At 68.9% G+C, this 113,042-nt stretch carries 109 protein-coding genes, 4 tRNA genes and 1 pseudogene (2 of these 114 running past the window's edge); 71 read left to right on the top strand and 43 right to left on the bottom strand.

Annotated elements, in window-relative coordinates; genetic code table 11:
- The 11 genes from QU603_RS11840 to QU603_RS11790 all read left to right on the top strand — a co-directional run.
- On the top strand, positions 1–13 hold the 3' end of the coding sequence (locus tag QU603_RS11840) for an HAD family hydrolase (RefSeq protein ID WP_308491587.1). 722 nt of this gene lie to the left of the window's left edge; 13 of the gene's 735 nt are visible here — the last part of the coding sequence; the start codon falls outside the window, past its left edge; the stop codon is at positions 11–13.
- A gap of 13 nt (positions 14–26) precedes the next feature.
- Complete coding sequence (locus tag QU603_RS11835; protein ID WP_308491586.1) at positions 27–2,516, top strand: glycoside hydrolase family 65 protein; 2,490 nt, start codon at positions 27–29, stop codon at positions 2,514–2,516.
- Positions 2,517–2,613: 97 nt separating this feature from the next.
- On the top strand, positions 2,614–4,755 hold the full coding sequence (locus tag QU603_RS11830) for a DNA polymerase III subunit gamma and tau (protein WP_308491585.1): 2,142 nt from the start codon (positions 2,614–2,616) through the stop codon (positions 4,753–4,755).
- 3 nt (positions 4,756–4,758) lie between these two features.
- Positions 4,759–5,352: a recombination mediator RecR gene (gene recR / locus QU603_RS11825; RefSeq protein WP_308491584.1), complete on the top strand. Its 594-nt coding sequence runs from the start codon at positions 4,759–4,761 to the stop codon at positions 5,350–5,352.
- A gap of 10 nt (positions 5,353–5,362) precedes the next feature.
- Positions 5,363–6,397: a DMT family transporter gene (locus tag QU603_RS11820; RefSeq protein WP_308491583.1), complete on the top strand. Its 1,035-nt coding sequence runs from the start codon at positions 5,363–5,365 to the stop codon at positions 6,395–6,397.
- 53 nt (positions 6,398–6,450) lie between these two features.
- The gene (locus QU603_RS11815) at positions 6,451–7,752 is read left to right on the top strand and encodes an aspartate kinase (RefSeq protein WP_308491582.1); all 1,302 of its coding nucleotides are present in this window, start codon (positions 6,451–6,453) and stop codon (positions 7,750–7,752) included.
- 51 nt (positions 7,753–7,803) lie between these two features.
- Entirely contained in the window at positions 7,804–8,874 is a 1,071-nt protein-coding gene (locus QU603_RS11810) for an aspartate-semialdehyde dehydrogenase (protein WP_308491581.1), read from the top strand.
- A 101-nt stretch (positions 8,875–8,975) separates the two neighbouring features.
- Positions 8,976–10,436 carry a malate dehydrogenase (quinone) gene (mqo, locus tag QU603_RS11805; protein ID WP_308491580.1) on the top strand — a complete coding sequence of 487 codons (1,461 nt, stop codon included), beginning with the start codon at positions 8,976–8,978 and terminating at the stop codon, positions 10,434–10,436.
- Between the two features lie 12 nt (positions 10,437–10,448).
- Positions 10,449–11,093 carry a thymidine kinase gene (locus QU603_RS11800; protein WP_308491579.1) on the top strand — a complete coding sequence of 215 codons (645 nt, stop codon included), beginning with the start codon at positions 10,449–10,451 and terminating at the stop codon, positions 11,091–11,093.
- Between the two features lie 118 nt (positions 11,094–11,211).
- Positions 11,212–11,916 carry a FadR/GntR family transcriptional regulator gene (locus QU603_RS11795; protein ID WP_308491578.1) on the top strand — a complete coding sequence of 235 codons (705 nt, stop codon included), beginning with the start codon at positions 11,212–11,214 and terminating at the stop codon, positions 11,914–11,916.
- Positions 11,917–11,942: 26 nt separating this feature from the next.
- Entirely contained in the window at positions 11,943–13,205 is a 1,263-nt protein-coding gene (locus QU603_RS11790) for an alpha-hydroxy acid oxidase (protein WP_308491577.1), read from the top strand.
- Here QU603_RS11790 and QU603_RS11785 read toward each other — a convergent pair.
- The 3 genes from QU603_RS11785 to QU603_RS11775 form a co-directional block, all read right to left on the bottom strand.
- Positions 13,189–13,974, bottom strand: a complete 786-nt coding sequence (locus QU603_RS11785; protein WP_308491576.1) for an HAD-IIB family hydrolase — start codon at positions 13,972–13,974, stop codon at positions 13,189–13,191. The genes QU603_RS11790 and QU603_RS11785 overlap by 17 nt on opposite strands.
- A gap of 47 nt (positions 13,975–14,021) precedes the next feature.
- Positions 14,022–14,098: transfer RNA gene (locus QU603_RS11780), tRNA-Pro, on the bottom strand.
- Between the two features lie 60 nt (positions 14,099–14,158).
- The gene (locus QU603_RS11775; protein WP_308491575.1) at positions 14,159–16,483 is read right to left on the bottom strand and encodes a transglycosylase domain-containing protein; all 2,325 of its coding nucleotides are present in this window, start codon (positions 16,481–16,483) and stop codon (positions 14,159–14,161) included.
- A gap of 144 nt (positions 16,484–16,627) precedes the next feature.
- Between QU603_RS11775 and QU603_RS11770 the strand changes: the two genes are divergently transcribed.
- A complete protein-coding gene (locus QU603_RS11770; protein WP_308491574.1) occupies positions 16,628–18,508 on the top strand; it encodes a penicillin-binding transpeptidase domain-containing protein in 1,881 nt (626 codons plus the stop codon).
- Positions 18,509–18,514: 6 nt separating this feature from the next.
- Here the strand turns inward: QU603_RS11770 and QU603_RS11765 are convergent, their stop codons facing one another.
- Entirely contained in the window at positions 18,515–19,456 is a 942-nt protein-coding gene (locus QU603_RS11765; RefSeq protein ID WP_308491573.1) for a metallophosphoesterase, read from the bottom strand.
- Positions 19,443–22,130 (bottom strand): transglycosylase domain-containing protein, encoded by a 2,688-nt coding sequence (locus QU603_RS11760; RefSeq protein WP_308491572.1) that lies wholly within the window; start codon positions 22,128–22,130, stop codon positions 19,443–19,445. The genes QU603_RS11765 and QU603_RS11760 overlap by 14 nt, the downstream gene beginning before the upstream one ends.
- A gap of 95 nt (positions 22,131–22,225) precedes the next feature.
- On the opposite strand from QU603_RS11760, the gene sp36 reads away from it, so the two are divergent.
- Both sp36 and QU603_RS11750 read left to right on the top strand, forming a co-directional pair.
- Positions 22,226–22,441 (top strand): Sp36 family protein, encoded by a 216-nt coding sequence (gene sp36, locus QU603_RS11755; RefSeq protein ID WP_308491571.1) that lies wholly within the window; start codon positions 22,226–22,228, stop codon positions 22,439–22,441.
- Between the two features lies 1 nt (position 22,442).
- Positions 22,443–22,904 carry a RidA family protein gene (locus QU603_RS11750; RefSeq protein WP_308491570.1) on the top strand — a complete coding sequence of 154 codons (462 nt, stop codon included), beginning with the start codon at positions 22,443–22,445 and terminating at the stop codon, positions 22,902–22,904.
- A 234-nt stretch (positions 22,905–23,138) separates the two neighbouring features.
- On the opposite strand, the gene acs is transcribed toward QU603_RS11750, so the two are convergent.
- Positions 23,139–25,106 (bottom strand): acetate--CoA ligase, encoded by a 1,968-nt coding sequence (gene acs / locus QU603_RS11745; protein ID WP_308491569.1) that lies wholly within the window; start codon positions 25,104–25,106, stop codon positions 23,139–23,141.
- A 476-nt stretch (positions 25,107–25,582) separates the two neighbouring features.
- Between acs and QU603_RS11740 the strand changes: the two genes are divergently transcribed.
- The 14 genes from QU603_RS11740 to QU603_RS11675 all read left to right on the top strand — a co-directional run bounded on the left by QU603_RS11740 (position 25,583) and on the right by QU603_RS11675 (position 38,427).
- A complete protein-coding gene (locus QU603_RS11740) occupies positions 25,583–26,626 on the top strand; it encodes a TadA family conjugal transfer-associated ATPase (RefSeq protein ID WP_370655302.1) in 1,044 nt (347 codons plus the stop codon).
- Positions 26,617–27,501, top strand: a complete 885-nt coding sequence (locus QU603_RS11735; protein WP_308491568.1) for a type II secretion system F family protein — start codon at positions 26,617–26,619, stop codon at positions 27,499–27,501. The genes QU603_RS11740 and QU603_RS11735 overlap by 10 nt, the downstream gene beginning before the upstream one ends.
- A 37-nt stretch (positions 27,502–27,538) precedes the next feature.
- Positions 27,539–27,766: a DUF4244 domain-containing protein gene (locus tag QU603_RS11730; protein ID WP_308491567.1), complete on the top strand. Its 228-nt coding sequence runs from the start codon at positions 27,539–27,541 to the stop codon at positions 27,764–27,766.
- Positions 27,763–28,116: a TadE family type IV pilus minor pilin gene (locus tag QU603_RS11725; RefSeq protein ID WP_308491566.1), complete on the top strand. Its 354-nt coding sequence runs from the start codon at positions 27,763–27,765 to the stop codon at positions 28,114–28,116. Before QU603_RS11730 ends, QU603_RS11725 begins: the two co-directional genes overlap by 4 nt.
- 29 nt (positions 28,117–28,145) lie before the next feature.
- Complete coding sequence (locus QU603_RS11720; protein ID WP_308491565.1) at positions 28,146–28,487, top strand: Rv3654c family TadE-like protein; 342 nt, start codon at positions 28,146–28,148, stop codon at positions 28,485–28,487.
- A 99-nt stretch (positions 28,488–28,586) separates the two neighbouring features.
- Positions 28,587–31,322, top strand: coding sequence for a type I DNA topoisomerase (gene topA, locus QU603_RS11715; RefSeq protein ID WP_308491564.1), 2,736 nt, complete (start codon positions 28,587–28,589; stop codon positions 31,320–31,322).
- Positions 31,319–31,939, top strand: a complete 621-nt coding sequence (tmk, locus tag QU603_RS11710; RefSeq protein ID WP_308491563.1) for a dTMP kinase — start codon at positions 31,319–31,321, stop codon at positions 31,937–31,939. Before topA ends, tmk begins: the two co-directional genes overlap by 4 nt.
- A 37-nt stretch (positions 31,940–31,976) precedes the next feature.
- On the top strand, positions 31,977–33,176 hold the full coding sequence (locus tag QU603_RS11705) for a DNA polymerase III subunit delta' (protein WP_308491562.1): 1,200 nt from the start codon (positions 31,977–31,979) through the stop codon (positions 33,174–33,176).
- Positions 33,177–33,190: 14 nt separating this feature from the next.
- Positions 33,191–34,729 (top strand): alpha/beta hydrolase, encoded by a 1,539-nt coding sequence (locus tag QU603_RS11700; protein WP_308494008.1) that lies wholly within the window; start codon positions 33,191–33,193, stop codon positions 34,727–34,729.
- Between the two features lie 79 nt (positions 34,730–34,808).
- Positions 34,809–34,884, top strand: a tRNA-Thr gene (locus QU603_RS11695).
- A gap of 96 nt (positions 34,885–34,980) precedes the next feature.
- Entirely contained in the window at positions 34,981–35,208 is a 228-nt protein-coding gene (locus QU603_RS11690; RefSeq protein WP_308491561.1) for a hypothetical protein, read from the top strand.
- Positions 35,209–35,279: 71 nt separating this feature from the next.
- Entirely contained in the window at positions 35,280–37,514 is a 2,235-nt protein-coding gene (locus QU603_RS11685) for an MMPL family transporter (RefSeq protein ID WP_308491560.1), read from the top strand.
- 17 nt (positions 37,515–37,531) lie between these two features.
- The gene (locus tag QU603_RS11680; RefSeq protein WP_308491559.1) at positions 37,532–38,104 is read left to right on the top strand and encodes an isochorismatase family protein; all 573 of its coding nucleotides are present in this window, start codon (positions 37,532–37,534) and stop codon (positions 38,102–38,104) included.
- Positions 38,105–38,196: 92 nt separating this feature from the next.
- A complete protein-coding gene (locus QU603_RS11675; RefSeq protein ID WP_308491558.1) occupies positions 38,197–38,427 on the top strand; it encodes a hypothetical protein in 231 nt (76 codons plus the stop codon).
- Between the two features lie 4 nt (positions 38,428–38,431).
- Here QU603_RS11675 and QU603_RS11670 read toward each other — a convergent pair whose 3' ends face one another.
- Positions 38,432–38,770: a hypothetical protein gene (locus QU603_RS11670; RefSeq protein WP_308491557.1), complete on the bottom strand. Its 339-nt coding sequence runs from the start codon at positions 38,768–38,770 to the stop codon at positions 38,432–38,434.
- Positions 38,771–38,910: 140 nt separating this feature from the next.
- On the opposite strand from QU603_RS11670, the gene QU603_RS11665 reads away from it, so the two are divergent.
- On the top strand, positions 38,911–39,408 hold the full coding sequence (locus QU603_RS11665; RefSeq protein ID WP_308491556.1) for a nucleoside deaminase: 498 nt from the start codon (positions 38,911–38,913) through the stop codon (positions 39,406–39,408).
- A gap of 48 nt (positions 39,409–39,456) precedes the next feature.
- A complete protein-coding gene (locus QU603_RS11660) occupies positions 39,457–40,305 on the top strand; it encodes a class I SAM-dependent methyltransferase (protein WP_308491555.1) in 849 nt (282 codons plus the stop codon).
- A 198-nt stretch (positions 40,306–40,503) separates the two neighbouring features.
- Here QU603_RS11660 and QU603_RS11655 read toward each other — a convergent pair whose 3' ends face one another.
- Positions 40,504–40,812: a metal-sensitive transcriptional regulator gene (locus QU603_RS11655; RefSeq protein ID WP_308491554.1), complete on the bottom strand. Its 309-nt coding sequence runs from the start codon at positions 40,810–40,812 to the stop codon at positions 40,504–40,506.
- Between the two features lie 128 nt (positions 40,813–40,940).
- Here QU603_RS11655 and QU603_RS16490 point away from each other — a divergent pair, with 128 nt between their 5' ends.
- Both QU603_RS16490 and QU603_RS11650 read left to right on the top strand, forming a co-directional pair.
- Positions 40,941–41,114: a DUF8730 family Cys-rich protein gene (locus QU603_RS16490; RefSeq protein ID WP_502572643.1), complete on the top strand. Its 174-nt coding sequence runs from the start codon at positions 40,941–40,943 to the stop codon at positions 41,112–41,114.
- Positions 41,115–41,213: 99 nt separating this feature from the next.
- Complete coding sequence (locus tag QU603_RS11650) at positions 41,214–42,644, top strand: MBL fold metallo-hydrolase (protein ID WP_308491553.1); 1,431 nt, start codon at positions 41,214–41,216, stop codon at positions 42,642–42,644.
- Positions 42,645–42,867: 223 nt separating this feature from the next.
- Here QU603_RS11650 and QU603_RS11645 read toward each other — a convergent pair.
- Both QU603_RS11645 and QU603_RS11640 read right to left on the bottom strand, forming a co-directional pair.
- Positions 42,868–42,940: transfer RNA gene (locus QU603_RS11645), tRNA-Lys, on the bottom strand.
- Between the two features lie 70 nt (positions 42,941–43,010).
- Positions 43,011–44,264, bottom strand: coding sequence for an NAD(P)H-binding protein (locus tag QU603_RS11640; protein WP_308491552.1), 1,254 nt, complete (start codon positions 44,262–44,264; stop codon positions 43,011–43,013).
- A 40-nt stretch (positions 44,265–44,304) separates the two neighbouring features.
- Between QU603_RS11640 and QU603_RS11635 the strand changes: the two genes are divergently transcribed.
- From QU603_RS11635 to QU603_RS11620, 4 genes are all read left to right on the top strand, one after another.
- Complete coding sequence (locus tag QU603_RS11635) at positions 44,305–44,712, top strand: helix-turn-helix transcriptional regulator (RefSeq protein WP_370655301.1); 408 nt, start codon at positions 44,305–44,307, stop codon at positions 44,710–44,712.
- A gap of 71 nt (positions 44,713–44,783) precedes the next feature.
- On the top strand, positions 44,784–45,194 hold the full coding sequence (locus QU603_RS11630) for a VOC family protein (RefSeq protein ID WP_308491551.1): 411 nt from the start codon (positions 44,784–44,786) through the stop codon (positions 45,192–45,194).
- Positions 45,195–45,278: 84 nt separating this feature from the next.
- Complete coding sequence (locus QU603_RS11625) at positions 45,279–45,917, top strand: DNA-directed RNA polymerase subunit beta (protein WP_308491550.1); 639 nt, start codon at positions 45,279–45,281, stop codon at positions 45,915–45,917.
- A gap of 239 nt (positions 45,918–46,156) precedes the next feature.
- The gene (locus QU603_RS11620; protein ID WP_308491549.1) at positions 46,157–47,041 is read left to right on the top strand and encodes an aminodeoxychorismate lyase; all 885 of its coding nucleotides are present in this window, start codon (positions 46,157–46,159) and stop codon (positions 47,039–47,041) included.
- 157 nt (positions 47,042–47,198) lie between these two features.
- Here QU603_RS11620 and QU603_RS11615 read toward each other — a convergent pair whose 3' ends face one another.
- From QU603_RS11615 to QU603_RS11580, 8 genes are all read right to left on the bottom strand, one after another.
- Complete coding sequence (locus tag QU603_RS11615; protein WP_308491548.1) at positions 47,199–48,035, bottom strand: endonuclease domain-containing protein; 837 nt, start codon at positions 48,033–48,035, stop codon at positions 47,199–47,201.
- A gap of 288 nt (positions 48,036–48,323) precedes the next feature.
- Positions 48,324–49,103 (bottom strand): phosphate ABC transporter ATP-binding protein PstB, encoded by a 780-nt coding sequence (gene pstB / locus QU603_RS11610; protein WP_308491547.1) that lies wholly within the window; start codon positions 49,101–49,103, stop codon positions 48,324–48,326.
- Positions 49,104–49,125: 22 nt separating this feature from the next.
- Positions 49,126–50,229: a phosphate ABC transporter permease PstA gene (pstA, locus tag QU603_RS11605; RefSeq protein ID WP_308491546.1), complete on the bottom strand. Its 1,104-nt coding sequence runs from the start codon at positions 50,227–50,229 to the stop codon at positions 49,126–49,128.
- Positions 50,229–51,203: a phosphate ABC transporter permease subunit PstC gene (gene pstC / locus QU603_RS11600; protein WP_308491545.1), complete on the bottom strand. Its 975-nt coding sequence runs from the start codon at positions 51,201–51,203 to the stop codon at positions 50,229–50,231. The genes pstA and pstC overlap by 1 nt, the downstream gene beginning before the upstream one ends.
- Before the next feature lie 103 nt (positions 51,204–51,306).
- Positions 51,307–52,413 carry a phosphate ABC transporter substrate-binding protein PstS gene (gene pstS, locus QU603_RS11595; protein ID WP_308491544.1) on the bottom strand — a complete coding sequence of 369 codons (1,107 nt, stop codon included), beginning with the start codon at positions 52,411–52,413 and terminating at the stop codon, positions 51,307–51,309.
- Between the two features lie 157 nt (positions 52,414–52,570).
- The gene (locus tag QU603_RS11590) at positions 52,571–53,509 is read right to left on the bottom strand and encodes an NUDIX hydrolase (RefSeq protein ID WP_308491543.1); all 939 of its coding nucleotides are present in this window, start codon (positions 53,507–53,509) and stop codon (positions 52,571–52,573) included.
- On the bottom strand, positions 53,506–55,671 hold the full coding sequence (locus QU603_RS11585; RefSeq protein ID WP_308491542.1) for an RNA degradosome polyphosphate kinase: 2,166 nt from the start codon (positions 55,669–55,671) through the stop codon (positions 53,506–53,508). Before QU603_RS11585 ends, QU603_RS11590 begins: the two co-directional genes overlap by 4 nt.
- Positions 55,672–55,721: 50 nt before the next feature.
- Positions 55,722–56,420, bottom strand: coding sequence for a response regulator transcription factor (locus QU603_RS11580; protein WP_308491541.1), 699 nt, complete (start codon positions 56,418–56,420; stop codon positions 55,722–55,724).
- A gap of 144 nt (positions 56,421–56,564) precedes the next feature.
- On the opposite strand from QU603_RS11580, the gene QU603_RS11575 reads away from it, so the two are divergent.
- The 3 genes from QU603_RS11575 (at position 56,565) to ygfZ (ending at position 58,733) form a co-directional block, all read left to right on the top strand.
- Positions 56,565–56,855 carry a hypothetical protein gene (locus QU603_RS11575; RefSeq protein ID WP_308491540.1) on the top strand — a complete coding sequence of 97 codons (291 nt, stop codon included), beginning with the start codon at positions 56,565–56,567 and terminating at the stop codon, positions 56,853–56,855.
- 142 nt (positions 56,856–56,997) lie between these two features.
- Entirely contained in the window at positions 56,998–57,597 is a 600-nt protein-coding gene (locus QU603_RS11570; RefSeq protein WP_308491539.1) for a nitrobindin family protein, read from the top strand.
- A gap of 8 nt (positions 57,598–57,605) precedes the next feature.
- The gene (ygfZ, locus tag QU603_RS11565; protein WP_370655355.1) at positions 57,606–58,733 is read left to right on the top strand and encodes a CAF17-like 4Fe-4S cluster assembly/insertion protein YgfZ; all 1,128 of its coding nucleotides are present in this window, start codon (positions 57,606–57,608) and stop codon (positions 58,731–58,733) included.
- Positions 58,734–58,770: 37 nt separating this feature from the next.
- Here the strand turns inward: ygfZ and QU603_RS11560 are convergent, their stop codons facing one another.
- Positions 58,771–59,601, bottom strand: coding sequence for a class I SAM-dependent methyltransferase (locus tag QU603_RS11560; RefSeq protein ID WP_308491537.1), 831 nt, complete (start codon positions 59,599–59,601; stop codon positions 58,771–58,773).
- Positions 59,602–59,627: 26 nt separating this feature from the next.
- Between QU603_RS11560 and QU603_RS11555 the strand changes: the two genes are divergently transcribed.
- The gene (locus tag QU603_RS11555) at positions 59,628–60,374 is read left to right on the top strand and encodes a phosphoglyceromutase (protein ID WP_308491536.1); all 747 of its coding nucleotides are present in this window, start codon (positions 59,628–59,630) and stop codon (positions 60,372–60,374) included.
- 13 nt (positions 60,375–60,387) lie between these two features.
- Here QU603_RS11555 and phoU read toward each other — a convergent pair whose 3' ends face one another.
- Entirely contained in the window at positions 60,388–61,050 is a 663-nt protein-coding gene (gene phoU / locus QU603_RS11550; protein WP_308491535.1) for a phosphate signaling complex protein PhoU, read from the bottom strand.
- Between the two features lie 182 nt (positions 61,051–61,232).
- Between phoU and QU603_RS11545 the strand changes: the two genes are divergently transcribed.
- Together QU603_RS11545 and QU603_RS11540 are read left to right on the top strand one after the other, a co-directional pair.
- Positions 61,233–62,429: a sensor histidine kinase gene (locus QU603_RS11545; protein ID WP_308491534.1), complete on the top strand. Its 1,197-nt coding sequence runs from the start codon at positions 61,233–61,235 to the stop codon at positions 62,427–62,429.
- Positions 62,426–63,109, top strand: coding sequence for a response regulator (locus tag QU603_RS11540; protein ID WP_308491533.1), 684 nt, complete (start codon positions 62,426–62,428; stop codon positions 63,107–63,109). Before QU603_RS11545 ends, QU603_RS11540 begins: the two co-directional genes overlap by 4 nt.
- 43 nt (positions 63,110–63,152) lie before the next feature.
- Here QU603_RS11540 and QU603_RS11535 read toward each other — a convergent pair whose 3' ends face one another.
- Positions 63,153–63,665: a DNA modification methylase gene (locus QU603_RS11535; RefSeq protein ID WP_308491532.1), complete on the bottom strand. Its 513-nt coding sequence runs from the start codon at positions 63,663–63,665 to the stop codon at positions 63,153–63,155.
- Between the two features lie 136 nt (positions 63,666–63,801).
- On the opposite strand from QU603_RS11535, the gene QU603_RS11530 reads away from it, so the two are divergent.
- The 7 genes and pseudogenes from QU603_RS11530 (at position 63,802) to QU603_RS11500 (ending at position 70,155) form a co-directional block, all read left to right on the top strand.
- The gene (locus tag QU603_RS11530) at positions 63,802–64,284 is read left to right on the top strand and encodes a CarD family transcriptional regulator (protein ID WP_308491531.1); all 483 of its coding nucleotides are present in this window, start codon (positions 63,802–63,804) and stop codon (positions 64,282–64,284) included.
- An 8-nt stretch (positions 64,285–64,292) separates the two neighbouring features.
- A pseudogene (ispF, locus tag QU603_RS11525) lies at positions 64,293–64,766 on the top strand (2-C-methyl-D-erythritol 2,4-cyclodiphosphate synthase); the annotation flags it as partial.
- A gap of 122 nt (positions 64,767–64,888) precedes the next feature.
- Positions 64,889–66,076, top strand: a complete 1,188-nt coding sequence (locus QU603_RS11520; RefSeq protein ID WP_308491530.1) for an NAD(P)/FAD-dependent oxidoreductase — start codon at positions 64,889–64,891, stop codon at positions 66,074–66,076.
- Positions 66,077–66,084: 8 nt separating this feature from the next.
- The gene (locus tag QU603_RS11515) at positions 66,085–66,978 is read left to right on the top strand and encodes an RNA polymerase sigma-70 factor (RefSeq protein WP_308491529.1); all 894 of its coding nucleotides are present in this window, start codon (positions 66,085–66,087) and stop codon (positions 66,976–66,978) included.
- Between the two features lie 43 nt (positions 66,979–67,021).
- Complete coding sequence (cysS, locus tag QU603_RS11510; RefSeq protein WP_308491528.1) at positions 67,022–68,440, top strand: cysteine--tRNA ligase; 1,419 nt, start codon at positions 67,022–67,024, stop codon at positions 68,438–68,440.
- On the top strand, positions 68,433–69,425 hold the full coding sequence (gene rlmB, locus QU603_RS11505) for a 23S rRNA (guanosine(2251)-2'-O)-methyltransferase RlmB (RefSeq protein WP_308491527.1): 993 nt from the start codon (positions 68,433–68,435) through the stop codon (positions 69,423–69,425). The genes cysS and rlmB overlap by 8 nt, the downstream gene beginning before the upstream one ends.
- Before the next feature lie 88 nt (positions 69,426–69,513).
- Positions 69,514–70,155: an NAD(P)-dependent oxidoreductase gene (locus tag QU603_RS11500; RefSeq protein ID WP_308491526.1), complete on the top strand. Its 642-nt coding sequence runs from the start codon at positions 69,514–69,516 to the stop codon at positions 70,153–70,155.
- A gap of 57 nt (positions 70,156–70,212) precedes the next feature.
- On the opposite strand, the gene QU603_RS11495 is transcribed toward QU603_RS11500, so the two are convergent.
- Both QU603_RS11495 and QU603_RS11490 read right to left on the bottom strand, forming a co-directional pair.
- Entirely contained in the window at positions 70,213–71,523 is a 1,311-nt protein-coding gene (locus QU603_RS11495; protein WP_308491525.1) for a DUF4032 domain-containing protein, read from the bottom strand.
- A 100-nt stretch (positions 71,524–71,623) separates the two neighbouring features.
- Entirely contained in the window at positions 71,624–72,727 is a 1,104-nt protein-coding gene (locus QU603_RS11490; protein ID WP_308491524.1) for an ABC transporter ATP-binding protein, read from the bottom strand.
- Positions 72,728–72,941: 214 nt separating this feature from the next.
- On the opposite strand from QU603_RS11490, the gene QU603_RS11485 reads away from it, so the two are divergent.
- Both QU603_RS11485 and QU603_RS11480 read left to right on the top strand, forming a co-directional pair.
- On the top strand, positions 72,942–73,940 hold the full coding sequence (locus tag QU603_RS11485) for a thioredoxin domain-containing protein (protein WP_308491523.1): 999 nt from the start codon (positions 72,942–72,944) through the stop codon (positions 73,938–73,940).
- 31 nt (positions 73,941–73,971) lie between these two features.
- Positions 73,972–74,047 (top strand) — tRNA-Thr (locus QU603_RS11480).
- A gap of 27 nt (positions 74,048–74,074) precedes the next feature.
- On the opposite strand, the gene QU603_RS11475 is transcribed toward QU603_RS11480, so the two are convergent.
- The 4 genes from QU603_RS11475 to QU603_RS11460 all read right to left on the bottom strand — a co-directional run bounded on the left by QU603_RS11475 (position 74,075) and on the right by QU603_RS11460 (position 77,785).
- Complete coding sequence (locus QU603_RS11475; RefSeq protein ID WP_308491522.1) at positions 74,075–76,045, bottom strand: ABC1 kinase family protein; 1,971 nt, start codon at positions 76,043–76,045, stop codon at positions 74,075–74,077.
- Positions 76,046–76,119: 74 nt separating this feature from the next.
- On the bottom strand, positions 76,120–76,608 hold the full coding sequence (locus tag QU603_RS11470) for a hypothetical protein (RefSeq protein WP_308491521.1): 489 nt from the start codon (positions 76,606–76,608) through the stop codon (positions 76,120–76,122).
- A gap of 50 nt (positions 76,609–76,658) precedes the next feature.
- The gene (locus QU603_RS11465; RefSeq protein ID WP_308491520.1) at positions 76,659–77,165 is read right to left on the bottom strand and encodes a DUF3817 domain-containing protein; all 507 of its coding nucleotides are present in this window, start codon (positions 77,163–77,165) and stop codon (positions 76,659–76,661) included.
- On the bottom strand, positions 77,162–77,785 hold the full coding sequence (locus QU603_RS11460; protein ID WP_308491519.1) for a TetR/AcrR family transcriptional regulator: 624 nt from the start codon (positions 77,783–77,785) through the stop codon (positions 77,162–77,164). Before QU603_RS11460 ends, QU603_RS11465 begins: the two co-directional genes overlap by 4 nt.
- A 116-nt stretch (positions 77,786–77,901) precedes the next feature.
- Between QU603_RS11460 and QU603_RS11455 the strand changes: the two genes are divergently transcribed.
- On the top strand, positions 77,902–78,210 hold the full coding sequence (locus tag QU603_RS11455) for an antibiotic biosynthesis monooxygenase family protein (RefSeq protein WP_308491518.1): 309 nt from the start codon (positions 77,902–77,904) through the stop codon (positions 78,208–78,210).
- A 118-nt stretch (positions 78,211–78,328) separates the two neighbouring features.
- Here QU603_RS11455 and QU603_RS11450 read toward each other — a convergent pair whose 3' ends face one another.
- Genes QU603_RS11450 through QU603_RS11440 form a run of 3 tightly spaced genes read right to left on the bottom strand, consistent with a single transcriptional unit; the run spans position 78,329 to position 81,241 of the window.
- Complete coding sequence (locus tag QU603_RS11450; protein ID WP_308491517.1) at positions 78,329–79,177, bottom strand: ABC transporter permease; 849 nt, start codon at positions 79,175–79,177, stop codon at positions 78,329–78,331.
- Positions 79,164–80,168, bottom strand: coding sequence for an ABC transporter ATP-binding protein (locus QU603_RS11445; protein WP_308491516.1), 1,005 nt, complete (start codon positions 80,166–80,168; stop codon positions 79,164–79,166). The genes QU603_RS11450 and QU603_RS11445 overlap by 14 nt, the downstream gene beginning before the upstream one ends.
- Positions 80,165–81,241 carry a LolA family protein gene (locus QU603_RS11440; protein ID WP_308491515.1) on the bottom strand — a complete coding sequence of 359 codons (1,077 nt, stop codon included), beginning with the start codon at positions 81,239–81,241 and terminating at the stop codon, positions 80,165–80,167. The genes QU603_RS11445 and QU603_RS11440 overlap by 4 nt, the downstream gene beginning before the upstream one ends.
- Positions 81,242–81,437: 196 nt before the next feature.
- On the opposite strand from QU603_RS11440, the gene QU603_RS11435 reads away from it, so the two are divergent.
- Positions 81,438–81,881 carry a hypothetical protein gene (locus tag QU603_RS11435; RefSeq protein ID WP_308491514.1) on the top strand — a complete coding sequence of 148 codons (444 nt, stop codon included), beginning with the start codon at positions 81,438–81,440 and terminating at the stop codon, positions 81,879–81,881.
- Positions 81,882–81,917: 36 nt separating this feature from the next.
- Here the strand turns inward: QU603_RS11435 and QU603_RS11430 are convergent, their stop codons facing one another.
- From QU603_RS11430 to msrB, 4 genes are all read right to left on the bottom strand, one after another.
- A complete protein-coding gene (locus tag QU603_RS11430; protein ID WP_308491513.1) occupies positions 81,918–83,132 on the bottom strand; it encodes an SCO family protein in 1,215 nt (404 codons plus the stop codon).
- Entirely contained in the window at positions 83,132–83,995 is an 864-nt protein-coding gene (locus tag QU603_RS11425) for a cytochrome c biogenesis CcdA family protein (RefSeq protein WP_308491512.1), read from the bottom strand. Before QU603_RS11425 ends, QU603_RS11430 begins: the two co-directional genes overlap by 1 nt.
- A gap of 189 nt (positions 83,996–84,184) precedes the next feature.
- A complete protein-coding gene (locus QU603_RS11420) occupies positions 84,185–84,718 on the bottom strand; it encodes a nitroreductase family protein (RefSeq protein ID WP_308491511.1) in 534 nt (177 codons plus the stop codon).
- Entirely contained in the window at positions 84,715–85,122 is a 408-nt protein-coding gene (msrB, locus tag QU603_RS11415) for a peptide-methionine (R)-S-oxide reductase MsrB (protein WP_308491510.1), read from the bottom strand. Before msrB ends, QU603_RS11420 begins: the two co-directional genes overlap by 4 nt.
- A gap of 62 nt (positions 85,123–85,184) precedes the next feature.
- Here msrB and QU603_RS11410 point away from each other — a divergent pair, with 62 nt between their 5' ends.
- From QU603_RS11410 to groL, 4 genes are all read left to right on the top strand, one after another.
- Entirely contained in the window at positions 85,185–86,270 is a 1,086-nt protein-coding gene (locus QU603_RS11410) for a DUF2332 family protein (RefSeq protein WP_308491509.1), read from the top strand.
- A 10-nt stretch (positions 86,271–86,280) separates the two neighbouring features.
- Positions 86,281–86,529: a DUF3263 domain-containing protein gene (locus QU603_RS11405; RefSeq protein ID WP_308491508.1), complete on the top strand. Its 249-nt coding sequence runs from the start codon at positions 86,281–86,283 to the stop codon at positions 86,527–86,529.
- Positions 86,530–86,603: 74 nt separating this feature from the next.
- Positions 86,604–87,173 carry a LytR C-terminal domain-containing protein gene (locus QU603_RS11400; RefSeq protein WP_308491507.1) on the top strand — a complete coding sequence of 190 codons (570 nt, stop codon included), beginning with the start codon at positions 86,604–86,606 and terminating at the stop codon, positions 87,171–87,173.
- A gap of 111 nt (positions 87,174–87,284) precedes the next feature.
- The gene (groL, locus tag QU603_RS11395; protein WP_308491506.1) at positions 87,285–88,904 is read left to right on the top strand and encodes a chaperonin GroEL; all 1,620 of its coding nucleotides are present in this window, start codon (positions 87,285–87,287) and stop codon (positions 88,902–88,904) included.
- Positions 88,905–88,955: 51 nt separating this feature from the next.
- Here groL and QU603_RS11390 read toward each other — a convergent pair whose 3' ends face one another.
- From QU603_RS11390 to QU603_RS11375, 4 genes are all read right to left on the bottom strand, one after another.
- Entirely contained in the window at positions 88,956–89,243 is a 288-nt protein-coding gene (locus QU603_RS11390; protein WP_308491505.1) for a WXG100 family type VII secretion target, read from the bottom strand.
- Positions 89,244–89,360: 117 nt separating this feature from the next.
- A complete protein-coding gene (locus QU603_RS11385; protein ID WP_308491504.1) occupies positions 89,361–91,106 on the bottom strand; it encodes a sensor histidine kinase in 1,746 nt (581 codons plus the stop codon).
- 11 nt (positions 91,107–91,117) lie between these two features.
- Positions 91,118–91,810: a response regulator transcription factor gene (locus QU603_RS11380; protein WP_308491503.1), complete on the bottom strand. Its 693-nt coding sequence runs from the start codon at positions 91,808–91,810 to the stop codon at positions 91,118–91,120.
- 46 nt (positions 91,811–91,856) lie between these two features.
- Positions 91,857–92,618, bottom strand: a complete 762-nt coding sequence (locus QU603_RS11375; RefSeq protein ID WP_308491502.1) for a helix-turn-helix transcriptional regulator — start codon at positions 92,616–92,618, stop codon at positions 91,857–91,859.
- Between the two features lie 32 nt (positions 92,619–92,650).
- Between QU603_RS11375 and folE the strand changes: the two genes are divergently transcribed.
- The 4 genes from folE to QU603_RS11355 are packed head-to-tail and all read left to right on the top strand — an operon-like array spanning position 92,651 to position 96,166.
- On the top strand, positions 92,651–93,253 hold the full coding sequence (gene folE, locus QU603_RS11370; RefSeq protein ID WP_308491501.1) for a GTP cyclohydrolase I: 603 nt from the start codon (positions 92,651–92,653) through the stop codon (positions 93,251–93,253).
- Between the two features lie 50 nt (positions 93,254–93,303).
- Positions 93,304–94,527 (top strand): NAD(P)/FAD-dependent oxidoreductase, encoded by a 1,224-nt coding sequence (locus QU603_RS11365; protein WP_308491500.1) that lies wholly within the window; start codon positions 93,304–93,306, stop codon positions 94,525–94,527.
- Entirely contained in the window at positions 94,527–95,420 is an 894-nt protein-coding gene (folP, locus tag QU603_RS11360; protein ID WP_370655354.1) for a dihydropteroate synthase, read from the top strand. Before QU603_RS11365 ends, folP begins: the two co-directional genes overlap by 1 nt.
- Positions 95,421–95,464: 44 nt before the next feature.
- On the top strand, positions 95,465–96,166 hold the full coding sequence (locus QU603_RS11355) for a pyrimidine reductase family protein (RefSeq protein WP_308491499.1): 702 nt from the start codon (positions 95,465–95,467) through the stop codon (positions 96,164–96,166).
- Between the two features lie 7 nt (positions 96,167–96,173).
- Here QU603_RS11355 and QU603_RS11350 read toward each other — a convergent pair whose 3' ends face one another.
- Positions 96,174–96,719, bottom strand: coding sequence for a TetR/AcrR family transcriptional regulator (locus QU603_RS11350; RefSeq protein WP_308491498.1), 546 nt, complete (start codon positions 96,717–96,719; stop codon positions 96,174–96,176).
- Between the two features lie 80 nt (positions 96,720–96,799).
- Here QU603_RS11350 and QU603_RS11345 point away from each other — a divergent pair, with 80 nt between their 5' ends.
- Positions 96,800–97,708, top strand: coding sequence for an alpha/beta fold hydrolase (locus QU603_RS11345; RefSeq protein WP_308491497.1), 909 nt, complete (start codon positions 96,800–96,802; stop codon positions 97,706–97,708).
- 127 nt (positions 97,709–97,835) lie between these two features.
- Positions 97,836–99,677, top strand: a complete 1,842-nt coding sequence (locus tag QU603_RS11340) for a bifunctional metallophosphatase/5'-nucleotidase (protein WP_308491496.1) — start codon at positions 97,836–97,838, stop codon at positions 99,675–99,677.
- Positions 99,678–99,740: 63 nt separating this feature from the next.
- Here the strand turns inward: QU603_RS11340 and QU603_RS11335 are convergent, their stop codons facing one another.
- From QU603_RS11335 to QU603_RS11325, 3 genes are read right to left on the bottom strand one after another with little or no spacing between them, the layout of a single operon-like run.
- Complete coding sequence (locus QU603_RS11335) at positions 99,741–101,393, bottom strand: DNA repair helicase XPB (RefSeq protein WP_308491495.1); 1,653 nt, start codon at positions 101,391–101,393, stop codon at positions 99,741–99,743.
- A 36-nt stretch (positions 101,394–101,429) separates the two neighbouring features.
- Entirely contained in the window at positions 101,430–103,175 is a 1,746-nt protein-coding gene (locus tag QU603_RS11330; RefSeq protein WP_308491494.1) for a helicase-associated domain-containing protein, read from the bottom strand.
- Positions 103,176–103,451 carry a multidrug ABC transporter ATPase gene (locus QU603_RS11325; RefSeq protein WP_308491493.1) on the bottom strand — a complete coding sequence of 92 codons (276 nt, stop codon included), beginning with the start codon at positions 103,449–103,451 and terminating at the stop codon, positions 103,176–103,178.
- A 115-nt stretch (positions 103,452–103,566) separates the two neighbouring features.
- Between QU603_RS11325 and QU603_RS11320 the strand changes: the two genes are divergently transcribed.
- Together QU603_RS11320 and QU603_RS11315 are read left to right on the top strand one after the other, a co-directional pair.
- A complete protein-coding gene (locus QU603_RS11320; RefSeq protein ID WP_308491492.1) occupies positions 103,567–103,947 on the top strand; it encodes a cold-shock protein in 381 nt (126 codons plus the stop codon).
- Entirely contained in the window at positions 103,931–104,611 is a 681-nt protein-coding gene (locus QU603_RS11315) for a DUF3027 domain-containing protein (protein WP_308491491.1), read from the top strand. Before QU603_RS11320 ends, QU603_RS11315 begins: the two co-directional genes overlap by 17 nt.
- Before the next feature lie 61 nt (positions 104,612–104,672).
- On the opposite strand, the gene serC is transcribed toward QU603_RS11315, so the two are convergent.
- Entirely contained in the window at positions 104,673–105,791 is a 1,119-nt protein-coding gene (gene serC / locus QU603_RS11310; protein WP_308491490.1) for a phosphoserine transaminase, read from the bottom strand.
- A gap of 225 nt (positions 105,792–106,016) precedes the next feature.
- On the opposite strand from serC, the gene QU603_RS11305 reads away from it, so the two are divergent.
- From QU603_RS11305 to QU603_RS11280, 6 genes are all read left to right on the top strand, one after another.
- Positions 106,017–106,718 (top strand): iron-dependent transcriptional repressor DtxR, encoded by a 702-nt coding sequence (locus QU603_RS11305; RefSeq protein ID WP_308491489.1) that lies wholly within the window; start codon positions 106,017–106,019, stop codon positions 106,716–106,718.
- A 220-nt stretch (positions 106,719–106,938) separates the two neighbouring features.
- Positions 106,939–107,802, top strand: coding sequence for a M23 family metallopeptidase (locus QU603_RS11300; protein WP_308491488.1), 864 nt, complete (start codon positions 106,939–106,941; stop codon positions 107,800–107,802).
- Between the two features lie 302 nt (positions 107,803–108,104).
- Positions 108,105–108,602, top strand: coding sequence for an HNH endonuclease (locus QU603_RS11295; RefSeq protein WP_308491487.1), 498 nt, complete (start codon positions 108,105–108,107; stop codon positions 108,600–108,602).
- A gap of 173 nt (positions 108,603–108,775) precedes the next feature.
- A complete protein-coding gene (locus tag QU603_RS11290; RefSeq protein WP_308491486.1) occupies positions 108,776–111,868 on the top strand; it encodes a carboxyvinyltransferase in 3,093 nt (1,030 codons plus the stop codon).
- Positions 111,813–113,009: an acyl-CoA dehydrogenase family protein gene (locus QU603_RS11285; protein ID WP_308491485.1), complete on the top strand. Its 1,197-nt coding sequence runs from the start codon at positions 111,813–111,815 to the stop codon at positions 113,007–113,009. The genes QU603_RS11290 and QU603_RS11285 overlap by 56 nt, the downstream gene beginning before the upstream one ends.
- Positions 113,006–113,042, top strand: partial view of an SDR family oxidoreductase gene (locus tag QU603_RS11280; protein WP_308491484.1) — the 5' end (the start) only. 818 nt of this gene lie beyond the right edge of the window; 37 of the gene's 855 nt are visible here — the first part of the coding sequence; the start codon lies at positions 113,006–113,008; its stop codon lies off the right edge, out of view. Before QU603_RS11285 ends, QU603_RS11280 begins: the two co-directional genes overlap by 4 nt.

The raw sequence follows: 113,042 nt of genomic DNA, 5'->3' as shown, positions 1-113,042 counted from the left end.
CCAGTCTTCCTAGACTTGTCTGCGTCATGATCGATCGCGACCGATTTCCCGTCGACCCCTGGCGCCTGATCGAGACGAGCTTCGATCTCGACGATGCAGGCGTCACCGAAACCCTCTTCACCGTTGGCAACGGCTACCTCGGCATGCGCGGCAACCATCCCGAGGGCCGTCACGCGCACGAGCAGGGCACGTTCATCAACGGCTTCCACGAGACGTTCCCGATCCGCCACGCCGAGCAGGCGTACGGCTTCGCCGAGGTAGGTCAGACCATCATCAACGCGCCTGACGCGAAGGTGATGCGCATCTACGTCGACGACGAGCCGCTCACGTTCGACCTGGCCGATGTACGCGAGTACGAGCGAGTGCTCGATCTGCGTGACGGGGTGCTGCGACGCCGCTTGGAGTGGGTGACCCCCAGCGGCAAGCATGTGCGGGTCGACTTCGACCGGATGGTGTCGTTCGAAGAGCGGCATCTGAGCATCATGAGCGTCGAGGTGACGGTGCTGGATGCCGATGCCCCGGTCACCGTCAGCTGCCAGATCGTCAACCGGCAGGACGGCGAAGACGTGTACGGCGGCACACCGATGGCGCACCGCAAGCACCCGATGGACCCGCGCAAGACGGAGCGGTTCGCCGAGCGCGTTCTCGAGCCGCAGGACTTCTGGCAAGACAAGCTGCGCGCGGCGCTGAGCTATCGCGTGGCCGAATCGCACATGACGATCGCCGTCGCCGCCGACCACGTCGTGACCACCGAGAACGCGTACTCGTCGCGCACGCTGGTCGAGCCCGACATCGCCAAGAACGTGTTCCGCTTCCAGGCCAAGGCGGGTGTGCCGATCCGGGTCGAGAAGTTCGTGAGCTATCACACGTCCGGCACGGGTGTGCCGGCGCGTGAGCTCGTGGATCGCTGCCGCCGCACGCTCGACCGGGCGATGGCGTCGGGGTACTGCGCCCACCTGCGGGCGCAGCGCGCGTGGCTCGACGCGTTCTGGGACCGTTCGGACGTGCGCATCGGCGGGCGCGATGACCTGCAGCAGGCCGTTCGCTGGTGCCTGTTCCAGCTGGCGCAGGCCGCCGCCCGCGCCGACGGGCAGGGCATCGCGGCCAAGGGCATCACCGGATCGGGATACAGCGGCCACTATTTCTGGGACACCGAGATCTACGTGCTGCCGTTCCTGGCGTACACGACGCCGCAGTGGGCGCTGAACGCCCTGCGCATGCGCGTGCTCATGCTGCCGGCCGCGCGCAAGCGCGCGCACCAGCTCACCGAGGCCGGTGCGCTGTACCCGTGGCGCACCATCAACGGAGAAGAGGCATCCGCCTATTACGCCGCCGGCACCGCGCAGTACCACATCAACGCCGACGTGTGCTTCGCGCTGGCCAAGTACGTGCGTGCCACCGGCGACCGCGAGTTCCTCTATCGGGACGGGGTCGACATCGCCGTCGAGACCGCGCGGCTGTGGTCGACGCTGGGCTTCTGGCGCCGCCGCGACGGCGTCGAGGAGTTCCACATCCACGGAGTGACCGGGCCCGACGAGTACACGACGGTCGTCAACGACAACCTGTTCACGAACGTCATGGCGCGGTTCAACCTGCGCTTCGCTGCCCGCACCGTGCGCGAGATGGAAGAGCTGGACGGTGAGGTCTATCGGCGCATGGTCGCCCGGCTGGATCTCGACCCGGCCGAACCGGAGGCGTGGGAGCGGGCCGCCGAGGCGATGCACATTCCGTACAGCCCGCAGCTGGGCATCCATCCGCAAGACGAGGTGTTCCTCGAGAAGGAGGTGTGGGATCTCGAACGCACGCCGCCGGGTCTGCGTCCGCTGCTGCTGCACTTCCACCCGCTGGTCATCTACCGCTATCAGGTGCTCAAGCAGGCCGACGTCGTGCTGGCGCTGTTCCTGCAGGGCAACCAGTTCACGCCCGAAGAGAAGCTCGCCGACTTCGAGTACTACGACCCGCTGACCACGGGCGACTCGACGCTTTCGACGGTGGTGCAGTCGATCCTGGCGGCCGAGGTGGGCTATCAGGAGCTCGCACAGGACTACTTCGAGCGCTCGCTGTTCGTCGATCTCGCCGATCTGCACCACAACGCCGCCGACGGCGTGCACGTCGCATCGGCGGGCGGCGTGTGGACGGCACTGGTCGCCGGGTTCGGCGGGCTGCGCGACGACGACGGGCTGAGCTTCGATCCACGTCTGCCGGCAGGCTGGGACGAGCTGGCCTACGTCGTGCACTGGCACGGCACACGGTTGGACATCGCGCTGCGCACCGACGAGATGATCGTGGCCGCCGGCGGCGGAGAGGATGTCACGTTCACCGTGCGCGGCGTGGCATACACGGTGGCCGCCGGTGACACCGTGACCGCACCGCTGGCCGATCAGGGTCCGGTCATCGCGGGCCGCCCGACCCTGCGCGAGCTGATCGGCGAGCGTCGCGAGGACGGCACGCTGCTCGCGGCATCCGTTCCCACCACCGAGACCACGACGATCGACGTGATCGCCGCCGACGACTGAGTCGTCGGAGGGTGGGATGCCGCGGCACACGCTGTCTGCGGCATCCCGTCGTCGATGATGCGATGAGCGTGTCGGGAGCACACCGTAGGCTGGACGCGTGACCACCGCACTGTACCGCCGCTACCGGCCCGAGACGTTCGCGGAGATGATCGGGCAAGCGCAGGTCACTGAGCCGCTCATGACGGCCCTGCGCAGCGACCGCGTCGGCCATGCCTATCTGTTCTCGGGCCCGCGCGGCTGCGGCAAGACGACCTCGGCGCGCATCCTGGCGCGCTGCCTCAATTGTGCGCAGGGACCCACCGACACCCCGTGCGGGCAGTGCGACAGCTGCATCGAGCTCGGGCGTGGCGGCAGCGGGTCGCTCGACGTCGTCGAGATCGACGCGGCCAGCCACAACGGCGTCGACGACGCGCGTGACCTGCGCGAGCGGGCCGTGTTCGCCCCCGCCCGTGACCGATTCAAGATCTTCATCCTCGACGAGGCGCACATGGTGACCCCGCAGGGGTTCAACGCGCTGCTCAAGCTCGTCGAAGAGCCGCCCGACCACGTCAAGTTCATCTTCGCGACCACCGAGCCGGAGAAGGTCATCGGCACCATCCGTTCGCGCACCCATCACTACCCGTTCCGGCTGGTGGCCCCTGCCGCCATGCTCGAGTACGTCGAGCAGCTGTGCGGGCAAGAGGGAGTGACGGTCGAGCCGGGCGTCCTGCCGCTGGTGGTGCGCGCGGGCGGCGGCTCGCCACGTGACACGCTGTCGGTGCTCGATCAGCTGATCGCGGGGTCCGATGACGAGACCGTCACATACGCGCGCGCGGTCGCGCTGCTCGGCTACACGCCGGCGGAGCTGCTCGACGAGGTGGTCGACGCCTTCGCGGGGCAGGATGCCGCGGCCGCGTTCGGCGCGGTCGACCGCGTCGTGCAGACCGGGCAAGACCCGCGGCGGTTCGTCGACGACCTGCTGGAACGCCTGCGCGATCTGATCGTCGTGGCGGCCACCGGAGACGGGGCGGCAGCGGTCCTGCGCGGAGTGCCGGCCGAAGAGCTCGCTCGCATGATGACGCAGGCGGGCCGCTTCGGCGCCGCACGGCTGTCGCGCATCGCCGACATCGTCGTGGCGGCTCTGGACGAGATGAGCGGAGCAACCTCGCCGCGCCTGCAGCTGGAGCTGATGGTCGCGCGCGTGCTCGCCCATGGCGCGCCGGTCGAAGCTCCGGTCGCTGAGCGGGCGCAGCGAGTCGAAGCACCGTCCGCGTCCCCTGCCCCGGTTGCTGAGCGAGCGCAGCGAGTCGAAGCGCCCTCCACGGAGCCCGAGCCCGAGTCAGAGCCCGAGCCTGAGCCCGAGCCGGAGCCGGGGCCGGAGCCGGAGCCGGAGCCGGCGGTGCCGTCGCCGGTGACGATGTCTCGCATAGAGCAGGCGTGGCCGACGATTCTGCAGCGTCTCGAAGCGGTCGATCGCGGGTCGTGGCTGGTGGCCGCGGCCGCGACCGTGCAGGCGTTCCGCGACGACGTGCTCACCCTGGGCTTCGTCAGCGCCTCGGACGTCGCGAAGTTCAAGAAGCTGCAGGCCGGTCGCGGCCCGAGCGAAGACCTGCGGCAGGCGATCCAGGCCGAGCTCGGCGTGCGCGTGAAATACATCGCCCGGCACAGCGGCCACGGCGGTCCCGGCGAGCAGGGCGGCGGCCCCGGCGGTTCGGGCGACTCAGGCGGCGGTCCCGGCGACCAGGGCGGCGGCCCCGATCACCCGGACGGACCGTCGGGTCCTGTGCCGCCGCACACGCAGGCCGCGGGTGTCCCCGCCACCCCGCCCCCGGCGCAGCGGTCGGCCCCCGCGCGCGCTCAGGCCGCACCCGAAGCGGCCGCCCCGGTGACCGATTGGGCGGTCGCGCCCATCCCCTCCGACCCATCCGGGGCGGCGACGGCGGTCACTCCCGGCCAGCTCGCCGTCGACGACGAGCCCGAAGACGCGGCATCCGTGCTCATCGCGACGCTCGCGCCGGCGCGCGAAGGCGATGTGCTGCCGGCGCGCGAGATCGAGACGTCGCTGCCGCCCGACGACGACGAGCGCGAGGCAGACGAAGAGATGACAGCGCCCGAGGCCCCCGTGCAGGTCGTCGCACCGCGACTGTCGACGGTCCGTGACGATGGTGTCGAGCGCGTGGGCGAGGCGGTCGTCCGTCAGGTGCTGCGGGCGACGTTCCTACGCGAAGAGCCCTTCGAGACGGCCACGAGGTTCCACTGATCCATGTATGACGGCATCGTCCAAGACCTGATCGACGAGTTCGGACGCCTTCCCGGCATCGGCCCGAAGTCGGCGCAGCGCATCACGTTCCACATTCTGCAGACGCCCGGGTTCGACGTCTCGCGGCTGTCTGAGCTGCTGGGCGAGGTGCGCGAGAAGGTGCGCTTCTGCGAGGTCTGCGGCAATGTCTCAGAGCAGGACCGCTGCACGATCTGCCGCGATCCACGGCGCAACCAGACGCTCATCTGCGTCGTGGAAGACGCGAAGGATGTCGCAGCCATCGAACGCACTCGCGAGTTCCGTGGGCTCTACCACGTGCTCGGCGGCTCGATCAGCCCGATCGCGGGGATCGGCCCCGACGATCTGCGCATCGCTCAGCTCATGCAGCGCCTGGCCGACGGCACCGTGCAAGAGGTGATCCTCGCGACCAACCCCAACCTCGAGGGCGAGGCGACGGCCACCTACCTCAGCCGGCTGCTGCACACGCTGCAGATCACCGTCACCCGGCTCGCATCGGGCCTGCCGGTGGGCGGCGATCTGGAATACGCCGACGAGGTGACCCTGGGCCGCGCGTTCGAGGGTCGGCGGTCCGTGTGACAATTCACACGTGAGTGCAAAGGGCTGGTGGCTGTTCGCCACGATGTCGGTGCTGTGGGGAATCACCTACCTCTTCATCAGCGAAGCGGTCGCAGCGTTCTCGCCCGCCGGCGTCGTCAGCGGGCGCACGCTGATCGGCGCGGCCGTGCTCCTGCCGATCGCGATCCGTCGAAGGGCGCTGCGCCCCGCACTGCGTGTGTGGCCCTGGGTGCTGGTGTTCGGTGCGCTCGAGATGGCGGGTCCCTTCTTCCTCCTCTCCAGTGCCGAGCAGACCATCCCTTCCGGGCTGACCGGGCTGCTCGTGTCGACCGTGCCGCTGTGGGCGGCGATCATCGGGTTCATCGTCGGCGACCGCAAGCTGCTCACCCCCGTGCGCATCGCGGGCCTGCTGGTGGGCTTCGCCGGCGTCGCGGTGATCGTTGCCGGGCAGGGGCTGACCGTCGCCGAACCCGTCGCCGCGCTGATCGCCGTGGGCAAGGTTCTGCTGACGGCCATCATGTACGCGATCGTGCCGTTCATCATCGCCACCAAGCTGCGCGGCGTGCCGTCGCTGGGCTCGGTGACCATGGCCCTGATCGTGGTCGGGCTCGCGTACCTGCCGCCGGCGCTGCTGACCCAGCAGGGGGTGCCGTCGGTGCGCAGCATCGTCTCGCTCGTGCTGCTGGGCGTGCTGTGCACGGCCATCGCCTTCATCGCGTTCTTCGCGCTGATCGACGAGGTCGGGCCAGTGCGGGCGCCGCTGTTCACCTACGTCAACCCGGTCGTGGCGATCGCCCTGGGCGCGATCGTGCTCGCCGAACCTCTGACGGTGGGGCTGCTCATCGGATTCCCGCTCGTGCTGCTGGGCTGCTGGCTGGCGGCCACGGGGGGATGGCGGCGCCGAGCCGCCGAGACTGCGGGTGCGCCGGATCCGATCGCAGAAGCCGTGCCGGGCGCCATGGTCGAAACCGGTCCGATCAGGACCGGTCCGGACGCGGCCGAAACCCTCGAGCGACCGTCGAGCGGGCCCCGTCACATGGCCGGTCCGGAATCCAGCGATCCGTAAGATGGAACGCGGGCCGTGACATCCGATCCTGCAGGGGCCCGAGGAGTACGAACGTGGCGCTGATCGTCCAGAAATACGGCGGGTCGTCCGTTGCCGATGCCGCGAGCATCAAGCGGGTCGCCAAGCGCATCGTCGACACGCGCCGTGCCGGCCACGATGTCGTCGTGGCCGTCAGCGCGATGGGCGACACCACCGACGAGCTTCTCGACCTGGCGCACGAGGTCGCGCCGATCCCCGCGCCGCGCGAGCTGGACATGCTGCTGTCCAGCGGTGAGCGCATCTCGATGGCGCTGCTGGCCATGGCGATCCACTCGATGGGATTCGAGGCGCGGTCGTTCACCGGCAGCCAAGCGGGCATGATCACCGACTCGCATCACGGCAAAGCCCGCATCGTCGATGTGACGCCTGTCCGACTGCGCGAAGCGCTCGACGAGGGAGCGATCGTCATCGTCGCCGGCTTCCAGGGCTTCAACCGCGACACCCGCGACATCACGACGCTCGGCCGGGGCGGCTCCGACACGACGGCTGTGGCGCTGGCCGCCGCGCTCGAGGCCGACGTCTGCGAGATCTACAGCGATGTCGACGGCATCTTCACCGCCGACCCGCGGGTCGTGCCCCGCGCGCGCAAGCTCGAGGTGATCTCCAGCGAAGAGATGCTCGAGCTCGCCGCCAACGGCGCAAAGGTCCTCTACATCCGTGCCGTGGAATACGCGCGCCGGCACGGTGTTCTCATTCATGCGCGTTCCACGTTCAGCTCGGCGGAGGGCACCCTCGTCGTGGACGAGAAGCGCCGCGGAGACCTGGCCGCAGCCTTCCCGCAGCTCAAGGGAGATCACATGGAAGAGCCCGTTGTGGCAGGGGTGGCCACCGACCTCAGCCAGGCCAAGATCACCGTGGTCGGGGTTCCCGACGTGCCCGGCAAAGCCGCTGAGATCTTCAAGATCGTCGCGAAGTCCGGCGCGAACGTCGACATGATCGTGCAGAACATCTCGGCGGCATCCACCGGACGCACCGACATCTCGTTCACGCTGCCGAAGGCCGACGCCACGGGTGCGTTGCGTGCCCTTGCCGCCGAGCAGTCCGAGGTGGGGTTCGAGAGTCTGGTGCACGATGACCAGATCGGCAAGCTCTCGGTGGTCGGCGCCGGCATGCGCTCGAACTCGGGCGTCTCGTCGACCCTGTTCGAGGCGCTCAGCGAGGGCGGCATCAACATCGAGATGATCTCGACCTCCGAGATCCGCATCTCGGTCGTGCTGCGCGGCGACGATCTCGCCGAGGCGGCGCAGACCGTGCACACCGCGTTCGGACTCGACGGCGAGGTCGATGCCACCATCTATGCCGGAACCGGCCGCTGAGCGGCCCGCACACGTGATCAGCGTGATGAGCAGAGCGATCGAGGACCCTTCATGACCCGCATCTCAGATTCAGGACTGAACGTCGCCGTGGTCGGCGCCACCGGACAGGTCGGCGGCGTCATGCGCGAGATCCTCGCCGAGCGCTCGTTCCCGATCCGCGAGCTGCGCCTGTTCTCCACGGCACGCTCGGCCGGCACCGCCGTCGAGTTCGCCGGCAAGACCGTGATCGTCGAAGACGTCGCGACCGCCGATCCTGCCGGCATCCAGATCGCGCTCTTCTCAGCCGGTGCCACCGGCAGTCGCGCACACGCACCGCGGTTCGCCGAGGCCGGTGCGGTCGTGATCGACAACTCGAGCGCGTGGCGCATGGACCCCGACGTGCCGCTCGTGGTCAGTGAGGTCAACCCGCACGCGATCGACGACGCACCCAAGGGCATCATCGCCAACCCCAATTGCACGACGATGGCCGTGATGCCCGTCATGAAGGTGCTGGATGCCGCAGCCGGCCTCGAGCGCCTGATCATCAGCACCTACCAGGCTGTGTCGGGGTCGGGCCTTGCCGGAGCGCAGGAGCTGCTCGGCCAGGTCGAGGCCGTCGTCGCCCAGGACGGCGCCATCGGGCTCGTCCACGACGGGGGAGCGGTTGACTTCCCGGCGCCGGAGAAGTACATCGCGCCGATCGCCTTCGACGTGATTCCGTACGCGGGCAGCCTCGTCGACGACGGTGACAATGAGACCGACGAGGAGAAGAAGCTGCGCAACGAGAGCCGCAAGATCCTCGAGCTGCCCGACCTGCGCGTGGCCGGCACCTGCGTGCGCGTGCCCGTGTTCACCGGCCATTCGATGTCGATCCACGCCGAGTTCGCCCACGACATCACCCCTGAGCGCGCCCGTGAGGTGCTCAGCACTGCCCCGGGAGTCGTGCTGGATGAGGTTCCCACCCCGCTGCAGGCGGCCGGCAAGGACCCGAGCTTCGTCGGGCGCATCCGCGCCGACCAGTCCGCACCGGAAGGCAAGGGGCTGGTGCTGTTCGTGGCCAACGACAACCTGCGCAAGGGCGCTGCGCTGAACGCGGTGCAGATCGCCGAGCTGATCGCCGCGCGACTGACAGCGGCGGCCTGACGCGGCATCCACCGCCCTTCCGCGGGGCGCGCCCGCCGACGTGAAGGCGTCCGGTCCCGCGCGGCGGGGAGGCCCGGATCAGTTGGCTAGACTGGGTGATTGTGACTGAAACCGTCGACGTCGTCCTGATCGGTGGGGGCATCATGAGTGCCACCCTGGGAACCTTCTTGCACGAGCTCCAGCCCGACTGGAAGATCACGGCGATCGAGCGGCTCAGCGAGGTGGCCGAAGAGAGCTCCAACGCGTGGAACAACGCCGGTACCGGCCACTCGGCCCTGTGTGAGCTGAACTACACGCCGCAGGCGCCCGACGGCTCCGTCGACGTCACGAAGGCGGTCTCGATCAACGAGCAGTTCCAGCTCAGCCGCCAGTTCTGGTCGTCGCTGGTGGACCGCGGTATCCTCAGCGAGCCCGACACCTTCATCAACCCGACGCCGCACATGACGTTCGTGCGCGGTGAGAAGAACGTCTCGTTCCTGAAGGCCCGCTACAAGGCGCTCACGCAGCAGACGCTGTTCGCCGACATGGCGTACAGCGAGGACTCTCGCGTGATCAACCAGTGGGCGCCGCTGCTCATGCAGAAGCGCCTGAAATCGGACGAGCCGTTCGCCGCGACGCGCGTCACCGCCGGCACCGACGTGGACTTCGGCTCGCTCACCCGTCAGCTGTTCGCCCATCTCGGGCGCGCGGGCGTGGACGTGCGCACCAACACCGAGGTGCGCAGCCTCAAGCGGCAGAGCGACGGCACGTGGCTCGTCAAATACCGCCGTTCGATCGGCCGTGCACCCGGACGCATCAAGGCGCGCTTCGTGTTCGTCGGCGCCGGCGGATGGGCACTGAAGCTGCTGCAGAAGTCCGGCATCCCCGAGATCAAGGGGTATGGCTGCTTCCCTATCGGCGGTCAGTGGCTGATGAGCAGCAAGCCCGAAATCGTCGCAGCGCACCACGCGAAGGTGTACTCGAAGGCCACCGTCGGCGCACCGCCGATGTCGGTGCCGCACCTGGACACGCGGGTGGTCGACGGGCAGACCTCGGTCCTGTTCGGTCCGTTCGCCACCTTCAGTCCGAAGTTCCTCAAGAACGGCTCGATGTGGGACATCGTCACCCAGGTGCGTCCGTCGAACCTGGGCAGCATGCTCAAGGTCGCCGCCACGAACGTCGACCTCATCCGCTACCTGATCAGCGAACTGCTGAAGAACCACCACCGCAAAGTGCAAGACCTGCGTGAGCTGATGCCCGGCGCCAAAGACGAGGACTGGACGCTGCGCCAGGCCGGTCAGCGCGCTCAGGTCATGCACGAGGGCAAGCTGCAGTTCGGCACCGAGGTGGTCGCCGCCTCGGACGGCACGATCGCAGGCCTGCTGGGCGCGTCGCCGGGGGCGTCGACGGCGGTGCCGATCATGCTCGACCTGATCAAGCAGTGCTTCCCTGAGCAGTACGCGTCGTGGGAGCCGAAGCTGCGTGAACTCATCCCGACCTTCGGACAGCGTCTGAACGGTCAGCCCGAGCTTGCCCGCGAGACCTTGACCTCCACCGCCCAGGCGCTCGAAATCAGCCGCTGACGCGGCACCGTCGTGGCCAAGCTCTACTTTCGTTACGGAGCGATGAACTCCGGCAAGTCGACGGCCCTGCTGCAGGCGGCGTACAACTACGAAGAGCGCGGCCAGCGGGTTCTGCTGGCCAAGCCCGAGATCGACACGAAAGACGCCGACAGCATCTCGTCCAGGCTCGGAGTCACGCGACCCGTCGACTTTCTGATCCGACCCGACGATGATCTGCGGGCGCTGTTCGCCGCGCATCGGGCGCGGGTGCGTCGCGACGCCGAGGCACTGATTCCGGCGGCGGGGGATGCAGCGGCCGACGTGGCCTGCCTGCTGATCGACGAGGCGCAGTTCCTGACGCGTGCGCAGGTCGACGACCTGCTGCGGATCGTCGTGCTCGACGGGGTGCCGGCGCTGGCCTACGGCATCCGCACCGACTTCCAGACCCAGGCGTTCCCCGGCTCCCGCCGTCTCATGGAGCTGGCGCACAGCCTCGAAGAGCTCAAGACCATCTGCCGCTGCGGGCGCAAGGCGCTGTTCAATGCACGGCTGGTCGGCGGCCGGTTCGTGTTCGACGGCGACCAGGTGGCGATCGATGAGCTGTCGGCCGAACGGGTCACGTACGAGTCAATGTGCGCGGAGTGCTACCTGCGCGAATCGGGCGGGCGCCTGAGCTGAACGGGCTCGACCTCGCGGTGGGGGCTGAGCCGTGCTCGCCGTCACTGTGGCTCGGGATCCCGCCTTGCATGGTCTGACCACACAGACGTATAGTGGTCAGACCACAGGAGGAACCCGGATGGCGCAGAGCCCCGCACGTGCATGGCGCATCGTGCTCGAGAAGATCGAGACCGATCTGCTCGACGGCGGTCTCGGGCCCGGCGACCACCTGCCTCCCGAGCGTGAGCTGGCGGCGCAGCTGGGGGTTGGCCGCTCGAGCGTGCGCGAGGCGCTGCGCGTGCTCGATGTGCTGGGACTGATCCGCACCGCGACCGGATCGGGCCCGAGCGCCGGCGCGATCGTCATCGCCACCCCTCGCGGCGGCATGTCGGCGCTGCTGCGGCTGCAGGTCGCCGCGCAGGGCTTTCCCATCGACGATGTCGTGCGCACCCGCGTGATCCTCGAGAGCGCGGTGGTCGAGACCCTGGCCACCGTGCGCGCACCGCTGGTCGAGGCGATCACGATGCTGGATGCGATGGATGACACGTCCCTCACGCCCGCAGAGTTCCTGGCGCTCGATGCCGAGTTCCATCTCGCGCTGGCCGAGGCATCCGGCAACGCCGTCGTGGCCGCCACGATGGCCGGGCTGCGCACCGCGATCGAGTCGTACGTGCTGCAGGGGGCCGAGCGCATCGCCGACTGGGATGCCACGGCCATCGGTCTGCGCACGCAGCACCGCCAGATCGTGGCCGCCATCCAGAGCGGCGACGCTGCCGGCTCACGCGCCGGCATCACCGACCACATCACGGGGTATTACGCCCACACAGGGCTCACCCGTCACTGACTCCCCGACCGCGAAAGGACCCGACGATGGTCACCAGGCAGCTGCCGAACCCGAAAGAGCTCCTCGAACTCATGCAGTTCAAGAAGCCCGAGCTGAACGCGCGCAAGCGTCGGCTGGATGCGGCGCTGACGATCTACGACCTGCGCACGATCGCCAAGCGCCGCACGCCGAAGGCCGCGTTCGACTACACCGACGGCGCCGCCGAGGGTGAACTGTCGCTCGCCCGTGCGCGGCAGGCTTTCGAAGACGTCGAGTTCCACCCCGGCATCCTCAAGCCCGCGCCCGCGGTGGACATGTCGTGCGAGATCCTCGGCGGACGCTCGGCCCTGCCGTTCGGCATCGCCCCGACCGGGTTCACCCGGCTCATGCAGACCGAAGGCGAGATCGCCGGTGCCGGCGCGGCCGGCGCGGCAGGGATTCCGTTCACGCTGTCAACGCTCGGGACGACGTCGATCGAAGACGTCAAGAAGGCCAATCCGTACGGCCGCAACTGGTTCCAGCTGTATGTCATGCGCGACCGCGAGATCTCGTACGGCCTGACCCGCCGCGCGGCCGCCGCCGGTTTCGACACGCTGTTCTTCACGGTCGACACCCCGGTCGCCGGCGCGCGGCTGCGCGACAAGCGCAACGGGTTCTCTATCCCGCCGCAGCTGACGCTGGGCACCGTCATCAACGCGATCCCGCGGCCGTGGTGGTGGATCGACTTCCTCACCACGCCCAAGCTCGAGTTCGCGTCGCTGTCGACGACCGGCGGCACCGTGGGCGAACTGCTGGATGCCGCGATGGACCCCACGATCTCGTATGACGACCTCGAGATCATCCGCGAGCTGTGGCCCGGCAAGATCGTCATCAAGGGTGTGCAGAACCTCGAGGACTCCAAGAAGCTCATCGATCGGGGAGTGGACGGCATCGTGCTCTCCAACCACGGCGGACGTCAGCTCGACCGGGCGCCGATCCCGTTCCGGCTGCTGCCGGAGGTCGTGCGCGAGGTGGGCAAGGATGCCACGGTCATGGTCGACACCGGGATCATGAACGGCGCGGATGTCGTGGCATCCATCGCCCTCGGTGCGAAGTTCACGCTCGTGGGCCGCGCCTACCTGTACGGGTTGATGGCCGGGGGGCGACAGGGCGTGGACCGCACGATCGCGATCCTGCGCAGCGAGATCGAGCGCACGATGAAGCTGCTCGGCGTCTCGTCACTCGAAGAGCTCGAACCGCGCCACGTCACCCAGCTCACGCGCCTGGTGCCGGTGGCACAGGACGCGTCGGTCATCACCCCCGGTCGTTGACCGGGCGGCGGAGCTGCAGGGTCGGGATGAGTCCGTCGAGGAAGGTCGCGGTGTCTTGCCATCCGGTGACCGCCTGGCAGTGCACGCCCATGGCCAGCACCGGGTAATCGTTGCCGTCAGGGTCGAGCCGATCGCCGACGAAAAGCATGTCGTCCAGCGAGATGCCGGTCTGCGCGGCCAGCTGTCGCATGCCGTACGCCTTGTCGATGCCGCGGTGGGTGATGTCGACGCTGGTCGATCCTCCGCTGCGCACCTCGAGGTCGGGCAGAGCCGCGGCCACCGCCGCCCGCAGTTCGTTCTTCTTTGCGCCGGTCGGGTCCCACGCGGACTTGGCCTGCAGCGGCGCCTGCTGACCGAGGGCCGAGAACGTGATCTGCGATCCGCGGTCCTCGAGGATCGGCCCCCAGGTCTCGGCCTCCCAGTACCCGAGCCGGCGCGCTTCTTGCTCGACCGCGGTCAGCGCCCGTGACTTCTCGTCGTCGGTCAGCGCGTGGGCATACACAGTGCGCACGCCGTCGCCGGTGAGCCGGTAGTACTGTGTGCCGCAGGTCGGCAGCAGATGGATGCGCTCGCGCACCTCGGCTGCGGCATCCGGCAGCCTGTCTACGACCTGGGCGGTGAACTGCGCGAGCTGACCGCCGGAGATGATCGCCACTTCGACACGCTCAGCGAGGGCGATCAGCAGGCCCCCGATGCGTGGATCGATCGCCGACTTCGAGGGGGCCAGCGTGTCGTCAAGGTCGAAAGCGAGCAGGTGGGGCGCGGGCATGCAGGTCCTCTCTATGGCAAAGGCCCCACCGAAGTGGAGCCTTTGACTGGTCGGGGTGACAGGATTTGAACCTGCGGCCTCTTCGTCCCGAACGAAGCGCGCTACCAAGCTGCGCCACACCCCGTGGCAACCGTTCAAGTCTACCTGATGCGCGGGCGTGCTTTGAACCGCACGGGCTTCGCGCTCACCCGTGTCGGTGTGACTTTGGCTTCGTCGGCACCGTGGGCGCGGGTGCGGGTGCGACGCTCGTCCCCGGCGTGGGTGCCGGCGATGGAGTCTTGCCTTTGCCGTCCTTCGCCGACGTGTCGTGCCTGGGCGGGGCAGGGTACGAGCCCGTGCGCACGGTCAGCTTCGGGTCGGGCTGCGGCAGCGCCGAGCCTGGATAGTAGATGTCGGCGGCGGTCTGGATGGCCTTGGACATGGGGTAGCGGATGTCGCCCAGGTCGAAGCCCCGGTACCAATGGTGGAACAGGTCGATGTTCTCGTCACCGCGGTTGTTGGTGACGCCCGACCACACCAGCGATGTCATCGCCGTGCTCGAGGTGATCAGCCACGTCTGGTCGCCGTTGTTCGTGCCGGTCTTGGCGAACAGGGGAGTGCCGTCGTGCGGGTTGGCCATGACGGCGGTGCCCATCGGGCCTTTCAGCACTCCCTGCAGGGCGTATGCCGCGGTCGCGGCGATCTTCGGATCGATCGCCTGCGTGCAGGTGCGCTTGGGCAGCGGCAGGTCTTTGCCGGCGTTGTCGGTGACGCGTGCGATCGCCCGCGGCTGGCAGAACAGTCCGTTGTTCGCGATCCCGGCGTATGCTCCGGCCATCGCGATCGGCGACACTGCGTTCGAGCCGATCACGGAACTGCCCGTGGTCATCTCGACCGGGCCTGTGCCGTTGGCCAGTGTCACGCCGAGCTTCGTGGCATCCTGCATCACTCCGCACAGGTCGAGTTTCGTGGCCATCGCCAGATAGCCGGAGTTCAACGACTGCGCGGTGAACTGCATCGGTGTGCCGTAGTAGCCGCGCTCGTTCTTGTAGTTCGGGATGAACGTGTTGTCATAGTTGGTCCAGTTGGCCTGGCACGAGTTGCTCAGGTGATGGATCACCCGCGGGTAGCCGTTGATGACCTCGTTGACCGAGTGACCCTCCTGCAGCCAGTCCAGCAGCGTGAACAGCTTGAACGAGGATCCTGCCGCAAAGCCCGTGGATCCCTGCAGGTAGTTGCCGGCATAGACGATGCCCGTCTGCGCTGATGTGGTCGATGACCCGCCGGCGCTGTAGTGCGTGTTCTGCGCGATCGACATGATGTCGCCGGTGGACGGCTGCACATTCACGATCGTCGAGCCGTAACCGAAGGCCGACCGCGATGCGGGAGCGTACTTCGACACCGTGGACTGGGCGACCTTCTGCAGCCGCCAGTCAAGTGTCGTGTAGACCTTCAACCCGCCCTGTCGCAGCGTCTGCTCTCGATCGGCGGGCGTCGCACCGAAGGCCGGGTCGTTCTGGATGATCGAGGTGACATACGCGCAGAAGTACTGCACGGTCGTGGCCGCGCACCCCGTCTTCGGTGGAGTGATCTTCGGCACGATCGGCGCCTTCATCGCCTCCTGGTATTGCGCCTGCGAGATCTTTCCACCGTCGAGCATGCGCCCCAGCACATACTCCTGCCGCTGCTTGGTCTCGGCGTAGTGGTTCGCTTTGCCGTTGGTCTTGCTCGCCGACTGGTCGATGCGGTACGTGTTCGGGTTCTGCACCATCCCCGCCAGGGTCGCCGCCTGCGAGAGGCTCAGCTTGCTGGCATGCACGCCGAAGTAGTACTCGGACGCCGCTTCGATACCGTACGTCACGCCGCCGAAGTTGGCGATGTTCAGGTAGGCCAGCAGCACGTCGTTCTTCGAGTACTGCTGCGCCAGGGCGATGGCGTAGCGCATCTCCTGCAGCTTGCGCGCGTAGCCGTCGGGACCGCTGGCGTCGGTCGCGTCGTTGTAGCACTTCTGCAGCGCGGCATCCCGCTTCTTCTGCGTCAGGTTCTGGTCATCCACCTGCGCGTAGCAGTCCTGCACGAGCACGTTCTTGACGTACTGCTGACTGATCGACGAACCGCCCTGGGTCGCGCCGCCACCGCGCAGATTCGACAGGATGGCGCGGGTGGTGCCCATGATGTCGATGCCGCCCTCATCGTAGAAGCGGGGGTCCTCGCTGGAGAGGATCGCGTCGTACATGACCGGGGCGACCTGGTTCCACTTCACCGGCACGCGGTTCTGGTCGTAGAACTCCGTCAGCTCTTGGTATTTGCCCGTCGTGGGGTTCTTCGCGTAGAGCGTCGTGGGCAGTTGCAGCGGATTGATCTGCAGTTCGCTGGGGAGGCTGTCGAACGTGTCGATCGCGGACGTCGCCGCGGCACTGGCCATGGCCACCGCGGGCGTGACAGCGGCTGAGATGAGCAGGCCCGCGACAGCACTGAGCGCGACGAGGCCCACGACCCCGCCGATCACCCCCGCGATCGTTCGTTTCATGTCTGATGGCGTGTCTCTGGACACAGGAAGACGCTATGCCCGCACTCTGTGCATCAGGTGGATGTTCTGGATGTCGCGGCCTCGTGTGTCGCGGCGCGGACGGGTGACTTTGACATCCGAACGGCCGGTGCCAGCATGGCCTGTATGCGCTCCGACCATCGCCCCCATTGGATACGACTTCTCATGGGGGCGGCGGTGGCGTGTGCGCTCGTGTCGTCACTTGCGGCGTGCAGCGCCACCGATCAGCCCGACACGACCGCGCTTCGCAGCGCGCTCACGTCGGGTGACTTCAGCAAAGTGCGCCTGAACGGTGCGTCAGCGGAACAGGTGGGCACGGAGTACTCGGCCATCGTGGCGGGCCTGGGCAAGATCACGCCGTCGGTGAAGATCGACGCCCCGAAGATCGACGACGACAAGGCCTCGTTGCGCGTTCATTGGAGTTGGCCGGTGGGCAACGGCGACTGGACGTACACGTCCACCGTCAAGGCCACGAAGAAGTCCGACACGTGGTACGTGGATTGGTCTGCGTCCGTCATCCAGCCCGACCTCGACGCCGGTGACGTGCTGCGACGGACGACCAAGGCGCCGCCGCGCGCCGACATCCTCGGCGGTGACGGTCAGGCCCTGGTCACCAGTCGACCCGTGGTCATCTTCGGCATCGACAAGAGCCACGTCACGCCTGAGCAGGCGGTGACGTCGGCCGCCGCGCTGGCGCGGCTCGTCAAGGTCGACGCCAAAGACTTCGCCGCACGCGTGTCGGGCGGAGGGACGAAGCAGTTCGTCGAGGCGATCACGTACCGAAAGCAGGAAGCGCCCTCGACTGCCGAGCTGGCCGACATCCCGGGAGCGCTCGCGATCTCGAGCACCATGCAACTGGGCCCGTACCGCGGCTTCGCGGGGCCGGTGCTCGGATCGGTCGGTCCAGTCACCGCAGAGATCATGGAGAAGAACCCGGGCACCTACCGGGCAACCGACACGGTCGGGCTCAGCGGTCTGGAGCAGCGCTACGACAGCGACCTACGCGGCGTGGCAGGCGTGCAGATCAGCCGGGTGCCGAAGAGCGGCGACCCCGTGAAGCTGTTCACGGCAGAGCCCAAGCCGGGGGAGCCGCTGAAGACGACCCTCGACCAGCGTCTGCAGACCCTTGCCGAGGCGTCGTTGCGCGACATCGGCCCGGCCAGCGCGCTGGTGGCTCTGCGTCCCAGTGACGGCGCGATCCTGGCGGCGGCCAACGGCCCTGGTACGGGTTCGTTCGATGCTGCCCTGAACGGACAGGTGCCGCCCGGATCGACGTTCAAGATGTTCGACACCCTCGCACTCCTGCGTGCCGGTATGACCGCCGACTCGAAGGTCGACTGCACGGCAGAGGCCGTCGTCGACGGCTACCGCTTCGTGAACGACTCCTGGTACCCGAAATCCGCGATCGGCAAGATCTCGCTGAAGACCGCGATCGGCCACTCGTGCAACACCGCGATGATCAACGCTCGCAGCACGATCGGAGACGTCGCAGCCGCTGCGCAGAGCCTGGGATTCGGCATCGGCACCATCCCCGGAACCGACAGCTTCGCAGGAGAGATCCCGAAGGCTGCATCCGAGACTGAGGCGGCCGCCGACGTGATCGGGCAGGGCAAGGTGCTGGCCTCACCGGTGGTCATGGCCGCAGGCATCGCCTCGATCCAAGCCGGTCACACCGTCCTGCCTGTGCTCTTCCCATCGCAGCCGGCGAAGCTGCCCGACAGTGTCAAGCCGCTGACTGCCGACGAGGCGAAGCAGCTGAAGGACATCTTCCGGCAGCCGGTCGTTGACGGCACGGCGGTCGGTCTGAAGAGTGTGCCCGGCGCGCCCGTCATCGCGAAGACCGGCACCGCCGAGTTCACGCGGGACGGCAAGACGATGGTGCACGCATGGATGGTCGCCGCCCAAGACGACCTCGCGGTGGCGGTCTTCGTCGACACCGGCAGCAGCGGGGCCGACACCGCCGGGCCCATCGCGAAGAGATTCCTCACCGGCGCGCAGTCCCACTGACGCAGGTCACCGAGGCAGCAGGGTGATCAGGGTCGCCTCGGGCCGGCACGCGAAGCGCACCGGTGCGTAGATCGAGTGACCGATGCCCGCGCTGATGTTCAGCGGTACTTTGTGGCAGTCGTGAGTCCAGGTGCTCAGCCCCCGGGCCTGGTCGAGCGGGATGTCGCAGTTGGCCACGAGCGCCTTCGGCGAGAAGGGGATGCGCACCTGCCCGCCGTGCGTGTGCCCGGCGAACACCGCGTCGGCGCCGAGATCGACGAACGCGTCGAGCACGCGCCGGTACGGCGCATGGGTGAGGCCCCACACGAGGTCTGCGCCCTCGCCCAGCTGCGATAGCGCGTCGGGCAGCACATCCAGCCGATCCCCGTCGCGGTGCGCGTCTCCGACGCCGAACGCATCGATGCGCAGTCCGTTGACGGTCACCGATGCGGCGGCGTTGTCCAGCGCGGTCCAGCCCAGCTCGTTCTGCAGATACGAGTCGAGGGCCGTGGCATCCAGCGACGGTGCATCAGCAGCCTTCTGCGACGGGCCGGAGAAGTACTTGAGCGGGTTGCGCGGTGCGGGTGCGAACAGATCGTTCGACCCGTGCACATAGAAGCCCGGGATGCCGCGGAACGGCGCGAACGCTTCTTTGACGCCGTCGAGCCCGTCGGCGTGGCCGAGGTTGTCGCCGGTGTTGACGATCACGTCGGGGCGCAGCCCGGCAAGAGAGGCGATCCACCGCTGCTTGCGGTGCTGCCACGGCGCCATGTGGGCGTCTGAGAGATGCAGGATGCGGATCGGTTCGGCGCCGTGCGGCAGCAGGCGCAGCGTGTGGCGGCGCACGGTGAACAGGTATCTCTCGATGCCGACGCCCCAGACCGCGGCGCCGACGCCGACCGCCCCCACCGCGCCGAGCGCGGTGAGGGCAGTGCGAGCGGACGACCCGCGGGTGTCAGTTGCCGCCATTGCCGCCGTGGCCCTTGCCCGGCGGTGGGATGATGCCGCCTCCGCCGCCCTTGCAGTCGGGCGACTGATAAGTCACGGTGATCTTCTTCGAGGGCCCGGCGATCGTTCCCGCGCTGGGATCGGTCGAGGTGACCGTGCCGTCGCCGCCGGGGTTGGTCTGGCACTGCAGGCTGGTCCTCGTGAAGCCCGCGGCGCCGAGGATCGCGATCGCTTCGGCCGGCACGCGCCCGGTGACGTCGGGGATGGCCTTGCCTTGGCCCGTGCTGAGCTGCAGCGTCACCGCCGTACCGGCCGCGACACGGCCTGCCCCGGGGCTCTGCTCAGCGACAAGGCCCTTGGGCTGGTCGGAGTCGACCGGCTTGCCGATCGTCACCTGGAATCCAGCCTTCTTGAGCGTCTTCTCGGCATCGTCCTGCGACATGCCGATGACGCTGGGCAGATTGACCTTCACTGTGCGCAGCAGGTTATTGTCGGGCTGCGGGAAATCGCCGCCCTTGTAGTACTTGTCGATCGCACCCTGAATGCTGCGGCCGAGGCTGAAGCGGGCGTTGTTCAGCGAGACGCCCTGGAAGTAGTTGTGGTAGAGGTCGAGTTGGCCGAACGAGCTGCCGACCCAGTTCGCCGTCGTGACCTTCGTGCTCGACGTCATGAGCCACGTCTGGTAGTCCTCGTGCGTGCCGGTCTTGCCGATCAGCGGCGTACCGTCGTTGGGGTTTCCCACGTCGCCGGAACCGCCTCGTTCGAGCGGCCCCTTCAGCGCGTACGCGGCGGTAGCCGCGACCTTCGGGTCGATGACCTGCTTGCAGCTGCGATCGGGCAGCTTGACGTCATTGCCCTCGGAGTCGACGATCTTGTCGATCACGCGCGGCTGGCAGTAGACGCCCTTGTTCGCCACGGCGGCGTAGGCCCCTGCCATTGCCATCGGCGACACGTTGTCTGAGCCGATGACCTCGTACGGCACCGGGTTGTCGGCTTGGATCTTGCTGGTGCCGTCGGTGGTGAGCGGGATGGGTGAGCCGTCTCCGCGCATCACGCCGAGGCTCTGTGCCACGTTGCCGATGTCGCAGAGGTCCAGTTGTCGCGCCATCTCGAGGAATCCCGTGTTCAGTGATTCCTTCGTGAACCGCATCGGTGTGCCGAAGTAGCCGCCGCGCTGTTGATAGTTATGCACATCGGCGTTGTTGCCCAGCGATCCACCGGCCACGCAGCGATCGGTCCACGGAGTGCGGTTGTGTTTGCGGCCGTCGAGCACCTGATTGAGGGACTTGCCCTTGTCGAGCCAGTCGAGCAACGTGAAGAGCTTGAAAGTCGATCCGGCGTTGAACCCGCCGGAGCCGCCGAACTGCAAGTCTCCGGCATAGACGATGCCTGACGTGCCTTTCGCTTTCGACGTGCCGGCGGTGTACTTCGTGTTCTGTGTGATCGCGAGCACTCGGCCGGTGTCGACCTCGACGCTGACGGAGGCCGACCCGAAGGTGGGGTCGGGATTCTTCTTCGTCTTCTGATACGCCGGCACGGTCACCGTGGTCGGCGTGTAGTCCTTCTGCGCCTTCGCGGACGCCTTCTGGATGCGCGGGTCGAGCGTCGTGTAGATCTTCAAGCCGCCCTTGTACAGCAGCTGCCGACGCTGTTCTTTGTCACCGAAGGCGGGGTCGTTGCGCATCACCTGGGTGACGTATTGGCAGAAGTACGGCGCGATGCTCTCGCCGCACCCCATCGAGGGGTCCGTGACCTTCGGCACGATGGGTGCCTTGACCGCATCATCATGCTGTTTCTGCGTGATCTTGCCGTCTTCGAGCATGCGCCCCAGGACGTACTCCTGGCGCTGCTTGGTCAGCTTGTAGCCGTCCTTGGCGGTATTGACCGGCTTTCCCGCGCGGTCCTTTATCGTGCCGCCCGGCAGGTCGATGCGATAGGTGTTGGGGTTCTGCACCATGCCGGCAAGGGTCGCCGCCTGGGCGAGGTTCAGCTTGCTCGCGTGCACGCCGAAGTAGCGCATCGCGGCGGCGTCGATGCCGTAGGTCGTGCCGCCGAAGTTGGCGATGTTCATGTACCCGAGCAGGATGTCGTTCTTCGAGTACTTCTGCTCCAGGGCGATCGCGTACCGCATCTCCTGCAGCTTGCGCTGGTAGCCCTCGACGCCGCTCGAATCGGTCGCCTCGCGCCAGCACTTGTTGAGCTCTTCGTCGTTCTTCGCGTCCCAGTCGCACTCCTGGACCTTGACGTTCTTCACGTACTGCTGGCTGATCGATGACCCGCCCTGCGTGTCGGAGCCGCCCTTGACGTTCGACAGGATCGCGCGGGTCGTTCCCATGATGTCGATGCCGCCGTGCTCGTAGAAGCGCGGGTCTTCACTGGACAGCAGTGCGTCGTACATCACCGGCGCGATCTGCTTGAACGTGACCGGCGACCGGTTCTGGTCGTAGTAGGTGGCCATCTTGACCGACTTCTTGCCGTCGGTGTAGTAGATCGTCGACGGCAGGATCTGCTTGCCGATGTTCAGCACGCTCGGCAGGTTGTTGAACATGTCGATGGCGCTCGTGGCTGCGGCACTGGTGACGGCGACGGCAGGGGTGACCGTGGCCGTGATCAGTACGCCCGCTACAGTGCTCAGCCCGATGAGGCCCAACAGGCCTCCGGCCACACCGGCGGTCGTGCGTTTCGAGTGGGGCATAGGCTAGATCGTAAGGGAGATTGCTGGGCGAAGTCTTCAGGCGATCCCCATGAGAAGCCCGTGACCGAACCTCTGCGAAGGAGCGCTGCGCCCCGATGACCACCTGGGAATACCTCACCACTCCGCTGGTGATCCACAACACCGCAGCCATCCTGAACAACTGGGGAAAGCAGGGCTGGGAGCTCGTGCAGGTCGTGCCCGGCCCCGAAGGAGGCCTGGTCGCGTACTTCAAGCGGCCGGTCGGCGACGGGTCGCAGAACGCCGGATTGGATGCCGCAGCCCAGGCGGCCGTGAAGTTCGAAGGGAACTGACATGACCGTTTCGCAGACGCTCGCCGACCTGCAGATCACGCTGCCCGAGGTCGTCCCGCCTGTGGCCGCCTACGTGCCCGCCAAGGTGCACGGCGACCTGGTCTACACGGCCGGGCAGCTGCCGATGAGCGGCGGCGCGCTGCCGGCCACCGGCAAGGTCGGGGGAGAGGTATCCGCAGACGACGCCAAGGCGTACGCGCGGCAGTCGGCCCTGAACGCCATCGCCGCAGCCGCCGCAGCCGTCGGCGGGGTCGATCATCTGACCGGCGTCGTCAAGGTCGTCGGGTTCGTGGCATCCACCCCCGACTTCACCGGGCAGCCGGGCGTGATCAACGGCGCGAGCGAGCTGCTGGGGCAGGTCTTCGGCGACGCGGGGCGCCATGCGCGCAGCGCGGTCGCCGCACCCGTGCTGCCCCTGGACTCGCCCGTCGAGGTCGAGGTCGTCTTCAGCTTCACGGTCTGACACTCCCCGCTCGGTCACTCCTCGCTCGAAGCGAGGGGATCTCACGAAGCGAGGGCCGATTCGGCGATTTCGCTCCTCGTTTCATGAGATCCCCTCGCCTCACGCGAGGGCGGGTCGTTGCGAGGCCAGTCGAGCGCGAGCGCGTCCAGCGCCGCGTGCGACGCGAGAGCGGCGGCGAGCCCGTGGGGATAGCCCTCGGGAACCCGCCGCCGCTCATCCACGGCGCCGACGGCCCTACTTCACCTGCGCCGAGATGATGCTCATCACCGCGGTGTCGGCCAGCGTCGTCGTGTCGCCGACCTCGTGGCCGTCGGCCACATCGCGCAGCAGGCGCCGCATGATCTTGCCCGAGCGGGTCTTGGGCAGCTCGCTGACGATGTAGATGTCGCGCGGGCGCGCGATCGGCCCGATCTGCTCGCCGACCCACAGGCGCAGCTGGCCGGCCAGTCCCTCGGGGGCGTGCTGCGACAGGTAGCTCTCCTTGATGATCACGAAGGCGACCACGGCCTTGCCGGTCATCTCGTCGACGGCGCCGACCACAGCGGCCTCGGCGACCGACTCGTGCGCGACCAGCGCCGACTCGATCTCGGTCGTCGACAGGCGGTGGCCGGCGACGTTCATGACGTCGTCGACGCGGCCGAGCAGCCAGATCTCGCCGTCCTCGTCCTTGCGGGCGCCGTCGCCGGCGAAGTAGTAGCCCTTGTCGGCGAACTTCGCCCAGTACGTCTCCTTGAAGCGCTCCGGGTCACCCCACACTCCGCGCAGCATCGACGGCCAGGGCGAGGTGACCACCAGCAGTCCGCCGTTGCCGTTGTCGACGGGCTCGCCGTTCTCGTCGACGACGTCGACCGTGATGCCGGGCACCGGCACCTGCGCGGCACCGGGCTTGGTGGCCGTGACTCCCGGCATCGGCGAGATCATGGTGGCGCCGGTCTCGGTCTGCCACCAGGTGTCCACGATCGGCGTCTTGTCGGCGCCGATCACCTCGCGGTACCACATCCACGCCTCGGGGTTGATGGGCTCGCCCACCGAGCCGAGCAGTCGCAGGCTCGACAGGTCGAACTGCTGGGGGATCTGGCGACCGCTCTTCATGAACGAGCGGATGGCCGTGGGCGCGGTGTACAGGATCGTGATGCCGTACTTCTGGATGAGCTCCCAGAAGCGGCCGGGATGCGGGGTGTCGGGGGTGCCCTCGTACATCATGACCGTCGCGCCCAGCGCGAGCGGTCCGTAGACCACGTATGTGTGGCCGGTGACCCAGCCGATGTCGGCCGTGCACCAGAAGATGTCGGTCTCGGGATGGATGTCGAGTGTGTACTTGTTCGTGAAGACCGCCTGCGTGAGGTAGCCGCCCGAGCTGTGCACCACGCCCTTCGGCTTTCCGGTCGTGCCCGACGTGTACAGGATGTACAGCGGGTTCTCGGCGGGGAAGGCCTTGGCCTCGTGCTCGGCGGGCGCGGCCTCGACCACGTCGTGCCACCACAGGTCGCGGCCTTCGGTCCACTCGACGTCGTTGCCGCCGCGCTTGACGACCAGGACGTGCTCGACGGTCTCCTGCGGGCCGTGGCCGCGGTCGGCCAGTGCCATGTCGACGGCCGGTTTCAAGGCCGAGACCCGGCCCTTGCGGTAGCCGCCGTCGGCCGTGATCACCAGACGCGCGGCCGCGTCATCCACCCGCGAACGCAGGCTGTCGGCCGAGAAACCGCCGAACACGACCGAGTGGATCGCGCCCACGCGCGCACAGGCCAGCATCGCGATGGCGGCTTCGGGGATCATCGGCATGTAGATGGCCACGCGGTCGCCGTGGCCGATGCCCAGCGACTCGAGGGCGTTGGCTGCCTTCTTGACCTCGGCGGTCAGCTCGGCATACGAGATGCGGCGCTCGTCGCCCGGCTCGCCCTCGAAGATGATCGCGGTGCGGTCGCCGTTGCCGGCCTCGACGTGACGGTCCAGGCAGTTGTAGGCGACCGAGATCTCGCCGTCGTCGAACCACTTGGCGAACGGCGGGTTCGACCAGTCCAGCGTCTGCGTGAACGGCTTGTGCCAGTGCAGCAGCTCGCGGGCCTGTTCGGCCCAGAACCCTTCGCGATCGGCCGCCGCGCGCTCGTACAGCTCGGCGGTGCCGTTGGCGTTCGCCGCGAACTCGGGCGACGGGGTGAACTCGCGGTTCTCTTCCAGAAGATGGTCGATCTGGCTGCTCATAGTGCGCTCCTTTGCGATGGGCGAGAGGTCGTGCGGCTCAGCGCCGAGGCCGGGGCAAATCTACTCCCGACCAGTGAAGCTCACTACCTCCGATAGTGGGTGGCGCTCGTGACACGCGTCATGTTGTGGGACCGCTCACATTCGCGTCATCCATGAGGAAATCGTCACTCGATATATCGGTCGAATCGCTCAGAAACTGTTTGGCCGCTTGGCCAAATGTGCGTATGCTCAACAACGGCCGAACATTCGATTCTGGCGTTGCAGCATCCGATCACCCCCCGACTGCGGTGCTGCGTGTGGCGGCATCCCATTCCCCCCATGGGATGCCGCCCTCTTTTGTTCTCCGATCGGCGCTTCTTCTCGCCGGTGCCCACCACGGTCTACCGGTTCCTGCACAACGGCCGGCCCCGCGGGAGTTCTCCACGGATGTGACGGACCGGCCGAGCCGTGCAAGCCCGGCTGCCTAGATTCGGTGCATGCCCGAACCGTTCGTCGTCCGCCCCCGGCCCGGGCATGCTGCCTTGGAGCCCGTGCGTGGCGGAGACGGTGCTGGCCCGAGCGTGCCCGTCGCACCACGGACGACCGGGCCGCGGCATCCGTCCCTCGCTCCCCTGGGAGAGTTCTTCGACGATCCCGACGTGACCGACATTTTCGTCAACGGCGAGGCCGGGCTGTTCGTCGACCGCGGCGCGGGTGCCGAGCGCATCACACGATGGCGTGCCGGCGAGGCCGAGGTGCGTGAGCTCGCAGTGGCGCTGATCGGTCAGGGCGGCAGACATGTGGATGACGCCCACCCCTGCGTGGATGTTCGCTTGGACGGCGGTGTGCGTGTGCATGCCGTGCTGCCGCCGGTCGCCCGCAACGGCACGCTGATCTCCATCCGGGTGCCGCGCGCCGTCGCGTTCGATCTGGCGGCCCTCGAACGCCGCGGCGTGGTGGATGCCACGGGCCGGGCGGGGCTGGAAGCGCTCATCGCCGCCCGTGAGAACCTTCTGATCACCGGGGCGGCGGGCACCGGAAAGACGACGCTGCTGGGCGCCCTGCTGTCGCAGGTGCCGGTCACCGAGCGGATCGTCACGATTGAGGATGTCGCCGAGCTGCGCATCGCGCACCCGCATCACGTCGCCCTCGAAGCACGGCAGGCGAATCTCGAGGGCGTGGGCGGTGTCGGACTCGCGCAGCTCGTGCGCGAGGCGCTGCGTATGCGGCCCGATCGGCTGGTGGTCGGCGAATGCCGCGGCGAAGAAGTGCGTGAGCTGCTCAGCGCCCTGAATACCGGGCACGACGGCGGTGCCGGCTCGCTGCACGCGAACGGTCTGGCCGATGTTCCCGCGCGGTTGGAAGCCCTCGGGGCGCTGGCGGGGATGAGCGAGACCGCACTGGCGCGGCAGGCGGCCAGCGCGATCGGGGCGGTCGTCCACCTCGAGCGCGGCCCCGACAGGGTGCGCAGGGTCGCGGGTCTGGGCCGGCCGGTCGTCCGTGGCGGGCGACTGGCGATCGAGGAGCAGCCATGGCGCTGAGAAGACGCGCACACCCGCCGGCCGGCCCCGATGCGGGAACGGTGCTGCGGTTGGCCGTGCTGCTGCAGGCAGGTCTCGCACCGGCGGCGGCCTGGCATCACCTGGCGGTGTCCGGCGACGATGCGGCGGCGACGGTGTCGGCGCGCATCACCGCCGGTGACGATGCGGCATCGGCCGTCGCAGCGCAGGGGACCGGCTGGAAGGACGTCGCGGCGGCGTGGCGCATCGCCGAAAGCGTCGGCGCACCGCTGGCAGACAGTCTGCGCGGCATAGCCGAGGCGCTGGATGACAGCGACCGTTCGCGCGCCGAGGTGCGCGTCGCACTGGCCGAACCGGCGGGCACCGCCAAGCTCATGTCGTGGCTGCCGCTGGTGGCGGTGGGGCTGGGCGCGGCGCTGGGGTTCGACACGCTGCGCACACTCGTGGCCACCCCCGCCGGCATCGTCTGTGCGCTGGCGGGTATCGCTCTGATCGTCCTGGCCCACCGGTGGAGCGCTGTCCTGGTCCGTCGCGCCGACCCCGACGGGGCCGTGGCGGGAATCGGCGCCGATCTGCTGGCGATCGCGCTGTCGGGCGGCGTGTCGATCGAACGCGCGCAGCGCATCGTGGACGCGGCCGGAGCGGATGAGCCGGATGCCGAGACCCGCGGCATCCTCGCCCTCTCGCGCTCTGCCGGTGTGCCTGCCGCCGAACTGCTGCGTGCGGGGGCTGCGCTGGCCCGTCACCGGGCGCGCACCGATGGCCGATTGCGCGCCGCGCGCCTGTCATCGCGGCTGCTCGTGCCGCTGGGCGTGTGCACCCTGCCCGCGTTTCTGCTGCTGGGCGTCGCCCCGATGCTGCTGAGCGTGCTCAGTGCGACGCCGCTGACCCTCTAGACCGTGCCCATCCATCCCTATACATAAAGGAGCGAGCATGTCCCCTTCCGCATCCCATCCGAACCCGTTGCCGGCGCTGACCCGTCGTCGGGCCGCGCGACTGTTCCTGACCGATCCCGACGACACCGGGGCCGCCACTGCCGAGTACGCGATCGCCACGATGGCCGCGGTCGCATTCGCGGGGCTGCTGGTGGTCATCATGCGCAGCGACGAGGTGCGCGGCATCCTCACCGATCTCGTGCGGCGCGCCTTGACGGTGTCATGACCCTCACCGGCCTGGTTCGGCGGGCAGGCGACCGCGGCTCGGTCACGGCCGAGTTCGCGGTCGTGCTGCCGGCGGTCGTGCTCGTGCTCGCGCTCGGGGCGGCGACCCTGGGCGTGTGCGGGCAGCAGGTGCGACTGCAGGATGCCGCGGCCGATGCCGCACGGCTGGTCGCGCGCGGCGAGCCTGCCGGCCGAGCGCAGGCGGTGCTGGCCGCCGCGGTCGGCGGCGCGCACGGTGCGATCGCCGCCGAGGGTGAGCTGGTCTGCGTGACCGCCACGGCCCGCGCCGCCCTGCCTGTCCCCGTGCCGCCGCTGCGTGCACGTTCGTGCGCGCTGGCGGGCGGACTCTGAGAGAACCCGAAGAGAACAGGAGAGCACAGATGGCAGGCACGGTTCTGGCCGTCGGTGCGATGGCGGCGTCCGTGGCGCTCACGCTCAGCCTCGCCACGGTGGGCGCGGCCGCCGTGCAATCCCAGCGCGCAGCCGGGGTGGCCGACGCGGCCGCGCTCGCGGCGGCCGACGCGGCGTCGGGGGCTGTCAGCGGCATCCCCTGCGACCGTGCCGGGGCCGTGGCGGCCGCCACCGGAGCACGGGTCACATCATGCGTTCTGGTCGGCCTGATCGCCACGATCGAGGTCGTCGTTCCGTTCGGCGTGCTGGCGGCCACCGCGTCGGCGCGCGCCGGTCCCGACACCGGCATCGGGCCGATGCCCGGCCGGTGAGATGTACTGTCGATGTCTGGGGCAGCCACCTGGGGTTCGCAACGATGCCGAGCAGAGGCGCGTGTGTGTATGGTGTGCTTCGAAGAAAGGACCACCCTCTTGGCAGAAGGCAAGAAGCTCGTCATCGTCGAGTCTCCGACGAAGATGAAGTCGATCCAGGGCTACCTGGGCGACGGCTACGAGGTGCTCAGCTCGGTGGGTCACATCCGCGACCTCGCCGACCGCAAGTCGATTCCGGCCGAGCTGAAGAAGACATCGGTCGGGCGCTACTCGGTCGACATCGAGAACGGCTTCGCTCCTTATTATGTGGAGTCCGAACGCGGCAAGAAGACCGTGACCGAGCTCAAGCGGGCGCTGAAGACCAGCGACGAACTGCTGCTTGCCACCGATGAAGACCGCGAGGGCGAAGCCATCGCGTGGCACCTGCTCGAGGCGCTCAAGCCCAAGGTGCCGGTCAAGCGCATGGTGTTCCACGAGATCACGAAGGACGCGATCCAGGCCGCCGTCCACAACACGCGTGAGCTCGACCTCGACCTCGTCGATGCGCAGGAGACCCGGCGCATCCTGGACCGCCTGTACGGGTGGGACATCTCGCCGGTGCTGTGGCTGAAGGTGCAGCAGGGCCTGTCGGCGGGCCGCGTGCAGTCCGCCGCGACGCGGCTGGTGGTCGACCGCGAGCGCGAGCGCATCGCCTTCGTCTCGGCGTCGTATTGGGATGTCGTGGCCGCCGCATCGCAGGGCGAGGACGCGAAGCACACCGACGCGTTCGGCATCCAGCTCGTGCGGGTCGGCGGTGCACCGATCGCCCGCGGCGGTGACTTCGACGACGCCGGCACGCTGAAGAAGGTCGTCGTCATCATCGACGAAGCGCGTGCGCGCTCGCTCGCCGAGCAGATCACGAGCGTCGGCACTGCGTCGGTGACCTCGGTCGAGTCCAAGCCCGGCACGCGTCGCCCCTACGCCCCGTTCACGACATCGACCATGCAGCAGGAGGCCGGTCGCAAGCTCTCGATGAGCGCGAAGCACGCGATGAGCGTCGCCCAGCGCCTGTATGAGAAGGGGTTCATCACCTATATGCGCACCGACTCGACCGCGCTGTCGACGCAGGCGGTCCAGGCGGCGCGCGAGCAGGCGGTACAGCTGTACGGGCCGAAGGCGGTGCCGCTGAACCCCCGCGTCTACAAGAGCAAGAGCAAGAACGCGCAGGAGGCGCACGAAGCCATCCGCCCCTCCGGCGAGCACTTCCGCACCCCGTCGCAGGTCGCGGGCTCCCTCGACCGCGACGAGCTGCGCCTGTACGACCTGATCTGGAAGCGTGCGGTCGCCAGCCAGATGTCCGACGCGACCTACGAGACGACCACCGTGACACTGGCTGTGGCCACCGCGCCCGACGCCGTCGAGTTCACGGCATCCGGAACCGTCTACACCTTCAAAGGATTCCTCGAAGCCTACGAAGAGGGCAAAGACGAGAAGCGCAGCGACCGCGACAAGCAGGACGACCAGTCCCTGCCGAAGCTGGCCGTGGGCGACGTGCTGTCGGTGCACGACGTCGAACCCAAGGGTCACGCCACGACCCCCAAGCCGCGCTACACCGAGGCCTCGCTCGTGAAGGCGCTGGAAGAGAAGGGCATCGGGCGCCCGTCGACGTTCGCGAGCATCATCGACACGATCATCGCGCGCGGCTACGTGACCAAGCGGGGCCAGGCACTGGTGCCCAGCTGGGTGGCGTTCAGCGTCGTGCGTCTGCTCGAGCAGCACTTCGCCGAGCTGGTCGACTACGACTTCACCGCCGGACTCGAAGACGACCTCGACGCGATCGCGCGCGGTGAGCAGAAGCGCGTGGACTGGCTGAAGGACTTCTACTTCGGTGCCGACGACCACCCCGGTCTGCGCAACATCGTCGACAACCTCGGCGAGATCGACGCGCGGGAGCTGAACTCCACCCGCATCACCGACACCGCGGTGCTGCGCATCGGGCGCTACGGCCCCTATCTCGAAGTCACCGACCCCGGGCATCCCGATGCCGACCCGCGCCGGGTGAACCTCCCCGAGGACCTCGCGCCCGACGAGCTCACCGCCGCCAAGGCGACCGAGCTCATCGAGGCGCCTGTCGCCGGTGACCGGGTGCTCGGCGAGAACCCCGACAACGGCAAGGTGATCGTCGTCAAGGACGGCCGCTACGGCCCGTACGTGCAGGAGGTCGAGCCCGCCGCACAAGAGCAGGTGGATGCCGCGACCGGCGAAGTCACCGAAGCCCCGGCGGCGAAGAAGAAGAGCACGAAGAAGGCCGCCGCCAAGACGGCCGAGCCCAAGCCGCGCACCGCGTCGCTGTTCAAATCGATGTCGGTGGACACCATCGACCTCGACACCGCGCTGCAGCTGCTGTCGCTGCCGCGGCTGGTGGGCGCCGATCCCGAATCGGGCGAGCAGATCACCGCGCAGAACGGCCGTTACGGTCCGTACCTGAAGAAGGGCACCGACTCGCGCACGCTGGAAAGCGAACAGCAGCTGTTCGACATCACGCTGGAGGAGGCGCTCGAACGCTACAAGCAGCCGAAGTACGGCGCGCGGCGGGCCTCGAGCGCGCTCAAGGAGTTCGAGGCGGACCCGGTCAGCGGCAAGCCGATCAGGCTGCGCGACGGTCGATTCGGACCGTATGTCACCGACGGCGAGACCAACGCGACAGTGCCGCGCGGCGAGGACCCGATGGCCATCGAGTTCGACCGTGCCGTGCAGCTGCTGGCCGACAAGCGCGCGAAGGGACCGGCTCCCAAGCGCAAGCCCGCCGCGCGCAAGACGACCACGACCCGCAAGACGGCGACGAAGAAGAAGTGACCGGGCTGTTCGTCACGTTCGAAGGCGGCGACGGCGTCGGCAAGACGACCCAGGCCGCTCTGCTCGAACACTGGCTGCGCGAGCAGGGACGTGAGGTCGTGCGCACGCGCGAACCGGGCGGCACCGAGGTGGGACGGCGCATTCGCGACCTCGTGCTGCACCACCACGGGCACGTGGACGCGCGGGCCGAGGCCCTGCTGTACGCCGCCGACCGTGCGCACCATGTCGCCACCGTCGTGCGGCCGGCGCTGGAACGAGGCGACGTGGTGATCCAGGACCGGTACCTGGACTCGTCGGTGGCCTACCAGGGTGCCGGACGCGTGCTGAACCCCGACGAGATCCGCGAGCTCTCGCTGTGGGCCACCGACAGGCTGCTGCCAGCGGTGACGGTGCTGCTCGACCTCGACGAGGCATCCGCCCGCCGCCGGCGGGATGCCGACGAGAAGCCGTTCGATCGGCTCGAGGCTGAGAAGGACGACTTCCACGCCCGCGTGCGGGCGGCGTTCCTGGCGCTGGCTGCGGCCGAACCCGAGCGATTCCTCGTGGTGGATGCGGCGCTGCCGGTCGACGAGATCGCGGCCCTCGTCAGGGTCCGGGTGCGCGAACGGCTCGGCTGAGCACGCGGCGTCGGTGGCGATGGTTAGGCTGGAGCCCATGGCCGCCGACTCGCTCCCCGTGACGACGGCTTCGTCCGCGCCGGTGCACGGCGACGGTGCGGCCGAACTGCCCTGGGGCGAGGTCTGGGGCCAAGACGCTGCGGTGCACGCGCTGCGCACGGCGGCGACCGATCCCGCCGGCCTGACCCACGCCTGGCTGATCACCGGCCCGCCCGGTTCGGGCCGTTCGACGCTGGCGCGCGCGTTCGCCGCGGCGCTGATCGCCGAACCCGGTGATGAGAACGCCATGCGCCAGGTGCTCGCCGGCACCCACCCCGACTACGCGGCTCTGCGCACCGAGGGCGTGATCATCTCGATCAAAGACGCCCGTGCGCTGGTCGAGCGCTCATACTTCTCTCCGTCGCTCGGGCGGTACCGCGTGATCGTGATGGAAGACGCCGATCGCATGGCCGAACGCACCTCGAACGTGTTGCTGAAGGCGCTCGAAGAGCCGCCGGAACGCACAGTGTGGGTGCTGTGCGCGCCCAGCGAGGCAGACCTGCTGCCCACCATCCGCTCGCGGGTGCGCACGCTGCGCCTGCGCGACCCCGAGGTCGCCGACGTCGCGCGGCTGATCCAGCTGCGCACCGGCGTGGACGCGCAGATCGCCGAACAGTCCGCCCGCCATGCGCAGCGGCACATCGGCATGGCCCAGCGCCTGGCGACGGATGCCGCGGCCCGCGCGCGGCGTGATGACCTGCTGCGTGCCGTGCTACGCGTGCGCGGCGTGTCCAGCGCGGTCGATGCCGCTGCCGAGATCGTCGCCGGTGCGACCGATGACGCGAAGGCGCTGACGGCCGAACGCGACCAGGCCGAACGCGCACAGCTGCTGACCACGCTCGGCATCGCGGCCGGCGCAGCGGTGCCGCCGGCGGTGCGGTCACAGCTGAAGGCGCTCGAAGACGAGCAGAAGCGTCGCGCCACGCGCAGCCTGCGCGACGGCATCGACCGGGTGCTCACCGACCTGCAGTCGCTGTACCGTGACGTGCTGATGCTGCAGTTCGGCCGAGGCGACGACCTCATCAACCTCGAGCTCGCCGGCGAGCTGCGCGGCGTCGCCGATGCATGGGATCCGGCGCGTACGCTGACCGTCCTCGACGAGATCTCCGAGACCCGCACGCGCATGGAACAGAACGTGTCGCCGGTTCTGGCACTGGAGAACATGCTCATCACCGTCGCCCACGGAAGGATCCTGTGAACGTCAAGACCCGCATGGTCGCCGTCCTCGCCGGACTGGCCGCGGCATCCCTCGCCTTGACCGGATGTCTGTTCTCGTTCATCCCCGATCAGGGCTCGACCAAGCCCGCCGCCACCGCGAGCGCGGCGCCCGACACCGAAGGCGTGGCGCCAGACCTCATGCCCTTCTACGGGCAGAAGGTGCACTGGCAGGCGTGCAACGGCCAGTTCGAGTGCGCGACGATCACCGCCCCGCTGGACTGGAACGATCCCGGCGCCGGCACTGCAGACCTGGCGGTGATCCGCCACCGGGCCACCGACGGCAAGGCCCTCGGGTCCCTGCTGGTCAACCCGGGCGGCCCCGGTGCCAGCGGCATCGAACTCGTGCGCGACTCGCTGCAGTTCGCGGTGGGCGACCGGCTCGCGAAGTCCTACGACGTGATCGGCTTCGACCCGCGCGGGGTCGGTGAATCCACGGCGGTCAGGTGCTTCACCGCGAAGCAGATGGATGCGTTCCTCTTCGACATCCCCACAGCCACGCGCAACACCCCGGCGTGGCGCGACGAGATGATGGCGTCGTACACGAAGTTCGCGCAGGCGTGCGAGCGCAACAGCAACGGCATCCTCCCCGATGTGAACACGGTCTTCGCAGCGCGCGACATGGACCTCATGCGTGCGGTGCTCGGCGACAAGAAGCTCAACTACCTGGGATATTCGTACGGCACGTTCCTGGGAGCCACCTACGCCAAGCTCTACCCGCAGAAGGTCGGGCGCTTCGTGCTGGACGGCGCGATCGACCCGTCGGTGTCGGGGCTGGAGGTGAGCCTCACCCAGGCCATCGGGTTCGAATCGGCGTTGAAGGCCTACATGGCATCGTGCCTGACATCGCGCGGGTGCCCGTTCAGCGGCACCGTGGACGACGGCATGGCAGACCTCGGGTCGCTGCTGGCCCGAGTGGATCGGCGTCCCCTGCCCAACAGCGACGGGCGGCAGCTCGGCGCCGACTCGCTGATGACTGCGATCGTGGCGGCGCTGTATTCGCAGGACAGTTGGCAGTACTTGACGCAGGCGCTGGCGGCGACGGCCAAGGGCGACCCGGGGCCGGCGTTCCAGCTCGCGGACTTCTACTACAACCGCGTCGACGGCAAATACCAGGACAACTCGTACGAGGCGTTCAATGCCTACAACTGCATGGACTACCCCGACGACGCGACGGCTGCGCAGAAGGCGGCCGCGGTGGCCGAGCTGAAGCAGAAGGCACCGACCATCGCACCGTACTGGAGTGTCGATCTGGACTCGTGCGACGTGTGGCCGGTCAAGGCGACCGGGGTGCGTGAACCCATCCATGCCGCTGGGGCCGGCCCGATCCTCGTGATCGGCACGACGAATGACCCGGCCACGCCGTACACGTGGGCGAAGTCGCTGGCTCAGCAGCTGGATTCGGGCATCCTCATCACGCGCGTGGGCGAGGGGCACACGGGCTTCAACAAGGGCAACAGCTGTGTGGATGCCGCGGTCAATGACTACTTCGTCGACGGGACCGTGCCCGACGGCGACATCCGCTGCGCGCGGTGATCGCGTGGTGATCGTTCGGTTCGCGGGCGCTCGGGCGACCATGTAAGATCGATCATCGTGCGCGGTGCGCTGCGCACGCGCCACCTTAGCTCAGACGGCAGAGCGATTCACTCGTAATGAATAGGTCAAGGGTTCGATTCCCTTAGGTGGCTCCACTTTCCTCAGCCTCACCGATTCTTGCGGCCTGTCCATTCCGCACGCAGATCTGTGAGAACGGTCCCGCCCCTTCTGCCGGAGAATATGATCCGGTCATGGAGACCGTGATCGACCTCGGCGAGGTGCGTGCAGAAGTCCAGCAGGTGGGGCGCTTCGATTACCGCATCAGCGTGCGGAGTGCGGCTGCGGGTCCGCCTGCCGGCAGTTGGTACCGGTTCGGGCGTGCGCGCGCTGAGCGCAAAGCGAGCCTGGAGCTTCTGCGCTACATCCGCAGACGCGACTGGGCGGTGGGTCCGGTCGTCGTCTTCCGCGCCGCGGGCTGAGCTCCGCGCGGCAGGTATGCCGACAGGGGCATCGACACAGTGGCGTCTGCGGCCCGCGTTAGGGTGGGAGCATGCCGTCGGCCGCCACACGCTCCCGTTCCGCCGCAGGGTCGACACCGAGTCGCTGGCTGCGCGTCGGCATCCCGGTGCTGCTCGTGGTGGTCTGGCTCATCGGGGGAGCGGTGGGCGGACCGTACTTCGGCAAGGTCGGCGAGGTGTCCACCAACGAGCAGTCGGCGTATCTGCCCGGCTCCGCAGAGTCCACGACTGTGCAGAACCGCCTCGCCGATTTCCTCGGCAGTGACAGTATCCCCGCTGTCGTGGTGGTCGCCGCCGACGACGGGGCGAAGCTGACCGACGCGCAGATCTCCGACCTGCGCGACCTCGCCACGAGCCTCGGCGACGTCACCGGCGTCAACGGCTCCGTCTCGCCGCCGATCGTCTCGGACGACGGTGAGGCCGCGCAGCTGTTCGTGCCGATGAACAGCGGCGAGGTCACCGATGCGGCGGCGGCCGTGCGCACCGCGCTGGATGCCGATCTGCCCGACGGCACGACGGCGTGGATCACCGGCCCTGCCGGGTTCACCGCAGATCTCGTGCAGGGCTTCCTCGGCATCGACGGACTGCTGCTGGGCGTCGCGCTGATCGCGGTCTTCCTCATCCTCGTCGTCGTCTATCGGTCACCGCTGCTGCCGATCGTGGTGCTGGCCACTGCATCCTTCGCCCTGTGCGTGGCGCTGCTGGTGGTCTGGTGGCTCGCCAAGACCGGGGTGGTGCTGCTGAACGGGCAGGTGCAGGGGATCCTGTTCATCCTCGTGATCGGCGCGGCCACCGACTATGCGCTGCTGTACGTCGCACGATTCCGCGAGGCGATCGGCGACGGACGCAGACGATGGGATGCCACGACCCGGGCATGGCGCGGAGCGTTCGAACCGATCCTCGCCTCGGGTGGCACCGTGATCGCGGGGCTGCTGTGCCTGCTGCTGAGCGACCTCGCCACCAACCGGGCACTGGGACCGATCGCCGGGATCGGCATCGCGTTCGCGATGCTGGCGGCGCTCACCTTCCTGCCGGCGCTGCTGGCGCTGCTGGGGCGCGCGGCGTTCTGGCCGTTCATCCCACGGCACCCGATCGCGATGATCCCCGACGACCTCTCGCAGCCGGTGAAGGGCTTCTGGCCGCGTCAGGCACGCCTGGTCGCCCGCCGCGCGCGTCCGGTGTGGATCGTCTGCCTGGTCGTGCTGCTGGCGGCCGGCACCGGCATCCTGCAGTTGAAGGCCGACGGGGTGCCCTCCAGCGACCTGGTGCTGGGGCACTCCGAAGCGCGTGACGGCCAGCAGGTGCTCGGCGACCACTTCGACGCCGGTTCGGGATCGCCCGTGTATGTGCTCGTGCCCGAGGCGCAGGTCGCCTCGGCGGGCGGCGTCATGGACAAGACCGGCGGCATCGAATCGCTGGCGGCGGCATCCACCGACTCCGTGTCGGGGCAGGTCAGCGTGGCCGTCGACGGCGACCAGGTCACATACACCGCGCCTGGCCCCCCGGGGGGCCCTGCACCGTCGCCGACCGTGTCTCACGGCGACGTTCTGCTGATCGGCACGCTGACCGACTCGGCGGACTCCGCCGCCGCCGAAGACACCGTGCGCGCACTGCGCACCGATCTCGCCGATACCGTGCCCGATGCGGCCGTGGGCGGAGTCACGGCCACCGACGTCGACGCGAACGACACGTCGATCCGGGACCGGACACTGATCATCCCGATCGTGCTGGTCGTGATCTTCGTGATCCTCATGCTGCTGTTGCGCGCCATCGTTGCGCCGCTGCTGCTGATCGGCTCGGTGATCGTGTCGTTCGCCACCGCCCTCGGCGTCTCGGCGCTCGTGTTCAACCACATCTTCCACTTCCCCGGGGCGGATCCCGCCGTGCCGTTGTACGGGTTCGTCTTCCTCGTGGCGCTGGGTGTGGACTACAACATCTTCCTGATGACACGCGTGCGCGAAGAGTCCCGCGGGCACGGCACCAGACCGGGCATTCTCCGGGGCCTGGTGGCCACGGGCGGGGTGATCACCTCGGCCGGGCTCGTGCTGGCGGCGACCTTCGCCGCGCTCGGGGTGATCCCGATCCTCTTCCTCGCCCAGATCGCATTCATCGTCGCGTTCGGCGTGCTGGTGGACACGTTCGTCGTGCGCTCGCTGTTGGTGCCGGCCGCGTCGTACGACATCGGTCGGGCGGTCTGGTGGCCGTCGAAACTGTGGCGGGCGGGAGTGGATGCCGGCCGGAAACCGCCGGCCCGCGATCGCCGGTGAGTGCGTACCCTCGAGGTATGGGCAAAGCGCTGTTCATCGTCGACGTGCAGAACGACTTCACCGAGGGCGGTGCCCTCGGCGTCGAAGGCGGGGATGCCGTTGCCGCCGCGGTGTCGCGCCACCTCGCCGACCACGGCGGCGACTATGCCCTCATCGTGGCGTCGCGCGATTGGCATGACGCGACGGGGGACAATGGCGGGCATTTCGCGGTGGAGACGGAGCCCGACTTCGTGACGACCTGGCCCGTGCACTGCGTCGCCGGGACAGAGGGCGCCGAATACGATCCGGGCCTGGTGACGGCATCCATCACACATCACGTGAAGAAGGGGCAGGGCAAGCCCGCCTATTCGCTGTTCGAAGGCGTCACCGACGACGGTGAGACCGTGGAACAGCTGTTGAACGCGCACGGCATCGTCGACGTGGATGTCACGGGCATCGCCACCGACTATTGCGTGCGGGCCTCTGCGCTGGACGCGATCGCACACGGCCGGCACGTGCGCGTGCTCACGCAGCTCGTCGCCGGCGTCGCTGCCGAGACCAGCGAGGCGGCTCTGGCCGAGCTGGCGCACGCGGGTGCCGAGCTCGTCTGACCACTGCCGACGTCGTGCGGCGGCTCTCAGACGCCAGTCGCGATTGAGCAGACTCATACGATCGGGCAAGCGACGGGTCGTACACTCAGCGCATGGCCAAGCCTCGCTGGAACGAACTGTCCCCTGGCCTGCGGGCGGTGATCGTGATCGCCGGGGTGGTGCAGATCGGCCTGATCGGCGCGGCGCACGCCGATCTGTCACGGCGCGCCGACGCGCAGGTCCGCGGCCCCAAGCGCATGTGGCGCCTGATCAGCCTGATCAACTACGTGGGCCCCATCGCGTACTTCGTCGCGGGGCGTGTGCCGGCCGACGACGCTCGTTGACCTCTCATGTGACGTGTGAATGGCCGGTCGAGCGCACTTCGGTCATACCTTCGGGCCCGCCGCCGGTGCCGAACTGGAAGTCGACGATGCCCTCATGGTTCACGCTTGCTTCGAGCACTGTGTCCGCCAGCGCCTCGACGACATCCGGTGCGAGAAAGACGCGGGCTCCGGCCTGGTCGACCACCATGTCACCCGGTTCGGGCCCGCCGACCGGCTCGAGCGCGTAATCCGTCCCGCGGTCGGCCCCGTCGCTGATGCGGACGCCGCCGAATTCACGTCCACCCGGTGTCTTTGCTGCGACGGCGCGAATGATGATGCAGGCGTCATCGGCGATGGCGAACATGGTGACCTCCCCTCGGCGCAGCCGGTGGGCGCGCGATTACCAGCCTAGGGCGGCGTCGGCACGCCGGGGGCGCTGTCGATCCCGAGCCCCGGTCAGTCCGCGACGTTGACAGGCGCGTCGGCGCGGGGGAACCTGGCAGCATGACCTCTGGATCGCTCCTGACGGCCCAAGACCATGTGCACCTGCGCCGCTGCGTCGACCTTGCGCGCGAGGCGCTCGAGGTCGGCGATGAGCCGTTCGGCTCACTGATCGCAGATGCGTCCGGCACGGTGCTGTTCGAGGACCGCAACCGCGTCGCGGGCGGCGACGCCACCCGCCACCCCGAGTTCGAGATCGCCCGGTGGGCGGCGCAGAACATGGATGCAGCGGCACGGGGCACGGCGGTGGTCTACACGTCGGGCGAGCATTGCCCGATGTGCAGCGCCGCACATGCCTGGGTGGGCCTCGGGCGCATCGTGTATGCGTCCAGCACGGCGCAGCTGGTCGCCTGGCGCGCCGAATGGTGCCTCGAGCCCGGCCCGGTCGCGCCCTTGCCGATCACCGTGATCGCTCCGGGTATCGAGGTCGCCGGCCCTGACCTCGAGCTGTCGGCCGAGGTGCGCGAACTGCACCGGCGCCTGCACGGTGTGCCCGGATAACCCGGGCCGGGAGAGTATCATCGGTGCGGTCCTGACGGGGAGCCGAGGGTGGCCCAACACACAGAGCCGAACACCGAGCCGAACGAGCAGATCGCGCGGTCGCATCTGGCACGCCAGATGGCTGAGTCGTTCGGCGTCGATCCTGCGCGCTACGACCGCACGCGGCCGCGGTACCCGCAGGAGATGATCGACCGGATCGTCGCGGCCTCACCGGGCCGCGACGTGCTCGACGTCGGTGCGGGAACAGGTGTGGCTGCTCGGCAGTTCGCAGACGCGGGATGCGCCGTGCTCGGCGTCGAGGTCGATGCCCGGATGGCCGCCTTCGCGTGTGAGCGCGGTGCGGACATCGAGGTTGCGAAGTTCGAGGAGTGGGATGCCGCGGGTCGCGCGTTCGACCTCGTGATCGCGGGACAGGCCTGGCACTGGATCGACCCGGCCGGCGGTGCGGCCAAGGCGAGGGCGGTGCTGAGGCCGGCCGGGCGCGTCGCGGTGTTCTGGAATGCGCCCGAGCTGCCGGCGGCGTTGGCGGACGCCTACGCGATGATGGTCGACAAGGCCGCGAGCGGATTCGTCGAGGTCGGGGGATTCAGCACGTTCGAGCTGTGGCGGTTCGAGTGGGACCACACGTATACGCGCGACGAGTGGCTCGACCAGCTGCGACGTCGGGCACCCTCACATGAACGCCGCACGACGAACTGGCCGGCATCCTCGCCGCCGTCGGCGCCGCGATCGACGAGGTCGGCGGCACCTTCACCATGCGCTATACGACGGTTGTCGGCACCGCGGCACGGACTGCGTGATCGATGTCGAGGGTCACATCGAGAACATATGTATGGTGCCCCCGGACGATTGCGATATCTCGACCCACCGGTCAAATGCCGCTTGCTCTTCCTTTGAGCTACTGAGCTACGGGGGCTCACGCAGGAGCCGTCCAAGCTGTGCGGTACCTGTCGGCGGTCTAAACCCAATACCGTGGCATCCACTCCGCGTGTGCGGGTGAGCACGAGCGCTGCGCCCTCTTGCAGCGCCTGGAAGGCGGTGGCATCGATCTCGCGCCCTGCAATCCGGACACGTCCGCGTTCTCACGGGGTCCGGTCAAGCGAGGCTGAGGAAGAGCCTTTCCAGTTCTCGAGGGGTTGCAGCGTCTGGCGCGTCGGGATCGCTCAGGCACTCCTGCAGTGCGGTGGATATCACCAGGTAACCCGCGCGATCGATCGCTTTTGACACTGCGGCCAGCTGTTGGACGACATCGCGACAGTGGTGATCATGTTCGACCGCCGAGATGACTGCGGCGAGTTGCCCATGAGCGCGGCGTAGCCGATTGACGATTTTCCGTTTGGCCTCGGCGCTGTGCTCGGCGTCAGGCTCACTGCTGTTGTGCTCGCGAGGCGGTTCGAGAGTCATGACTGGATTCCTCCAACAGGTCGATTTGACACTCATGATACCCCAGGGAGTATGCTGACCAGACAGAACACAATACTCCTAGGGGTATTTCTGAGAACGATCTGATGTTGTGAGAGAAGGAGGCCGGTGTGTGTCGAGCAGTGACCTGTCGCACGTGCGGCAAGACGACCTGGGCAGGGTGCGGACAACACGTCGCGTCGGTTAGGCAGAGCGTTCCCGCTGCGCAGTGGTGCAACGGGAAACACTCCCAGTCGGAGGTCGACGCAGCCGACGCTGCGCGCCCCGGGCTCTTCGCTCGCTAGTTCGGGCGCTAGAGAACCGAGATCCCAGGAAATGCTGATGACGACGGGCAGCGGCTTGGAGCTTCTGGAAGCCGCCGCACTACAAGAAAGAACCTGATCATGCTTCTGGACCGCATCTACGATGAGGATCTCGCACAGGCGAGCTACATCATCGGCTGCCAAGCCACTGGCGACGCAATCGTCGTCGATCCCCGTCGCGACACAGACGTCTATCTCGAGATCGCAGAGAAGAACGGGATGCGAATCGTCGCCGTCACGGAGACGCACATCCATGCCGACTTCCTCTCTGGCACGCGGGAGCTGGCCGCCAGGACCCGGGCGCAGATGTATGTGTCCGACGAGGGCGGGCCGGACTGGCTCTACGGCAGCGGCTTCGACGCGGCCGTGCGAATGAAGCATGGTCACCGGATCGCGATCGGCAACATCGCGGTCGAGGCGGTGCACACCCCGGGTCACACCCCCGAGCACCTGTCATTCCTGGTGACCGACGGGGCGCAGTCGACGCAGCCGGGGTTCATCTTGACAGGCGACTTCGTCTTCGTCGGCGACCTCGGCCGCCCGGACCTGCTCGATGAGGTCGTCGGCTCCGTCGACACCCGATTCGCCAGCGCCAAAGACCTGTTCGCCAGCCTGCGCGATCGTTTCCTCACCCTCCCTGACTACGTGCAGGTGCTTCCGGCGCACGGCTCGGGTTCCGCATGCGGCAAAGCGCTGGGGGCGGTGCCGTCATCGACGGTCGGCTATGAGCGGCACTTCTCCTGGTGGAGCAGACATCTGCAGGACGGCGACGAAGAGGGATTCATCGAGGAACTGCTGGACGGCCAACCCGATGCCCACGCGTACTTCGCCCGCATGAAGCGGCAGAATCAGGTCGGGCCTGCCGTGGCCGGCCCGCCTGCTGCCCTGGTCGAGTACACGGCAGATGAGGTGCGTTCCGGCGTCGAGCACGACACGCTCATCGTCGTCGACACCCGTCATCACAGCCAGGTGCACGCCGGCACCGTGCCGTCGTCGCTGAACATCCCCGGTCCCGGCAAGGCCGCAAGCTACGGCGCGTGGGTCATCGATCCCGAGGTTGAGGAGCGCCCTCTTGTGCTGCTCGCCGCGTCGCGCGCAGCGGCGGAGGACATTCGTGATCACCTGATCCGCGTCGGCATCGACACGGTAAGCGGCTATATCAGCTCGCTCGATGACCTTGACCTCGTCGAGCCGAAGCTGGTCCACCCGGAGGAGCTATCCGCATACGAGCGTGCACTGTTGCTCGACGTTCGCAACTCGACCGAGTACTCTGCCGGTCATCTGCCGGGCGCTGAACGGCTCTCCGCGGGCCGCATAATGTGGAATCTTGACGAGCTGCCTGCGCCGAATGCGGGCACGATCGTCACATACTGTCGCAGCGGGGTGCGCAACAGCGTCACTGCGAGTGCGCTGCGCCGTGCCGGGTATGACGTCGCCGAACTCGACGGCAGCTATATCGCGTGGGCGAATGTCCCCGGTAGCAGCCCGGCCACAGGTATGGCCGCCAGGTAATCGTGCCTGGATGACTGGTCGATTCTCCGTCACGCGTTGGCCTTGACGGTCGGCTGGATGCGGATGCCACTTGCGTGTGCTCGGGCACGTCGACTGAGTCTTCGCCCCGTCAGGCCGGCACGTGCTGCGCCGTTGACGATGATCCGCACGGTCACGCCGAGTCAGACGATGCCGCGTCGCGACGGCGTGGCCGCACGTTCGCTCTCGAGCTGAAGCGATGGGGTGGGCCCGGAGGGGCTCGAACCCTCGACCCGCGGATTAAAAGTCCGATGCTCTGCCAACTGAGCTACAGGCCCGTGGGATACAGCCTACTTTGCTCACGCCGTCATCGACGACACCGGGGCACGGTCGGCCCCACTGCTGCGCTCACTGCGGCGTCGGGATCGTCGCCGTCACGCGGAACGCGCCGTCATCGCGCGCATCGACACTGGTCGCCCCTCCCAGCCGCCGCACCTCGGAGCGGCTGCGGTCCAGGCCCGCCACGACCCGCCCCGGGGCGGTCAGCCGAGCGGGCCCGTGCGTGACCTCGACTTCGACGGCGCCCGAAAGGTAGCGCACGCAGGCCGTGGCATCCACCCCGCGTGTGCGGGTCAGCACGAGTGCGGCGCCCTCCTGCAGGGCCTCGAAGGCGGCGGCATCGATCGTCGGTGCGAGCGGGCGAGGCTCTCCCTCGATCGTCAGTGAGATGGGCATGCCCGCGCGCTGCAGGCCGGCGATCAGCTCACGTGCGTTCGTCAGGCTCGGCTCGGGCGGCGTGGGAAGCGGCTCGCGGACGATCGAGATGCCGGCGATCCGATGCGCCTGCGATGCCTGGACGATGCCGTCCGAGCCGGTCTGCTCGATGAGCCAGGTCGTGAAGTCCGGCCCCGCGATCTGTGCATCGACGGGTGCCAGCAGGCTCCCGTTTCGCATCTGCGTGCCGCCCCGACCGGGCATCGACAGCTCGACCACACGGCCTGGTACTCCCGCAGCGCGCCCGTAACGGCGCGCGAGATCGGCCATGCGTTCCACGCGGGGACCGGCGAGATCCCCGACTCTGCCCTGTGGTGCGCCCTCGGCCAGCTCGACCAGGCGCGCAGCCACCTCGCTCGCGGCGATTGGCTGCGAGCGCATGGTCGGAACGAGAACGAACGGGCCGAGCTTGGCGCGCGTGAACATCTGCCGCGCGAACTCGTGGAACTGCGTCGCTCGCAGGATGGTCCACGGCACCGGACCGGCTGTCACCAGTCGTTCCTGCGCCTGCTTGCCCTGGTAGTAGCCGTATCCCTTCTCGACGGTGTCGATGCCGACGATCGACAGGGCGATGTGATGGCGCACGCCCGCCGCCTGCTCGGCGCGCAGCAGATTGCCGGTGATCGCCTGGAAGCCACGGATGGATGCCGCAGCCGACATCGTCGCCGGTCCGCTGACATCGATCAGGGTGTCCACACCGCGCAGCACGGCCTGCAGGCCGTCGCCCGCGACGAGGTCGACGCCGGTCGAACGCGACAGCACGACCGGTTCGTGTCCGTGCGCGCGCACGAGTTCGGTGACGAAGCGTCCGACGGTGCCGGTGCCCCCGGCGATCGCGATGCGCTGTGGTGTGCGCTGTGGTCTGCGCTGTGGTCTGCTCTCAGCCATGGTCCGAGCGTAGTGCGATGCGTTCGAGTAGGGTCGGGCCGTGGCATCCACCCCTCAGACGCCAGAGACCCTCGCGCACTTGCGGCGCGCGCGAGACCTGATGGATCGTGCGTATGCCGAACCGCTGGACGTGCCCACCATGGCCGCCCACGCGTTCATGTCGCCTGCGCACTTCTCCCGCGAGTTCAAGACGGCCTACGGCGAGACTCCGTACGCCTATCTGATGACCCGGCGCATCGAGCGGGCCATGGCGCTGCTGCGCTCGGGTGTGTCGGTCACGGATGCGTGCACCGCCGTGGGGGCGACCTCGCTCGGATCCTTCAGCTCGACGTTCAGCGAGATCGTCGGCGAGAGTCCGAGCGCCTATCGCAACCGTCCGCACGACGATGCCGAGGCACTGCCGGAGTGCTTCGCCCGTGTGCTCACGCGCCCCACCCGCTACGTGTGAGAGCCGCTGCCGGGATCAAGCGAGCAGGATTCGAGAAGCGCGGCGGGATGCCACGGCTTAGCGTCGAGGTCATGACAGACATCAGGTTCGGATACTTCCCGCTGACCGTCGACGACGTCGACGCCGCCCTCGCGTTCTATCGCGACGCGCTGGGGCTGGTCGTGCTCAACGACGTGTCGGGCAACGGGTGGCGCTGGCTGAGCATGGGGATCCCCGACCAGCCCGGCGTCGTCCTCGTGCTCTCGGCTCCCGGCGCCGGACGCTCTCCCGACGACGCCGACGCTCTGGCGCGACTGATCGCCAAAGGTGCAGGCCCGGGCCCGGTCGTGTTCGCCACCAGCGACCTCGACGCCGCCTTCGAGCGCATCCGCGCCACGGGCGCCGAGGTGCTGCAGGAGCCCATGGACCAGCCGTGGGGTCCGCGCGACTGCGCGTTCCGTGACCCGGCGGGCAACCTCGTGCGCATCAACGGGACGGCGTGACCGCCGCGCGTAGGTTCGGGCGGCTCGCGGGGCGCGGGCCCCGGGTGCCGGGCGCGGGCCCAGGGTCCCAGGTAGCCTTGTCGGGTGACGGACGCAGGACGAGACTTCCATAAGCCGGTGCGCCGGGCGACCGGCGAGCTCGATCGGCTGTTCGGTGCGCACGACCCCGCAGACAAGACGAGGGCCGCCCATTCGACCGCGGCGGCGCTGCTGTCGCGGGTGCGGGCCGACCCCGACAGCGAGACGGTCGAGCGGCTGGTGACGTTCACGAGCACGCACGGCATCGACGACATCGCCGAGCTGTGGTCGCAGGCACCGGCGCGATCGCTGCCGGGCGCGCTGTGGCGGCTGTACCTGCTGCAGCTGATGATCCACGACGACCCGCACACCGCGGCGCTGCTGTACGAGCGCGGGCGCGTCGAGATCGCCTCTGTCGACCCCGTCGTCGCCGGCGCGCCGGTGCCCGCGGCCCCCGACGAGCTGGTCGCGCTGGTGGACCGCATCATGCGTGGGGCGTTCGCAGGCGACTTCGCCGTGGCGCTCGAGCGTGCGGCCGCGTTCTGTCGGGTCGAGGCATCCGGTGCCACCCACGTCGCCGACGATTACGAGCCGACCGAGCCCGAGCGGGCGAGCGCGCTGACGACCCGTGCGCTGCGGCTGTCGACCTATGCCGGCGACTTGTCGGCCAGCGCCGGCTTGTGGCGCCGCGAGTCGCTGACCTGACGAGGAATACGGCAACCGGGGCGCCCGGCTGGGCGTGACCGGCGCGCTGCCGGGCATGCGCCCGGGCACAGAAGCGCCGGGCCGCAGAACGCCTCTCGGCGCGAGGCCGCTCGAAGCGGCAGAAGATGGAGCCCGGGGTTACTGCGGCCCGGCCGATCCAGTGTAACCGACGTATCGGATCGGCTATTCCCCGGACCGCCCGCAACGGCCGGCAGGTTCGTACGCAATAGGCTCGACGCATGGCCGCACACTTCGCCCTGCTGATCGATCCGGCACCCGTCCAGGATGACCGCGAGGACTTCGCCGCCACGTTCCAAGCAGTGGATTCGTCCGCTCCGGCGCTGAGCGTCGGCGAGCTGAGCACGCAGCGCGGCGACGGCATCTTCGAGACGATCGGCGTCGTCGGCGGTCACCCGCAGGAGGCAACCGCGCACCTCGAGCGTCTGGCCCATTCCGCCCGGCTGTGCGATCTGCCCGCACCGAACCTGCGCCAGTGGCGACAGGCCGTCACCCGTGCTGCCGCCGAATGCGGCCCGGGCGAGGGGGCGATCAAGCTGATCCTCAGCCGCGGAGTGGAGCAGGGGCCGGCACCCACCGCGTGGGTCACGGCATCCCTCTCTCCCGATCATGCGGCCGCACGCACCCGCGGCATCCGCGTCGTGACCCTGGATCGCGGCATCGACGCCGGCGCCGCTGAACGGGCGCCGTGGCTGCTGCTGGGCGCGAAGACGCTCTCATATGCGATGAACATGGCCGCGCTGCGCGAAGCGCATCGCAGAGGCGCCGACGATGCGATCTTCGTGACGAGCGACGGGCTCGTGCTCGAAGGCCCCACCTCGTCGGTCGTGCTGCGGTTCGGCGACCGCTACGTGACGCCGGCGACGGGCACCGGCATCCTGCACGGCACGACGCAGATGAGCCTGTTCGACCATCTGCACGCGACGGGGCGCGCGGCCGCGTATGAGTCGGTGCCGGTTGCGGCGCTGACCGAGGCGGATGCCGCATGGCTGGTCTCGAGCGTCCGCCTGGCGGCACCGGTCACGGCCGTGGACGGTGTCGAGATTCCGGCCGACGCCGACGAGACGGCGTCGTTCAACCGCTACCTGCTCAGCCCCCGCGACTGAGCCGCGCGCCGCCACCCGCCGTCTCGCCCCGTCATCCCGTGCACACGAGCGGGGATCTTCTCGACACGCCGGGGTGGGATGCCGCGGCTGCGGCGCGTCGGTGAAGATCCCCGCAGCTGTGCCCGAGCGCGCGTGCCGACGGCACCGCGGCGCACGTTCAGCGGCGGTGGAGGTGGGCGCCGGCGCGCACCTGCCCGAGGATCGCGTCTTCGACGAGCTCCCAATCGTGGACCACGAGCGCGTAGTCGAACCGCAGTGTCACGTAGTCCCAAGCGGCGGCATTCGCATCGCGGACGAGATCCTTGTGACGGTGCGACTCATCGTCGTGGTTCGCCTTGCCGTCGATCTCGACGATGAGTCGGTCGCCGATCAGGAAGTCGACGCGTCCGACGCCGACGATCGTGATCTGCGGTCTGATCCGCAGGCCGAAGCGGCGCAGGCGCCAGCGAAACAGCGACTCCAGGCCGCTGTCGGCGTCGTTCCGGGCGATCAGGATGGCCTCGCGCGCGGCGTCGTTGGTGTGCGTCTTCAGCCAGGCGACCTCAGCCTTCGAGATCTTGCCCAGGTGAAGCGCCGATTCCAGGCTGACGAAGAAGGCGTCGAGTCCGCGGCACGCGAGTATCTGACGCAGCACGCGAGGCACGGAGGGAAGCCCGAACGCGTCGACGGCCTTCGCCTCATCCCAGTGTTCGACACACGTGCACGGTTCGTGAGCACGCCGGTGTCCGCTGCCGTTCAGCCAGACGTGTGGCGTCTGGTCGTCCTCGTCGTCAAGAACCCACAGTCCGTGGTGTCGCGCGGCGCTGAGACACGCCAGAGCCCCGCCGTGCGCGGCGGCCGCCCGCGCGGCTGCGCACGGCTGCTCGTATGCGTAGACGCCGCGGCGCACACGTTCCAGGGTGCCGTCACCCAGCGACGCCTCGATCCAGCGGCGGTCGTGCCCGTCGGCTCGCAGCTGCGCGTAGGTCGTGACCCGCGCCGTCGTCTCACACACATCGCCATGCTGGCCCGCCGATCACCGCTCGTGGGGCGTCATGGAAGATCTGTGGATGACTCAGGTCCGATCATCGCCTGTGCAGGAGGCGGCGACAGCGGGCCCGTGCACACGAGCGGGGATTTTCGCGACACGCCGGGGTGGGATGCCGCGACCGCGGCGTGTCGGTGACGATCCCCGCTCGTGTGCCGGTCGATGGGTGGAGGGAGGGCGGGACCGACGTGCCGTGGGCCGGTCGATGGGTGGGCCGGTCGGTGGGTGGGGGCCGACGGATCGGCCGGGCCGGACTCACCCGAAGCGGCCGGAGACGTAGTCCTCGGTGGCCTGCTCGCTCGGGGTGGTGAACAGCGTCGCGGTGTCGTTGTACTCGATCAGCTTGCCGGGCTCGCCGGTGCCGGCGATGTTGAAGAACGCGGTGCGCTCGCTCACCCGCGACGCCTGCTGCATGTTGTGCGTGACGATCACGATCGTGTACTCGGTCTTCAGCTTGGCGATCAGCTCTTCGATCGCATATGTCGAGATCGGATCGAGGGCCGAGCACGGCTCGTCCATCAGCAGCACCTCGGGTTCCACGGCGATCGCGCGGGCGATGCACAGACGCTGCTGCTGGCCGCCTGAGAGCCCCGAGCCGGGCTTGTCGAGCCGGTCCTTGACCTCGTTCCAGAGGTTCGCGCCGCGCAGCGACCGTTCCGTCAGGTCATCGGCATCCTGCTTCGAGATGCGCCTGTTGTTCAGGCGTACGCCCGCCAGCACGTTCTCCTTGATCGACATCGTGGGGAACGGGTTCGGACGCTGGAAGACCATGCCGACGTTGCGGCGCACGGCCACCGGGTCCACGCCCGGGGCGTAGAGGTCGTCGCCGTCCAGCAGCACGCGGCCTTCGACGCGCGCGCCGGGGATGACCTCGTGCATGCGGTTCAGCGTCCGCAGGAATGTGGACTTGCCGCAGCCGGACGGGCCGATGAACGCGGTGACGCTGCGCGGCTCGATGTGCAACGAGACGCCCTCTACGGCGCGGAAGTCGCCGTAGTAGACGTTGAGGTCGGTGACGTCGATGCTCTTGGACAATTCGTTTCCTTCGGAGTCGATTCTAGAAGCTGCGCGTGGGCGCGAAGATCTTTGCGATGAGGCGCCCGATGAGGTTCAGGGCCATCACGATGATGATCAGCGTCAGTGCCGCCGTCCACGCGCGGTCGATCGAGGCGGGGGCGCTCACTCCTGCCGCCTGCATGTACTGCGTGTACACGAACACCGGCAGCGTCATCATCCGGTCGGCGAACAGGTTGTAGTTCATGCTGAATGTGAACCCGGTCACCAGCAGCAGCGGTGCGGTCTCGCCGATGACGCGTGCGATCGCGAGCATGATGCCGGTGACGATCCCCGCCAGCGACGTCGGCAGCACGATGCGCAGGATCGTCAGCCACTTGGGCACGCCCAGCGCATACGAGGCCTCGCGCAGTTCGTTGGGCACGAGGCGCAGGATCTCTTCGCTCGAGCGTACGACCACCGGGATCATCAGCACCGACAGTGCGACTGCCCCCATGAAGCCGTTGCGCACGGCGGGGCCGAGCAGCAGCGAGAACAGTGCGAAGGTGAACAGGCCGGCGACGATCGAGGGGATGCCGGTCATCACGTCGACCAGGAACGTGATGGACCGGGCGAGTGCACCGCGACCGTACTCGACGAGATAGATCGAGGTGAGCAGGCCGATCGGCACGGAGATCAGTCCGGCCATGAGCGTGATCAGCAGCGTGCCCATGATCGCGTGCAGTGCGCCGCCGCCGTCGCCGATGACATTGCGCATCGATTCGGTGAAGAACGCTATGTCCAGGCGCGCCAGGCCGTTGGTCAGCACCGTCCACACCAGCGAGATCAGCGGCAGCAGCGCGATGATGAACGCCGTGGAGACCAGTGACGTGAGGAGGCGGTCCTTGGCGCGCCGCGCACCCTCGACGATCCGGGCGATCACGTACAGCACGATGTCGAACAGGACCGTGCCGAAGAAGATGGTCCCGACGATGTTGAAACCGGCGGTGATGTGTGCGGCCGTCAGCAGGCCGAAGAATGCGGCGCTGAGCACCCACGCTCCGGCCAGCACCATCCAGGCGGTGCCGCGGGGCAGACGGCCCGAGGTGAGGGTGTTGTGAGACCGGATGCCGGGGCTCGCGGCGCGCGTGGCTGTTGCGGTGGACATCAGTTGGCTCCCGAGAATGCGGCGCGGCGGCTGATGATCCATCGTGCGAGCACGTTGACCAGCAGAGTCACCGCGAACAGGACCAGACCCGAGGCGACGAGGGCGTTCACGGCGACTCCGGTGGCTTCGGGGAACTGCAGTGCGATGTTCGCGGCGATCGTGTTCGGGTTCTGCGCCTGCAGCACCGCGAACTTGACGATGAAGGCGGGCGAGAGCACCATCGCGATCGCGAAGGTCTCACCCAGCGCTCGCCCCAGTCCCAGCATGATCGACGAGATGATGCCGCTGCGTGCGAACGGCAGCACCGACATCCGGATCATCTCCCAGCGGGTGGCGCCCAGGGCGAGGGCCGCCTCTTCGTGCAGCCGCGGCGTCTGCAGAAACACCTCGCGGCAGATGGCGGTCATGATCGGGATCACCATCACGGCCAGCACGACCGCGGCGGTGAGGATCGTGCGACCGGTGCCCGAGACCGGCGGGGCGAACAGCGGGAACCAGCCCACGTTCGCACCGAGCCACTGGTAGAAGGGTTGGACGAACGGGGCGATGGTCACGATGCCCCACAGGCCGAAAACGACCGAGGGGATCGCGGCGAGCAGATCGATGATGTAGCCGAGCGTCTGCGAGACCCGGCGCGGTGCATAGTGCGTGATGAACAGCGCGATGCCGATCGAGAGCGGAGTGGCCATCAGCATCGCCAGGAACGCAGCCCAGACCGTGCCGAAGGTCAGCGGCCACACGTACTGCCAGAAGTTGGTGGAGTCGTTGGGCAGTTCGCCGGGGCCGGCCACCAGCGCGGGGATGCTCTGGATGACGAGGAAGATCGCGACGGCGGCGAGGATGGCCAGGATCAGGGAGCCCGCGACGATCGTCGTGGTGGAGAACACGCGGTCCCCGACGCGGACCTTCGCGCCGGGCCGGGCGGGCCGGACGGCCGAGACGCGCTCGGGCGGAGCTGCGGTGGGAGCGGTCATCCTGCTCTTTCTTCTTCCGTTCGGGTGGAGGTCCGGGTGGAGGCTTCGGGCCAGGCGATGCGGGTCCGGCCGCGCCGGTGATGCGGCCGGACCGGCACGGACCTCACTTGATCGACTGAGCGGCGGCGATCACCTTCGTTGACAGTTCGCTCGACAGCGGAGCGGAGCCCGCCTGCTGTGCGGCGGCCTGCTGTGCGGCGTCGCCGGCGACGTACTGCACGTAGTTGCTGACCAGAGAGGCCGTGGCGGCATCTTGGTACTGCTGGCATGCGATCACGTACGAGACCAGCACGAGCGGCCACGCGCCGGCCTGCGTGTCGGTGTGGTCGATGGCGATCGCAAGGTCGTTCGCCTCGCGGCCGGACACCTGAGGTGAATCGGCGACGACCTTGGCGGCGCCTTCGGCCGAGATCTTCGTGAAGGTGTCGCCGACCTTCAGCTCGGCGATCGACAGGCCCGCCGCGCCCGACTCGTCGATGTAGGTGATCGAGTTCTTCGCGTTCTTGGTGGCCTCGGCGACGCCCGACGTGCCCTTGGCCGCGTCACCGACCGGGAACGGATAGGTCTGAGACGCGGGAGCGGTCCAGACGTCCTTCGCGTTCGCGGCCAGGTACTCGGTGAAGTTCTGCGTGGTGCCCGAGTCATCCGAGCGGTGCACGACGACGATCGCGGCGTCCGGCAGCGACGCGCCGCTGTTCAGGGCCGCGATCTTCGGGTCGTTCCATCTGGTGATCTTGCCCGAGAAGATCCCGGCGATGGTCGGAGCATCCAGCTTCAGATCTGTGACCCCGGCGACGTTGTAGGCGATCGCGATCGGCGAGATGTAGACGGGCAGGTCGATGGCCTTGGTGCCGGGTGCGCACAGCGCGAAGGTTCCGGCGAGCTCTGCGTCCTTCAGCGCAGCGTCGGAGCCGGCGAAGTCGGCCGCGCCCGAGATGAAGGACTTGCGTCCCGCGCCCGAGCCCTGCGGGTCGTAGTTCACGGTCAGGTCGGGGTTGGCCGTCTGGATGCCGGCGATCCAGACCTGCTGGGCGGTGCCCTGCGCCGAGGAGCCGATGCCGTTGAGCGTGCCCTTCAGCGCCGAGCCGGTGGCGGTTCCGTTGGATGTCGATGTGTCGGTCGCGCCTGCTTCGTTCGCGGCGCAGCCGGCCAGGGCGAGGGCACCGGCGAGGGCCATGACGCCCAGAGGGGCGATGCGGGTGAGCTTCACTGTGTGGATCCTTCACGTGTCGGGGACGTCGGCTCGCGGGAGCGGGCTCGGCATGCACCGTAGATCGCGTTGGTGACCAGAGTGCGCTGTGCGGGTGAACGGAAGGTGAACGGCGCAGCGGGTGGAGAGGTGAAGGATGCCGCAGCTGTGGCGGGCGTCAGACCTTCGGCTCGTGCGTCTCGATGGCGATGATGCCCGAGCCGGGGTTGTCGGCTGACACATGGGCGACTGAGAACGCGCCGACCGGAAGCGCGGCGGCCTCGTCCAGATATGAGCCGTGCAGCGTGCCGGTGGCCAGTGCCAGTTCGCGGAGGATGTCGGGCAGGACGGGCCCGTGGCTGCACACGACGGCGGGTTTGCGCGCCCGCACCCGGTGGCCGATGACGGCCCGCACGTCGGCGGTTCCCTCTTCCCACGCGTCCTGGCTGATCTCGGGCGTCCGGCGGATCTTGTGTCCGAGAGCGGCCGCCAGCGGCATCACGGTGGTCACGCATCGAACCGCGTCCGAGCTCACGATCTTGCGCACGCCGAACGCGCTCAGCGGTCCCGCGGCGGCTTTGGCCTGTTTGGTGCCACGGGTGGTCAGCGGGCGCAGGGCGTCCTCGCCGCTCCAGTCCTCGCGCGCCACGGCCTTCGCGTGACGCAGCACGACGATCGGAAACGTGTGCAGCACGCCGTCGTCGATCAGGCGGGTGAAATTGTCCAGGATCTCGACATCCACCGGATAGCTCATGCGCGATCGCGCCTTCTTCGGCGTCAGCCACTCGATCGCGGCGATCTCTTTGTTCGGCACGAACTGCGATGCACGGATCGCATCGTCGGTCGCGTGGGCCGCCCAGTAGTGCACGATCTTCGTGCGCTTGCTGGGCAGCGTGTACCGGGAGACGCCCACCGGCACGCCCAGGTGCACGTGGATGCCGGTCTCTTCGAAGATCTCGCGCACGGCCGTCTCGGCGAGCGTCTCGCCCGGGTCCACCTTGCCCTTGGGAAGGGTGACGTCGGCGTAGGCGGTGCGGTGGATCACCAGGATGTTCACGCGTCCGTCGACCAGGCGCCAGACGACGCCGCCGGCGGCGTAGACGGCCGTCTCGCTCATCGCACCACCCGGGCCCGCCGGCGACGTGTCACGATGGTCATCGTGCGATCCTGCAGGTCCACGAGGCGTTTGCCCGAATCGCTCACGCTGTGGCGCATCCACTCACCGTCGCCCTGCAGATGCCACGAGCTGGTCCCGTCGCTCATGGCCAGGGTGAACAGGTCCTCGAGCGCCTTGATGTGTGCCGGGGCGTCCACCCGAACGAGCGCTTCGATGCGGCGGTCCAGGTTGCGGTGCATCATGTCGGCGCTGCCGATGAACACCTGCGGATCGCCGCCCGAGGCGAACGAGAAGATGCGCGAGTGCTCGAGGTAGCGGCCGAGGATGCTGCGCACCGTGATCATCTCGCTCATGCCCGCGACGCCCGGCTTGAGACTGCAGATGCCGCGCACCCAGATCTCCACCGGCACGCCGGCCTGGCTCGCCCGGTACAGCGCGTCGATGATCTGCTCGTCGACCATCGAATTCACCTTGATGCGGATGCGCGCGGGCTTGCCGTCCAGGGCGTTGCGGCGCTCGCGATCGATGAGTCGCAGCAGCCCCTTGCGCAGGTGGCGCGGGGCCACCAGCAGACGCTTGAACTTCTTCTCGATCGCGTAGCCGGACAGCTCGTTGAACAGACGGATGAGGTCGCGGCCGACCTGCTCGTTGATCGTGAACAGACCGAAGTCCTCGTAGATGCGGCTCGTCTTGGGGTTGTAGTTGCCGGTGCCGATGTGCGCGTAGCTGCGCAGCGTGCCATCTTCTTCACGGATCACCAGGGCCAGCTTCGCGTGCGTCTTCAGCCCCACCAGGCCGTAGACCACGTGCACTCCCGCCTTCTCGAGCTTGCGCGCCCAGGCGATGTTGTTGGATTCGTCGAACCGCGCCTTGACTTCGACCAGGGCCAGCACCTGCTTGCCGGCTTCTGCCGCGTCGATCAGCGCCTGCACAATGGGGCTGTCGCCCGATGTGCGATACAGCGTCTGCTTGATGGCCAGCACGTGCGGATCCTTCGCCGCCTGCTCCAAGAACGCCTGCACGCTGGTGGCGAACGGCTCGTACGGGTGGTGCACGAGCACGTCGCCCTTGCGGATCGCGGCGAACAGGTCTGCGCGCCCGTTCTGCTCGGCCGGCTGGAACGCCAGCGCCGTGACCGGCACATGCAGCGGGTAGCGCAGGTCGGGACGATCGATGCGGCCGAGGTCGAACAGGCCGCGCAGATCAAGCGGGCCGGGCAGGCGATGCACCTGCTGCTCGGTGATGTCGAGTTCGTCGATGAGCAGGTCGAGCGTCAGCTCGTCCATGTCGTCGGTGACCTCCAGACGGATCGGCGGCCCGAAGCGGCGCCGCAGCAGCTCGGCCTCCAGTGCCTGGATGAGGTTCTCGGTCTCATCCTCTTCGACCTCGACGTCTTCGTTCCGGGTCAGCCGGAACGTGTGATGGTCGAGGATCTCCATTCCCGGGAACAGATCGGCGAGGTTGTTGGCGATCAGGTCTTCCAGCGGCAGGAACCGGAAGCGGTCGGACTCGGCGCCGACGCGCACGAACCGCGGCAGCATCGGCGGCACCTTGATGCGTGCGAACTCCTGCCGGCCGGTGCGGGCGTTGCGGATGCGGATCGCGAGGTTTAGCGAGAGGCCCGAAATGTAAGGGAAGGGGTGTGCGGGGTCGACCGCCAGCGGGGTGAGCACCGGGAACACCTGCTCCTGGAAGTACCGGTACAGGTCGGCCCGTTCCTCCTCGCTCACATCGTCCCAGCCGAGGAAGTCGATGCCGGCGTCGGCCAGAGCGGGCTTGACCTCCGCAGTCCACACGTGCGCGTGCCGCAGCTGCAGACGGTGCGCCTCGCCGGAGATGTCAGCGAGTACCTCCTGCGGCGCTCGGCCGACGTTGGTGGGCACCGCCAGGCCCGTGAGGATGCGGCGGCGCAGGCCCGCGACGCGCACCATGAAGAACTCGTCGAGGTTGCTCGCGAAGATCGCGAGGAAGTTCGCGCGCTCCAGGACCGGCAGCCCGGGGTCCTCGGCGAGCTCGAGGACGCGCTGGTTGAAGGCGAGCCAGCTCAGCTCGCGATCCAGGTACCGTCCTTCGGGCAGCTCGGAGTCGAAGACCTCGTTCAGCTCGAAGTCGTCGTCCTCGCCGTCGTCCAGACCGGTGTCCAGCACCTCGTGTTCGATCATCTCTTCATCATTGCAGGGCGGTGCATCGACGGGGTAACACGACGTCGCGCTCAGGCGGGGGCGGGATGCGTGGCGTCGGCGTCGTCCGCGGCGTCGTCGGCCAGGATGAAGCGGTATCCGACGTTGCGCACGGTGCCGATCAGCTGCTCGAATTCACCGAGCTTGGCCCGCAGTCGCCGCACGTGCACGTCGACGGTGCGCGTGCCGCCGAAATAGTCGTAGCCCCACACCTCGCTCAGCAGCTGCTCTCGGGTGAACACGCGCGAGGGGTGCATGGCCAGGAAATGCAGGAGCTGGAACTCCTTGTAGGTCAGATCCAACGGCCGGCCGTGCAGCTTCGCCGAATAGGAGGCCTCGTCGATGGTCAGACCGGATGCCTGGACCCGCACGGGCGTGTCGTGCTCGCGCTGGTCGCGGGCCACGGCAAGGCGGATGCGCGCGTCCACTTCGGCGGGACCGGCCGTGGTCAGAACGACGTCGTCGATGCCCCATTCGTCGCTGAGGGCGGCCATGCCGCCCTCAGTCACCACGACCAGCAGAGGCGCGTCCAACCCGGTCGCCGTCAGGATCCGGCACAGCGACTTGGCGGCGACGAGGTCGGTGCGCGCGTCGAGCAGGATGGCATCGGCGGGGCCGGCGGAGACCAGATGGGCCGGGTCGGCCGGGATCGTCTGGATGCGGTGCGCGAGCAACTCGAGGGAGGGCAGAGCTGGATCGTCTGCCGAACTGAGAACGAGAAGCTGCGCCACGAGGCCCTCCCCGGCGTCGTGGCAGGAGCCGGACGCCGACAGTTCAGTTTAGGCGGGCCGCCGGTGTGATGACATCGGGTCGCCGCTGTGATGACAACGGACGGATTCTGGAGGCTGCGGCCGCCTGCGTGCGAGAATGACGACATGTCGAGCACTGAGCTGTCCGGGCGGGCGAGGTGGACGGGTGTGGTGATCGTGTGGGTCGCCGCGGTGCTCATGGGTCTTGTCGTCGGGCTGTTCGCTCCGATCGGGCAGCGCGCGGGGTGGCTGTCGCTGGCGCTGGGGGGATGCCTCATCCTCTCCTTCGCCGTGCAGTTGGGCATTGCGCGACCGGAGGGCTTCATCGAGCGCGTCGCTTCGTCGATGCTCGGCTCCTTCGTGATCCTCGGCGTCATCGGCGGTGTGTTCGGCCTGATCGCGATCAACGCCGCGTAGCGGTCTAGAGTGGTCGTTATGGACCTGATGGCGCTGGAACTGTTCTTCGTGGGCCTGCTCGGCCTCGCCTCGCTGGCGATCCTGTTCGTCTCGGTCGTGGTGATCAAGAACCTGTACCGCGGCCAGCGCTGACGGACTCGACGTGATCGAGATCCCGACCGATCTGCCCGCCGAGCTCGCACCGCTGTCGTGGCTGATCGGGGTGTGGGAGGGCACAGGCGTCATCGACTACGCCACGGCCGACCACCATTATTCGGGTGAGTTCGGGCACCGCGTGAGCTTCAGCCACGACGGCGGGCCGTATCTGAACTACTCCGCCGACGCCTGGATGGGCGAGGGCGATGACCGCACGGCGCTGGTGGCTGAGCTCGGCTATTGGCGCCTCGCGAGGCCTCAGACCGACGCCGACCCCGGTCCGGGTCTGCTGCCGGCCCGTACGAGTGCGCCGGCTCGCACCGCCGACGAGGTCGAACTGCTGCGCAATGACGCAGGAGGGTTCGACATCGAAGTCGCCCTCGTGCACGCCGACGGCATGAGCGAGCTGTACCTGGGTCAGATCCGCGGGCCGCGCATCGACATCGAGACCGATGCCGTCGTGCGTCCCGCGACGGCCAAGCCCTACCAGGCGGCGTCGCGCATGTACGGCCTGGTCGAAGGCCACCTGCTCTGGGCGTGGGACATCGCCGCACTGGGCACCGAGCGGGCCGCGCACGCCTCGGCGCGCCTGGCCAAGGTGCAGTGATGGCAGTGATGGCCGGCATCGGTGACGGTTTCGCCTCGCTCGCGCACGCAGCCCCGGCTGCGATCGTCGCCGAGGGTGTGCTGGAGCACACCGGCAATCCGCTGTCCGAGCAGCGCGCACTGGCGCTGGGCAAGGCGATCGCCCCGCTCGGCGACCGGACGGTGCTGGCCGTGCCCGGCGAGGATCGGCTGACCTGGCTCGAGTCGTTCTCCACGCAGCGGGTGAGCGTACTCGCGCCCGGCGAGAGCGCCGAGCTGCTCATCCTTGATCCCTCCGGACGAGTCGAGCACGCGGCATCCATCGTCGACGATGGTGCGACCGCATGGCTCATCGTCGACAGAACGGATGCTGCGGGACTGCTGGACTTCCTGGTCAAGATGCGCTTCCGGCTGCGCGTCGCCCCGCGCGATGCCGGCGACGAATACGGCGTCGTGGGCGGCACGAGCGGCGCGCTGCAGGCCGTGCACGCCGCCGCGCCCGGCGGCGTGCCGCTGGTCTGGCACGACCCCTGGCCCGGCGTCACGGTCGGAGGCTGGGCGTACAGCACCGCAGACCCGCACCCGGGCAGCGAACGCGACTGGGCCGAAGCTCTGATCGACGCCGGTGAGGCCGAGCGTCTTGCCCGGGCCGTGGCATCCGGTTCTCTGCGACTGGGGGGTGTGCTCGCCGTGGAGGCGCTGCGCGTGGCCGCCTGGCGCCCGCGCATCTCCGACGCCGATGACCGCCTGCTGCCGCACGAGGCGGACTGGCTGCGCAGCGCCGTGCACCTGGACAAGGGGTGCTACCGCGGCCAGGAGACCGTCGCCAAGGTGCACAACCTCGGCCATCCGCCGCGGCGGATCGTGGCCCTGCAGTTGGACGGCAGCGACTCCGCCCTGCCTGTGCGTGGCGATGTCGTGCGCGACGGCGAGAAGGAGGTCGGCACGATCGTGGCCGCAGTGATGCACTACGAGCAGGGGCCGATCGCCTTGGCGCTCGTGCGCCGCAGCACGCCGCTCGAGGTCGAACTCGTTGTCGACACCGCTCACGGCCCGGTCGCCGCTGCGCAAGAGGTCATCGTGCCGCCCGAGGCCGGATCTGTGGCATCCGTCCCGCGTCTGCCGAGGCTCGGACGCCGCCGCACCGCCGAATCGTGAATCGCCGAGGGCAGCCGGGTCGCTGACCGCCTGCGCGTCAGCCGAGCGGTGCCACGGCGTCCCACGGGACGGTGACCTCGCCCAGGCGCCAGCGCGAGCGCTGCCGCAGCGGCCAGCCGGTGTCGACCATGCCCTGCATCGCCGCGCGCCAGCGCTGGTGGGGGCCGAACGCGGCGACGGGGGCCGCATGGTCCCACGCGCGGTCGAGCGCCACGAAGAACGCGTGCACGCGCTCGCCGGGCACATTGCGGTGGATCAGGGCCTTGGGCAGCCGCTCCGCGGCGATCGAGGGATGCTCGAGCCCTTTCACTCTGAGCGAGACGGTCAGCGAGATCGGCACGGCGTCGGAGCCGAACGCGACCCACGTGCAGATGCGGCCCAGCTCGTCGCACGTGCCTTCCACGACACGTCCGTCGTCGGCCAGCCGCGTGGCCATGCGGGTCCAGGCATCCCGCACGTCCTGCTCGTCGTACTGGCGCAGCACGTTGAATGCGCGGATGACGGCCGGGCGGCGACCGCCTGCCATCGGCACCTCGAATCCGCCGCGCCCGAACGTGACGCGGGTGTCGGGGGAGAACGTGGTGCGCCCCGCCTGCACTTCGACCAGCTGTTCGCGCGCCCGCGCGACGCGCGACGGATCGAGCTCGAGACCTCGCACCTCGACGTCGGGCCGCGTGCGTCGCAGCCGCGCTTCGAGCTCGAAGGCGGTCACGCCGCTCGCACCGTAGCCGAGGTCGACCACGAGTGGGTCGACGGCGCGGCGCAGCACCGCACTGCGGGCGATCCAGCGATCGACGCGCCGCAGGCGGTTCGTGCCGGTGGTGCCGCGGGTGGGGCGACCGACCACAGACACATGCACGGGGTCCATCATCCCATCTCGGTAAACTGGCATGCATGACCGCCCCGTACACGCTGATCCTGCTGCGCCATGGCCAGAGCGAGTGGAACAAGTCCAACCAGTTCACCGGCTGGGTCGATGTGCGCCTGACCGACCAGGGCAAGGCCGAAGCCCAGCGCGGCGGCGAGCTGCTGACCGAGGCGGGACTGCTGCCCGACATCGTGCACACGTCCGTGCTCAGCCGCGCGATCCAGACCGCGAACATCGCTCTGGATGCCGCCGACCGGCTGTGGATTCCCGTCACGCGCTCGTGGCGGCTGAACGAGCGCCACTACGGCGCTCTGCAGGGCAAAGACAAGGCGCAGACCCTCGCCGAGTTCGGCGAGGAGCAGTTCATGCTCTGGCGCCGCTCGTTCGACGTGCCGCCGCCCGAGCTGGCCGACGACGACCCGTACAGCCAGGCGCACGACCCCCGCTACGTCGGCATCGACGGTCAGATCCCCCGCACGGAGTCGCTCAAGCTCGTGATCGACCGGCTGCTGCCGTACTGGCACGGGGCGATCGTGCCCGACCTTCAGGCCGGCAAGACCGTGCTGGTCACCGCGCACGGCAACTCGCTGCGTGCCCTGGTCAAGCACCTGGACGGCATCAGCGACGACGACATCGCGGCGCTGAACATCCCCACCGGCATCCCGCTCGTGTACCGCCTGGGTGAGAACCTCGCTCCGCTGGGTCCGGGGGAGTATCTCGACCCGGCCGCCGCCGCCGCGGGGGCTGCAGCCGTGGCCAACCAGGGCAAGTAGCGCCGCGGCGCTATCACTCGACGTCGTCGACGTCGGCCGCCCAGTCGCCGGTCGCGAGGTAGAGCACCTTGCCGGCGACCGACACGGCGTGGTCGGCGAACCGTTCGTGGTAGCGGCTGGCCAGCGTCGCATCGACGGTGGCGCCGGCCTCGCCCTTCCAGCCGTCGCTGAGCACCTTCTCGAACACCGCGACGTGCAGATCGTCGATCGCATCGTCCGCGTTGCGGATCTGCTCTGCCAGCTGCAGGTCTTCGGTGCGCAGCAGTTCGGTCAGCGCCTGCGCCATCTCGACATCGAGGGCGCCCATCTTCGTGAACGTGGACTTCAGACCCTTCGGGATCGCCCGTTCCGGAAAGCGCATGCGCGTCAGCTGCGCGATGTGCTCGGCGATATCGCCCATGCGTTCAAGAGATGCGCTCACGCGCAGGCTCATCACGACGATGCGCAGGTCGCGGGCGACCGGCTGCTGGCGGGCCAGGATCTCGATGGCCAGCTCGTCGAGCGCGACGGCCTTGTCATCGATGATGCTGTCGGCGTCGATCACCTCTTCGGCCAGCGTGACATCGCTCGTGCCGAACGCGGTGGTGGCCTTCTCGATGGCGACGGCGACGAGGTCGGAGATCTCGACCAGGCGTGTCTGGACTTCTTCCAGAGACTGATGGAACACTTCGCGCATGCGATGGCACCGTTTCTTCGGATCGGGATGACTCAGGTCGGGCGAGAGAGCGCCGGCGACCAGGCGATCTTCGCCATCGAAGGTTAACGGATGGTGCCGCCCGGGTGAACTCTGCGCGCCGAGACGACGGTCGCGGTGGATTTCGTCCGGGGCGGGCGGCGCGCGCGCCCTACGCTGGGTGCATGGACACTCCGCAGCTGGCGCTGCTCGCGCTGCTCATCGGAGTGCTTCTGGGCGGATCGGTCGCACTCGTGGTGGGCGCGGCGTACCGGGCGCGGGATCTTGCGATGGTGCACGCGTCGAACGACGTGCCCGACGGCGCGCGCGACGTGCTGGCCGGACTGGATGACCCGGCGGTGATCGTGGATCCGTCGGGCACCGTGGTCGCGGCATCCATTCCCGCCGGCGCATATGGGCTCGCCGAGGGGAGGACTCTGCCCACAGAAGAGCTCGCGCTGCTCGCCCGGGCGGCGCGCGCGGGCACAGCGACGGCACCGGTGACGATGCGGCTGCAGCGGCGCCCGTCCGATCAGCGCGCAGTCTCGGTGCGGGTGCGGGCGATCACGTCCCGGCTCATCCTCATGGTGCTGCGCGACGTGACCGAGCAGGAGCGCGTCGAGCAGATGCGCCGCGATTTCGTGGCCAACACGAGCCACGAGCTGAAGACGCCCGTGGGGGCGGTGGTGCTGCTCGCCGAAGCCGTCGAGTCGGCTGCCGACGATCCCGCGCAGGTGCGCGCCTTCGCACAGCGGCTGCACGCCGAAGCCGTGCGCCTGGGCACGCTCACGACCCGCATCATGAGCCTGTCGCGCCTGCAGTCCGAGGAGCCCGCCACGATGCGCGACATCGCCGTGGACGAGCTGATCGTCGCCGCCATCGAGGCGCACTCGACGTCGGCCGATGCCGCCGGCGTCGAGCTGCGGCGCGGGGGAGAGCGCGGTGTGCACGTGCACGGCGACCCGCAGGCGCTCGGTGAGGCCGTCGACAACCTCGTCGCCAACGCGGTGGCCTACTCTCCACGCGGGTCGCACGTGGGCCTGGGGGTCAAGAGCCAGGACGGGGTGGTGGAGATCTCGGTGGCCGATCAGGGCATCGGGATCGCCGAGGCCGATCAGGAGCGTGTCTTCGAACGCTTCTACCGCGCCGATCAGGCGCGCTCGCGCCGCACCGGCGGCACGGGCTTGGGCTTGGCGATCGTCAAGCACGCCGTGCAACGTCACGGCGGCGAGGTACGGCTGTGGTCGCGCCCCGGCCAGGGGTCGACCTTCACGATCCGACTCCCGCTGGCCGTGCCCGGTCCCGACCACGACGAGGCTGAGGACCGCAAGACCAAGAAGAAGAGCAAGAAGAAGACTGCACGGAAGGACACCACCGCATGACCCGTGTCTTGATCGTCGAGGACGAGCCGGACCTCGCCGACCCGCTGGCGTACCTGCTGCGTCGTGAAGGGTTCGACGTCGACATCGCCGAAGACGGACCGACCGCGCTGGAGAAGTTCCACGCGGCCGGGGCAGACATCGTCCTGCTGGACCTCATGCTGCCCGGCATGCCCGGCACGGAGGTGTGCCGGCAGATCCGCACCACCAGTGCGGTGCCCGTGATCATGCTGACGGCCAAAGACAGCGAGGTCGACATCGTCGTGGGGCTCGAGCTCGGTGCCGACGACTACGTCACCAAGCCCTACTCGACCCGCGAGCTGCTCGCGCGCATACGGGCGGTTCTGCGACGCAGTGCGGCCGCTGATGAGGACCTCGACGAACGGATCCTCAGCGGCGGGCGGGTCAGGCTGGACATCGACCGACACACCGTGACCGTGGACGGCGATGAGATCAGCATGCCGCTGAAGGAATTCGAACTGCTCGAGGTGCTGATGCGCAATGAGGGACGCGTCCTCACCCGCGGTCAGCTGATCGACCGGGTCTGGGGCAGCGACTACTTCGGCGACACCAAGACCCTCGACGTCCACATCAAGCGCATCCGCTCACGCATCGAGATGCACCCGAAGGACCCGGTGATGCTCGTGACCATCCGCGGTCTCGGCTACCGCTTCGAGGGCTGACCGCCGGGGGACCGATCGGGACCGGACGGCGATCAGGCCGAGATCAGATCTGGGGGGCCAGCGTCGGTTCGGGCACGTAGCTGCGCAGGTACTCGTCGTTGCCGCCGAGCACCGGCACGTTGGCGATGGCCCCGTTGACGCTGCCGGACTGGAAGTAGATCTTCACCGTCGCGCCGGGCTTGACGCCCAGATCGTCGATGCGCAGCGGGTCGACGTTCTCGCCGAGGCTTGAGACCGAGTTCGCCGGCACCTGCAGCTGCAGGGTGGTCTTCGCGCTGCCCTCGCCGACCTGGATGGTCAGCGTGTGGTCCTCGGAGGTCATGTTGACGACGCCGGCGATGAGGTTGCCGACAGCGCCGTCGGGGGTGGCCACCACCAGGGCGTTGCGCACCTCGAGCGGCGCACCCTGCACATCGGAGACATTGATGCCGTCACCGGGCGAGTACGGAATGGTCGTTCCCTGCGGCGAGATCATGGCGCAGCCGGAGGCTCCGAGCATCACGGCGACGCTGACGGCAACGGACGCGAACAGGCGCGATTTCACGGTTCCTCCCACGGGCAGACGATGTGCCTTTGCATTCTACGGTGCACGGGCGCGCTTCGCGCGACAGGCGTCGGCGCCGGCCATGCTTGGCGAACCTTAGTACATACCGGCTGTGGTATCCTTGAGGTTGCCGAAAGGATATAACTGCATGCTTTTTGAGGTTGGCGAAACGGTCGTTTATCCGCACCATGGTGCGGCCACGATCTCCGAAGTCAAGACCCGAGTCATCAAGGGCGAAGAAAAGGTCTATCTCAAGCTACGCGTCACCCAAGGCGACCTCGTCATCGAGGTGCCCGCAGACAACATCGACCTGGTCGGAGTTCGCGACGTCATCGGCAAAGAGGGCCTGGAGCGCGTGTTCGAGGTGCTGCGTGCGCCCTTCACCGAAGAGCCGACGAACTGGTCGCGCCGGTACAAGGCGAACCTCGAGAAGCTTGCATCGGGCGATGTCATCAAGGTGAGCGAGGTCGTGCGTGACCTGTGGCGCCGCGACCAGGACCGTGGTCTGTCGGCAGGCGAGAAGCGCATGCTGGCCAAGGCCCGGCAGATTCTGATCTCCGAGCTGGCTCTGGCCGAGAAGACCGATGAGGAGCAGGCCAGCGGTCTGCTCGATGAGGTCCTCGCGTCCTGAACCGCGACGCGCTGCCCCGCGTCGGGGTGGGAACCGACGTGCACCGCTTCGGCGGTGACGGCGAGCTGTGGTTGGCTGGCCTGCGCTGGCCGGGTGAACCGGGTCTGGTCGGGCATTCCGACGGGGATGCCGCCGCCCATGCGATAGTGGACGCTTTGCTGTCGGCATCCGGCCTCGGCGACATCGGAACGCATTTCGGCACCACGCACCCCGAATACGCGGGTGCGCACGCCGACGTGTTCCTGCAGCGCACCCATGAACTCGTGCGCGACGCCGGTTTCACGGTCGGCAACGTCGCCGTGCAGCTGCAGGCGCAGCGTCCGCGGTTCGCGCCGCGCCGCGCCGAAGCCGAGGCGGCCCTGTCGGCCGCGCTCGGGGGAGCGCCGGTGACGATCTCTGCCACCACGACCGACGGCCTCGGCTTCACGGGGCGTGTGGAGGGCGTCGCGGCGTACGCGGTGGCTCTGGTGGTCCCCGCCTGATCGGCCCTGTCTCTCAGGCGCTGTCTCTCACGGCCCGGTCTCTCATCGGCCCTCTCTCCGGTAGCCCTGTCACACCAGACGCCCGCGCGGCGTCGTATGTGCACAGGAGCTGAGGAGGCACCGTGGACAAGCGAGTGGATGTCGTCGTGATCGGCGGCGGATATGCGGGGGTCATGGCGGCCGACCGTCTGACACGAGAGGACCGGGTCGCCGTGACCCTGGTCAATCCGCGCCCGGTCTTCGTGGAGCGGATCCGGCTGCACCAGCGGGCGGCGGGCACCGGCGAGGCGGTCGTGGACTTCCGCGACGTGCTGGCGCCCGGCGTGCGTCTGGTGGTGGGCAGCGCCGAACGGATCGATGCGCCCGGACGCCGCGTCGTGCTCGAGGACGGCACCGAACTGCACTACGACCATCTGGTCTACGCCGTCGGCAGCAGCACCCGCGCGCCCGATGTTCCGGGCGCGGCCGAGTTCGCATTGGCGATCTCGAGCCTCGATCAGGCCGATCGCCTGCGCGAGGCCTTGCGGCATGCACCCGAGGCACGGGTCGTGGTCGTGGGCGGAGGGTCCAGCGGCATCGAGACCGCCGCGGAGCTGGCCGAGGCCGGGCGCGCCGTGCGCCTGATCACGGGCGGTGTGCTGGCACCCAGCCTGCACCCGCGAACCCGCCGTGCGATCGCGCGGCGCCTGCAGAAGATGGGCGTGGCGGTGTGGGACGGCGCCGACGCACGCGTGACCGAAGTCACCGCGGCCGGCGTGCGGCTGCGCGACGGGCGGACGGTGGCCGGCGAAGTCGTCGTCTGGGCGGTCGGGTTCGCTGCTCCCCGGCTGGCGGCGCGCAGCGGGCTGTCGACCGATGCCGCGGGGCGTCTGCGCACCGACGAGACCCTCACGAGCATCGACGACGAACGGATCGTGGCGGCCGGCGACGCCATGGTCGCCTCGGACACGCCCCGCCGGATGAGCTGCCAGCTCGCCGGGCCGTTGGGTGCGAACGCCGCCGAGGCCGTGCTGGCCCATGTGCACGGCGAGGCGCCGGCCCCGGTGACGCCGGGCTTCGTGGCCCAGTGCGTGAGCCTCGGGCGGCGCGACGGCGTGTTCCAGTACGCCCATGCCGACGACACGGCCAGTGCGTTGCGGGCCACCGGCTGGGCCGGCGCGAGAATCAAAGAGACCATCTGCCGCGGCACCGTCACGACGCTCGTGCGCGAGGCGCGCCGGCCCGGCTCGACCCGCTGGTCGACCGCGGACCGCACCCGCCGCCAGCGCATCGGGCGCACGAGCACCGACGCGATCGCGACGGTGCGATAGGAGTAGCGATGACCGCATCCACCACGGACCCCGCGACCCGCGCCTTCGTCGCGCACCGCAATCTGCTGTTCACGATCGTGTACGAGATGCTCGGCTCGGCCGCCGATGCCGAGGACGTGCTGCAGGAGACCTGGCTGCGGTGGTCCGAGGTGGATCTCGCTCAGGTGCGCGACCGCCGGGCCTACCTGGTGCGGATCGCCTCGCGGCTCGCGCTCACGCGGCTGCGCACACTCGGCCGGCGCAAAGAGACCTACGTCGGCACCTGGCTGCCCGAGCCGCTGCGCACGACAGCCGACGTCGCCGATCACGCGGAGCTCGCCGAGAGCGTGTCGATGGCGATGATGGTCGTGCTCGAGACGCTCTCGCCGACCGAGCGGGTCGTGTTCATCCTGCACGAGGTGTTCGATGTCGGCTTCGGTGAACTCGCCGAGATCCTCGACAAGAAGCCGGCCGCGGTGCGTCAGGTCGCGCACCGCGCGCGCGCCCACGTCGCCGAGCGGCGCCCGCGCGAGGAGGTGCCGGCGGCCGAGGCGCGCGCGATCATGGCGTCGTTCCACCGCGCGATCGACACCGGCGACATCGAGTCGCTGGTGGGCGTGCTCGACCCCGACGTGGTCCTGCTCACCGACGGCGGCGGCATCCGGCGGGCGTCGGTGCATCCCATCGTCGGCGCCGACAATGTCGTGCGGTGGCTCGCGGGTGTCGCCTACCGCGACGGCGAACCGACCGCGCGGGCCACCGTCGTGAACGGACAGCCGGCGCTCGAGGTGAGCGTGGCGGGCGAAGTCGACGGCATCCTGACCGCCCGGGTCGAAGCATCCCGCGTCACCGGTCTGTATTACGTGCGCAACCCCTTCAAACTGCTGCACGTGGATTCCGCGGTCCCGCTCGCGCTGTCTTGACGCGGATCCTCGGGCCACGCGTGCGCGCCGGTACGCTTGACGGGTGACTCTGCGCCTCTTCGACACCCGCGCCCAAGCCGTGCGCGACTTCGTGCCGCTCGATCCTGCGAACGTCACCGTCTACGTGTGCGGACCGACCGTGCAGTCCGGGCCGCACATCGGGCATCTGCGCGGGGCGCTGAGCTTCGACATCCTCGCGCGGTGGCTCGAGCACCGTTTCGCACGCGTGACGCTCGTGCGCAATGTCACCGACATCGACGACAAGGTGCTCGTCAACGCGACCGAGCAGGAGCCGTGGTGGGCGCTCGCATATCGCATGGAGCGGGCCTTCTCCGACGCGTACGCCACGATCGGCATTCGCCCGCCCACATACGAGCCGCGCGCCACCGGGCACGTGCCGCAGATGATCGAGCTGATCGGACGGCTCATCGAGCGCGGACACGCCTATCCTGCTCCCGACGGGTCGGGCGACGTGTACTTCGATGTGCGGTCGTGGCCCGAATACGGGGAACTGACCCACCAGCGCCTGGACGCGATGGAGGCCGCGGCCGACGCCGACCCGCGCGGCAAGCGGGACCCCCACGACTTCGCGCTGTGGAAGGGCGCCAAGCCCGACGAGCCGTCGTCGGCCGTCTGGGAGTCGCCCTGGGGTGTGGGACGGCCGGGGTGGCACATCGAGTGCTCGGCGATGGCGGAGCGGTACCTCGGCCGTGATTTCGACATCCACGGCGGCGGGCTCGACCTGCGCTTTCCCCACCACGAGAACGAGCTCGCCCAGTCGGCCGCGGCCGGCCACGGATTCGCCCGGTACTGGGTGCACAACGGCCTGGTCACCGTCGACGGGCAGAAGATGTCGAAGTCGCTCGGCAACTTCGTGCTGGCCGACGACCTGCTCGCCGCGCGCGACCCGCTCGTCGTGCGCTACGCGCTCGCCGCCGCCCACTACCGGTCGAGCCTGGACGTGTCCGACAAGGCTCTCGACGAGGCCGAAGCCGCGCTCGAGCGCATCCGCACGTTCCTGCAGCGGGTGCAGCGCACCCGTGGCGAGAAGGGCTGGTTCGTCTACGGGCCGAAGCCACCGGCCGCGTTCGAATCCGCCATGGACGACGATCTCGGCGTGCCGCAGGCGCTCGCCGTGCTGCACGACACGGTGCGCGCGGGCAATGCGGCGTTGGACGCGGGGGATCAGGATGCTGCGGGTGCGGCGTTCGATCAGGTGATCCTCATGACCCAGGTCCTCGGGATCAATCCCCTCGACCCGCGGTGGCTGCCCAACGGCGGCGGCGGGGCCGAGACATCCGCCCTCGATGCCCTCGTGCGGACCATGATCGACCAGCGCGCCACCGCGCGTGCAGACAAGGACTGGGCGGCAGCCGACCGCATCCGCGACGCGATCGCGGCGGCCGGCATCGCCCTCGAAGACGGTCCCGACGGGACCCATTGGAGCGTGCAGAATGGCTAAGCCGGGTGGCCCCAGCAGAGGCAACAGCAAGAAGAAGGGCCCGCAGAAGGGCACCGGCGGACACGGACGCAAGGCACTGGAGGGCAAAGGTCCCACGCCCAAGGCCGAAGACCGCAGCTGGCACGTCGCCGGAAAGCGCAAAGCCGCCGCCGAACGCTACACGGCCGCCGGCGGCAGGCCGAAGCCGAAGCAGACGAACGTGAACCGGCAGGGGCGTTCGAAGCAGAACGACGACACCGAGACGGTAACCGGCCGCAATTCCGTGCTCGAGGCGCTGCGCACCCGCATCCCCGCCATCGCGCTGTACATTGCACAGCGCGTGGAGATGGACGACCGCGTCAAAGAGATGCTCTCCATCGCGACGCACCGCGAGATCCCGGTGCTCGAGGTCACCCGTCCCGAACTGGACCGCATGGCCGGGTTCGACGGCGTGCACCAGGGCGTCGCGCTGAAGGTGCCGCCGTACGAGTACGCGCACCCGCAGGACCTGCTCGAGGAGATCTTCGCCGACGGGGGAACGCCGCTGCTGGTGGCCCTGGACGGCGTCACCGACCCGCGCAACCTCGGCGCGATCATCCGCTCGACCGCGGCGTTCGGGGGGCAGGGAGTGATCGTGCCGCAGCGTCGGTCGGCGGGAGTGAACTCCGCTGCCTGGAAGACGAGCGCCGGGGCCGCCGCCCGCGTGCCGGTGGCGCTCGCGCCGAACCTGACGTCGACGCTGAAGGAGTTCAAGAAGCAGGGCGTGTTCGTGCTGGGCCTGGACGGTGACGGCGACGTGTCGCTGCCGTCGCTCGAGCTCGCCGATCGCCCTGTCGTCGTCGTGTGCGGCTCGGAGGGCAAAGGCCTGTCGCGTCTGGTCACCGAGACCTGCGACCAGATCGTCTCGATTCCGATCTCGCAGGCCACCGAGTCGCTGAACGCGGGGATCGCCACGTCGGTCGCGCTGTACCAGATCTCGACCATGCGGGCAGCATCGGCGCAGTGATGCTCGGCGCGCGGGCTGGAATACGGGCCGTGCGCTGAACGGTTGCACTGTTGGATGCCGCACCCGCGGCGCGGAGAGAAGGAACACAATGGCACGCATCGTCGTCATCGGAGGCACCGGCTACGCCGGGGGCAGCATCGTCGCGGAGGCCGTCTCACGCGGACATGATGTGGTGTCGGTGGCGCGGACGGCGCCCGAAGCGCCCCGTGACGGAGTGACATACGTGCAGGGTTCGATCCTCGACCTGGACGGCATCGCCGACGCTCTCGACGGCGCGGACATCGTCGTCTCGGCGATCGCCCCGCGCGGCGACATGACCGACGAGGTCGTCGGGGCGCTCGACAAGCTCGTCGCACGGCTTGCCGGCACCAAGACGCGTCTGGGCGTCGTGGGCGGCGCGATGGGCAGCCTGTCGGCACCCGGCGGCCCGCGACTGTATGACCTCGGAGTCCCCGAGGAGTACGCCCACGAGGCGAAGGTCGGCATCGACTCGCTCGACCTGCTGCAGGCATCGCCTGACGGGCTCGACTGGTTCTTCGTGCACCCGCCGATGGACTTCGGCGCATGGGTGCCCGGTGAGCGCACCGGCAGCTACCGCAGCGGCGGCGAGGTCGTCGTCAAGGATGCCGAGGGAAAGTCATACATCTCAGGCGCCGACTTCGCGATCGCCGTCGTCGACGAGGTCGAGAACCCGCGCCACCGACGCGGTCGCTTCACCGTCGGCTACTGAGGAGGCGCGGCTTCGCCGCCTGCCGGCGGCGCGCGGATGGGCCGGGAGCGGCCGCGCTCAGACCAGGTCGCGCCAGTCCACAGCCTCGTCGTCCGGATCATCGGGTGAGGATGCCGACACCTGCGGGATCGGCATGGTCAGCGTCGTCGTGGTCGGGCCCATGAACGTGGCCTCGTCGCGCCGGTGGCGCAGGACGTCGTCGATGTAGCTGGAGAGCACTTCGGCCAGCGGGATCGACTCGCCGCGGGCCTGCGACATGTACCAGCGGTGCTCGAGCACCTGGTGGAACACCTCGGCGGGCTCGAGCTTGCTGCGCAGCTCGAACGGAATCGCCCGAATGATGGGCTCGAACACGCGGGTGAGCCACTCATGGGCGAGCATCTCCTCGTCCTCGTCGCCGCGGCCTGTGCGTGCTCGATACTCGTCCAGGTCGTTCAGCAGGCGCCGGGCCTGGTTCTCTTCGACGTCCAGGCCGGTCAGCCGCAAGAGGCGCCGCTGGTGGTGACCGGCATCCACCACCTTCGGCTGGATCGAGACGCGCGCGCCGTCGGGCGTGGCCTGGATCGACATCTCATCGATGTCGAAGCCGAGGTCGTTCAGCTGCTGCACGCGCTCGGTGATGCGCCACGCCTCGCGTGCGGAGAAGGTCTCGGCATCGGTCAGCGTCGCCCACAACGACCGATACGACGAGATGATGCCATCGGCCACGCTGACGGCATCCATACCGCCCTCCAGGCGTCCGCCCGCTTCGAGGTCCAAGATCTCGCCGGCGATGTTCGTATGGGCGATCTCGAGGTCATGCTCGCGCTGCCCGGGTGTCAGCCCGCCCTCGTGCAGCTCGCCGGTCTCGGCATCGACCAGGTACGCGGCGAATGCGCCCGCATCGCGACGGAACAGCGCGTTGGACAGCGACACGTCACCCCAGAAGAAGCCGACATTGTGCAGCCGCACCAACAGCACCGCCAGTGCGTCGACCAGACGTCCGGCGGTGTCGGGCCGCAGCACCTGGGTGAACAGAGCTCGGTACGGCAGCGAGAACTTCAGATGGGCGGTGATCAGTGCCGCCGGCAGAGAATGACCGGCGGCATCGGCCCGACCGCCGATGACGGCGACGCGTTCGACGCACGGCACGTCCAAGCGGGCGAGGTTGCCCAGCATGTCGTACTCGCGGCGCGCCATGACGTCGGTGGTCTCTTTCACGGCGACCACGCGCCCCGACAGGTTCGCGAAGCGCACCAGATGCCGCGAGATGCCCTTGGGCAAGTACACGATGTCACGGCTCGGCCAGTCGCCCAGCGGTGTCGCCCACGGCAGCGCCAGCAGCGCCGGGTCGATCGCACTCGCAGTGATCGTCAGCGCGTCACCCATGGCATCCTCCCTCTGAGCCCGCCCGCTCGCGGGCCCGCCGGCACCGACGACGATGGCGCGGGTCGGCTGACCGGACCCGCGCCATCGCGTGTGGAAATGCTTACGCCGAAGCGATCGCCTTCTCGGTCAGACGCTCGCCGTTCTCGATGTCGAACACGTGCACGTGGTCGTGGATGGGCGTGAGCACGACGGTGTCACCGGCGTTCGGGTGCTGGCGGCCGTCGACGCGGGCGACGATGTCGGTGCGCTTGCCGTCGATCTCGGAGTGGCCGTACAGGTAGCCGTCCGCGCCGAGCTCTTCGACCAGGTCGACGGTCACCGACAGGCCCTGGCTGCCCGCGGAGGCGACCTGGATGTCTTCGGGCCGCACGCCGATGGTCACGATCTGTCCGTTGACCTTCGCGAGGGTCGATGCCTCGACCGGGACGACCGTCGTGCCGAAGTGGACTCCGCCGTCGGCGACCTGGGCGGGGAACAGGTTCATGGCGGGCGAACCGATGAAGCCCGCCACGAACACGTTGTTCGGCTGCTCGTACAGGTCGCGCGGCGTGCCGACCTGCTGCAGGACGCCGTCCTTGAGCACCGCGATGCGGTCGCCCATGGTCAGGGCCTCGGTCTGGTCGTGGGTCACGTAGACGGTGGTGACGCCCAGGCGGCGCTGCAGCGACGCGATCTGGGTGCGGGTCTGCACACGCAGCTTCGCGTCGAGGTTCGACAGCGGCTCGTCCATGAGGAACACCTGCGGCTGACGCACGATCGCGCGGCCCATGGCGACGCGCTGACGCTGACCACCCGACAGGGCCTTGGGCTTGCGGCTGAGGTACTCCTCGAGGTCGAGCAGCTTCGCGGCTTCGAGCACGCGAGCGGCGCGCTCTTCCTTCTTCACGCCGGCGATCTTCAGGGCGAAGCCCATGTTCTCGGCGACCGTCATGTGCGGGTACAGCGCGTAGTTCTGGAACACCATCGCGATGTCGCGGTCCTTGGGCGGAACGTCGGTGACGTCACGGTCGCCGATGAGGATGCGGCCCTCGTTGACCTCTTCGAGGCCGGCGAGCATGCGCAGCGTGGTGGACTTTCCGCAGCCGGACGGGCCGACCAGAACGAGGAATTCGCCGTCGGCGACCTCGAGGCTGATCTTGTCGACTGCGGGACGGGTGCCGCCCGGGTAGAGGCGGGTTGCGTTGTCGAAAGTGACGGACGCCATCGGTTCTTCTCCTTCACCGGCAGGTACGTGCCGGACGATCCGTAGTGAGTGGGAGCGGACCTTGCGGCCCGCACGCCCTTCATCGGGCGCATGCTCAGTATGCCAGACCTTCCCCTGTGGGGTTTTCTCAGGGTGCCTGGTTAGCATCGAACAGTCCGCGGTTCCCGCGCGGCGCACCGGGGAGAGCCCGGTGACAAGTCTGTCAAGAGGTGCGATGTCCAACGACGAGCCATCGAACGCGCCTGAGCCGAAAGGCCGGCGCGAAGCGGTGCGTGAGAAGGCGCAGCAGGTGCGTGCCCAGCAGAAGCGTGCCCGCGCGCTGCGACGCACTCTGCTGACGGTCGGCGCGGTCGCTGTGGTGGCCGTCGTCGGCACCGGAGTGGCCATGGCCGTGACGTCGCAGACGACGCGGCCCGAGATGTCGCCGGCGAATGTGATCGACGACGGCTTCGCGGTCACCAGCGTCAACGGCGTCTCGACCGATCCGATCTCCCCGTCGGTGGATTCGAGTCCCACACCGACCCCCGCCGCCAGTGCGGCCGAGACCGGCACGAGCGCCGCACCGACGCCTGCCCCCAGTGCGACGGCGCCGGGTGCCGTCGACATCCGCATCTATGTGGACTATTACGCGCCGGGTGCCAAGCAGTTCCAGATCGCCAACGCGCAGCAGCTCACGCGCTGGGTGAGTCAGGATGCCGCGACCCTCAGCTACTATCCCGTCGCGATCCTGTCGGCCAAGTCGAACGGCACGAAGTATTCGCTGCGTGCCGCCAGCGCCGCCGCGTGCGTCGCCACCCATGCCACCGACGCGTTCTACGCCTACAACAACGCCCTGCTGAACAAGCAGCCCGATCAGGGCGGCAGCGGCTTCACCGATACGCAGCTGGCCGACCTGGCCATCGCATCCGGCGCGCAGGATCCGAAGATCGTGCGCGACTGCATCGAGGGCGAGGATTACGTCACGTGGGTGAAGGATGCCACGGAGCGCGCGGTCGAGTCGATCCCCGGCACGAAGGGCGTAGCCCTTACCGGCACCCCGATGATCCTGGTCAACGGTGTGCCGTACGCGGGGGCGCTGGATGACCCCAAGGAGTTCGCGCAGTTCGTGCTGACACTGTCGAGCGACTCGTATTACCGCACCGAGTCGCCGACCCCGACCGCCACGCCGGCGCAGGTTGCGCCGTCTCCGGCGCCCACCACGACGCACAAGTGACCCGCGGCGTCCCCGCTAGACTGGACAGCCTGCCGGCTTGGCGCAATTGGTAGCGCACCGTACTTGTAATACGGGGGTTGCAGGTTCAAGTCCTGTAGCCGGCACCAAACGGTTGACTGCGCGACCTCAGCAGGTCACTCCCGGTCGTGTCCGAAGATGTCGAACACGGCGCGCAGCGTGAGGACTCCAGAGGCGAAGACCAGCAGATAGCCGAACACGTCGTACAGTCCGAGCGTGGGACTGAGCTCCGGCCCTCCCGAGCTGATCAGGAACATGGCGGCCATGATGCCGAACACCCCGGCCAGAAAGGTCACGGCCGCCAGGTTCACGAATCGCCGCATGACGGCGCGGTCTCGGCGGTCGGCCAGCAGCCGCACGTTCACGCTCATCCGACCCTCCGCCAGCGACTGCGCAATGCGTCCGACCTGATGGGGCAATTCACGCATGACCGGTAACAGGCGGGTCAGTTCGTCGATACCGGACTTGATCACGGCCTGCGGTTCGCGCGCCCGGTCCAGGCGCGCCTGCGCATAGGCGGTTGACCCCGCGACGAAGTCGAACTCGGGGCTCAGCACGCGCAGCGTGCCCTCGACGGTGCCGAGGGCACGGACGGCGACGGTCAGCTGCGACGGCACTGCCAGCTTGTAGGTGCCCAGCACCGCGACAACGCGCGTGAAGGCCGCGACATCCAGCGCAGCACCCGGTCCGAGGTAGCGGGCCATGAACTCGCCGATCTCTCGGCGCAGAGCCCGCTCGTCGAGATCGTCGGGAATCTCCACGAAAGCCAAGAGCGCGTCGGCGAAGGCGACAGCGTCGCCGCGAGTGACTGACATCAGCAGATTCGTGATCTGGCGGCGCACTAGCGAGTCCAGCCTGCCGACGGAGCCGAAATCGAGCAGGGCGATCTCTCCGCTCGGCGTGATCATGACGTTCCCGGGATGCAGGTCGGAATGGAACACCCCGTCATCGAGGATCTGGCCGAGAACAGCCTCTACCAGTTGCTGCGCACGATCGGAGTGGGCGCCGGCATCCCGTCCGACCACGGCGTGGGGGTCGCTGAGCGTGGCGCCCTCCAGAAACTCCATCACGAGCATGCGTCGCGACGAGAGCGCCTCGTACAGCCGCGGAAGTCGAAGCCGCTTGTCTTCGCGATGTTTCAGCTGAGCAGCGGTCAGGGCAGTCAGATTGGATGCCTCGACGCGGTAGTCCAGTTCGTCCAGCAGGCTCGAAGCGATGCTCTCGGCGAGCTCTTGCACGCCGAATCGCCGCGCCCAGGCCGCGGACTGGGTCAGACGGGCGGCCAGTCTCCGGGTGATCTCGACGTCGCGTTCGACGAGGGCGACGATTCCTGGTCGCTGCAGTTTCACCGCGACCGGTTCGCCGGTACGCAGGACTGCGCGGTGCACCTGACCGATCGATGCCGAAGCGACTGGTTCATGATCGAAGGAGGAGAAGTAGACGTCGGCAGGGCCGCCCAGTTCGTCGGCGAGCACCGTCTGCATCCGTTCCCACGGTTCCGGCGGCACACGCTGCTGCAACGTGCTCAGCTCCGCGACGAATTCTGGGGGAAGGATGTCGGTGCGCGTCGAGAGGAGCTGCCCGAGCTTGATGAACGCACCGCCTGCCTCTTCGAGGGCGGCCTTCAGTGCGATGGCTTGCCGGCGTCGTTCCTGCGAAGCCGCCGTGGTGGGTGCCATGTCGAGTTTGAACGGCACGAGTTTGTGCCGCACGGCCAGTCGCACCAGCTGCGAGTAGCGCCGAGCGCGACCGGCGGTGTGGACGATGCCCGGCACCCACTGATCGATGCGCGGAATCGTCCCCTGCGGCACGGCGATGTCTGCGACCACCAGGAATGCGACCGCCACCAGCAGGATGATGCTCAGCTGCACCGGAATGAGCGCGGGTGTGTATTGCCCGCCCTGCCATACGACGCGTGATTCGAAGCCGATCTCGGCACCCAGGCCCAGCAAGCCCGCGATCACGACCCGGACAGTGCCCACCCGCACGCCGAGCACACGCCGCACGAACACGCCGATGATGACCATCGCCGCGACGGCCGCCGCAGTCATCCACGCGATGTCGATGATGATCGTTGACACATCCATGCCGTCATGCTCTCATTGCGGCGGGCCCGGGGAGCAGGCGCCGGGCCCGTTTCCGAGTCAGTGCACAAGCGCGGTCAGTGCACGAGTGCCTGCAGGACGACGCCGGTGGGCACCGAGATCAGCAGCAGCACCGCGACGATCCGCAGCGCCATGAGTGTCAGGCCTCGGGCGACGTGCCGAGTCACCCACAGGAAGCCGACCAGCGCGACGATCTGCATCACCGCGGCCAGGTACAACAGTGCCGCGATGTCGTCGACCGTGGCGATCACGGTGGCCACCGCTCCCAGATTCAGCATCAGCGCCTGCACCGCCACCACGGCCGGCCGCACGCGGCCGGCCGTGACCGCCGCCTGTCCAACGCCCAGCACGATCTGCCCGACCCCGGCGACCAGCACGATGTAGGCGACCGCCCAATTGCCGTGGTAGCTCGGGTTGGGGGCCAGCGCGGCCGACAGCAGGCTGCCGCCGACGACCGCGATCGTGCCCATGATCGCGAACGGCAGAGCGGTGGGGTGGGTCCAGGCGCTGCGCGAGAGCGGGGTGGAGACGGATGCGTTGGTCATGGCGACTTCTTTCAGAACCGACAGATCGGACAGAACGGCAGATGGATGGCTCACTGGCCCCAGCCGCCGGGAGGGCCGATGATCAGCAGCGTCGTCATGATGACAGCGATGCCGATCACGAACGTCAGCAGCAGCGTGACCGGGTGCCACAGCATCCACCGCAAGAATCGGCGTGTCCACACCTGATCGCGGGGGTCATCGGTGGCTTCGAGGTGCCAGTCGCCGTCCAGCATCCCCCGCCGCTCGAGCCGGCGATCGAGGGGGATCGTCGCGTACGGCACGATCGCGGTGGCCACCGCGCCGACGATCTGCAAGGCCGTCCAACGCTGGTTGACGCCGATGAGCACAGCCGTCATACCGTACGAGATGAACACCAAACCGTGGATCGACCCGCCGATCAGCACGGGCAGCGTGCCCAGGCCCACCGCGTATTTGAGTACCATGCCGATGATCAGCAGCGTCCACGTGATGGACTCGGCGATCGCGACGGTCCGATACCAGCTGCGCGGGGTGACGCGACTGATGGGGGTGGTGACGGTGTCTGCGTCGGTGCTCATCGACCGATCCCTTCCAGAACGAATGCCGTGATCGCCTCTGCGACAGCGTCTTCGGGCAGACCGAGACGGTGCAGCAGATCGTCCGCGCCGTACAGTGCACGCCCGATCAGCGCCGCCTGCACCACGATCGGCGCCGTGCGGAACACGCCTTCGCGCATCCCCCGGCGCAGGATGTCATCGAGCACGCCCGCCTGCCGCGCCACGTGGGCGGCGGCGCTGGCTTCGTCATCGAGCGATCGCGCCGACTCCGCCAGTGCGATGGCGGCACGGTGGTCGTCGCCGGAGGCATAGGCGACCTGTTCGCGCACGTACCGGCGCAGCTGCGCCTCGGACCCGCGCTCTTCGGCCACGGCGGCCGTCACCGCCGTCTGGAACGCCTCGGCCCGCGCCACGAGCTGGATGCGCACGGCCGTCGCGACATCGGGGATGTAGTTGTACAACGTGGCCCGCGACAGGCCGGCGGCGCGGGCCAGGCTGCTCATCGACACGTTCGGCAGACCGTCACGCGCGGCCAGATCGAACGCGATCGACGCGATGCGTTGCAGCTGACGGTGCTTGTACGCGGTCACGGTCACGCTCCAGGGCGCGTCCGGCGCGATTCCGCTCTCCCCCGCGCTCATCTCGCACTCCCGTCACGAATTTGACAACCTGTATTGATCGTTTACATTCTGTCATCATGATAACCGAGCCGCAGCCCGGTTCCGGTCCGAAAGTCCGATTCCCCCAAGGAGCACCCATGTATGCCGCCGTTTCAGAGTTCACCGTGGCCGAAGCCGACAGGCAGGCGTTCGAGACCAGCTTCGCCGCCAGCATGAAGGACACCCTCGTCGGCGTGCCCGGCCTGCGTAGGTCCACGCTGCTGCGCCCGGCCGGACGCACGACCGATCGCGGATACCTGGCCGTCATGGAGTTCGAGGACGAAGCCGCCTACCGTACCTACGTCTCGTCCGAGGCGTTCCACCGCTCGCACAGCGGCCCGCGCGAATCCATCGCGAGCGACTTCCGCGCGGCGAGCTTCGAGAGCGTGCTCGAACTGACCGACTGACGTCGCCCTGATCCTGCTCATGCTTGCCCTCGGCTCGCGCGTGCGCGCCGGCGTCCGCGACACCGAGGCTGCTGCGCGCCCGTGACGCCTTCGCTCCGGCGCGGGCGCGCCCGCGCGGTCAGGTCAGGACATCCTTCGTCGTGAACCGCGTGATGGCGAACGCGCCGAAGATCACCGCGTATGCGATCTGCAGTGCTGCGTTCTGACCGAACGAGTCGAAGAGGATCGGGCTGCGCAGAAGGTCGGCGAAATCCAGCCAGTAATGCGTCGGCAGGTAGGCATGGATCGCCTCGAACTGCGGCAGCTGATCGAGCACCTGCGAGACGCCGGCGATGACCACCGTTGCCGCCATCGCCCCCACCGGCATCGAGGTCAGCGTCGAGATGAACAAACCGATCGTGCACAGTCCCAGCAGCGAGAGGGCCGCGAACCCCGCCAGCAGCAGCACGCGGCCGAACGCGTCGGCCAGACCCACCGTCGTGCCCGACAGCAGTGTCACCGGTCCGATCGGAAACAGCACAGCCCCGGTGATCGCCCCACCGATCGCGATCGCCAGGACGGCGGCGACGATGAACGCGCAGCACGCGAGCAGCTTGACCGCGAGCAGCCGCACGCGCCCGACCGGAGCGATCAGCAGGTACCGCAGGGTGCCCAGGTTCGCCTCGCCGGCGATCGCGTCGCCGGCGACCACCGAGACCACGAGCGGCAGGAACAGCGGGATCGACACGGTCAGAGCCGTGAAGATCACGAACACCCCGTTCTCGGTGATCGCGCTGAGGAACGCCGGCCCGTGCCCTCGGGAACCGGCGCCGGTGAGCTTGACGGCCACACCGATCAGGACCGGCACGAGCATGAGCCCGGCGAGCATCGCGGTCGTGCGGCGGCGGCGGAACAGCGTCGCGAGTTCCGATCCGACGAACGCGAACGTCCGCCGGCGGACGGGGGCGGATGCCTCAGCCTGCGACATCGAAGCCCTCTCCGGTCAGCTCCACGAAGCGCTCTTCGAGGGTCGCCCCCGCCAGCGCGATGCCTCGCACCCGCACGCCGTCGCCGACCAGCGCCGCCGTGACCTGCTCGATCGGCACTCGGCCGCTCAGTACCGGGCCGCCCAGCACCCCGTCGCCGAGCGCGGCATCCACTTCGTCGGGCCCCACCTGCTGCGGGGACAGGCCCAGTCGCCGCAGCACAGCGGCTGCGGCATCCACATCCGGCGTGCGCACGTGCACCCGCGGGGCCGACTCGGCGCGCAGCTCGTTGAGAGTGCCGCTGGTGACCAGGCGTCCCGCGCGCATGACGGCGACGTGCGTGCAGACCTGTTCGATCTCGGCGAGCAGGTGGCTCGATAGGAACACTGTCGTGCCGTCGGCGGCCAGCGACCGGATCAGTGAGCGCACCTCGCGCGTGCCCTGCGGGTCCAGGCCGTTGGTCGGCTCGTCGAGCACGAGAAGCTCGCGGGGGGCCAGCAGCGCGGATGCCAGGCCCAGCCGCTGCTTCATCCCCAGGGAGTAGGCGCCCGCGCGCTTGGTCGCTGCCGCCGACAGGCCCACCCGCCCGATCGCATCGCGCACGCGCGTGCGCCGGGTGGCTGGAGACGAGCGCGGGTCGGCGGCGTCGAAACGCGACAGATTCGCCGCGCCGCTGAGGAACGGGGCGAACGCGGGGCCCTCCACGAGCGCCCCGACGCGAGGGAGCACGGTCGGCAGCGCATGGGGGAGTGTCTCGCCGAGCAGATGGATCTCGCCGGCGCTGGGCGCGGCAAGGCCCAGGAGCATGCGGATGGTCGTGGTCTTGCCCGACCCGTTGGGTCCGAGGAAGCCGAAGACCGCTCCGCGCGGCACGGTCAGATCCAGACCGTCGACGGCGGGGTGCCCGCGAAACCGTTTGGTCAGCCCGCGGGTGAAGATGGCGGTGCCGGCTGCGGCATCGGTCGCGGCCTCGGCTGCGGCGAGCGCTGTCACTGCGCGGCGGACAGCAGGGCGGAGGAGGGCACGGCGCCGGCGAACACCGTGCCGTCACCGCGCAGGTAGACCGTGATCAGCGAGGTCTGCAGCATCCTGCCCCCGGCGACGGGCCGGGTGAGCTCGTTCAGCAGGGCGGCGTCGCCGCCCAGGGCGGACATGGCGCCGCGCCCGGGAACCTCGATGACCGAGGCCCAGCCGGTACCGATCACCGTCGGCTTCGGCATCGTCGCGTGAGGCGGGCTCTTCACGCCCTTGTGCTCTGTCGAGGTGTGCCCGGTCGGGCGCGTCAGAGTGCGGTCGGTGACCGTCGTGCCCTTGGGCGGGGTGAACGAGAAGATGTCGGCGGCGGGCTGGGCGAAGTCGATCGATGAGAACGCGACCTGCACCGCGGGGGTGGACTGCCCGCGCGCGTCGATGCGGGCGGCCAGCGGCACACCGGTATTCGCGTCGACGGTGATGACCGCGTCGGCGACCAGCGTGGCCGAGGTCTTGGGCGTGAGCCGCAGCTCGTAGACGCCGCGGCCCAGATCGGTGGACCTCGTCACCGACACCGACGTCGTCGGGGTGATCGCGGCGATCAGCCGATCGGCGGCGTCGGCGGGCGTGGTCGGAAGGGGCAGGTCGTGCGCGCCGACGTCCAGGGTGGCATGCGTGGCGGTGCGCTGCTGCGCGTCATAGGTCCACACGGTGGTGCCGTTGCGGATCACGTCGCGCTCGCTGAGGGTGTCGAGCACCTGCACGCGCTGGCGGGTGGCGCCGTCGACGTACACCCGCGCGGAGTGGGACCCGGTGGCCAGCTCGAGCAGGCCGGCGGCGCTCGTGCCGCCGGGAACGGTGGATGTCGTCGAGTCCGGCAGCTGCGGCAGGCCCAGGTCCGAACTCTGTCGCACCGTGCCCGAATAGTGCGCGTCCTGACCGGCGGCGATCAGATCCAGCACCTGCGCGGCGGTCTTCTGCGGAGGTACGGCGGCGGCGTTCGCCAGTGCCGGGGTGATGACCACCCCTGCGGCGACGACGATCGGTGCGACGATGGCGGGAACCCAACGCCGGCTGAACCTGACGGTGCCCATACGGCCGAGTCTAAGCACGCGATACGGGGGATGGGCTGAGTGTTCTCTGCCGTTCTCCTCCGGCCGTCTCCGCTGGGGCCCGCGCTCTGGCTGCCGGCGGGAACGGTGGCAGGCTGGAAAACATGAGTTCACCCTGCCTGCGCACGCTTGGATCCACGGCCCGACGCTCGTTTCCCCGGCGCCAGGCGGCGACACGGTGAGCACGTCGCAGCCGCGGACGCCGTACGGCCGGCTGGTGCACGAAGTCACCGAGACCGTCGCGATCCCGCACACCTACACGCTGTTGATCTGGTGCACGACGATGGTGACGGTGGAGCATCACGGGCTTCCCGACGTGCTGTCGATCCTGTTGATGCTCGCGGGGGCGTGTGGCGCCTATGTGGCCGTGGGCAGGGTCTTCCACCGTCGGCATGGCAATCGGCCGGCGGTGGAACGCCGCGCGATCGCGCACCCCTACCTGGTGGCCACCGGCAACATCGCGACCCTGTTCGTGGCGACCGGGGTGTGCTGGCTGGTGTCGGCGGTGCCCCTTGCGCCGGTGGCCTGGCTGCTCAGCGGCATCGGCGGAACGACGACCTTTCTCGCCGGGGTGGCGGTGCAGGCCTTCGTCGTGGCGCGGATCGCGCCCGTCGAGGAGTGACCGCGGCACACCGCTGCGCGGCGAGGAGGCGCGCTCTCACGCCGAGGCGCCGGGCAGCGCCTGGTCCAGGTCGTGCAGCACGTAGTCGAGCTCGTCGGTGGTGAGCAGTCCGGGATGCCGCAGCAGCACCTCGCCGGTCGGTGACAGCACGATCAGATACGGCAGTTCGCTCACACGCAGGCGGGCGGCCTGCCGACCTTGTGGATCACGCAGCGTGGGGAAGGTGAGGTGCGCACGTGAGGACGCGGTCCGTCCGTCCGCGACCTCATCGCCCACATCGACGCCGAGGAAGGCGACGGCGTCGCCCAGCTTGTGCGCCTCGGTCTGATCGTCGCGCAACTGCACGGCGCAGGCGGTGCAGGTCGACGACCAGAGATCGACGACGGTGAAGCGTCCGCGCGAGTCGTCGGTGCTGAGCGTGGCTGTGCCGTTCAGGGCGGGGCCGGTGATGGCCGCCGGCGTGTCGCCGATGTCGGTGCCGCCGGCGATGGCCGCGGCCAGATTCGCTCCGGCGACGGCACCACGCTGCCCGCGGGGCAGCGCGTCGTCGGCGAGTGTGGCCAGTCCGTGCGCGAACGGCGCGGTGTCCGCCGACTCGGTGCCGAAGGCGGCCTGCTCGATGATCCGGCCCTGCGGATCGATGACGAAGATCTGACTGCCGTGTGAGACCGTGCGGGTGGTGGGATCGAGTTCGATCGGCACGCCGTACGCCTTGGCCGCCGTCGCCAGCTGTGCGGGCGTTCCGGTGAGGTACTCCCAGTTCGGCAGGGCGTCCAGACCGTGCTGCTGCGACCAGGCCCGCACGTCGGAGGGAGCCGGGTAGTACGGGTTGGCGTTGATCGACAGGAACACGGTGTTCGCCCGCGCGGATGCGGACAGGTCATGGTCGGCGGCGACGATGTCGGTGGCGAGCATCGCGCACAGGTCGGTGCACTTGTCGTCGTTGAAGGTGAGCACGACGGCCTTTCCGCGCAGCGTGGAGGAGTCGACGTCGTGTCCGTCCTGATCGGTGAGGCGGTAGCTCGGGGCGGTGACGGGGTCGCTGGCGCCGGAGGTCACTCCCAGCAGGTCGGCGGTCGCCTGGTTCATTCCCGCCGGCAGCGCATCGGCCGCGGGTGCGGTGGTGGCACCGGCGCCGCCGATGCCCACGATGACGAGGGCGGCCACCACGACCAGCAGCGCCGCAGACGAGACCCACAGCACCCAGGTGCGTTCCCAGGGGTGCAGCGGCGTCTTCTGCTCGTCTGACATCAGGTCTCCTCTCGATGACGGCGGTGAGGGGATGCCGGGACGGCGGTGGTGCCGGCCTGCCGCGCCGCGGCGACCAGCATGACGAGCACTGTCAGCGCCAGAACCACCCCGATCGGCAGCCACGCGTTCTCGATCGCGGCCACCACCGCTGCCTGCACCCCGTCGAGCACGGCCGTGACCGGGGCCACCAGGCCCACGCCGAACGCCTGGCCCGCCCAATACCCCAGCAGATACAGGCCGATCACGATGCACACCGCGCCCGCGATGCGGGGCAGGGCGGCTGCCGCGCGTCGCAGGGGTGCGGTCACGACCGATCCGGTCACCGACACGATCAGCGCGAGCACCGTCGCCAGCAGCCCCATGCCCAGCCCGTACGCCAGCACGACGGCCACCGTCACGATGCCCGATCCCGTCGCCAGTGCGCCGCTGATCGCGGCGATGAAGACGGGCAGCGAGCAGCTGAGCGAACCCACCGCATAGGCGACCCCGAACCCCGCCATCGGAACGAAACCGGTGCCGTCGCGAAAGCCCGGTGCTGCGTGCAGGGCCGGCGAGCGACCGGCCGCCGCCATCACGCCCAGGATGGTGATCGCGATCGCGATGACGATCATCAGCCACGGCGCCAGTGCCAGCACGATGGTGTGCACCGATCCGGCCAGAACCGCGGCGATCGAGAACACCGTCAGGAATCCGACGGTCAGTGCGAGACCGGCGCGTACGCCCGCGCCGATCCGCGCGGCCGCGCCGGTCCGCTCGCCGCCCACGAACGCGGCGAGATAGACGGGAAGCAGCGGGAACCCGCAGGGGTTGAACAGCGCGACCATTCCCAGCACGAACGCGAAGGCGACGGTTCCTTCGGTCATCGCCGCATCCCGGCCGTGCGTGCTGCGCGTGTGCGCCGCCGCGCGCGGCCGGCAGTCCGCCGGTCGCTGAACGCAGGGACGTGCAGCGGTCGCATCGCGGCCATGATAGTCCGGCAGATGATGACCACGTCCAGGTCCGGGCGTGGGCTCACGGACAGGCTCGCGGACGGGGTCGCTCGTGTGGGCGTCTTACTCCAACGGCGTGAGGAACCGCTCGGCGTCGAGCTGTTTGCGGTGGCCGTCCCGCTTGCCCTCGGGCTTGCCGCCCACGTACAACCAGCCCAGCAGCCGCTCGTTGTCGCGCAGCGTGTGCGTCTGGGCGACCTCGTCGCTGCGCGCGTAGTGGCCGGTGCGCCACATCACGCCCCAGCCGGCCTCGTCCAGCAGCAGGCTCAGCGTGTGTGCCACGCCCGCGGCTACGGCGGCCTGCTCCCACCGCGGCACCTTCTCGCTCGGGCGAAAACTCACCACGACCGCGATCAGCAGCGGTGCGCGCAGCGGTTTGGGCGATACGCCCTTCTCGCCATTCGTCTTGTTGATGGCGCGACCCAGCTTCTCGCGGTCGGCGCCGCGCAGCTCGATCAGGCGCCAGGGACGCAGTGAAGAGTGATCGGCCACGCGCCCGGCGGCTGCCACCAGCGGAAGCAGCTCGTCATGGGTGGGCGCGACATCCGTGACCTTCGACCACGAGCGCCGCGCCCGAACCGCGTCGAACGCGCTCACCCGGCTTCTTCCGGGCTGAACGAGAGCGAGATCGAGTTCATGCAGTACCGGTCACCGGTGGGCGTGCCGAAGCCGTCGGGGAAGACGTGCCCCAGGTGCGAGCCGCAGGCCGCGCACCGCACCTCCGTGCGCTCCATGCCCAGTGTCTTGTCTTCGAGCAGCAGCACAGCTTCGGGCCGGATCGACTCATAGAAGCTCGGCCAGCCGCAGTGCGACGCGAACTTCGTGCCGCTGCGGAACAGTTCAGCCCCGCACGCGGCACAGCTGTACAGCCCGGCGCGGTGCTCGTCGAGCAGCTCGCCGGTCCACGGACGCTCAGTGGCCGCTTCGCGCAGCACGGCATACTGCTCAGGCTCGAGCTCGTCGCGCCACTGGTCGTCGGTCTTGTTCACGGTGTAGGTCATGGAATCCTCCATAGCCATTCAACCCGACATTCCGCGATCGTGTTCCTTGGAGAATGGATGTCGTGACCTTCGACGACCAGATCGCGCACTCCCGCGACGCCGATGTCGACGCGGAGATCGACGCCGTGTGCGAGCGCTACGCGCGTTTCGCCCGGGAGGAGGCGCCGCGCCGCTCGCCGCTGTATGCACGATGGGCGCAGCGCGTGGTCGAGGGGCGCGATGCGGCCGCCGTGCTCGCGCGCATCGCCCCCGCGCACCGTCAGCCGGCACTGGTGTTCGCGGTGACGCGCATGCTGGGGTGCGGGCAGGTGCCGGCCGAACAGTGGGCGGCGTGGCTGACCGCGCACGCCGATGAGGTCGTCGCCGAGTGCATGCGGCGCAGCGTGCAGACCAATGAACCGCTGCGGTGCGCGGCGCTCGTGCCTGCGCTCAGCGTGATCGACGGGCCGATCGCGCTGCTGGAGGTCGGCGCCAGCGCGGGGCTGTGCCTGTACCCCGATCGCTACTCCTACCGATACGAGCACGACGGCGGCGTGTGTGCGCTCGACCCCGACGACGGCGTGAGCCCGGTCGTGCTGCACGCGCAGTGGCGCGGCCCGCTTGCGGACCTGCGGCTGCCGGAGGTGGTCTGGCGCGCGGGCATCGACCTGCAGCCGCGAGATGCGCGCGATGCCGCAGACCGGGCGTGGCTGGAGGGCTTGGTGTGGCCGGGCGAGCAGGGGCGGGCCGCGCGCGTGCGGGCGGCTCTGGAGGTCGCCGCCGCCGCACCGCCGCACCTGATCGCCGCCGACGCGGCCGATGCGCTGGCCGACGTGGCCGCCGACGTGCTCGCCCGAGTGCCGGCGGAGGCGACGCTCGTGGTCACCACTCCCGGTGTGCTCGTGCACGTGCCGCAGGCTGCGCGCGAGAGGATCGTCGCTGCGGCAGGGACGGTCGGGCGCTGGATCACGATGGATGCCGTGGGCCTGCACTCCGCGGTGCGCGGGCAGTGGCATCCTCCGCCCGACGCTGCGGCGTGGCCCAACGGGGCGTTCGCGCTCGCCGTGGACGGCACCGTCGTCGCCGCCGTCGATCCGCTGGGCGCGATCGTACGGCCGATCGGCGCCGGCATGGAGTGGCGCGACCGTAAGGCCTCGGCCCGCCGCTAACGTGAGTGCCGTGCCCCTCAGCGACAGCGACCGTGTGATCCTCGACTTCGAGGCCGGATGGACCCGCCACGTCGGTGCGAAGGAGGAGGCCATCCGCGCCGAGCTCGAACTGGCTCCGGCCCGCTACTACCAGCTGCTCGGGCGCCTGATCGACACGACCGACGCTCTGGAGTACGACCCGCTGCTGGTCGGGCGGCTGCGCCGCCGACGCGACGAGCGCGAGCGCTCCCGTCGGGCACGGGTGTCGGGCGTCGCGTGAACCGGACGGGAAACGCCTCGGCGGCGGGGCCGGCCTGAGAGGCGGAGCCGAGGACCGACAGGTAGCATGCAGTGGTGCCGACCGACAGTTTTCCGCACGACAGTTTCGATGTCGCCCCGGCCGACGCTGATCGGGTCGGTGCCCATCGCGCCGAGAACCCGCGGTTGCGGGGCGCGGTCGTGTTCGCCTGGGCGGCCGTGGCGACCATCGTGCTGATCGGCGCGGGCGTGCTGGGGACGCTGATCGTCACCGATCGGCTGAACGGCGCGTCGGACGCGCCCCTCGGTGCCACGCCCTCCCCGACGATCACGCCGGTCATCGACACGTCGTACTCGGTGCTGATCCTCAACGCGACAGGCGAGCCCGGAGAGGCCACCGGAGCCAAGGATGCCGTGGTGCACGCGGGATGGCCGGCGGCGAAGGTCTCGCCCGGCGAAGCCGGCTCGACGTACCCGACCACCACCGTCTACTACGCCGCCGACGAGGATGCGGCCGCGGCCGAGGGGCTGGCCGGCGTGATCGGGGACGCGGTGATCGCGAAGAGCGAGAAGTATCAGCCCGCCGGGGATGCGAAGGCCAAGCAGCTCACGGTCGTGCTGGGCACCGATCGGGTGACGTCGCCGTCGCCGACGACGACGCCGTAGCGCGGTCGCGGCAGCTTGCACTCGGCAGGGTCGAGTGCCAGAATGAGTTAGCACTCGCCGTGAGTGAGTGCTAAAGACCGTCCGCCAACGTCCGGGAGGGACGACACACACATGGCAAAGATCATCGCTTTCGACGAGGAGGCCCGCCGCGGCCTCGAGCGCGGCCTGAACACACTGGCCGACGCCGTCAAGGTGACCCTCGGCCCCCGCGGTCGCAACGTCGTGCTCGAGAAGAAGTGGGGAGCCCCCACGATCACGAACGACGGCGTCTCGATCGCCAAAGAGATCGAACTCGACGACCCGTACGAGAAGATCGGCGCGGAGCTCGTCAAGGAGGTTGCCAAGAAGACCGACGACGTCGCGGGTGACGGTACGACCACCGCCACGGTGCTCGCACAGGCGCTCGTACGCGAGGGTCTGCGCAACGTCGCAGCCGGCGCCGACCCGATCTCGCTCAAGCGAGGCATCGAGAAGGCCGTCGCGGCCGTCATCGAGCAGCTCCACGAGTCCGCCAAGGAGGTCGAGTCGAAGGAGCAGATCGCTGCGACCGCATCGATCTCGGCTGCCGACCCGACCATCGGCGCCCTGATCGCCGAGGCCATCGACAAGGTGGGCAAGGAAGGCGTCGTCACCGTCGAGGAGTCGCAGACGTTCGGCACCGAGCTCGAGCTCACCGAGGGCATGCGCTTCGACAAGGGCTTCATCAACCCTTACTTCGTCACCGACCCCGACCGCCAGGAGGCCGTGTTCGAGGACCCCTACGTCCTCATCGCGAACCAGAAGATCGGCAACATCAAGGATCTGCTGCCCGTCGTCGACAAGGTGATCCAGGACGGCAAAGAGCTCGTCATCATCGCTGAGGACGTCGAGGGCGAAGCACTGGCCACGCTGGTGCTGAACAAGATCCGCGGCATCTTCAAGTCCGTCGCCGTCAAGGCTCCGGGCTTCGGCGACCGCCGCAAGGCGCAGCTGCAGGACATCGCCATCCTCACCGGTGGCCAGGTCATCACCGAGGAGGTCGGCCTCAAGCTCGAGAACGCCACCCTCGACCTGCTGGGCCGTGCGCGCAAGGTCATCGTCACCAAGGATGAGACCACGATCGTCGAAGGTGCCGGTGAGGCCGCTCAGATCGAGGGTCGCGTCACGCAGATCCGTCGTGAGATCGAGAACACCGACAGCGACTACGACCGCGAGAAGCTGCAGGAGCGCCTCGCCAAGCTCGCCGGCGGCGTTGCCGTCATCAAGGCGGGCGCGGCCACCGAGGTCGAGCTCAAGGAGCGCAAGCACCGCATCGAGGACGCCGTGCGCAACGCCAAGGCGGCCGTCGAAGAGGGTGTCGTCGCCGGTGGTGGCGTCGCGCTCATCCAGGCTGGCGAGAAGGCGTTCGCGACGCTGACGCTGGAGGGCGACGAGGCGACCGGTGCGAACATCGTCAAGGTCGCCATCGAGGCCCCGCTCAAGCAGATCGCCGCCAACGCGGGTCTGGAGCCGGGTGTGGTCGCGCACAAGGTGTCGGGCCTGCCTGCGGGCCACGGCCTGAACGCCGCGACCGGCGAGTACGGCGACCTGTTCTCGCAGGGCATCATCGACCCGACCAAGGTCACCCGTTCGGCGCTGCAGAACGCGGCATCGATCGCGGGCCTGTTCCTGACGACCGAGGCGGTCGTCGCCGACAAGCCCGAGAAGGCTGCGGCGGCTCCGGCCGACCCCACCGGCGGCATGGACTTCTGAGTCTCGTCGGTTCTCACGAAGCGCCCCTCCCTCGGGAGGGGCGCTTCGTCGTCAGCGGAACAGGCCCGCGCTGAACTGCTCGGCGTCGGCGTACTGCTGGCCGGCCGCTGTCAGGGCGTGGTTGATCGCCGCCAGGCTGGCCTCGACCTGCGCCTGCGTCGCGCGCCATTGATCGACCACACCGGCGAACGCCGCTGAGGCCGAACCGGTCCAGGTCGCCTGCAGATTCGTGAGCTGGGCGAGCATCGCCTGCGTCTCGGCCTGCACGCGATCGATCGTGCCGCGCACGGCGGCGGTGGTGTTCAGGACGGCGTCGCTGTCGACGGAATAGACGGGCATGAGGTTCCCTCCGTGTGTTCGTGTCACCACGCTAGGGGCACGCGGGGAAGCCACGCGCAGAGGTATGGGCATCCGTGGACAGCTGCGCGCGCCGCCTGCCTGGGGAGGAGACGGCTCTCAGTGCGTCTCGGGGGCCGACGGGGCCTCAACCGCAGTGGTGTCGGCGAGGGGGAAGGCGACGCGGAAGGTCGCGCCGCCCCCGGGCGTCTCGGTCACCGAGACCGAGCCGCGCAGCGCCTGCACGATCGAGGCGACGATCGACAGCCCGAGTCCTGAACCGCCCGTCTCGCGCGTGCGGGAGTTGTCTGCCCGCCAGAACCGCTGGAAGATCTGATCGCGGATCTGCGGCGGGATCCCGTCGCCGTGATCGGCCACGGCGATCCAGCCTGTGCCGGCTGCGGCATCCACTCCCACCGACAGGTCGATGCGCGAGTCTTCGTGCGTGTAGCGGCGGGCGTTGGCCAGCAGGTTCGCCACCACCTGCCGGATGCGGTTCTCATCGCCCAGGACGATGGGCTCTCGAACCCGGGCGGTCGCGATCGGCTGCGTCGGCGCCGGCGCCGCCGCCTCCACGTCGGCAGCGGTGGGGGTGCGAGGTCTGCGGCGCAGCAGGCCGCGTCCGCCCGTGCGGGCGGGGTTCGCCGCGTTCTTGCGTTTCGTGCTCGCGGTCCCGGTGGCCGGTGTCGCGGGGTTCAGGGCAGGGTTCAGGGCAGGGTTCAGTGCGAGGGGGAGCGGGACGATGGGCAACGCCCCGGTCGTGGTGTCTTCGATTCCGACAGGGCGTGACGGCGCGGCAGCGCGCAGGTCCATCGCCGCGTCGCGCGCGATGGGGCGAAGGTCGACGGGAATGATCGGCACCGCCTCCTGTCGCTCGTCCAGACGGGTCAGCGCAAGCAGGTCCTCCACGAGGGCGCCCATGCGGATCGCCTCTTTCTCGATGCGTTCGAAGGCGACGGCGACGTCGTCGTCGCCGCGGATCGCGCCCATTCGGTACAGCTCGGCGTAGCCGCGGACGGTGACCAGGGGAGTGCGCAGCTCGTGGCTGGCGTCGCCGACGAAACGGCGCATCTGCCGCACGGCGGCATCGCGCTGCCCGAGGGCCGCATCCAGGCGCCCGAGCATGGCGTTGATCGCGATCTTCAGGCGTCCGACCTCGGTGTGCTCGGGCTCGATACCGGTCATGCGCTGGCTGAAATCGCCGGCGGCGATCGACATGGCCGTCGATTCGACCTGGCCGAGACTGCGGAACGCGAGGGTGACCAGCCAGCGCGTCACGAGCGCGCCGACGATGACGGTCAGGATCGCGAACACGCTGTAGATGCCCAGGAACGTGCCGACGATGCGGTCGACCGAGGCCGTCGGCAGTGCCACCAACTGGGTGAACACCGCGGCGCGGTTGCCCACCTGCAAGGGGCCCACGCTGGCGCGGAAGTCTGGGCCGTCGGTGCCCTCGATGGTGAACGGTGAGGTCCCGCGGATCACCTGGTCCTGCGTTGTCACCTTCGGCGGGAACACCGGCGTGTTCGGCGTCTTGGGCCCCGTCGTGGCCAGAAGCTCGCCGTTGGCGGCGTAGATGGCCACGAAGTACCCGGAGTACTGCAGATTCGCCGACGGGTTGGGGGTGAAGGTCACTGCGTCCCCGTCGATCGTGATGTCGAACACGCTCGTGCCGACATCTGCCACGGCGAGCTGCTGCACCTGTGTGTCGAGGTTCGCATCCAGCGCATTGCGCAGGAACACGAGGGTCCCGACGCCGACCGTGATCAGCCCGATCATCAGTACGGCGACTGTGACGCCGGTCACCTTCGCGCGCAGACTGAGGCTGCGCCACCAGCCGGTGACCGCGTCCGGCTCTGCAGCCACGACCGTGCCGGTCAGGAGGACTTGCCGGCCTTGAGCATGTACCCGAAGCCGCGCTTGGTCTGGATGAGCGACTCGCTGGCGTGCGGGTCGATCTTGCGGCGCAGGTACGAGATGTAGCTCTCGACGATGCCCGCATCGCCGTTGAAGTCGTACTCCCACACGTGGTCGAGGATCTGCGCCTTGCTCAGCACCCGGTTCGGGTTGAGCATCAGGTACCGCAGCAGCTTGAACTCCGTCGGGCTCAGGTCGATCTGCGCGTCACCGACGAACACGTCGTGCGTGTCCTGATCCATCGTCAGCTCACCGGTGCGGATGACCGACTCTTCATCGGTCTGCATCGTGCGGCGCAGGATCGCCTGGATGCGTGCGACGATCTCGTCCAGGCTGAAGGGCTTGGTGACGTAGTCGTCGCCACCGGCGTTGAGACCCTCGATCTTGTCTTCGGTCTCGTCCTTGGCCGTGAGGAAAAGGATGGGGGCGGTGTAACCGGCACCGCGCAGCCGCTTGGTGACGCTGAACCCGTTCATATCGGGGAGCATCACATCGAGGATGATGAGGTCCGGCTCCTCTTCGAGGACAGCGGAGATGGTCTGTGCGCCGTTGGCGACGGCGCGCACCTGGAAGCCCGCGAATCTCAGGCTCGTGATCAGCAGATCGCGGATGTTCGGTTCATCATCGACGACAAGGATGCGCGGTGCGGTCATGTGCCCATTATGGTGAACCTCGCCGCCTGATGGGGGATATCGGCGGTCAGGGTGTCGGCGTGACCGTGTCGTCGGCGCCGTCGCGGGCGGCGCGGATTTCGACGCAGCAGTGTCCGGCGCGCGGCACGAGATGTGCCGTGCGCGGGTCGTCGGTGGCCTCGACCATGCCGCCGACCAAGGCGAGGTTCGCGCCGCAGATCAGCTCGGTGTGCCGGTCGGCCAGGCTGTGGAACGGGCAGTTGCACAGGGTGACGGTGCCATTCTCGTCGGTGACCGGATCGTAGCCGCAGGCGTCCAGCGCAGCTTCGAGTTCAGGGTGGTCGTGGGCCACAGCGGCGCCGATGTCGCGCGCCTGGGCGCTGACTGCCTCGTGTATGGACACGCCGTCGCGATCGGCCCGCTCGGCGGCGGCGGCCAGCAGTTCACCGGCCAACTCATAGTGCCGTTCGGGCACCGACCCCACCAGCTCGGTCGCGGTGGTGCGATACAGCTTCGCAGGCCTGCCTGCGCCGGGGCCGGAGCGGCCCGACAGCCGGCGGTATTCTGTGGTCAGCACACCGGCTTCGACCAGCCGGTCCAGGTGGAATGCCGCGGTCGAGCGCGGGAGGTCGGCGCGGGTGGCGACCTCATCGCGTCCTATGAGGTCGGATGCGGCGGCCACGAGGTCGTAGATGCGCCGCCGAATCGGATCGGCCAGCGCGGCGATGGCTTCGGCGCGGTTGTCGGCGATGATGCCCATGACACGCAGTCTACATCTAAAACGGTGAATCTTGACAAAAGAACTTCGTGGTCGTAGCGTCAGAATCACGAGCCGGCATGGTGCCGACGGGAGGGGCGTTCATGTCGATCGCAGCACAGGTGTCGCTGACAGCAGTAGGGGCGGCATCCACCCCACCCGCAGTGGATGTCGTCGCGGCTGAGGCTGCTGTCGCCGATCTGCTGCGTGCCCTCGGGCGCGACCTCGACGACGCGAACCTGGACGACACGCCCCGACGTGTCGTCGCGAGTCTTCAGGAGCTGACCTCGTCGAAGCCGTTCGCGATGACGACCTTCCCCAACGAAGACGGGTACGACGACATCGTGCTGGTGCGCGACATCCCGTTCGTCTCGCTGTGCGCGCACCATCTGCTGCCCTTCCGCGGCGTCGCGCACGTCGGCTACCTGCCCGGGCCGCGCATCGTGGGGCTGTCCAAGCTCGCCCGTGTGGTCGAGCTGTTCGCCCACGACCTGCAGGTGCAGGAGACGTTGACCACGCAGATCGCCGACCACCTGGACGCCTGCCTCGAACCGCGCGGCGTGGGGGTGGTGCTCGAAGCCGAGCACATGTGCATGTCGCTGCGCGGCGCGCACTCGACCGGAGCGACGACCGTGACCCGCGCCTTCCGCGGCGCGATCCGTGATGATGAGAATCTGCGCGCGCAGTTCGCCCCGCGGTCGCACTGACCACACAGCCATCCGATCACACACACACGCAACCCACACTGGAGGAGAAAATGGCAGGAATGGTCATCGTCGGCGGAGGGCTTGCCGCAGGCACGGCCGCGCAGACGCTGCGCGAAGAAGGGTACGAGGGCGATGTCACCGTCATCGCCGCCGAGCCGCACACGCCGTACCAGCGGCCGCCGCTGTCCAAGGGATACCTGAAGGGCGACGAGGGGTTGGATGCCGTCATCCTGCACCCCGACGACTGGTATCGCGAGCAGCGCATCGAGGTGCGACAGTCCACCACCGCAGATGCCATCGACGTCGACGCGCACACGGTCACGCTCTCTGACGGCACGGCGCTCGGCTACGACAAGCTGCTGCTGGCGACAGGTTCGTCGCCGCGGCAGCTGCCGATCCCCGGCCATGGTCTCACGGGCGTCCACATGCTGCGGACCCTGGCCGATTCGGACGCGTTGAAGGCGGAGCTGTCGGGCGGCGGCAAGAAGCTCGTGCTCATCGGCTCGGGCTGGATCGGCATGGAGGTCGCCGCCACTGCCAAGCAGCTGGGCAACCAGGTCACGATCCTCGAGCGGGACCCGGTGCCGCTGGCGATCGCGCTGGGCGAGGAGATGGGCAACGTCTTCCGCAGGCTGCACGAGGAGAACGGCATCGATCTGCGCACCTCGGTCAACGTCGAGCGCATCACCGGCGACACGCGGGCCGAAGGCGTCGTGGTCGACGGGCAGACAGTGCCGGCGGACCTCGTGCTGATCGGCGTCGGGGCGATCCCCAACACCAAGCTCGCCGAAGATGCCGGGATCGCCACCGAGCGCGGCATCCTCACGGACGCGTCGCTGCGCACGAGCGCGGCGGACGTGTACGCGGCCGGTGACGTCGCCAACGCGATGCACCCGGTGATCGGCGAGCGGCTGCGCAGTGAGCACTGGGCCAACGCGCTGAACTCCGGTCCGGTCGCCGCACGTGCGATGCTCGGCAAAGACGTGCAGCACGACATGATCCCGTACTTCTACTCCGACCAGTTCGACCTGGGCATGGAGCTCAGCGGCTATCCGGGACCGATGAAGGGCGCCCAGCTGGTGGTCCGCGGAGACAAGGGCAAGCGCGAGTTCATCGTGTTCTGGGTGCAGGGCAAGCGCGTGGTCGGCGGGATGAACGTCAACGTCTGGGATGTGAACGAGACCGTGCAGAAGCTCATCGCCTCGGGCGCCGACGTCGACCTGGACAAGCTGGCCGACACCGCCGTGCCTTTGGACAGTCTGGTCACCGCGTGATCGTCGAGCCGAGGCTCGAGTCTCCTGTGCGACGCATCGGAGACTCGAGCTTCGACTTGTCGCGACACCTCGCGGTCATGGCGATCGTCAACCGCACGCCGGACTCCTTCTACGACCACGGCACGACCTTCAGCCTGGATGCGGCGGTCGCCTCGGGGGTCGCGGCGTTCGATGCGGGTGCCGACCTGGTCGACGTGGGCGGCGTCAAGTTCGCCCCGGGGGAGCCGTTGCCGGTGGAGGATGAGATCGAGCGGGTCGTGCCGGTCGTGCGGGCGCTGGCCCGCATCGGCCCGGTCAGCGTCGACACGTTCCACGCCGAGGTCGCCCGTGCGGCCATCGAGGCGGGGGCTGCGGTCATCAACGACACCACCGGCGTGCATGATCCGGCGATCGCCGAGGTCGTTGCCGACTCGGAGGCCACTCTCGTGGTCGCCCACAGCCTCGCCGCCCCGCGCACGCAGCATCCGCTGCCGCACTACGACGACGTGATCGACGACATCGCCGCTTTTCTGCGCGAGCGCGTGGCGCTCGCCGAAGAGCACGGAGTGCCGCGTGAGCGGATCATCATCGACCCCGGACATGACCTGAACAAGAACACTCGGCAGACCCTCGAGCTCACCCGGCGCCTGGCCGAGCTGGCAGAGAACGGCCTGCCGATGCTGGTCGCACTCTCGAACAAGGACTTCATCGGCGAGACCCTCGCCCGGGGCCGCGACCAGCGGCTGACGGGGTCGTTGGCTGCCGCCGTGTTCTGCGCGACGCAGGGCGCGCGCGTGTTCCGGGTGCACAACGTGCGCGAGAGCGTGGACGCGCTGCGTATGATCGAGGCGATCCTGGGCTGGCGCGAGCCGGCGTATGAACTGCACAACACGCGGCCGGAAGGCAACGACTGACCGCGGCCACCGCATACCATGACCGGACGACGGATGGAACACGGATGATCGGGCGCGACGAACTCTTCCCGGCCTACGCGCTGGATGACCGCGCGACGCAGCGGGTGCGGATGAACTTCGTGGCCAGCGCCGACGGCTCGGCGACCGCGGGAGGACGCAGCGGGACGCTGGGAGGCGAGACCGACCGGGCGCTCATGGAGGTCCTGCGCGCGATGGCCGATGCGATCGTCGTGGGCGCCGGCACCGTGCGCACCGAAGGCTACGGCGGCGTGCACCCCCAAGACGACGACGTCGCGTGGCGCCGCGCGCATGGACTGTCCGAGGCTCCACGCCTCGTGGTCGTCAGCCGGCGGTTGCACCTCACGGCGCAGGACCCGGTGTTCGCCGAGGCGACCACGCGCCCGATCGTGGTCACGTGCGCTGCGGCCGACACGGCCCGGCGCGAGGCGATCGCAGAGGTCGCCGACGTGCTGGTGTGCGGGCAGGATGCCGTGGATCTGGTCGCGATGGTCGCGGCGCTCGCCGACGGTGGGATGCCGCAGTTGCTGTGCGAGGGAGGCCCGCACCTGTTCGGGTCCCTGCTGGAGGCGGGCGTGGTCGACGAGCTGTGCCTCACGATCTCACCGCGGCTGGTCGGCGGCAGCGCGGGGCGCATCATCGCCGGGGCGGCGGAGGAAGATCGTCCGATCAGGCTGCGCAGCATCCTGCACGACGACGACTTCGTCTTCCTGCGCTACGCCCGCTGATCGCCGTTCATCGCCTGTGAAGGCAGCCGCGCACGATGCGCTCGATCGACGGGCGCACCGATGCGGCGGGGTCGACCGTGAGCCGATGCAGCACGAGCCCCTCGGCGCACGCCATGATCGCACGGGCGGCATCGGCCGGATCGGGCATGTCCAGGCCCGCCAGCAGGGACTGCAGCCACACCTCGTACTGTGCGCGCTGCGTGCGCAGCACGGTCTGCACCTCGGCCGGGCCCGACTCGAGGAACAGCGCATAGCGGGCGCGGGTGCGCTCGGCGTGGGCAGAGGTCTGCTGCTCGACCATGGCGGTCAGCATGTCGACGAAGTCATCGATCGAGGCCGGAACGGAGCCCGCACCCGCGAAGTCGGCGCGCTCGCTGTCGGCGATCCAGGCCACCACGCCGCCCACGAGCGCCGCCCGCGTGCGGAAGTGGTTCGACGTCGAACCCGCGGGAAGGCCAGCCGCGGCATCCACTCGCCCGTGCGTCAGGGCTCGCACGCCGTCGGTGCCCACCAGGTGCACCGCGGCATGCAGAGCGCGTTCGCGGGTGGTCACGCTCCGACGGTAACACGCCGGATGCCGCGGCTACTACATTCCTAGTAGACACCGCACTACGGATGTAGTAATTTCGGGCCATGACCAAGGATGGGGCGATTGAGGACGGGGCGCTGGACCGGCGCACCGTCGTGGCGCACGGGCTGCGCATGAACGTCGTCGAACGCGGTGGCGATGGGCCCGATGTGCTGCTTCTGCACGGCTTTCCGCAGAGCTCGCGCTCCTGGATGCCGGTGGCCGACAGGCTTGCCGCACATGCCCACATCGTCGTGCCCGACCTGCGCGGGGCCGGCGCGACCGATGCGCCGCGGGGCGGCTATGACTCGGAGACCGTCTCGCGCGATGTCCTGGGCCTGCTGGACGAGCTGGGGATCGAGCGGGCAGTCTTGGTCGCGCACGACTGGAGTGCCCTGGTCGGCTTCGACCTGTGTCTGGCCCACCCCGAGCGATTCAGCGGGTATATCGCCATCGGCGTGCCCGCGCCGTACATCCGGATGACGCCGCGACTGGCCGGCGCGCTCATGGCCGCGATGCCGCACCTGTGGTTCCAGTGGGTCATCGCCACTCCCGGATTCGGGCCCTGGCTGCTCTCGCACGGTCGTCAGCGGTTCGCGCACTGGCTGCTGGAATCGTTCGCCGTGCATCCGATGGATGCCGACGACATCGCCGCCCACATCGCCGCGCTGCGTGAGCCGGCCCGTGCCCGTGCCGCCTCGCAGCTGTACCGGCACCTCATCCTGCCGGGATTCGTCAAGATCATGGCCGGGCGCTACCGCGGGCGTGTGCTGTGCACGCGGACGCTCGTGCTGTTCGGCGGCGACGATGGGCTGATCCCGCGGGGCGCTCTGACGATCCCCGAAGAAGACGCGCCGCACACGCGGGTGCAGTTCGTCCCCGGCGGCGCGCACTTCGTCGTGGACGATCAGCCCGAGCAGACAGCCCGGGTCATCGCGCAGTTCATCGATGAACTCGCCGAGAACGACAGCTGAACGCTTTCAGGCGATTCTGGGCGAAGCCATTCCGACTCTTCAGGTATCGGCGGCTGTGCGCTAGGTTTTCATCCATCGTCCGCCCTCCGGACCCTCGGTGATGCGGACAGTCGAACGGAGAGAACCCGTGGTCAATCCCATGCACAAGAACACCAAGCGGCGTGCCGGAGCAGCCGCGATCGCGCTGACGGCAGTGCTCGCAATGGCGATGAGCGCCCCGGCGCAGGCAGCGCCCGACAAGCCCCATCCGAACACGCCGAACGGCCCGACGATGGACATCCAGCTGTTGTCGTTCAACGACTTCCACGGCAACCTCGAGCCGCCCACCGGGTCGAGCGGTCGACTGGTGGTCGACCACCAGCTGAATGCGGATGGCATCGTCGAGAGTGTGAACGAGGACGTCGGCGGAGTGGAGTACCTCGCGACCCACCTGGCCGAAGCCCGCAAGGGACACCCGTACTCGTTGACGGTCGCCGCCGGTGACCTCATCGGCGCCTCGCCGCTGCTGTCGGGCGCGTTCCACGACGAGCCGACGATCCTCGCGATGAATGCGCTCAAGCTCGACGTGTCGGCGGTGGGCAACCACGAGTTCGACGAGGGCTACAAAGAGCTGCAGCGCATGGCCGACGGGGGCTGCATCGACGACGGCGACGGCATGAACAACCAGAACTCGTGCCCGGACGGCGTGTTCCCCGGCGCGAGCTTCGACTACCTCGCCGCCAACGTCGTGCGTGCCGGCACCGACGAGACGATCCTGCCCGCCTACACGATCAAGAACATCAAGGGCGCCAAAATCGGCTTCATCGGCATGACGCTGAAGGACACGCCCGCGATCGTGACCGCCGCCGGAATCGCCGGGCTGGAGTTCCGTGACGAGGTCGCCACGGCCAACGCCCTGGTGCCGGTGCTGAAGGAGCAGGGCGTGAATGCGATCGTGGTGCTGGTGCACCAGGGCGGCACGCCCGGGCAGCAGACGTGGTACCACGACGGCAAGGCCTACCAGGTCGCACCGAGCTATGACGCGGCCTGCGCCAACGGCGCGCAGCTGGATCCGACCAGCCCCATCATTCCGATCGCGAAGAACCTCGACCCGGCCATCGACATGGTCGTCTCCGGCCACACGCACCAGCCGTACGTGTGCGACATCAAGGACCCGGCCGGCCACGACCGCATGGTGACCTCGGCGTCCTCGTTCGGTCGCCTGTTCACCGACACCACGCTGACCTACGACCGCCGCACGCAGGACATCGTGCGCACGTCGGTCAAGAGCCAGAACATGCTCGTCACGCGTGATGTGGCCGCAGCGCCCGCCGAGACGGCGATCATCGAGCACTACCAGGAGCTGGTGGCCCCGATCGCCCATCGTGTGATCGGTCAGGTCGTCGGCGACGTGACGCGCACGCAGAACGAAGCGGGCGAGTCGCAGCTGGGCGATCTCATCGCCGACGCGCAGCTGGCCGACAGCAGTGTCGTGGGCACCGCGCCGGGCACGACCGACAAGCCCGTCATCGCGTTCATGAATCCGGGTGGCATCCGCGGCGACCTCGGGCACGACGACGCCGGCAACGTGACCTTCGGCGACGCCTTCACCGTGCAGCCGTTCAACAACTACCTGGTCTCGGTGTCGCTGACCGGCGCACAGATCAAGCAGCTGCTGGTCGAGCAGTGGAGCGGTCCGAACTCGGCATCGCCGAAGGTGCTGCAGGTGAATGCCGGTTTCCACTACGCGTACTCGCCGACCACGAAGCAGTTGGGTGAGGTCACGCTGAACGGGGTGTCGCTGCAGGATGCTTCGACCTACCGTGTCGTGACGAACAACTTCCTCGTCGGCGGCGGGGACGGGTTCCCGACGTTCCTGGAGGGGACGGACGTCTACTACGGCGGCCTCGACATCGACGCGTTCGCGGCGTACCTGACGGCGAACAGCCCGTACACGCCCGGTCCGCTGGACCGCATCACCCTGCAGTGAGAACCCTGCAGTAGCACGAATCGTGCGGGCCCCCGAGCTTCTGGCTCGGGGGCCCGCACGATCTCAGGCGGCCGTCAGCTGCTCCGCGTCGAGGATCGTGTAGGCGTAGCCCTGCTCGGCGAGGAAGCGCTGCCGGTTCTGCGCGAAGTCCTGGTCGACGGTGTCGCGGGCGATGAGCGTGTAGAAGCTCGCGGTGTGACCGGACTGCTTGGGCCGCAGCAGACGTCCGAGGCGCTGGGCCTCCTCCTGCCGCGAGCCGAACGATCCCGACACCTGGATGGCGACGGATGCCTCGGGCAGATCGATCGAGAAGTTGGCGACCTTCGAGACCACCAGCAGCTCGATCTCGCCCTCGCGGAACGCCTGGTACAGCGCTTCGCGCTCGTCGACGGGGGTGGCACCGGTGATCTTCGGGGCATCCAAGGCGTCGGCCAGCACGTCGATCTGGTCGAGGTACTGCCCGATCACGAGGATCCGCTCGCCCGCGTGTCGGGCCACCAGCTCTTTGACCACGCCGATCTTCGCCGGGGCGGTGGCGGCCAGGCGGTAACGGTCTTCGTCGGCCGATGCCGCGTATTCGAGCCTGTCGCCCTCGGGCAGGTCCACACGCACCTCGTAGCAGACGGCGGGGGCGATGAAGCCCTGCGCTTCGATCTCCTTCCAGGGCGCGTCGAACCGCTTGGGCCCGATCAGGCTGAACACGTCGCCTTCTCGGCCGTCTTCGCGCACGAGCGTCGCCGTCAGTCCGAGGCGTCTGCGCGCCTGCAGGTCGGCGGTGAGCTTGAACACGGGCGCGGGCAGCAGATGCACCTCGTCGTAGACGATCAGGCCCCAGTCCAAGGCATCCAGCAGCGCCAGGTGGGCGTACTGCCCCTTCCGCTTGGCGGTGAGGATCTGGTAGGTCGCGATCGTGACCGGTTTGATCTCCTTGATCTGGCCGGAGTACTCGCCGATCTCGTCCTCGGTCAGCGTCGTGCGCCGCAGCAGCTCGTCGCGCCACTGCCGGGCGCTGACGGTGTTGGTCACCAGGATGAGCGTGGTCGTCTTGGTCTCGGCCATCGCCGCCGCCCCCACGAGCGTCTTGCCCGCGCCGCAGGGCAGCACGACCACGCCGGAACCGCCCTGGGTGAACTTGTCGACGGCGGTGTGCTGATACGGCCGCAGATGCCAGTCGTCCTCGAGCAGGCCGATGGGATGTGGGGTGCCCGGCGTGTAGCCGGCGCGGTCTTCGGCCGGCCAGCCGATCTTCAGCAGCTCCTGTTTGATGGCGCCGCGCGCCCACGCGTCCACGACGTAGGTGTCGGGGGAGGGGTGCGCGATCAGCAGCGGCCGGATGCGCTTGTTCTTGGAGACCTCGGTCAGCACCGCGGCATCCGTCGAGCGCAGGACCAGTGCGCTCTCGCCGTCGATCTCGTCTCGTTCGATGAGCAGGCGCCCGTAGCGGTTCACCGTCTCGCGCATGTCGATCGACACCGAGGGCGGCACGGGGAACTTCGACCACCGCTCCAGGGTGGCCAGCATGTCGTCGGCCTCATGTCCGGCCGCACGGGCGTTCCACAGGCCCAGCCGCGTGATGCGGTAGGTGTGGATGTGCTCGGGCGCGCGTTCGAGCTCGGCGAAGATCGCGAGCTCGTGGCGCGCGGTTTCGGCATCCGGATGCGCGACCTCGAGCAGTACGGTGCGATCGCTCTGGACGATGAGAGGGCCGTCAGACATAAGGGTCCATTCTACCCGCCCCTGCCCAGAGCCTGCTCAGGAGGGGCGGACGCTGACGATGCTCGCGACCGGTATCGTGCGCTCGACATCGCCCGCGCGGTCGCGGCCGCGCAGGCGTCCGCCGCCCAGGCCCGTGGCCTCCAGCGTGAACTCGCGTCGGCTGCCGTCGGGCATCTGCACGGTGATCAGGACGTCGGCGTGGGTGCGCACGGCGTGGTCGAGCTCGCGGGTGAGCCAGGCCGCGTCGGCGTCGGCTGTGCTGTGCGCCAGCAGCGCCTCGGCCAAGGGCACCAGCGCCGCGGCCGGGTCGAGGTCGGGGGCGACGGCCACGGGCGCACGGCGCCGTTGCACCGGCTCTGCGTTGCCCGCGGCATCCACCGCCAGCACCGGGTATCTCGCGTCGGCGAGCGTCCAGAAGACGGCGTCTCGCCCGACCCGGGAGGTGAGGGCGTCACCGGCATCGACCAGGCCGATCGCCCGCAGCGCCTGATCGACGGCGATCGTGCGCAGCAGCCCCTCGTCGGTGCTCGTGACCCGCGTGCGCTGGGTGTCGGCGTCGATGCCCACACGCACCAGGCCGTGTCGGGCGGCGGTCTGCTCGATGAGATAGGCCAACGGCTGTGGGATGCCGGTCAGCGACAGCTCGGTCAAGAAGTCGTGCAGCGACCGGGCGTCTTCTCCGGCGGCGACGGCGGCTGCGAGCGACGACGCGGTGAACCGATAGGTGGATGCCTGGGCCGCTGTCTCGCGGATCGCCATGGTGCGCAGACGCAGGTCGAGTGCCGAGCGCAGCGGGCCGGGCGCGATCGCCGTCAGATCGGCCTGCAGGTAGATGCGGTCGATCTCGGCCGGCATCAGGCGGGCCAGGGCAGCGAGATCCGGAGCCTGCCCCGCCCGCAGCGGAGTGGTCCAGGCCGGTTCGGCGCCGCCGGTCCCGTACAGGCCCCAGCGGGCGGCGCGGGCGAGGATCTGGTCTGCGCGGACCGGCCACGTCGGATCCAGCGGGATCGCGCCATGCCACTGCGCGGGCGGGGCGAAGCCGCCGGCCGGGGTGCGCAGGGCGTCGGGCAGGCGATCGCGCCACCCGATCGCCACCGCCGACCAGCGTTGCGCCAACGGCGACGGCAGCCACCGCTCGGCGATGGTCGTCGGCACCCACTCCCGATCGGCCAGAGCCAGCAGGCCGGAGTCGTCGGCCAGGGCCAGCAGGTCGTCGAGCTCTGCGGTGTCGGCCACGACGTGGGCATCGATCAGCCGCCGCCGGTCGATCGCGGTGACCGACCCGGTGCCGGTGACCGTCAGCGGCTGGTCGGCGGCGCGGGCGACCAGATCGGTGAGGGTGCGCGTGGCCGCCGCGACCCGCTCGGCCAGCTCTGCCGCCGTGGCCTGGTCTGCTGGGGTGGACACGTCTGCTGTCGTCACGGCGTCTGCGGCGGTCGCGTCGGTCAGCGCGAGCAGCGCCCGCAGGCGCTCGGCGACGGCGTCGAAGACCTGCCCGTCCGCCCGGACCAGTCCGAGTGCGGCCACAGCCTCGCGCTGCCCCGACTCGACGGGCGAGTCTGCGGCGGCCGCGGCATCCATCGCCGACACCGCCGCACGCGCCAGCGTCGCCAGCGCACGATCGACCGAGGCGGGCTCGAGCAGCGCCTCGGCCGCGTCGAAGCAGTCGCGCCACGGCACCGCAGCGGTCACCCCCCGCGCGTGCAGCAGCCGGGCGAGACCCTGCGGGTCCGACCCCGCCAGCAGCGTCGCCAGGGCGCGCGCGTCGGAGGTGGCGGTCACTCAGCGCACTCGGTTGTGCACGCGGTTGGCGCGCGAGCGGCGCACGGAATTCATGATCAGCACGGCGAGGATGCACCCGAACGCCACGACCGGCGACGCGGCGGTGATCCAGTACAGCACGTGCCAGACCGGAGCGGACTGATCGGCATGCACGGCCGTGCCGATGATGATCGCGAAGAAGCAGCCGACCGCGACGATCAGCAGTCCCAGCGCGGTGAACGACAGGATGCGGTCGATGCGACGGACCGGAACATCGGCAGGTGTGGGCGCGTTCATCGATTCCAGCCTACCTGCCGTGCGCCGGTGCCGTACTCTTGAACAGGGGCCGACGAGGCCCCCTGCTCCACTTCCGCTCCGTGCGACGCGCACTCCCCGTTTCAGCGAGGTACTCATGCCCACCGGCAAGGTCAGGTTCTACGACGACGAGAAGGGCTTCGGCTTCATCTCCGCCGACGACGGCCAGGATGTCTTCCTGCATGCCACGGCACTGCCCGCCGGCGCCGTGGTGAAAGCGGGCAGTCGCGTCGAGTTCGGCCTGGCCGACGGCAAGCGCGGACCGCAGGCGCTGTCGGTGCGGGTGCTGGAGGCACCGGTGAGCCTGTCCAAGCGGTCGCGCAAGCCCGCCGACGACATGGCGATCATCGTCGAAGACCTCGTGAAGCTGCTCGACGGCATCGGTGGCGACCTGCGTCACGGCCGCTACCCCAACAGCGGGCAGTCCAAGAAGATCGCAGCGCTGCTGCGCCGAGTGGCCGATGACTTCGACGCCTGACGAACGACTGCTGGCCGCACACGATCTGGCACGGGCGGCCCTGCTCGACGTCACAGGACCCGACACGATCGGCGACGCGGCAGGGTACTCGGTCGAGCCCGACGGCGTGGTCTCGCTGCGGTTCGCGAACCTGATGCTGGGCTATCCGGGCTGGTTCTGGACGGTGAGCCTGGCCGTGGTCGAAGGCGCGGAGCCCACCGTGCTCGAAGTCGAGCTGCTGCCCGGCGACGAAGCCCTGCTGGCCCCCGACTGGGTGCCGTGGGCCGAGCGGCTGGCGGAGTTCCAGGCGCAGCAGGCGGCAGCCGATGCACAGGCGCGCGACGAGGCGCCCGCTGCCGCAGACGGGCGGGATGCGCCTGTCGTCGACGGCGCGGCGGCGGCCATCGCCGACGGCGACGGCGGCCCGAACGATGCCGAAGACGACGACGATGATGACCTTGATGAGGACGACGTCGACGACGATCTGGATGACAGCGGATTCGACCCGGACGGTGTGGATGCCGTCGACGACGACCTGGACGACCTGGACGATGAAGATCTCGATGATCTGGACGAGTCCGAGTTCGACGATGATGCGTCGCCGATCCTGCATTCGGGAGACCTCGACGGCGTCGACATCGACGAGCTGGACGAGTCGGGGAATTTCGACGACGAGTCCGAGTGAGACGACGTCGCGCGGTGCCTGACCGGGCACCGCGCGACGCTTCCGTTCGACCGGCGCGGTGCTACTGCGCGAGGTGCTCGACGGTGTAGTCGATGCTGCGGATGAGCTGACGCACGTCGTCGGGCTCGACCGCGACGAAGGTCGCGATGCGCAGCTGGTTGCGTCCCAGCTTGCGGTACGGCTCGGTGTCGACGATGCCGTTGGATCGCAGAGATGCGGCCACCGCGGCCGCATCGACCGACGCATCGAAATCGATGGTGACGACCACGGGGGAGCGGTCGGCGGGGTTCGCGGCGAACGGCGTGGCGAACGAGGATGCCTCGGCCCACGTGTACAGGGCGTCCGAGGATTCGCGGGTGCGGGAGGCTGCCCACTCCAGGCCGCCGTTGCCGTTGATCCAGCGCACCTGATCGTCGATCAGCAGCAGGGTCGACAGCGCCGGCGTGTTCAGCGTCTGGTTCAGCCTGGAATTGTCCACCGCCGTCTTCAGATCGAGGAATGCCGGGATGTAGCGGTCGGAGGCTGCGATGCGCTCGATCCGCTCGATCGCGGCAGGTGACACCGCCGCCAGCCACAGCCCGCCGTCGGCGGCGAAGTTCTTCTGCGGCGCGAAGTAGTAGACGTCGGTGTTCGCGATCTCGACGTCGATGCCGCCGGCCGCGCTCGTGGCGTCGACCACCGTGAGTGCGCCCTCGTCGCCGTGCACGCGCTGGACGGGGGCGGCCACTCCGGTGGAGGTCTCGTTGTGCGGCCACGCGTACACGTCGACGCCGTCGACGGGCTCTGCCACCGAGCGGGTGCCCGGCTCGGAGGTGCGCACGTCGGGTGCCTGCAGCCAGGGGGCGGCCGCCGACTTGGCGAACTTGCCGCCGAACTCGCCGAACACCAGATTCTGCGCGCGGTTCTGGATCAGTCCGAACGCCGCAGCATCCCAGAACGCCGTCGACCCGCCGTTGGCCAGGATGATCTCGTAGCCGTCGGGCAGTCGGAACAGCTCGGACAGGCCTTCGCGCACGCTGCCGACGAGATTCTTCACCGGCGCCTGCCGGTGCGAGGTCCCCAGAATCGTGGTTCCCGCCGCTGCCAGGGCCTGCACCTGTTCGGGGCGGACCTTTGAAGGACCGCATCCGAAGCGGCCGTCGGCGGGCAGAAGATCAGCGGGAAGTGCGACGTGAGCCATGCACAGATTCTAGAGGCGCCGCGAGGATGCGCCCTCCTGACTCCGTAACGTGAGGACGCCGCCCTGGGCACGGCGAGACGGCGGTGTCGCGGGTGCGGGATAGGCTGGGGCTGCTGCGACATCCCGCGTCGCGGCGTACTTCGCGCCCCGCCCGGCGCCGCTGGACACGGCTGCCGAACACGGGTGCCGGATGCGATGCGGGGCTGTTGAATACGGAGAACACTGATGGCCGATCTCATCGACACGACCGAGATGTACCTGCGGACGATCCTCGAGCTCGAGGAGGAGAACATCGTGCCGCTGCGCGCGCGCATCTCGGAGCGCCTCGGTCACTCCGGCCCGACGGTCTCGCAGACGGTGGGGCGCATGGAGCGTGACGGCCTGGTCGTCGTCTCGGACGATCGCCGCCTCGAGCTGACCGATGCCGGCCGCCACAAGGCCGTCGATGTGATGCGCAAGCACCGTCTCGCCGAGCGACTGCTCTCGGATGTCATCGGTTTGGAATGGGCCTATGTGCACGAAGAGGCCTGCCGCTGGGAGCACGTGATGAGCGAGCAGGTCGAGCGGCGCCTGGTCGAACTCCTCGGCCACCCGACCGAGTCACCGTACGGCAACCCGATTCCCGGTCTCGCGCTGCTGGGCGGCACCGACTCGATGGACTTCGAGCAGGGCGTGATCGGGCTCGTGCGCCGGTTGGATGCCGAGGGCGGGCCCATCCGCGGAACGATCCGGCGACTGGCCGAGCCCGCGCAGGTCGACCCCGAGCTCTTGCAGCAGTTGCTCGAGGCGGGCGTCGTGCCGGGCGCGAGCGGCGGCTACCGCTACAACGAGGGGTACGTGCTGGTCGAGATGGACGGCGTCGAAGACGGGCTGGAGCTGCCCGTCGAAGTGGCTTCGCACATCTTCCTCGTCGACGATCGGACCTGACCGTCCCGCGGCTCGCCGAGCATCCGGCGTGACATATTCGTTACCTTCGGGTAGCCTCGAAAAGTCCGCTGGCGAGAAGCCCGCCGTCGGATGCCGCACGAATCGCCTTCCCGGCTCGTCGTTCTTGCGGTCAAGCGCGCACACGCGTCCCGACTCGTGTGCCACGATTCCGACGAGCACGGTGCCGGCCCAGGCCGGCGGCGGAGGCCGGAGGAACAGCTTGGCTGAAGAGATCGACTCGACCGCGATGGAGCCCACCGAGCACCCCGCAGGTCTCGCTCGCTCCCGTCGTGGACTGCGCGCCGCGGCATTGCCCGTCTCCCGCTCGCAACGCCCCGCCACCGCGACGCGCAAGAAGCGGTCGCCCATGCGCAGCCTGTTCGTCGTCGGCGTGATCACCGCCCTCGTGGGCAGTGCCGCGATCCCCGCGTTCGCCGCGGCGAACTCGACGCCGGAAGCGCGCACGATCCAGCAGGTCGCGGCCGATCACGCGCAGTCGCTGGTGGTCGGTTCGACGCAGAAGGTCGAGACACTCTCGCGCGACAGCTATTCTGCGACGACGGCCGGTGAGATCGCGAAGAAGAAGGCGGCCGAGGCCGCCGCCGCGCGGGCTCGGCAGGCGGCCAAGGTCGCATCGGTGTCGCGGAGTTCGAACATGGACCTGACGATGACCGGCCCCGGTACGGGCGCGATCCGCTGGCCGCTGGCCACGATCTCGAGCATCGGCGACGGCTTCCTCAGCCGCGGCGGTGAGCACCAGGGCGTCGACCTGCTCGCCCCCGGCGGAACGCCGATCTTCGCGGCGACCTCCGGCACGGTCAAGGTCTCCAGCGAGGGCTATTACGGCTACGGAGTGGCGATCGTGATCGACACCGTGATCGCCGGCAAGAGGGTCGAAACCCTCTACGGCCACATGCGCTACGGCAGCCGGCAGGTCTCCACCGGCCAGCACGTCACCGTCGGCCAGCCGATCGGCCGGGTGGGCAGCACCGGCCGCTCCACCGCGAACCACCTGCACTTCGAGGTCGGCATCAACGGCTCGCGCATCGACCCGCTCGCGTGGCTGCGCGCCAACGCCGGCTGAGGCATCCCCTCTCGTTCGACACGCCGCCGGCACCCGGCGCCCCGTGTCGGGAGAGCGCGCTACCCTGTTCCCGGACGTAGAAATCACGCGAAAGGGACGACGATGGGCGACACACCACGCATCCGCACCATGGATGCGCTCGGACTGCTCGTTCTTCGCCATCATGAGATCGGGTGCCGCACTGCGCGTGCGGCGCTGAGGCGTCGTCCATAGGGCGACGCTTTTTTCATCCCTTCCGCGGAACTCCGCGTCTTCGGTCGATCGTCCGGGAAGCCGTCTCGGACAGTTCGTGAGGATGGCAGATGCGCACATTGGTGCTGAACGCAGGATACGAACCGCTCGCCGTGGTCTCGTTCCGCCGGGCCCTGGTCCTGGTGATGAACGACAAGGCCACGGTCATCGAGCATGTCGAAGATGATCCGGTCCATGGGCCGTGCCGCGTCTATGACAGACCCGCGGTGATCATCCTCACGCGCTACGTTCGGCTGCCCGGCGCCCGGCGCGTGCCGGTGACGCGGCGTGGTGTGCTGCGACGCGACGGCTTCCACTGCGCGTACTGCGGCGGTTCGGCAGGCACGATCGACCACGTGATGCCTCGCTCGCGGGGAGGATCGGACTCCTGGGAGAACCTCGTCGCCTGCTGTCAGCGGTGCAACAACACGAAGGGCAACCGCACCCCTCAGGAGATGTCATGGACGCTGCGGTTCGCTCCGCACCCGCCGCACGGCGCTCACTGGTCGGTGCGTGGCACCGAACGGGCCGATCCGTGCTGGGAGCCGTATCTGGCCCTGGCCGCCTGAGCCCGGGCGAGCGAATGATATCAGCCGCGAACCGGCCCACCTATGCGGTGGCCAAGTGCTTTCTGTGAGCACCCCACAGAGGCCCCGGCCGGGAGTATGGTCACACGTGGCGACCGGGGACGCGAGCCGTCGGGACCAGTGACCGTTCGCGTCGAAAGACGGGAGGTTATGGGATGCACCTGTCAGTTGCGGGAAGTACGGCGCGCGTGCACGGAACAGTGCAGGTGCCGAATTCCAAATACCATGCGCACCGCGCGCTGATCCTCGCTTCGCTCGCCCCCGGGACCAGTCGCATCTCCGGGCTCAGCGACGCGCGGCACGTGCAGTACACGGTCGGTCTGCTGCGCTCGATGGGCATTCCGATCGAAGTCGAAGGCGACACCTTCGTCGTGCACGGAGGCCGCTACCATCCCCGCCGGGAGCGCCAGAGCGTGGGCAGTTCGGGCACCACCCTCTATTTCATGGTGGGCCTTTCCGCCCTCGCCGACCGTGACGTGGCGATCACGGGTCAGAAGTACTTCGAGCGCCGACCGATCGGTCCGCTGCTGCGTGCGCTCAACGACATGGGGGTGGATGCCACATCCCCGACGGATTCTCCGCCGATCCTCGTGCACCACGGCCGCCCTGCAGGCGGCACCGTGCACATCGCCGGCACGCTGTCGCAGTGGATCTCGGCGCTGCTGCTGATCGCGCCGTTCGCGACGGCGCACACGACCGTTCTCATCGACGGTGTGTTCAACGAGCGCAGCTACGTCGATCTGACCATCAGGATGATGGCGCAGTTCGGGCTGCGGGTGGAGGTATCGGATCGCGGGCGCCGGTACGACATCGACCCCGACCAGAGTGCGCACCCCGTCGACCTGCGCCTGCCGCCCGACATCGGATCGGCGGCGTTCGGGATCGCCGTGGCAGGCCTGCGCCCCGCCGACGTGCTGCTGAGGGGCCTGGACAGCATCGACCCCGGCCACGTCGATCACCCTGAGGCGGAATTCCTCGCCATCGCGCAGCAGATGGGGTTGCCGATGGAGGTGGACCTCGAATCCGGCGGCGTGCGCATCCGCCACGACGGGCAGCGGCTGAATGCCGTCGACGTGGACTGTCGCGCCGTTCCCGACATGCTTCCGGTGCTCTCGGCGATGGCCGCCGTCGCCGACGGCGAGAGCGTGTTCCACAATGTGGAGCACGTCCGTCTGAAGGAGTCCGACCGGGTGACCTCGATGCTGCAGCTGAACGAGATGGGCGGCGACCTCAGCTTCGACGGCACCGACCTGCGCATCCGCGGTGTGCGGCAGCTGCACGGAGCACACCTGTCGTCGTTCAACGACCACCGGGTGCTGATGTCGCTGGCCGTGGCGGCCTCGTCGGCGACCGGGCGCTCGACGCTCACGTTCCCGAACGCGTACCGCATCTCCTACCCGCAGTTCCTGGACGCGATGACCGATCTGCACGTGGACATGCAGGTGGAGAGGGGTCCGGCCCGGCCCACCGCCCGGCGGATGCCTCCGGCAGGCTCCGCACAGGCGGCGGGCCGCGTCACCGGGGCCGAGTGGATCCGGCGGTGGGCGACCGAGCGTCCGCACGCTCTCGCGCTGGTGGATGCCGCCCCCGAACGCACCGTGCCGTTGACCTGGGCGGAGCTCGATCAGGCGGTCGACAAGGCCGCGGCGCTGCTGCTCGAGTTCGGTGTGCAGCACGGCGACCGCGTGGCCGTGCAGCTGCCCAACTGCGCCGGCTTCGTGGTGGTGGCCGCTGCCGCCGCCCGCATCGGCGCGGTGATCTGCCCGATCATGCCCATCTTCCGCCAGCGTGAGGTCGCCTTCGCGCTCAAGCGCTCGCAGGCCAAGATCGTGATCGTCGCCGACAATCACCGCGGCAGGCAGCACGACCGTGAGCTCGCCGAGATCCTGGACGGACCGGAGGCCGTCGAACTCGCGGTCCGGAACGTGCTGGTGATGCATCTGACCCCCGGTGTCGCGCACGTCGTGCCGTCGTGCGAGAACCCGGGCGTGGCCTGGTACGCCTGGCACCGTGCCTCCGCGTGGGCGCACGTGGACCGAGCGGCGCTGGATGCGCGCGCCCCCGAGCCCGCCGATGCTGCACAGCTGCTGTTCACCTCGGGCACCTCCGGTGAGCCCAAGGGCGTCATCCACACCCACGAGAGCCTGAGTCGTGCCGCATGGATGGAGATCGAGCAGCTGCCGCTCAACTCGACGGACACGATATTCATCCCCTCACCCCTCGCGCACCAGACGGGATTCCTCTACGGCATGTGGCTGTCGTGGGTGCTGGGAGTGCCCGAGATCGTGCAGCGCGCGTGGAACGGCAAGCGCGCGCTGGAGGTGCTCGACGAGTGGGAGGGCACGTTCGTGCAGGCGGCCACCCCCTTCCTCACCGATCTCGTGCGCGAAGTCGAGGCCGGGGCGGCACCGCCGCGTGCACTGCGGATCTTCGTGGCCACCGGCGCCGCGGTGCCACGGGCGCTCGCCGAGCACGCCACGCGTGTGCTGGGAGCGACGGTGTGCGGCGCGTTCGGCACCACCGAGACGGGACTTGCAGCCCTGGGCAGTCCGGCCGATCCCGCGACGAAGGCATGGGGCACCGATGGCAAGGCGCTGCACGGCGTGCGGCTGCGCATCGTCGATGCAGCCGGGCACCCCGTCGCTCCGGGCGTGGAGGGCGACTTCGAGCTGACCGGCCCGACGGTGTTCCGCGGATATCTGGACCGACCTGATCTGACAGCGGAGGCCTTCACCGCCGACGGCTGGTATCGCACGGGCGATCTGGCCACGATCGACGACGACGGGTATCTGCGCATCACGGGACGCGTGCGCGACGTGATCAACCGGGGCGGCGAGAAGGTGCCGGTCTCAGAGATCGAGCAGCTGCTGTACCGGCACGAGGCCATCGATGACGTCGCGATCGTCGCGATGCCCGACCCGCGACTGGGAGAGCGGGCGTGTGCGTTCGCCGTGCTCGCTCCGGGACGCACACTCACGTTCCGGCAGCTGCAGCGCTACCTCGACGAATGCCTCGTCTCCAAGAGCTATTGGCCCGAGCGGCTCGAGATCGTCGACGAGCTCCCGCGCAATGCGGTGGGCAAGGTGCAGAAGTTCCTGCTGCGCGAACGCGCGGCGACCCTCAAGCCGCAGCGCCTGGCCGCGCTGCCCGACAGCGACACCGACACCGACACCGACAGGGAGGACACCCTCGATGACCAGCAGCCCGATCACTCTCGACGGACGTGGAAGCCGAATCGAACAGCCTGAATACGACGCCCTGCTGGGCGAGGTCACCCAATGGGTGCAGGGTCCGGGCGAGCGATGGTCCGAGGTGATCGAGCAGACCGACTCCGTGCCGCCCGCACTGTTCGCCGAACTGAAGCAGCACGGCTTTCTGAGCATGGCGGCGCCGGTCGAGCTCGGCGGGCGCGGGTTGGCGTTCACGCAGTGGATGGGGCTGATGGAGGTCTTCTCGCGTTCGCACGCGTCGATCAGGATGCTGGTGCATGTGCTCAACGGCACCTGGCGCGCCATCAACCCGTACGTCACGCAGGAGCAGCGTGAACGATTCGTCAAGCCCATGGTCGCCGCCGACACCCTCGTGGCCTTCACCCTCACCGAGCCGGGCAACGGCACCGGCGCCGACCTCACCTGCACAGTGCGCCGCGAGGGCGATGTCTATCTGCTGAACGGGCGCAAGCACCTCATCACCTTCGGCGTCCGCTGCGATCACTGGCTGCTGTTCGCGCGGCTGGAGGGGACGACCGGCAAGGACGGAGTGGTCGCCCTGCTCGTGGACCGGCACGCGCCCGGCGCGACGGTCGAAGACACCTCGCACACGATGGGCGTGCACGGCACCGACCACGCCTCACTCACCTTCGTCGACACTCCCGTGCCGGTCGCCCAGCGCGTGGGAGACGAAGGCGAGGGGCTGGCCATCGCCCTCGGCGGCTTTCTCACGCCCAGCCGCATCTCGGTCGCGATGAGCTGCGTGGGCCTGGCCGAACGCGCGCAGGAGCTCGCCGTCGAGTACGCCCGCACGCGGGTCACGTTCGGAAAGCCGATCGCCGCACGGCAGGCGATCGCGTTCTCGATCGCCGAGAACGAAGCCGACATCCAGGCGGCCAAGCAGCTGACACTGCACGCGGCACGGGAATGGGAGCGGGATGCGAGCGAGGCGCCTGCACTGTCGTCGATGGCGAAGATGATCGCCGTCGACATGCTCACGCGGGTGACCGACAAGGCGCTGCAGGTGCACGGCGGCGTCGGCTACTGGCAGACCTCGCCGATCGAACGGGTCTATCGGGATGCGCGCGCCCAGCGGTTCGAAGAGGGAACCAACGAGATTCAGAAGACGGTGGTGGCCCGAGAGATCTTCGCCCGCGCGAGCGACGGAGCACGCTCGTGACCGCGGCATCCGCCCCCGAAAGCGGGTCGCCAT

Source organism: Microbacterium terrisoli (assembly GCF_030866805.1).
GTDB lineage: Bacteria > Actinomycetota > Actinomycetes > Actinomycetales > Microbacteriaceae > Microbacterium > Microbacterium terrisoli.
The sequence above is the reverse complement of the archived record's forward strand: the minus strand, read 5'-3'. Positions and strand labels throughout refer to the sequence as shown.

What these genes read in the sequence shown, in the direction of transcription:
- QU603_RS11665 (WP_308491556.1), top strand. Translation starts at nt 38,911, where the DNA reads ATGACCTCTGGATCGCTCCTGACGGCCCAAGACCATGTGCACCTGCGC.
- QU603_RS11750 (WP_308491570.1), top strand. Translation starts at nt 22,443, where the DNA reads ATGACCGTTTCGCAGACGCTCGCCGACCTGCAGATCACGCTGCCCGAG.
- QU603_RS11785 (WP_308491576.1), bottom strand. Translation starts at nt 13,974, where the DNA reads ATGCCCGCGCCCCACCTGCTCGCTTTCGACCTTGACGACACGCTGGCC.
- QU603_RS11650 (WP_308491553.1), top strand. Translation starts at nt 41,214, where the DNA reads ATGCTTCTGGACCGCATCTACGATGAGGATCTCGCACAGGCGAGCTAC.
- QU603_RS11725 (WP_308491566.1), top strand. Translation starts at nt 27,763, where the DNA reads ATGACCCTCACCGGCCTGGTTCGGCGGGCAGGCGACCGCGGCTCGGTC.
- QU603_RS11320 (WP_308491492.1), top strand. Translation starts at nt 103,567, where the DNA reads ATGCCCACCGGCAAGGTCAGGTTCTACGACGACGAGAAGGGCTTCGGC.
- QU603_RS11345 (WP_308491497.1), top strand. Translation starts at nt 96,800, where the DNA reads ATGACCAAGGATGGGGCGATTGAGGACGGGGCGCTGGACCGGCGCACC.
- sp36 (WP_308491571.1), top strand. Translation starts at nt 22,226, where the DNA reads ATGACCACCTGGGAATACCTCACCACTCCGCTGGTGATCCACAACACC.
- QU603_RS11720 (WP_308491565.1), top strand. Translation starts at nt 28,146, where the DNA reads ATGGCAGGCACGGTTCTGGCCGTCGGTGCGATGGCGGCGTCCGTGGCG.
- QU603_RS11460 (WP_308491519.1), bottom strand. Translation starts at nt 77,785, where the DNA reads ATGAGCGCGGGGGAGAGCGGAATCGCGCCGGACGCGCCCTGGAGCGTG.
- QU603_RS11380 (WP_308491503.1), bottom strand. Translation starts at nt 91,810, where the DNA reads ATGACCGCACCGCGCATCCTTGTCGTCGATGATGAACCGAACATCCGC.
- rlmB (WP_308491527.1), top strand. Translation starts at nt 68,433, where the DNA reads ATGGCTAAGCCGGGTGGCCCCAGCAGAGGCAACAGCAAGAAGAAGGGC.
- serC (WP_308491490.1), bottom strand. Translation starts at nt 105,791, where the DNA reads ATGGCTCACGTCGCACTTCCCGCTGATCTTCTGCCCGCCGACGGCCGC.
- QU603_RS11465 (WP_308491520.1), bottom strand. Translation starts at nt 77,165, where the DNA reads ATGAGCACCGACGCAGACACCGTCACCACCCCCATCAGTCGCGTCACC.
- QU603_RS11640 (WP_308491552.1), bottom strand. Translation starts at nt 44,264, where the DNA reads ATGGCTGAGAGCAGACCACAGCGCAGACCACAGCGCACACCACAGCGC.
- QU603_RS11810 (WP_308491581.1), top strand. Translation starts at nt 7,804, where the DNA reads ATGACCCGCATCTCAGATTCAGGACTGAACGTCGCCGTGGTCGGCGCC.
- QU603_RS11690 (WP_308491561.1), top strand. Translation starts at nt 34,981, where the DNA reads ATGGAGACCGTGATCGACCTCGGCGAGGTGCGTGCAGAAGTCCAGCAG.
- QU603_RS11475 (WP_308491522.1), bottom strand. Translation starts at nt 76,045, where the DNA reads ATGGATGTGTCAACGATCATCATCGACATCGCGTGGATGACTGCGGCG.
- QU603_RS11365 (WP_308491500.1), top strand. Translation starts at nt 93,304, where the DNA reads ATGGCAGGAATGGTCATCGTCGGCGGAGGGCTTGCCGCAGGCACGGCC.
- QU603_RS11325 (WP_308491493.1), bottom strand. Translation starts at nt 103,451, where the DNA reads ATGAACGCGCCCACACCTGCCGATGTTCCGGTCCGTCGCATCGACCGC.
- QU603_RS11685 (WP_308491560.1), top strand. Translation starts at nt 35,280, where the DNA reads ATGCCGTCGGCCGCCACACGCTCCCGTTCCGCCGCAGGGTCGACACCG.
- QU603_RS11290 (WP_308491486.1), top strand. Translation starts at nt 108,776, where the DNA reads ATGCACCTGTCAGTTGCGGGAAGTACGGCGCGCGTGCACGGAACAGTG.
- QU603_RS11795 (WP_308491578.1), top strand. Translation starts at nt 11,212, where the DNA reads ATGGCGCAGAGCCCCGCACGTGCATGGCGCATCGTGCTCGAGAAGATC.
- QU603_RS11555 (WP_308491536.1), top strand. Translation starts at nt 59,628, where the DNA reads ATGACCGCCCCGTACACGCTGATCCTGCTGCGCCATGGCCAGAGCGAG.
- QU603_RS11760 (WP_308491572.1), bottom strand. Translation starts at nt 22,130, where the DNA reads ATGCCCCACTCGAAACGCACGACCGCCGGTGTGGCCGGAGGCCTGTTG.
- QU603_RS11315 (WP_308491491.1), top strand. Translation starts at nt 103,931, where the DNA reads ATGACTTCGACGCCTGACGAACGACTGCTGGCCGCACACGATCTGGCA.
- QU603_RS11835 (WP_308491586.1), top strand. Translation starts at nt 27, where the DNA reads ATGATCGATCGCGACCGATTTCCCGTCGACCCCTGGCGCCTGATCGAG.
- QU603_RS11500 (WP_308491526.1), top strand. Translation starts at nt 69,514, where the DNA reads ATGGCACGCATCGTCGTCATCGGAGGCACCGGCTACGCCGGGGGCAGC.
- QU603_RS11705 (WP_308491562.1), top strand. Translation starts at nt 31,977, where the DNA reads ATGGCCGCCGACTCGCTCCCCGTGACGACGGCTTCGTCCGCGCCGGTG.
- QU603_RS11490 (WP_308491524.1), bottom strand. Translation starts at nt 72,727, where the DNA reads ATGGCGTCCGTCACTTTCGACAACGCAACCCGCCTCTACCCGGGCGGC.
- msrB (WP_308491510.1), bottom strand. Translation starts at nt 85,122, where the DNA reads ATGACCTACACCGTGAACAAGACCGACGACCAGTGGCGCGACGAGCTC.
- pstC (WP_308491545.1), bottom strand. Translation starts at nt 51,203, where the DNA reads ATGACCGCTCCCACCGCAGCTCCGCCCGAGCGCGTCTCGGCCGTCCGG.
- QU603_RS11355 (WP_308491499.1), top strand. Translation starts at nt 95,465, where the DNA reads ATGATCGGGCGCGACGAACTCTTCCCGGCCTACGCGCTGGATGACCGC.
- QU603_RS11560 (WP_308491537.1), bottom strand. Translation starts at nt 59,601, where the DNA reads ATGGACCCCGTGCATGTGTCTGTGGTCGGTCGCCCCACCCGCGGCACC.
- QU603_RS11485 (WP_308491523.1), top strand. Translation starts at nt 72,942, where the DNA reads ATGTCCAACGACGAGCCATCGAACGCGCCTGAGCCGAAAGGCCGGCGC.
- QU603_RS11630 (WP_308491551.1), top strand. Translation starts at nt 44,784, where the DNA reads ATGACAGACATCAGGTTCGGATACTTCCCGCTGACCGTCGACGACGTC.
- QU603_RS11450 (WP_308491517.1), bottom strand. Translation starts at nt 79,177, where the DNA reads ATGTCGCAGGCTGAGGCATCCGCCCCCGTCCGCCGGCGGACGTTCGCG.
- ygfZ (WP_370655355.1), top strand. Translation starts at nt 57,606, where the DNA reads ATGGCCGGCATCGGTGACGGTTTCGCCTCGCTCGCGCACGCAGCCCCG.
- QU603_RS11530 (WP_308491531.1), top strand. Translation starts at nt 63,802, where the DNA reads ATGCTTTTTGAGGTTGGCGAAACGGTCGTTTATCCGCACCATGGTGCG.
- QU603_RS11430 (WP_308491513.1), bottom strand. Translation starts at nt 83,132, where the DNA reads ATGTCAGACGAGCAGAAGACGCCGCTGCACCCCTGGGAACGCACCTGG.
- QU603_RS11495 (WP_308491525.1), bottom strand. Translation starts at nt 71,523, where the DNA reads ATGGGTGACGCGCTGACGATCACTGCGAGTGCGATCGACCCGGCGCTG.
- QU603_RS11285 (WP_308491485.1), top strand. Translation starts at nt 111,813, where the DNA reads ATGACCAGCAGCCCGATCACTCTCGACGGACGTGGAAGCCGAATCGAA.
- QU603_RS11655 (WP_308491554.1), bottom strand. Translation starts at nt 40,812, where the DNA reads ATGACTCTCGAACCGCCTCGCGAGCACAACAGCAGTGAGCCTGACGCC.
- QU603_RS11775 (WP_308491575.1), bottom strand. Translation starts at nt 16,483, where the DNA reads ATGAAACGAACGATCGCGGGGGTGATCGGCGGGGTCGTGGGCCTCGTC.
- QU603_RS11620 (WP_308491549.1), top strand. Translation starts at nt 46,157, where the DNA reads ATGGCCGCACACTTCGCCCTGCTGATCGATCCGGCACCCGTCCAGGAT.
- pstA (WP_308491546.1), bottom strand. Translation starts at nt 50,229, where the DNA reads ATGTCCACCGCAACAGCCACGCGCGCCGCGAGCCCCGGCATCCGGTCT.
- QU603_RS11585 (WP_308491542.1), bottom strand. Translation starts at nt 55,671, where the DNA reads ATGATCGAACACGAGGTGCTGGACACCGGTCTGGACGACGGCGAGGAC.
- QU603_RS11545 (WP_308491534.1), top strand. Translation starts at nt 61,233, where the DNA reads ATGGACACTCCGCAGCTGGCGCTGCTCGCGCTGCTCATCGGAGTGCTT.
- phoU (WP_308491535.1), bottom strand. Translation starts at nt 61,050, where the DNA reads ATGCGCGAAGTGTTCCATCAGTCTCTGGAAGAAGTCCAGACACGCCTG.
- QU603_RS11680 (WP_308491559.1), top strand. Translation starts at nt 37,532, where the DNA reads ATGGGCAAAGCGCTGTTCATCGTCGACGTGCAGAACGACTTCACCGAG.
- QU603_RS11455 (WP_308491518.1), top strand. Translation starts at nt 77,902, where the DNA reads ATGTATGCCGCCGTTTCAGAGTTCACCGTGGCCGAAGCCGACAGGCAG.
- QU603_RS11515 (WP_308491529.1), top strand. Translation starts at nt 66,085, where the DNA reads ATGACCGCATCCACCACGGACCCCGCGACCCGCGCCTTCGTCGCGCAC.
- QU603_RS11765 (WP_308491573.1), bottom strand. Translation starts at nt 19,456, where the DNA reads ATGGCGGCAACTGACACCCGCGGGTCGTCCGCTCGCACTGCCCTCACC.
- QU603_RS11305 (WP_308491489.1), top strand. Translation starts at nt 106,017, where the DNA reads ATGGCCGATCTCATCGACACGACCGAGATGTACCTGCGGACGATCCTC.
- recR (WP_308491584.1), top strand. Translation starts at nt 4,759, where the DNA reads ATGTATGACGGCATCGTCCAAGACCTGATCGACGAGTTCGGACGCCTT.
- folE (WP_308491501.1), top strand. Translation starts at nt 92,651, where the DNA reads ATGTCGATCGCAGCACAGGTGTCGCTGACAGCAGTAGGGGCGGCATCC.
- QU603_RS11700 (WP_308494008.1), top strand. Translation starts at nt 33,191, where the DNA reads ATGGTCGCCGTCCTCGCCGGACTGGCCGCGGCATCCCTCGCCTTGACC.
- QU603_RS11670 (WP_308491557.1), bottom strand. Translation starts at nt 38,770, where the DNA reads ATGTTCGCCATCGCCGATGACGCCTGCATCATCATTCGCGCCGTCGCA.
- QU603_RS11295 (WP_308491487.1), top strand. Translation starts at nt 108,105, where the DNA reads ATGCGCACATTGGTGCTGAACGCAGGATACGAACCGCTCGCCGTGGTC.
- groL (WP_308491506.1), top strand. Translation starts at nt 87,285, where the DNA reads ATGGCAAAGATCATCGCTTTCGACGAGGAGGCCCGCCGCGGCCTCGAG.
- QU603_RS11335 (WP_308491495.1), bottom strand. Translation starts at nt 101,393, where the DNA reads ATGTCTGACGGCCCTCTCATCGTCCAGAGCGATCGCACCGTACTGCTC.
- QU603_RS11675 (WP_308491558.1), top strand. Translation starts at nt 38,197, where the DNA reads ATGGCCAAGCCTCGCTGGAACGAACTGTCCCCTGGCCTGCGGGCGGTG.
- QU603_RS11730 (WP_308491567.1), top strand. Translation starts at nt 27,539, where the DNA reads ATGTCCCCTTCCGCATCCCATCCGAACCCGTTGCCGGCGCTGACCCGT.
- QU603_RS11770 (WP_308491574.1), top strand. Translation starts at nt 16,628, where the DNA reads ATGCGCTCCGACCATCGCCCCCATTGGATACGACTTCTCATGGGGGCG.
- acs (WP_308491569.1), bottom strand. Translation starts at nt 25,106, where the DNA reads ATGAGCAGCCAGATCGACCATCTTCTGGAAGAGAACCGCGAGTTCACC.
- QU603_RS11470 (WP_308491521.1), bottom strand. Translation starts at nt 76,608, where the DNA reads ATGACCAACGCATCCGTCTCCACCCCGCTCTCGCGCAGCGCCTGGACC.
- QU603_RS11425 (WP_308491512.1), bottom strand. Translation starts at nt 83,995, where the DNA reads ATGACCGAAGGAACCGTCGCCTTCGCGTTCGTGCTGGGAATGGTCGCG.
- QU603_RS11540 (WP_308491533.1), top strand. Translation starts at nt 62,426, where the DNA reads ATGACCCGTGTCTTGATCGTCGAGGACGAGCCGGACCTCGCCGACCCG.
- QU603_RS11590 (WP_308491543.1), bottom strand. Translation starts at nt 53,509, where the DNA reads ATGAGCGAGACGGCCGTCTACGCCGCCGGCGGCGTCGTCTGGCGCCTG.
- QU603_RS11390 (WP_308491505.1), bottom strand. Translation starts at nt 89,243, where the DNA reads ATGCCCGTCTATTCCGTCGACAGCGACGCCGTCCTGAACACCACCGCC.
- QU603_RS11740 (WP_370655302.1), top strand. Translation starts at nt 25,583, where the DNA reads ATGCCCGAACCGTTCGTCGTCCGCCCCCGGCCCGGGCATGCTGCCTTG.
- QU603_RS11440 (WP_308491515.1), bottom strand. Translation starts at nt 81,241, where the DNA reads ATGGGCACCGTCAGGTTCAGCCGGCGTTGGGTTCCCGCCATCGTCGCA.
- QU603_RS11575 (WP_308491540.1), top strand. Translation starts at nt 56,565, where the DNA reads ATGTCGAGCACTGAGCTGTCCGGGCGGGCGAGGTGGACGGGTGTGGTG.
- QU603_RS11735 (WP_308491568.1), top strand. Translation starts at nt 26,617, where the DNA reads ATGGCGCTGAGAAGACGCGCACACCCGCCGGCCGGCCCCGATGCGGGA.
- QU603_RS11790 (WP_308491577.1), top strand. Translation starts at nt 11,943, where the DNA reads ATGGTCACCAGGCAGCTGCCGAACCCGAAAGAGCTCCTCGAACTCATG.